General features: G+C 74.5%; 88 protein-coding genes and 1 tRNA gene (2 of these 89 running past the window's edge). 60 read left to right on the plus strand and 29 right to left on the minus strand.

Going from position 1 to position 113,479, the window contains the following annotated elements; genetic code table 11:
• From rpoN to H596_RS0104920, 4 genes are all read left to right on the plus strand, one after another.
• Positions 1-163 carry the 3' portion of an RNA polymerase factor sigma-54 gene (rpoN, locus tag H596_RS0104905; protein ID WP_037300048.1) on the plus strand. The gene continues 1,283 nt to the left of window position 1, outside the view, so only the last 163 of its 1,446 coding nucleotides appear in the window; its start codon lies off the left edge, out of view; the stop codon is at positions 161-163.
• A 53-nt stretch (positions 164-216) separates the two neighbouring features.
• Entirely contained in the window at positions 217-807 is a 591-nt protein-coding gene (hpf, locus tag H596_RS0104910; RefSeq protein WP_027283951.1) for a ribosome hibernation-promoting factor, HPF/YfiA family, read from the plus strand.
• Positions 808-922: 115 nt separating this feature from the next.
• Positions 923-1,792, plus strand: a complete 870-nt coding sequence (locus H596_RS0104915; RefSeq protein ID WP_027283952.1) for a universal stress protein — start codon at positions 923-925, stop codon at positions 1,790-1,792.
• Entirely contained in the window at positions 1,789-3,468 is a 1,680-nt protein-coding gene (locus H596_RS0104920; protein WP_245583955.1) for a cation:proton antiporter, read from the plus strand. The genes H596_RS0104915 and H596_RS0104920 overlap by 4 nt, the downstream gene beginning before the upstream one ends.
• Before the next feature lie 138 nt (positions 3,469-3,606).
• Here the strand turns inward: H596_RS0104920 and H596_RS0104925 are convergent, their stop codons facing one another.
• Both H596_RS0104925 and H596_RS0104930 read right to left on the minus strand, forming a co-directional pair.
• On the minus strand, positions 3,607-4,260 hold the full coding sequence (locus tag H596_RS0104925) for a ribonuclease D (protein ID WP_027283954.1): 654 nt from the start codon (positions 4,258-4,260) through the stop codon (positions 3,607-3,609).
• Between the two features lie 29 nt (positions 4,261-4,289).
• Positions 4,290-4,376, minus strand: a tRNA-Leu gene (locus tag H596_RS0104930).
• A gap of 108 nt (positions 4,377-4,484) precedes the next feature.
• On the opposite strand from H596_RS0104930, the gene H596_RS0104935 reads away from it, so the two are divergent.
• From H596_RS0104935 to H596_RS0104955, 5 genes are all read left to right on the plus strand, one after another.
• The gene (locus tag H596_RS0104935; RefSeq protein WP_027283955.1) at positions 4,485-5,417 is read left to right on the plus strand and encodes a complex I NDUFA9 subunit family protein; all 933 of its coding nucleotides are present in this window, start codon (positions 4,485-4,487) and stop codon (positions 5,415-5,417) included.
• Between the two features lie 200 nt (positions 5,418-5,617).
• Entirely contained in the window at positions 5,618-7,054 is a 1,437-nt protein-coding gene (locus tag H596_RS0104940) for an NAD(P)-dependent oxidoreductase (protein WP_027283956.1), read from the plus strand.
• A 5-nt stretch (positions 7,055-7,059) separates the two neighbouring features.
• Positions 7,060-11,589, plus strand: a complete 4,530-nt coding sequence (gene gltB, locus H596_RS0104945) for a glutamate synthase large subunit (protein WP_027283957.1) — start codon at positions 7,060-7,062, stop codon at positions 11,587-11,589.
• A gap of 60 nt (positions 11,590-11,649) precedes the next feature.
• Positions 11,650-12,318 carry an FtsZ-binding protein FzlA gene (gene fzlA / locus H596_RS0104950; protein ID WP_027283958.1) on the plus strand — a complete coding sequence of 223 codons (669 nt, stop codon included), beginning with the start codon at positions 11,650-11,652 and terminating at the stop codon, positions 12,316-12,318.
• Positions 12,319-12,394: 76 nt separating this feature from the next.
• Positions 12,395-13,357, plus strand: a complete 963-nt coding sequence (locus H596_RS0104955; protein ID WP_027283959.1) for a Bug family tripartite tricarboxylate transporter substrate binding protein — start codon at positions 12,395-12,397, stop codon at positions 13,355-13,357.
• 12 nt (positions 13,358-13,369) lie between these two features.
• On the opposite strand, the gene H596_RS0104960 is transcribed toward H596_RS0104955, so the two are convergent.
• On the minus strand, positions 13,370-13,792 hold the full coding sequence (locus H596_RS0104960; protein ID WP_156910037.1) for a DUF6636 domain-containing protein: 423 nt from the start codon (positions 13,790-13,792) through the stop codon (positions 13,370-13,372).
• A 25-nt stretch (positions 13,793-13,817) separates the two neighbouring features.
• Here H596_RS0104960 and H596_RS0104965 point away from each other — a divergent pair, with 25 nt between their 5' ends.
• The 4 genes from H596_RS0104965 to H596_RS20130 all read left to right on the plus strand — a co-directional run bounded on the left by H596_RS0104965 (position 13,818) and on the right by H596_RS20130 (position 16,992).
• On the plus strand, positions 13,818-15,008 hold the full coding sequence (locus H596_RS0104965) for a phosphoglycerate kinase (protein WP_027283961.1): 1,191 nt from the start codon (positions 13,818-13,820) through the stop codon (positions 15,006-15,008).
• A gap of 156 nt (positions 15,009-15,164) precedes the next feature.
• Positions 15,165-15,374: a hypothetical protein gene (locus H596_RS0104970; protein ID WP_027283962.1), complete on the plus strand. Its 210-nt coding sequence runs from the start codon at positions 15,165-15,167 to the stop codon at positions 15,372-15,374.
• Between the two features lie 134 nt (positions 15,375-15,508).
• The gene (locus H596_RS0104975) at positions 15,509-16,270 is read left to right on the plus strand and encodes a TorF family putative porin (RefSeq protein WP_027283963.1); all 762 of its coding nucleotides are present in this window, start codon (positions 15,509-15,511) and stop codon (positions 16,268-16,270) included.
• Positions 16,271-16,353: 83 nt separating this feature from the next.
• Entirely contained in the window at positions 16,354-16,992 is a 639-nt protein-coding gene (locus tag H596_RS20130) for a hypothetical protein (protein WP_037300052.1), read from the plus strand.
• Between the two features lie 178 nt (positions 16,993-17,170).
• Here H596_RS20130 and H596_RS0104985 read toward each other — a convergent pair whose 3' ends face one another.
• Positions 17,171-18,106 carry an NAD(P)-binding domain-containing protein gene (locus H596_RS0104985; RefSeq protein ID WP_084602578.1) on the minus strand — a complete coding sequence of 312 codons (936 nt, stop codon included), beginning with the start codon at positions 18,104-18,106 and terminating at the stop codon, positions 17,171-17,173.
• Positions 18,107-18,233: 127 nt separating this feature from the next.
• On the opposite strand from H596_RS0104985, the gene H596_RS20135 reads away from it, so the two are divergent.
• The 4 genes from H596_RS20135 to H596_RS0105005 all read left to right on the plus strand — a co-directional run bounded on the left by H596_RS20135 (position 18,234) and on the right by H596_RS0105005 (position 22,953).
• Positions 18,234-19,148 carry a lysophospholipid acyltransferase family protein gene (locus H596_RS20135; protein WP_051212401.1) on the plus strand — a complete coding sequence of 305 codons (915 nt, stop codon included), beginning with the start codon at positions 18,234-18,236 and terminating at the stop codon, positions 19,146-19,148.
• Positions 19,149-19,716: 568 nt separating this feature from the next.
• Entirely contained in the window at positions 19,717-21,030 is a 1,314-nt protein-coding gene (gene proS, locus H596_RS0104995) for a proline--tRNA ligase (protein WP_027283965.1), read from the plus strand.
• Positions 21,030-22,280 (plus strand): lipoprotein-releasing ABC transporter permease subunit, encoded by a 1,251-nt coding sequence (locus H596_RS0105000; RefSeq protein WP_027283966.1) that lies wholly within the window; start codon positions 21,030-21,032, stop codon positions 22,278-22,280. The genes proS and H596_RS0105000 overlap by 1 nt, the downstream gene beginning before the upstream one ends.
• Positions 22,273-22,953: an ABC transporter ATP-binding protein gene (locus tag H596_RS0105005; protein ID WP_027283967.1), complete on the plus strand. Its 681-nt coding sequence runs from the start codon at positions 22,273-22,275 to the stop codon at positions 22,951-22,953. Before H596_RS0105000 ends, H596_RS0105005 begins: the two co-directional genes overlap by 8 nt.
• A 113-nt stretch (positions 22,954-23,066) precedes the next feature.
• Here the strand turns inward: H596_RS0105005 and H596_RS0105010 are convergent, their stop codons facing one another.
• Positions 23,067-23,837: an exodeoxyribonuclease III gene (locus H596_RS0105010; RefSeq protein WP_027283968.1), complete on the minus strand. Its 771-nt coding sequence runs from the start codon at positions 23,835-23,837 to the stop codon at positions 23,067-23,069.
• Between the two features lie 48 nt (positions 23,838-23,885).
• Positions 23,886-24,236: a HesB/IscA family protein gene (locus H596_RS0105015; protein WP_037300054.1), complete on the minus strand. Its 351-nt coding sequence runs from the start codon at positions 24,234-24,236 to the stop codon at positions 23,886-23,888.
• A 110-nt stretch (positions 24,237-24,346) separates the two neighbouring features.
• On the opposite strand from H596_RS0105015, the gene H596_RS0105020 reads away from it, so the two are divergent.
• From H596_RS0105020 to serS, 11 genes are all read left to right on the plus strand, one after another.
• Positions 24,347-25,504, plus strand: a complete 1,158-nt coding sequence (locus H596_RS0105020) for a deoxyguanosinetriphosphate triphosphohydrolase (protein WP_027283970.1) — start codon at positions 24,347-24,349, stop codon at positions 25,502-25,504.
• Positions 25,505-25,552: 48 nt separating this feature from the next.
• Entirely contained in the window at positions 25,553-27,331 is a 1,779-nt protein-coding gene (gene argS, locus H596_RS0105025) for an arginine--tRNA ligase (RefSeq protein WP_027283971.1), read from the plus strand.
• Positions 27,328-28,062 (plus strand): SPOR domain-containing protein, encoded by a 735-nt coding sequence (locus H596_RS24535; RefSeq protein ID WP_245583956.1) that lies wholly within the window; start codon positions 27,328-27,330, stop codon positions 28,060-28,062. Before argS ends, H596_RS24535 begins: the two co-directional genes overlap by 4 nt.
• 4 nt (positions 28,063-28,066) lie before the next feature.
• Positions 28,067-28,996 (plus strand): beta-N-acetylhexosaminidase, encoded by a 930-nt coding sequence (gene nagZ, locus H596_RS20140; protein WP_051212402.1) that lies wholly within the window; start codon positions 28,067-28,069, stop codon positions 28,994-28,996.
• Entirely contained in the window at positions 28,989-29,693 is a 705-nt protein-coding gene (locus H596_RS0105040; protein ID WP_027283973.1) for a site-2 protease family protein, read from the plus strand. The genes nagZ and H596_RS0105040 overlap by 8 nt, the downstream gene beginning before the upstream one ends.
• Entirely contained in the window at positions 29,690-30,460 is a 771-nt protein-coding gene (locus H596_RS0105045; RefSeq protein ID WP_027283974.1) for a segregation and condensation protein A, read from the plus strand. Before H596_RS0105040 ends, H596_RS0105045 begins: the two co-directional genes overlap by 4 nt.
• The gene (gene scpB, locus H596_RS20145) at positions 30,450-31,052 is read left to right on the plus strand and encodes an SMC-Scp complex subunit ScpB (RefSeq protein WP_051212407.1); all 603 of its coding nucleotides are present in this window, start codon (positions 30,450-30,452) and stop codon (positions 31,050-31,052) included. Before H596_RS0105045 ends, scpB begins: the two co-directional genes overlap by 11 nt.
• A gap of 315 nt (positions 31,053-31,367) precedes the next feature.
• Positions 31,368-32,429 carry an ABC transporter ATP-binding protein gene (locus H596_RS0105055; protein ID WP_211225250.1) on the plus strand — a complete coding sequence of 354 codons (1,062 nt, stop codon included), beginning with the start codon at positions 31,368-31,370 and terminating at the stop codon, positions 32,427-32,429.
• 97 nt (positions 32,430-32,526) lie between these two features.
• Positions 32,527-33,135, plus strand: a complete 609-nt coding sequence (gene tatB, locus H596_RS24840; protein ID WP_051212408.1) for a Sec-independent protein translocase protein TatB — start codon at positions 32,527-32,529, stop codon at positions 33,133-33,135.
• 54 nt (positions 33,136-33,189) lie between these two features.
• Complete coding sequence (gene tatC, locus H596_RS0105065; RefSeq protein ID WP_051212435.1) at positions 33,190-33,942, plus strand: twin-arginine translocase subunit TatC; 753 nt, start codon at positions 33,190-33,192, stop codon at positions 33,940-33,942.
• A gap of 29 nt (positions 33,943-33,971) precedes the next feature.
• Positions 33,972-35,237 carry a serine--tRNA ligase gene (gene serS, locus H596_RS0105070; RefSeq protein ID WP_027283977.1) on the plus strand — a complete coding sequence of 422 codons (1,266 nt, stop codon included), beginning with the start codon at positions 33,972-33,974 and terminating at the stop codon, positions 35,235-35,237.
• Here serS and H596_RS0105075 read toward each other — a convergent pair.
• From H596_RS0105075 to H596_RS0105085, 3 genes are all read right to left on the minus strand, one after another.
• Positions 35,221-36,567, minus strand: coding sequence for an ATP-binding protein (locus H596_RS0105075; RefSeq protein ID WP_037300056.1), 1,347 nt, complete (start codon positions 36,565-36,567; stop codon positions 35,221-35,223). The two genes, serS and H596_RS0105075, sit on opposite strands and share 17 nt — an antisense overlap.
• A gap of 204 nt (positions 36,568-36,771) precedes the next feature.
• A complete protein-coding gene (locus H596_RS0105080; RefSeq protein WP_027283979.1) occupies positions 36,772-37,473 on the minus strand; it encodes a response regulator in 702 nt (233 codons plus the stop codon).
• 2 nt (positions 37,474-37,475) lie between these two features.
• On the minus strand, positions 37,476-38,087 hold the full coding sequence (locus H596_RS0105085; protein ID WP_156910038.1) for a MarR family winged helix-turn-helix transcriptional regulator: 612 nt from the start codon (positions 38,085-38,087) through the stop codon (positions 37,476-37,478).
• A gap of 130 nt (positions 38,088-38,217) precedes the next feature.
• On the opposite strand from H596_RS0105085, the gene H596_RS0105090 reads away from it, so the two are divergent.
• The 3 genes from H596_RS0105090 to H596_RS0105100 all read left to right on the plus strand — a co-directional run bounded on the left by H596_RS0105090 (position 38,218) and on the right by H596_RS0105100 (position 44,932).
• The gene (locus H596_RS0105090) at positions 38,218-39,114 is read left to right on the plus strand and encodes a branched-chain amino acid aminotransferase (protein WP_456307588.1); all 897 of its coding nucleotides are present in this window, start codon (positions 38,218-38,220) and stop codon (positions 39,112-39,114) included.
• Between the two features lie 105 nt (positions 39,115-39,219).
• Entirely contained in the window at positions 39,220-42,084 is a 2,865-nt protein-coding gene (locus H596_RS22760; protein ID WP_051212409.1) for a glycosyltransferase, read from the plus strand.
• A 10-nt stretch (positions 42,085-42,094) separates the two neighbouring features.
• Entirely contained in the window at positions 42,095-44,932 is a 2,838-nt protein-coding gene (locus tag H596_RS0105100; RefSeq protein WP_027283982.1) for a glycosyltransferase, read from the plus strand.
• 12 nt (positions 44,933-44,944) lie between these two features.
• Here the strand turns inward: H596_RS0105100 and H596_RS0105105 are convergent, their stop codons facing one another.
• From H596_RS0105105 to H596_RS20165, 6 genes are all read right to left on the minus strand, one after another.
• A complete protein-coding gene (locus H596_RS0105105) occupies positions 44,945-50,026 on the minus strand; it encodes an alpha-2-macroglobulin family protein (protein WP_027283983.1) in 5,082 nt (1,693 codons plus the stop codon).
• A 111-nt stretch (positions 50,027-50,137) separates the two neighbouring features.
• Positions 50,138-51,493: a cytochrome P450 gene (locus H596_RS20160; protein ID WP_051212410.1), complete on the minus strand. Its 1,356-nt coding sequence runs from the start codon at positions 51,491-51,493 to the stop codon at positions 50,138-50,140.
• Between the two features lie 98 nt (positions 51,494-51,591).
• The gene (locus H596_RS0105115) at positions 51,592-52,974 is read right to left on the minus strand and encodes an MFS transporter (protein ID WP_027283984.1); all 1,383 of its coding nucleotides are present in this window, start codon (positions 52,972-52,974) and stop codon (positions 51,592-51,594) included.
• A gap of 91 nt (positions 52,975-53,065) precedes the next feature.
• The gene (locus H596_RS0105120) at positions 53,066-53,707 is read right to left on the minus strand and encodes an OmpW/AlkL family protein (protein WP_027283985.1); all 642 of its coding nucleotides are present in this window, start codon (positions 53,705-53,707) and stop codon (positions 53,066-53,068) included.
• Positions 53,708-53,831: 124 nt separating this feature from the next.
• A complete protein-coding gene (locus tag H596_RS0105125; RefSeq protein WP_027283986.1) occupies positions 53,832-54,812 on the minus strand; it encodes a Bug family tripartite tricarboxylate transporter substrate binding protein in 981 nt (326 codons plus the stop codon).
• Positions 54,809-57,514, minus strand: a complete 2,706-nt coding sequence (locus H596_RS20165; RefSeq protein ID WP_084602581.1) for a cation-translocating P-type ATPase — start codon at positions 57,512-57,514, stop codon at positions 54,809-54,811. Before H596_RS20165 ends, H596_RS0105125 begins: the two co-directional genes overlap by 4 nt.
• 88 nt (positions 57,515-57,602) lie before the next feature.
• Between H596_RS20165 and H596_RS0105135 the strand changes: the two genes are divergently transcribed.
• The 5 genes from H596_RS0105135 to H596_RS20180 all read left to right on the plus strand — a co-directional run bounded on the left by H596_RS0105135 (position 57,603) and on the right by H596_RS20180 (position 69,278).
• Positions 57,603-59,276: a formate--tetrahydrofolate ligase gene (locus tag H596_RS0105135; RefSeq protein ID WP_027283987.1), complete on the plus strand. Its 1,674-nt coding sequence runs from the start codon at positions 57,603-57,605 to the stop codon at positions 59,274-59,276.
• A gap of 108 nt (positions 59,277-59,384) precedes the next feature.
• A complete protein-coding gene (locus H596_RS20170) occupies positions 59,385-60,056 on the plus strand; it encodes a hypothetical protein (RefSeq protein ID WP_037300059.1) in 672 nt (223 codons plus the stop codon).
• The gene (locus tag H596_RS20175; protein WP_051212412.1) at positions 60,044-60,880 is read left to right on the plus strand and encodes a cellulose synthase operon protein YhjQ/BcsQ; all 837 of its coding nucleotides are present in this window, start codon (positions 60,044-60,046) and stop codon (positions 60,878-60,880) included. Before H596_RS20170 ends, H596_RS20175 begins: the two co-directional genes overlap by 13 nt.
• A complete protein-coding gene (gene bcsA, locus H596_RS0105150; protein ID WP_169579846.1) occupies positions 60,877-65,361 on the plus strand; it encodes a UDP-forming cellulose synthase catalytic subunit in 4,485 nt (1,494 codons plus the stop codon). The genes H596_RS20175 and bcsA overlap by 4 nt, the downstream gene beginning before the upstream one ends.
• A 155-nt stretch (positions 65,362-65,516) precedes the next feature.
• Positions 65,517-69,278 carry a cellulose synthase subunit BcsC-related outer membrane protein gene (locus H596_RS20180; protein WP_037300061.1) on the plus strand — a complete coding sequence of 1,254 codons (3,762 nt, stop codon included), beginning with the start codon at positions 65,517-65,519 and terminating at the stop codon, positions 69,276-69,278.
• A gap of 25 nt (positions 69,279-69,303) precedes the next feature.
• Here the strand turns inward: H596_RS20180 and H596_RS0105160 are convergent, their stop codons facing one another.
• Together H596_RS0105160 and secG are read right to left on the minus strand one after the other, a co-directional pair.
• Complete coding sequence (locus H596_RS0105160; RefSeq protein ID WP_027283989.1) at positions 69,304-70,938, minus strand: CTP synthase; 1,635 nt, start codon at positions 70,936-70,938, stop codon at positions 69,304-69,306.
• A gap of 103 nt (positions 70,939-71,041) precedes the next feature.
• Positions 71,042-71,356, minus strand: coding sequence for a preprotein translocase subunit SecG (secG, locus tag H596_RS0105165; RefSeq protein WP_027283990.1), 315 nt, complete (start codon positions 71,354-71,356; stop codon positions 71,042-71,044).
• A gap of 114 nt (positions 71,357-71,470) precedes the next feature.
• Here secG and H596_RS0105170 point away from each other — a divergent pair, with 114 nt between their 5' ends.
• Entirely contained in the window at positions 71,471-72,916 is a 1,446-nt protein-coding gene (locus H596_RS0105170; RefSeq protein ID WP_027283991.1) for an NAD-dependent succinate-semialdehyde dehydrogenase, read from the plus strand.
• The gene (locus H596_RS0105175) at positions 72,913-74,070 is read left to right on the plus strand and encodes an amidohydrolase family protein (RefSeq protein WP_027283992.1); all 1,158 of its coding nucleotides are present in this window, start codon (positions 72,913-72,915) and stop codon (positions 74,068-74,070) included. Before H596_RS0105170 ends, H596_RS0105175 begins: the two co-directional genes overlap by 4 nt.
• Before the next feature lie 58 nt (positions 74,071-74,128).
• On the opposite strand, the gene H596_RS20185 is transcribed toward H596_RS0105175, so the two are convergent.
• Positions 74,129-74,620, minus strand: a complete 492-nt coding sequence (locus tag H596_RS20185; protein ID WP_037300063.1) for a MarR family winged helix-turn-helix transcriptional regulator — start codon at positions 74,618-74,620, stop codon at positions 74,129-74,131.
• Between the two features lie 86 nt (positions 74,621-74,706).
• On the opposite strand from H596_RS20185, the gene badH reads away from it, so the two are divergent.
• From badH to H596_RS0105200, 4 genes are read left to right on the plus strand one after another with little or no spacing between them, the layout of a single operon-like run.
• Complete coding sequence (badH, locus tag H596_RS0105185; RefSeq protein WP_027283993.1) at positions 74,707-75,474, plus strand: 2-hydroxycyclohexanecarboxyl-CoA dehydrogenase; 768 nt, start codon at positions 74,707-74,709, stop codon at positions 75,472-75,474.
• Between the two features lie 12 nt (positions 75,475-75,486).
• The gene (badI, locus tag H596_RS0105190; protein WP_027283994.1) at positions 75,487-76,269 is read left to right on the plus strand and encodes a 2-ketocyclohexanecarboxyl-CoA hydrolase; all 783 of its coding nucleotides are present in this window, start codon (positions 75,487-75,489) and stop codon (positions 76,267-76,269) included.
• A gap of 5 nt (positions 76,270-76,274) precedes the next feature.
• Positions 76,275-77,432 (plus strand): acyl-CoA dehydrogenase family protein, encoded by a 1,158-nt coding sequence (locus tag H596_RS0105195; protein ID WP_027283995.1) that lies wholly within the window; start codon positions 76,275-76,277, stop codon positions 77,430-77,432.
• Between the two features lie 22 nt (positions 77,433-77,454).
• On the plus strand, positions 77,455-79,074 hold the full coding sequence (locus H596_RS0105200) for an AMP-binding protein (RefSeq protein ID WP_027283996.1): 1,620 nt from the start codon (positions 77,455-77,457) through the stop codon (positions 79,072-79,074).
• Between the two features lie 10 nt (positions 79,075-79,084).
• Here H596_RS0105200 and H596_RS0105205 read toward each other — a convergent pair whose 3' ends face one another.
• Positions 79,085-80,476, minus strand: a complete 1,392-nt coding sequence (locus tag H596_RS0105205) for an aspartate aminotransferase family protein (protein WP_027283997.1) — start codon at positions 80,474-80,476, stop codon at positions 79,085-79,087.
• Positions 80,477-80,582: 106 nt separating this feature from the next.
• Between H596_RS0105205 and H596_RS0105210 the strand changes: the two genes are divergently transcribed.
• The 3 genes from H596_RS0105210 to H596_RS23750 are packed head-to-tail and all read left to right on the plus strand — an operon-like array spanning position 80,583 to position 84,467.
• Positions 80,583-82,871, plus strand: a complete 2,289-nt coding sequence (locus H596_RS0105210; protein ID WP_037300147.1) for a molybdopterin-dependent oxidoreductase — start codon at positions 80,583-80,585, stop codon at positions 82,869-82,871.
• Positions 82,868-84,265 (plus strand): alkaline phosphatase PhoX, encoded by a 1,398-nt coding sequence (locus H596_RS0105215; RefSeq protein ID WP_027283999.1) that lies wholly within the window; start codon positions 82,868-82,870, stop codon positions 84,263-84,265. Before H596_RS0105210 ends, H596_RS0105215 begins: the two co-directional genes overlap by 4 nt.
• Positions 84,266-84,293: 28 nt before the next feature.
• Positions 84,294-84,467, plus strand: a complete 174-nt coding sequence (locus H596_RS23750) for a hypothetical protein (protein WP_156910040.1) — start codon at positions 84,294-84,296, stop codon at positions 84,465-84,467.
• On the opposite strand, the gene H596_RS0105225 is transcribed toward H596_RS23750, so the two are convergent.
• A complete protein-coding gene (locus tag H596_RS0105225; protein ID WP_027284000.1) occupies positions 84,464-86,776 on the minus strand; it encodes a xanthine dehydrogenase family protein molybdopterin-binding subunit in 2,313 nt (770 codons plus the stop codon). The genes H596_RS23750 and H596_RS0105225 overlap by 4 nt on opposite strands.
• A gap of 95 nt (positions 86,777-86,871) precedes the next feature.
• Between H596_RS0105225 and H596_RS0105230 the strand changes: the two genes are divergently transcribed.
• Both H596_RS0105230 and H596_RS20190 read left to right on the plus strand, forming a co-directional pair.
• Positions 86,872-88,002, plus strand: coding sequence for an acyl-CoA dehydrogenase family protein (locus H596_RS0105230; RefSeq protein ID WP_037300068.1), 1,131 nt, complete (start codon positions 86,872-86,874; stop codon positions 88,000-88,002).
• Positions 88,002-88,976 (plus strand): acyl-CoA dehydrogenase family protein, encoded by a 975-nt coding sequence (locus tag H596_RS20190; RefSeq protein ID WP_051212416.1) that lies wholly within the window; start codon positions 88,002-88,004, stop codon positions 88,974-88,976. The genes H596_RS0105230 and H596_RS20190 overlap by 1 nt, the downstream gene beginning before the upstream one ends.
• 144 nt (positions 88,977-89,120) lie before the next feature.
• On the opposite strand, the gene H596_RS0105240 is transcribed toward H596_RS20190, so the two are convergent.
• Complete coding sequence (locus H596_RS0105240; RefSeq protein WP_027284002.1) at positions 89,121-89,462, minus strand: hypothetical protein; 342 nt, start codon at positions 89,460-89,462, stop codon at positions 89,121-89,123.
• A 137-nt stretch (positions 89,463-89,599) separates the two neighbouring features.
• Between H596_RS0105240 and H596_RS0105245 the strand changes: the two genes are divergently transcribed.
• The gene (locus tag H596_RS0105245; RefSeq protein WP_027284003.1) at positions 89,600-90,400 is read left to right on the plus strand and encodes a crotonase/enoyl-CoA hydratase family protein; all 801 of its coding nucleotides are present in this window, start codon (positions 89,600-89,602) and stop codon (positions 90,398-90,400) included.
• Positions 90,401-90,693: 293 nt separating this feature from the next.
• On the opposite strand, the gene H596_RS0105250 is transcribed toward H596_RS0105245, so the two are convergent.
• A complete protein-coding gene (locus H596_RS0105250) occupies positions 90,694-91,446 on the minus strand; it encodes an SDR family oxidoreductase (RefSeq protein ID WP_027284004.1) in 753 nt (250 codons plus the stop codon).
• A 69-nt stretch (positions 91,447-91,515) separates the two neighbouring features.
• On the opposite strand from H596_RS0105250, the gene H596_RS20195 reads away from it, so the two are divergent.
• The gene (locus H596_RS20195) at positions 91,516-92,391 is read left to right on the plus strand and encodes an amidohydrolase family protein (RefSeq protein WP_037300070.1); all 876 of its coding nucleotides are present in this window, start codon (positions 91,516-91,518) and stop codon (positions 92,389-92,391) included.
• On the opposite strand, the gene H596_RS0105260 is transcribed toward H596_RS20195, so the two are convergent.
• The gene (locus H596_RS0105260; RefSeq protein ID WP_027284005.1) at positions 92,373-93,167 is read right to left on the minus strand and encodes a DUF169 domain-containing protein; all 795 of its coding nucleotides are present in this window, start codon (positions 93,165-93,167) and stop codon (positions 92,373-92,375) included. The two genes, H596_RS20195 and H596_RS0105260, sit on opposite strands and share 19 nt — an antisense overlap.
• A 68-nt stretch (positions 93,168-93,235) precedes the next feature.
• On the opposite strand from H596_RS0105260, the gene H596_RS0105265 reads away from it, so the two are divergent.
• Together H596_RS0105265 and H596_RS0105270 are read left to right on the plus strand one after the other, a co-directional pair.
• Complete coding sequence (locus tag H596_RS0105265; RefSeq protein ID WP_037300073.1) at positions 93,236-94,192, plus strand: isocitrate lyase/PEP mutase family protein; 957 nt, start codon at positions 93,236-93,238, stop codon at positions 94,190-94,192.
• Positions 94,193-94,229: 37 nt separating this feature from the next.
• Positions 94,230-95,078: an N-formylglutamate amidohydrolase gene (locus H596_RS0105270; protein ID WP_027284007.1), complete on the plus strand. Its 849-nt coding sequence runs from the start codon at positions 94,230-94,232 to the stop codon at positions 95,076-95,078.
• A 16-nt stretch (positions 95,079-95,094) separates the two neighbouring features.
• Here the strand turns inward: H596_RS0105270 and H596_RS0105275 are convergent, their stop codons facing one another.
• Positions 95,095-95,334 (minus strand): hypothetical protein, encoded by a 240-nt coding sequence (locus tag H596_RS0105275; RefSeq protein WP_027284008.1) that lies wholly within the window; start codon positions 95,332-95,334, stop codon positions 95,095-95,097.
• 150 nt (positions 95,335-95,484) lie between these two features.
• On the opposite strand from H596_RS0105275, the gene H596_RS20200 reads away from it, so the two are divergent.
• A complete protein-coding gene (locus tag H596_RS20200; RefSeq protein ID WP_051212419.1) occupies positions 95,485-95,937 on the plus strand; it encodes a host attachment protein in 453 nt (150 codons plus the stop codon).
• A gap of 13 nt (positions 95,938-95,950) precedes the next feature.
• Here H596_RS20200 and H596_RS0105285 read toward each other — a convergent pair whose 3' ends face one another.
• The 3 genes from H596_RS0105285 to H596_RS0105295 form a co-directional block, all read right to left on the minus strand.
• Complete coding sequence (locus H596_RS0105285; RefSeq protein ID WP_027284009.1) at positions 95,951-97,021, minus strand: tartrate dehydrogenase; 1,071 nt, start codon at positions 97,019-97,021, stop codon at positions 95,951-95,953.
• Positions 97,022-97,051: 30 nt separating this feature from the next.
• Positions 97,052-97,939 (minus strand): protein-methionine-sulfoxide reductase heme-binding subunit MsrQ, encoded by an 888-nt coding sequence (locus tag H596_RS20205; RefSeq protein ID WP_084602583.1) that lies wholly within the window; start codon positions 97,937-97,939, stop codon positions 97,052-97,054.
• A 122-nt stretch (positions 97,940-98,061) separates the two neighbouring features.
• Positions 98,062-98,982, minus strand: a complete 921-nt coding sequence (locus H596_RS0105295) for a mitochondrial fission ELM1 family protein (protein WP_027284010.1) — start codon at positions 98,980-98,982, stop codon at positions 98,062-98,064.
• Positions 98,983-99,033: 51 nt separating this feature from the next.
• On the opposite strand from H596_RS0105295, the gene H596_RS0105300 reads away from it, so the two are divergent.
• From H596_RS0105300 to H596_RS0105325, 6 genes are read left to right on the plus strand one after another with little or no spacing between them, the layout of a single operon-like run.
• The gene (locus H596_RS0105300) at positions 99,034-99,759 is read left to right on the plus strand and encodes an orotate phosphoribosyltransferase (protein WP_027284011.1); all 726 of its coding nucleotides are present in this window, start codon (positions 99,034-99,036) and stop codon (positions 99,757-99,759) included.
• 10 nt (positions 99,760-99,769) lie between these two features.
• Positions 99,770-100,021, plus strand: coding sequence for a hypothetical protein (locus tag H596_RS0105305; RefSeq protein WP_027284012.1), 252 nt, complete (start codon positions 99,770-99,772; stop codon positions 100,019-100,021).
• On the plus strand, positions 100,018-100,305 hold the full coding sequence (locus H596_RS23290; RefSeq protein WP_027284013.1) for a type II toxin-antitoxin system RelE/ParE family toxin: 288 nt from the start codon (positions 100,018-100,020) through the stop codon (positions 100,303-100,305). Before H596_RS0105305 ends, H596_RS23290 begins: the two co-directional genes overlap by 4 nt.
• Positions 100,287-101,942, plus strand: a complete 1,656-nt coding sequence (locus H596_RS0105315) for a peptide ABC transporter substrate-binding protein (RefSeq protein WP_027284014.1) — start codon at positions 100,287-100,289, stop codon at positions 101,940-101,942. Before H596_RS23290 ends, H596_RS0105315 begins: the two co-directional genes overlap by 19 nt.
• A complete protein-coding gene (locus H596_RS0105320; RefSeq protein ID WP_027284015.1) occupies positions 101,939-102,856 on the plus strand; it encodes an ABC transporter permease in 918 nt (305 codons plus the stop codon). Before H596_RS0105315 ends, H596_RS0105320 begins: the two co-directional genes overlap by 4 nt.
• Positions 102,853-103,668 (plus strand): ABC transporter permease, encoded by an 816-nt coding sequence (locus tag H596_RS0105325; protein WP_037300076.1) that lies wholly within the window; start codon positions 102,853-102,855, stop codon positions 103,666-103,668. The genes H596_RS0105320 and H596_RS0105325 overlap by 4 nt, the downstream gene beginning before the upstream one ends.
• A 163-nt stretch (positions 103,669-103,831) precedes the next feature.
• Here H596_RS0105325 and H596_RS20215 read toward each other — a convergent pair whose 3' ends face one another.
• Positions 103,832-106,768: a bifunctional [glutamine synthetase] adenylyltransferase/[glutamine synthetase]-adenylyl-L-tyrosine phosphorylase gene (locus H596_RS20215; protein ID WP_051212421.1), complete on the minus strand. Its 2,937-nt coding sequence runs from the start codon at positions 106,766-106,768 to the stop codon at positions 103,832-103,834.
• Positions 106,769-106,791: 23 nt separating this feature from the next.
• On the opposite strand from H596_RS20215, the gene H596_RS20220 reads away from it, so the two are divergent.
• Both H596_RS20220 and H596_RS0105340 read left to right on the plus strand, forming a co-directional pair.
• Positions 106,792-110,373: an AsmA-like C-terminal region-containing protein gene (locus H596_RS20220; protein ID WP_027284017.1), complete on the plus strand. Its 3,582-nt coding sequence runs from the start codon at positions 106,792-106,794 to the stop codon at positions 110,371-110,373.
• Between the two features lie 37 nt (positions 110,374-110,410).
• Complete coding sequence (locus H596_RS0105340) at positions 110,411-112,669, plus strand: xanthine dehydrogenase family protein molybdopterin-binding subunit (protein WP_027284018.1); 2,259 nt, start codon at positions 110,411-110,413, stop codon at positions 112,667-112,669.
• Here H596_RS0105340 and H596_RS0105345 read toward each other — a convergent pair whose 3' ends face one another.
• Positions 112,670-113,479 carry the 3' portion of a transglutaminase family protein gene (locus tag H596_RS0105345; RefSeq protein WP_027284019.1) on the minus strand. 63 nt of this gene lie beyond the right edge of the window, so the window shows 810 of its 873 coding nt (coding positions 64-873); its start codon lies beyond the right edge, outside the window — the gene reads right to left on this strand; it ends in the stop codon at positions 112,670-112,672.

Below are 113,479 nucleotides of genomic sequence, written 5' to 3' on the forward strand. Positions count from 1 at the left end.
CGCCGCGGAGCCGCCCGAGGCCGTGCTCTCCGACGACGCCATTGTTGCGCTTCTGCGAAAGGAAGGCGTGGACATCGCGCGCCGGACCGTGGCCAAATACCGCGAAGCGATGCGCATCCCGGGTTCGGTGCAGCGCAGGCGCGAGAAGGCCGCCACGGCCTGAGGGCATCCTCCCCGAAGGCCGGCAGGCGGCTGGGTGAAGGAGACGAAGCTCAGATGCACATCACGGTCGCCGGCAAGCAGGTCGCCACTTCCGATGCGCTGCGCGCGCATGTGGAGGAGGGGCTCGGCGCCATCACCGCGAAGTATTTCGACCACGCGCTCGAGGCGCGGGTGACCTTCCACAAGGAGAGCAAGGGCTCGAACGGCGGGCATTTCGCCTGCGACATCAACATCCACGCCGGCCGCGGTCTGACCATGCGCGGCGAGGGCCATGGGCCCGACGCGCACCGCGCCTTCGACGAGGCGGCCGAGCATGTGGCCAAGCGCCTGCGCCGCTACCGCCGCCGGGTGAACGAGCACGCCCGCGGCAAGGCCCCCGAGCGCGAGGCCGCCGAGCTGGCCCGCCAATACGTGGTGCGCGAGCCCGAGGGCGCGGAGGAGGCCCCCGCCATCACCGGGGCCGAGCACCCGGCCGTGGTGGCCGAGCCGGCGGCGGAGCTGCACCTGCTCAGCGTGGGCGAGGCGACGATGCGCCTCGACCTCTCCGACGCGCCGGTGCTCGTCTTCCGCAACGCGGCCAACCGCAGCATCAACGTCGTCTATCGCCGCAAGGACGGCCATATCGGCTGGATCGACCCGGGGTGAGCCCGGGCCGCCCTCGGCGCGGCCGCGCGGGCTGATCAGGCCGGGCTTTCCATGCCGCGGCTTGTGAGCTGCGGCGCTTTCTGCTGCCATCCCCCTCCCAGGGAGGCGCTGAAGGATGACCGTGGACCCCTGCCCGGCCAAGGGCCCCATCCTGGCCGCGACCGACCTCTCCGCCCGCTCGGACCGCGCCCTGCGCCGCGCGGCGCTGCTCGCCCGCGGCGGCGGGCGGGATCTTCTGGTGCTGCATGTGCTGGACGCGGAATGGCCCGCGAGCCTCGCCGGCGCGCATGAGGCGGAGGCCTGGCGGCTGCTCGCCCGCCAGCTCGAAGGGCTGCCCGAGTTCGTGGGGCTGCCCTGCCGCCCGGCCATGGAGCGCGGCCTGCCGGAGGCCGCCATCCTGCGCGCCGCCGAGGCCGAGCGCGCCGCCTGCCTGGTGCTGGGCGAGCATCGCCGCGGCGGTCTGCGCGACCTCTTCGCCGGAACCACGGTCGAGCGCGTGATCCGCGCCGCGGCCCGGCCGGTGCTGATGGTCCATCAGCCCCCCTCCGGCCCCTATCGGCGCGTGCTGGTGGCGACCGATTTCTCCGCCCCCGCCGCCCGCGCGCCCGAGGCGGCGGCCGCGCTCGGCCTCTTCGACGGGGCGGCGCTGCTGCTCGCCCATGCGCTGGAGCCGCCGCGCCTCCTCGGCCTCGGCGATGCGGGGCTGGCGGAGCGCGCGGGCGCGGTGCTGGAGGAGAGCGTGCGCGAGGAGGCGATGCGCGGCCTCGCCGCCGCCGCCGCCGCGCTGCCCGCCGGCGCCGGCAGCCGCATCGTCTTCGGCGCGCCGGCCGAGGCGCTCGCGGCGCTGGCCCGCGAGTGGCGGGCGGAGCTCATCGTGCTCGGCACGCGCGGGGCGGGGGTGCTGCGCCAGGCGCTGATCGGCAGCGTGGCGGCGGAGATCCTCGCCCGCCCGCCCTGCGACGTGCTCGCCGTCCCGCCCGCATGAGCGCGATGCAGGGGCTGATCGCCGCCTCCGCCTTCACCGAGATCGCGGCGCTGCTGGCGCTGGCGGCGGCGGTGGGATTCGCGGCGCTGCTGCTGCGCCAGCCGCTCGTGGTGGGGCTGATCGCGGCGGGCATCCTGGCGGGGCCGCAGGCGCTCGGCATCGCGCAGTCGGACGCGCACATCACCCTGCTGGCGGAGCTCGGCATCGCCGTTCTGCTCTTCCTCGTTGGGCTGAAGCTCGATCTCGGCCTGGTGCGCAGCCTGGGCGCGGTGGCGCTCGCCACGGGGCTCGGCCAGGTGGCCTTCACCGCGGGGATCGGCTTCCTGATCTGCCTCGCGCTCGGGATGGATGCGCTCACCGCGCTCTATGTGGCGGTGGCGCTCACCTTCTCCTCCACCATCATCATCGTGAAGCTGCTCTCGGACAAGCGCGAGATCGACAGCCTGCACGGGCGCATCGCGCTCGGCTTCCTCATCGTGCAGGACATCGTGGTGGTGCTCGCCATGGTGGTGGTTTCGGCGCTGGCGGCGGGGCAGGGGCAGGCGACGGCGCTGGCGGGGCTCGCGCGGGTGGTGCTGGGCGGCGGGCTGATGCTGCTGGGCGTGGGCCTCGTGATCCGCTTCGTCGCGGGGCCGCTCACCGCGCGGCTCGCGCGCGCGCCGGAGCTGCTGGCCGGCTTCGCCATCGGCTGGGCCGCGCTGCTGGCCGCGCTGGGCGATGCGGTGGGGCTGGGCAAGGAGCTGGGCGGGCTGCTCGCGGGCGTCTCGCTCGCCTCCACCCCCGTGCGCGAGGCCATCGCCGCGCGGCTGTCCAGCCTCAGGGACTTCCTGCTGCTGTTCTTCTTCGTCGCACTCGGCGCGCGGCTCGATCTCGGGCTGCTGGGCGAGCAGGCGGGGGCCGCGCTGCTGCTCTCGCTCTTCGTGCTGGTGGGCAACCCGCTCATCGTCGTCGCCATCATGGGGGCGATGGGCTACCGGCGGCGCACCGGGCTGCTGGCGGGGCTGACGGTGGCGCAGATCAGCGAGTTCTCGCTGGTGTTCATGGCGATGGGCGTCGCACTCGGCCATGTGGCGGAGGGGGCGCTCGGCCTCGTCACCATGGTCGGGCTCGTGACCATCGCGCTCTCCACCTACATGATCCTGCACTCGCACCGGCTGGCCGAGTGGCTCGATCGGCCGCTGCGCCTGTTCGAGCGCGCGCATCCCTGGCGCGAGACGGGGGCCGATGGCGCGGGCAAGGGTCCGCCGCCGGCCGATGTGGTGCTGATCGGCCTCGGCCGCTATGGCGGCGCGCTGGCGCGGCGGCTGCGCGCGCGGGGGCTTTCCGTGCTCGGCGTGGATTTCGACCCGGAGGCGGTGCGCGCCTGGCGCCAGGCGGGCCACCCCGCCCTCTATGGCGATGCGAGCGACCCGGAGCTGGTGGCGGCCCTGCCGCTCGGCGCCGCGCGCTGGGTGGTCTCGGCCGCGCCGCCGCCGCCCGGCGGGCTCTCGCACGAGGATCACCGACTCGCGCTGCTCGATGCGCTGCGCGCGCAGGGCTATCGCGGTCGGGTGGCGGTGACGGCGCAAGGCCGCGGCGAGATCGCGGCGCTGCGCGCGCGCGGGGCGGATCTGGTGCTGCTGCCCTTCTCCGATGCGGCCGACCGCGCGGCGGAGGCGTTGGCGGAGGGCGCTTGATACGGCCGGCGGTCACGCCGGACGTATCGCGCACGCCGGGTTGGCGGGCGGCGGCGTGCCAAAACAGAGGCATACCAGCGGCCGCGCCGCCTTCTCACGAATCAAGGCAAGCGGCCGCTGGTATGATACGCCGCCGCGTCAGTGCGCGAAGAGGTCCGGCTCCTCGTAGCCGAGCAGGTCGAGCTTGCCGCGCGTGGGCAGGAAATCGAAGCAGGCCTGCGCGATCTCGCGCCGCCCCTCGCGGATCAGCAGCGCCTCGAGCCGCGCCCAGAGCGCGTGCAGGTGCAGCACGTCCGAGGCCGCATAGGCGCATTGCTCGGGCGTGAGCTCGGGCGCGCCCCAGTCGGAGGATTGCTGCTGCTTGCTGATCTCGACGCCGAGCAGCTCCTTCAGCAGATCCTTCAGCCCGTGCCGGTCGGTGTAGGTGCGCACGAGCTTGGAGGCGATCTTGGTGCAGATCACCGGCGCCACCTCGCAGCCCAGCGCATGGTGCAGCAGCGCCACGTCGAAACGCGCGAAGTGGAAGAGCTTGGTCACCCGCCGGTCGGAGAGCAGGGCGCGCAGGTGCGGCGCATCGCCCCCGCGCCCGCCCAGCGCGGGCGGCAGGATCTGCACCAGATGCGCCGTGCCGTCGCCGGCGGAGAGTTGCACGAGGCAGAGCCGGTCGCGATGCGGGTTGAGGCCCATCGCCTCCGTGTCCACCGCCACCACCGGGCCGAGATCGAGCCCCTCGGGCAGGTCATGGGCATGCAGGTGGATGGGGCCCGTGGGCGTGAACATGGTCTTCGCCATGGCGAACCCCGTCGGCGATGGAAAGAGGGTGGTGCCCAGAAGAGGACTCGAACCTCCACGGCCTCGCGGCCACAGGTACCTGAAACCTGCGCGTCTACCAATTCCGCCATCTGGGCAATGCGGCGTGGGGGCGGGGGATAGAGGGGCCGGCGCGGCGCGTCAACCCCATCTGGCCGCGATGGCCGCGCGCCCATATGGTCCGCCGCGACGGAGGGCAGACAGAGATGCGCAAGGTGGCGACGGTGTTCGGCGGCGCGGGCTTCATCGGCCGCCAGGTGGTGCAGCGCCTGGCGCGCGAGGACTATGTGGTGCGCGTGGCCGGGCGCGACGCGGTGCGCGCGCGCGCGCTGCAGACCATGGGGCGCGTGGGGCAGATCGCGCCCATCGCGGCCGACATCACCGAGGAGGCCGGGGTGGCGCGCGCCGTCGAGGGCGCCGAGGTGGTGGTGAACGCCGTCGGCATCCTGCACGGCGATTTCGAGCGCGTGCAGGCCGAGGGGCCGGAACGTCTCGGCCGGCTCGCCGCCGCGGCGGGCGTGGCGAAGCTCGTGCACATCTCGGCCATCGGGGCGGACGCGGCGAGCCCGAGCCGCTACGCGCGCAGCAAGGCGCTGGGCGAGGAGGGGCTGCGCCGGCATTTCCCGGCCGCCACCATCCTGCGCCCCTCCATCGTGTTCGGCCCCGGCGACGGCTTCTTCGGCCGCTTCGGGCAGATGGCGATGCTGCTGCCCTTCATGCCCGTGATCGCCGGCGAGACGCGCTTCCAGCCCGTCTATGTGGGCGATGTGGCCGATGCGGTGATGGCCGCGCTGCGCCGGCCCGAGGCAGCGGGCCGCACCTATGAGCTCGGCGGGCCGCGCGTCTGGAGCTTCCGTGAGCTGCTGGCCTTCATCGTGAAGGAGACGGGGCGGAAGCGCCGCCTGGTCGAGATCCCGATGGGGCTCGCGCGGCTGCAGGCGCGGCTGGGCGAGTGGCTGCCCAACCCGCCGCTGACGCGCGACCAGCTTCTGCTGCTGCAGCGGGACAATGTGGTGGGCGAGGGTGCGCTGACGCTCGCCGATCTCGGCATCGCGCCGCAGCCGGTGGAGGCGCATGCGCCGGCGCTGCTGGCCCGCTTCCGGCCGGGCGGGAATCGCCGGGTGCGGCCCATGGGCTGAAAGGTCCGTATCGGACATTGTGGCGGGGGAGAGCTTCCGGCTCCGTGGCCGAAATGGGGCGGGGCGTATTTTTCAGGTCAGCATTACTGTCCTGATTGCGTGATTCGGGCTTTTCAGCCTCTCCGGCAGGCGTTAAGGGCTGCCCCTGCGGCGCGCGATCCTTGCGCGCCCGCGCCTTTCGTCGCCACCGAGGAACGCCCATGGCCGAGCGCATGCTGCAATTCGTCCGCCTCCAGCAGCAGACGCCGGAGAAACGCCCCGCGAGCCAGCGGCGCGAGGATTTCGACGAGATCTACGCCCGCTTCGACCCGGAGCGCGCCAGGGCCCAGGCCAGCCGCTGCAGCCAGTGCGGCGTGCCCTTCTGCCAGGTGCATTGCCCGCTGAACAACAACATCCCCGACTGGCTGAAGCTCACCGCCGAGGGGCGGCTGGAGGAGGCCTATGAGGTCGCCTCCGCCACCAACAGCTTCCCCGAGATCTGCGGCCGCGTCTGCCCGCAGGACAGGCTCTGCGAGGGCAACTGCGTCATCGAGAAGGGCTTCCACTCCGTCACCATCGGCTCGGTCGAGAAGTTCATCACCGACACGGCCTGGGAGCAGGGCTGGGTGAAGCCGCCCACCCCCTCGCGCGAGCTGCCCTACAGCGTCGGCATCATCGGCGCGGGCCCCGCCGGGCTCGCCGCCGCCGAGCGGCTGCGCGTGCAGGGTTTCCAGGTGCATGTCTATGACCGCTACGACCGCGTCGGCGGGCTGATGATCTACGGCATCCCCAACTTCAAGCTGGAGAAGGAGGTGGTGCTGCGCCGCTGGAAGCAGTACGAGGCCGGCGGCATCCGCTTCCACCTCGGCGTGGAGGTGGGCCGCGACCTCACGCTCGCCGAGCTGCGCGAGCGGCACGATGCGGTGTTCATCGCCACCGGCGTGTACAAGGCGCGCGACGTGGAACTGCCGGGCAGCGACCTCGCCGGCGTGGTGCCCGCGCTCGACTACCTCACCGCCGCCAACCGCAAGGGCCTGGGCGACGCGGTTCCCGCCTTCGAGAGCGGCGCGCTGGACGCCGCCGGCAAGGAGGTGGTGGTGATCGGCGGCGGCGACACGGCGATGGACTGCGTGCGCACCGCCATCCGCCAGGGGGCCGCCATGGTCACCTGCCTCTATCGCCGCGACAAGGCGAACATGCCCGGCTCCATGCGCGAGGTGGCGAACGCGGAGGAGGAGGGCGTGCGCTTCCTCTGGCTCTCCGCGCCCGAGGCCTTCCTCGGCGCCGGCCAGGTGACGGGCGTGCGCGCCTGCCGGATGCATCTCGGCCTGCCGGATGCGACGGGCCGCCAGCAGGTGGCGCCCATCGAAGGCAGCCATTTCGTCGTGCCTGGCAGCCTCGTGATCAAGGCGCTGGGCTTCGACCCCGAGGATCTGCCCGCCATGTTCCGCGAGCCCGCGCTCGCCGTCACGCGCTGGGGCACGCTGAAGGTGGATCACCGCACCATGATGACGTCGCTGCCCGGCGTCTTCGCCGGCGGCGACATCGTGCGCGGCGCCTCGCTGGTGGTGTGGGGCATCCGCGACGGGCGGGACGCCGCCGAGCAGATCGCGCAATACGTGCTGGCCAAGGCCGGCCTCGCCCAGGCCGCGGAGTGAGAGACATGACCCAGGAAACCGGCGCCCAGTTCGTCGAGGCCTATCGCCGCAACGCGGCCCTGCTGAACGCGGCGGGCGTGGACACCATGGAGCACGACGCCTGCGGCGTGGGCCTCGTCGCCGCGCTCGACGGCAAGCCCTCGCGCGCGGTGGTGCAGGCGGGCATCGACGCGCTCAAGGCCGTCTGGCACCGCGGCGCGGTGGACGCCGACGGCAAGACCGGCGACGGCGCGGGCATCCATGTGGAAATCCCGCAGGCCTTCTTCGCCCAGGCGGTGCAGGACGGCGGCGACAGCCTCAAGCCCGGGCCCATCGCGGTCGGCATGGTCTTCCTGCCCAAGACCGATTTCGGCGCGCAGGAGCGCTGCCGCCAGATCGTCGAGACCGAAATCCTCGCCATGGGCTTCGGCATCTACGGCTGGCGCCAGGTGCCCATCAACGTCTCGGTGATCGGCGAGAAGGCCAACGCCACCCGTCCCGAGATCGAGCAGATCCTGCTGCACGACCCCGAGGGGCGCGACGGCGAGACGATGGAGCGCGACCTCTACGTGGTGCGCCGGCGCATCGAGAAGCAGGCCATCGCCGCGCAGATCCCCGAGCTCTACCTCTGCTCGCTCTCGGCGCGTTCGGTGATCTACAAGGGGATGTTCCTGGCCGAGGCGCTCTCGGAGTTCTATCCGGACCTGCAGGATCCGCGCTTCATCAGCCGCTTCGCCATCTACCACCAGCGCTACTCGACCAACACCTTCCCCACCTGGCGGCTGGCGCAGCCCTTCCGGATGATCGCGCACAACGGCGAGATCAACACGCTGCACGGCAACGTGAACTGGATGAAGGCGCACGAGACGCGCCTCTCCCACCCGCTGCTCGACCGGTATCTGGACGACATCAAGCCCGTCATCCAGGCCGGGGGCAGCGACACGGCCTGCCTCGACAACGTGTTCGAGCTGCTGGTGCGCGGCGGGCGCGACGCGCCCATGGCCAAGGCGATGCTGATCCCGGAATCGCTCGGCAACAACGCCACCATGCCGCAGCACCACCACGACCTCTTCCTCTACTGCAACGCGGTGATGGAGCCCTGGGACGGGCCGGCCGCGCTGTGCGGCACGGACGGGCGCTGGGTGGTCGCGGGGCTCGACCGCAACGGGCTGCGGCCGCTGCGCTACACCGTCACCGAGGGCGGGCTGCTCATCGTCGGCTCCGAGACGGGCATGGTGAAGCTGCCGGAGGACGCGATCCGCGCCAAGGGCCGCGTGGGTCCCGGCCAGTGCATCGGCGTGGATCTCGACAGCGGGCGCCTCTACCTCGACACCGAGCTGAAGGATCTGCTGGCCTCCCGCAAGCCCTTCGGCCAGTGGGTGGGCCGCACCACGCGCATCGACGGCATCGTGAAGGCCCAGGCCGCCCCGCCCGCACAGATGGCGGGCGAGGCGCTGCGCCGCGCGCAGCTCGCCGTCGGCTACACGCTCGAGGAGCTGGAGCAGATCCTGCACCCGATGGTGGAGGATGCGCAGGAGGCGGTCGGCTCCATGGGCGACGACACGCCGGTCGCCGTCCTCTCGCAGCACTACCGCGGCCTGCACCACTATTTCCGCCAGAGCTTCAGCCAGGTCACCAACCCGCCCATCGACAGCCTGCGCGAGACGCGGGTGATGACGCTGCGCACCCGGCTCGGCAATCTCGGGAACATCCTCGACGAGGACCCGACGCAGTGCGACATGCTCATGCTGGAGAGCCCCGTGCTCTCCACCGCCGAGTTCGTCGCCATGCGCGGCTACATGGGCGCCTCCGCCTGCGAGGTGGACTGCACCTTCCATGTCGGCGAGGGCGAGGCGGGGCTGCGCCGCGCGCTGGAGCGCATCCGCCGCGAGGCGGAGGAGGGCGTGCGCTCCGGCTGCCAGCACGTGATCCTGACGGACGAGGCGATGGGCCCCGAGCGCGTGGCCATCCCCATGATCCTCGCCGTCTCGGCGGTGCACACGCATCTCGTGCGCACCAGCCTGCGCACCTTCACCTCCCTCAACGTGCGCTGCGCGGAGTGCCTGGACGTGCACTACTTCGCCGTGCTGGTGGGCGCGGGGGCGACGACGATCAACGCCTATCTCGCCGAGGCCTCCATCGCCGACCGCCACCGCCGCGGCCTGTTCGGCGACCTCACGCTCGAGCAGGCCATCGCCCGCTACAAGAAGGCGGTGGACAAGGGGCTGCTGAAGGTGATGTCCAAGATGGGCATCTCCGTCATCTCCTCCTACCGGGGAGGGATGAACTTCGAGGCGATCGGCCTCTCCCGCGCGCTGGTGGCGGAGTATTTCCCGGGCGTGCCCTCGCGCATCTCGGGCATCGGCCTCGCGGGGCTGGCGCGGCGGGTGCTCGATCTGCACCGCAAGGCCTATGCGAGCGAGGCGGTGACGCTGCCCGTGGGCGGCCTCTACAAGCTGCGCCAGCGCGGCGAGGCGCACGCCTTCGGCGGCACGCTGATCCACATGCTGCAGAAGGCGGTGGAGACCGACAGCTACCAGACCTTCAAGCGCTACAGCGAGGCGGTGCGCAAGGGGCCGCCCATCGCCATCCGCGACCTGCTCGACTTCCGCACCGATGGGGTGAAGCCCATCCCGCTCGAGGAGGTGGAGAGCATTACCGAAATCCGCAAGCGGCTGGTGGCGCCGGCCATCTCGCTCGGCGCCCTCAGCCCCGAGGCGCACGAGACGCTCTCCATCGCCATGAACCGCATCGGTGCGCGCAGCGACAGCGGCGAGGGCGGCGAGGATCCCGAGCGCGCCAAGCCCCGCCCGAACGGCGACAACGCGAACAGCGCGATCAAGCAGATCGCCTCGGGCCGCTTCGGCGTCACGGCCGAGTATCTCAACAACTGCCGCGAGATCGAGATCAAGGTCGCCCAGGGCGCCAAGCCCGGCGAGGGCGGGCAGCTTCCCGGCTTCAAGGTGACGGGGCTGATCGCGAAGCTGCGCCACTCCACCCCGGGCGTGACGCTGATTTCGCCGCCGCCGCACCACGACATCTACTCGATCGAGGATCTCGCGCAGCTCATCTATGACCTGAAGCAGATCAACCCGGACGCGACGGTCTGCGTGAAGCTCGTCTCGCGCTCGGGCATCGGCACCATCGCGGCCGGCGTGGCGAAGGCGAAGGCGGATGCGATCCTGATCTCGGGCCATGCCGGGGGCACGGGCGCCTCGCCCGTCACCTCCATCAAGTATGCCGGCCTGCCCTGGGAGATGGGGCTGTCCGAGACGCACCAGGTGCTGCTGCTGAACCGGCTGCGCCACCGCGTGAAGCTGCGCACCGACGGCGGCATCAAGACCGGGCGGGACGTGGTGATCGCCGCCATGCTGGGGGCGGAGGAGTTCGGCATCGGCACCGCCTCGCTGGTGGCGATGGGCTGCATCATGGTGCGGCAGTGCCACTCCAACACCTGCCCCGTCGGCGTCTGCACCCAGGACGAGGCGCTGCGCGCCAAGTTCACCGGCACGCCGGAGAAGGTGATCGCGCTCTTCTCCTTCGTGGCGGAGGAGGTGCGCGAAATCCTCGCCTCGCTCGGCTTCCGCCGGCTCGAGGAGGTGATCGGCCGGACCGACCTGCTCAAGCAGGTGAGCCGCGGCAGCGAGGATCTGGACGACCTCGACCTCAACCCGCTGCTCGTGAAGGCGGATGCGGGCGGCTTCCCGGCGCATTGCACGCTCGAGGGCCGCAACGAGGTGCCCGAGACGCTGGACGCCGACATGCTGCGCGACGCCGCTCCGCTGTTCGAGCGCGGCGAGAAGATGCAGCTCGCCTACAACATCCGCAACACGCACCGCGCCATCGGCACCAAGGTCTCCTCGAAGATCGTGCGGCAGTTCGGCATGACCGGGCTTCAGGAGGGGCATTTGACGGTGCGGCTGCGCGGCTCGGCCGGGCAGTCGCTCGGCGCCTTCGGCGTGCGCGGCCTCAAGCTCGAGGTGTTCGGCGACGCGAACGACTATGTCGGCAAGGGGCTCTCGGGGGCGAGCATCGTGGTGCGGCCCGCCCCCTCCTCCAACCTCGCGTGGCACGAGAACACCATCATCGGCAACACCTGCCTCTACGGGGCGACCTCGGGCGCGCTCTACGCGGCGGGGCAGGCGGGCGAGCGCTTCGCGGTGCGCAACTCGGGCGCCATCGCCGTGGTCGAGGGCTGCGGCGCGAACGCCTGCGAGTACATGACGGGCGGGATGGTCGTCATCCTCGGCGAGGTGGGCGACAATTTCGGCGCGGGCTTCACCGGCGGCCAGGCCTTCGTGTACGACGCCGCGGGCACCTTCGAGCGGCGCGTGAACCCCGACACGCTGCTGTGGCAGCGCCTCGCCTCCGCCCACTGGGAGGGGGAGCTGCGCCGGCTGATCGAGCGGCATGTGGCCGAGACGGGCAGCCGCCACGCGGCCCGCATCCTGAACGACTGGGAGACGGAGCGCGGGCGCTTCTGGCACATCGTGCCGAAGGAGTATGCGCGCTATCTGCCCCGGCCTATGAGCGAGATGGCGGTGGCGGCGGAATAGCCGCGCGGCGCGGGCAGGCCGCGCCTTCACCTCGCGCGGGGCGGGTGGCATAGAGTCCGGGTGCGGATTCTCTACCACCTCCCCCTCTCGCCCTATGCGCGCAAGGTGCGCCTCGCGCTCGCCGAGAAGCGCATCCCCTTCGAGCTCAAGACCGAGCGCGTCTGGGAACGGCGCGAGGAGTTCCTGGCGCTCAACCCCGCCGGCACCGTGCCCGTGCTGGTGGAGGAGAACGGGGTGGTGGTGGCCGACAGCTACGCCATCTGCGAATATCTCGACGAGGCCTATCCGGAGACGCCGCTGATGGGCCGGACCCTCGCCGAGCGCGCCGAGGTGCGCCGCCTCGTCGCCTGGTTCGACCAGCGCTTCGCCGAGGAGGTGACGCGCAAGCTGATCTGGGAGCGCCACCTCAAGCGGCCCCTCGGGCTCGGCGATCCCGATGCCGGGGTGATCCGGCAGGGCTATGCGAACCTCAAGCCGCATCTCGACATGATCGGCTGGCTGGCCGAGCACCGGCCCTGGCTCGCGGGGCCGAACCTCAGCCTCGCCGATTTCGCGGCGGCGGCGCATCTCTCCGCGCTCGACTACGCGAACGACGTGGACTGGAGCCACAACGAGAGCGCGAAGGACTGGTACAGCCGCGTGAAGTCCCGCCCCGCCTTCCGCCCCCTGCTGGCCGACCGGGTGACGGGCATGGAGCCGCCCCGGCACTACGCCGATCTGGACTTCTGATCCGCGCGCCGCGATCTCCTTGATCGCCCGGGCGGCGATGCGGCAGGCTTTCCCCCGATAAAGAGGAGGAAACGCCATGCCGCTCCGTCGCCGCGCCGCCCTTGGCGCATCCATGCTCATGCTCGCCGCGCCGGGGCTTGCGCGGGCGCAGTCGGGGGCCATCCGCCTCGTGGTGGGTTTTCCGGCCGGGGGCGGGGTGGACGCCATCGCCCGGCCCGTGGCCCAGCGCTGGGCCGAGCGGCTCGGCCAGCCCGTGGTGATCGACAACCGGCCGGGCAACAACGGCAACATCGCCATGGACCATGTGGCGAAATCCCCGCCGGACGGGATGACGCTGTTCCAGGGCAATGTGGGCAACCTCGCGATGACCCACGCCCTGTTCCCCAACCTGCCCTTCGACACCTCGCGCGATTTCCGCGCGGTGGGGCAGCTCACCCTGGGCCCGCTCGTCTTCGCGGTGAATGCCGACAGCCCGATCCGCAGCCTCAACGACCTGGTGGCGGCGGCGCGCGCGCGGCCCGGGGCGCTGAACTTCGGCTCCGGCGGTTCGGGCGGGGTGCCGCATCTGGCCTTCGAGGTGTGGAAGCGCCAGGCGGGGGTGGACATCGTGCATGTGCCCTATCGCGGCTCCGCCCCCGCGCTGCAGGATTTGCTGGGCGGGCGCATCGAGATGATGCTGGACGGCTACTCGCTGATGCGCGGCGCGCATGAGGGCGGGCGCGTGCGCGTCATCGCCATCACCTCGGCCGAGCGCCACCCGCAGCTTCCCCAGGTGCCCACGGTGAAGGAGCAGGGGCTCGACTGGGTGTTCACGAGCTGGCAGGCCATCGTCGCCCCCGCCGCGACGCCAGCCGCCGTGCGCCAGCGCCTCGAGGACAATCTGCGCTGGTGCTTCGAGAACACCGACCTGCCGCGCGTGCTGACGGGCCTCGGCACCTTCCCGCGCTTCGCGCCGGGGGCGGAGGTGGACCGGATGATCCGCGAGGACCGCGCGCTCTGGACCAGCGTGGTGCGGGAGGCGAACATCACGGCGGATTGACCGCCGCCGGTGTCAGAACAGCTCCAGCCGCGTGCGGGAGACGCGGAAGCCCCGCCCCTCGCGGTTCGTGCAGGAGAGGCCGGCCTCGTCGGATTCGCAGGCGATGGCGCGGCCGATCCAGCGCGCGCCATAGCCCAGGACGAAGGCCTCCTCGTCGCGCAGCGGCCGGCGCACGCAGAGCAGCCGCGCGGGCCCCCGCGCGCCGAGGGCGAGGCTCGATCCCCAGTCGTCGCGGCAGCCCGGCGGGCGGGGCGGGGGGGTGTAGCTGCGCTCCTGCACGTCGCAGCGCATCCGGCCCTCCCGGAACAGGCAGTGGATGTTGCCCGAGGGCGTCTGGAACGCCGGAGGGGGCGTTTGTGGAAGCGGCTCGGCCGATGCTAGGAGCGGCGCCATCGCCCCAACGGCCAAGAGCGCCCGGAAGGCGGTCCAGATCATCGCGCTCCATCCCCAGGAACGAGCCATGCCCTTCCGCACTCTCGACAGTCTCGACCCGCGCGGCAAGCGGGTGCTGCTGCGCGCCGACCTGAACCTCCCGGTGAAGGATGGCCGGATCACGGACATGACGCGGATCGAGCGCCTCGCGCCCACCATCCGCGAGCTTTCGGAAAAGGGCGCGCGCGTCATCGTCTGCTCGCATTTCGACCGGCCCAAGGGCAGGCGCGTGCCGGAGATGTCCCTGCGGCCCATGCAGGCGGCCCTCTCCGAGACGCTCGGCCGGCCGGTGGGCTTCGTCGAGGACTGCGTGGGCCCCGAGGCCGAGGCCGCGGCCGCCGGGCTGGCCGATGGCGAGGTGCTGCTGCTGGAGAACACGCGCTTCCACGCCGGCGAGGAGAAGAACGACCCCGCGCTGGCTGAGGGGCTCGCGAAGCTCGCCGATGTCTTCGTCAACGACGCCTTCAGCGCGGCGCACCGCGCGCATGCGAGCACCGAGGGGGTGGCGCGGCTGCTGCCCGCCTATGCCGGGCGGCTGATGCAGGCGGAACTCGAGGCGCTGGAGGCCGCGCTGGGCTCGCCGCAGCGGCCGGTGGTGGCGATCGTGGGCGGGGCGAAGGTCAGCACCAAGCTCGATCTGCTGGGCAATCTCTCGCGCAAGGTGGATGTGCTGGCGATCGGCGGCGCGATGGCCAACACCTTCCTCGCCGCCCAGGGGCATGGGGTGGGGGCCTCGCTGCAGGAGGCGGAGATGCACGAGACCGCCCGGCGCATCCTGCAGGACGCGGCGGCGGCGGGCTGCGAGGTGCTGCTGCCGCGCGATCTCGTGGTGGCGGAGGGCTTCGCCGCGCACAGCCCGCACCGCGTGGTGGCGGTGGGCGCGGTGCCGGAGGGGATGATGGCGCTCGATGTCGGCCCCGCCACGGTGGCGGCGGTGAACGCGGCGCTGGCGGCGGCGCGCACCCTTGTCTGGAACGGCCCCTTCGGCGCCTTCGAACTGCCGCCCTTCGACGCCGCGACGGTGGCCGTGGCGCGCGAGGCGGCGCGGCTGACGGAGGCCGGCGCGCTGCGCTCCGTGGCCGGGGGCGGGGACACGGTCTCGGCGCTGCGCCACGCGGGGGTGGCGGAGCGGATGAGCTATGTCTCCACCGCCGGGGGTGCCTTCCTCGAATGGCTGGAGGGCAAGACGCTGCCCGGCGTGGCGGCGCTGGAGGCTTAACGACTTCTCAACAATACAGCCGTTGGTTGCTGGAGTGTTAACGCGGGCCGGGCCCACCCTGCCCGCATGCGCCTCAACCGCCTCATCGCCGCCGCCGGTCGCTCCCAGGGTCGCGGATTTACCGGATCTTCAGGGCTTGGCTGGACAGTGGCGCGCATGATCAGCACCAACTCCCTGGCCGCCTTCACGCAGGAGGTGGCGCGCAACCGCCCCGTGACCGAGGCCGCGGCCAGCGCCGCGGTGCGCCGCAGCCCCGAGGCCCGGCCGCTGGATGCCGAGCCTGTGGCGCAGCGCCGGCTGGACGCCGTGCCGCCCCTGCCCAGCAAGCCCCTGCCCCGGGGCTCTCTGCTCGATTTGCGGGCATAACGCCGCCATTCTGCGCGGCTTGCTGCGATATTTGTGCAAGTTTGCGGCGCTTTCCCGCAGCCGCGCCTTGCGGCGCTGCGTCATCGGTTCTTCACTCGCATGGAACACCCCCGTGTGACGAAAGGGTCTTGCCCATGCGAAAGCTTCTCCTCGCCCTGGCCGCCGCGGGCGGCTTCGCGCTCGGCGGCCCCGCCCAGGCGCAGGTGGCGCTCGGCGAGACCGGGCTCACCGCGACGGTGACCGCCACCTACGCCAGCGACTATCTGTTCCGCGGCATCAGCCAGACCCGCAGCCGGATGGCCTATCAGCTCACCGGCGAGATCGAGCATTCGAGCGGCGTCTATGTGGGCGCCTTCATCTCCAACGTCCGCTTCCTCGGCACGGATGCGCGGCAGGAGGTGGACGTCTTCGGCGGCTACCGCTTCACCGCCTTCGACACGAAGTTCGATTTCGGCGTGATCGGCTACCTCTATCCGGGCTACACGGCGCCGGCCGGGGCGGTTTCGCGCCTCGACTATTTCGAGGCCTATCTGAAGGTGACGCGCGAGATCGGGCCGGTGACGCTGCTCGGCACCCTCGCCGGTTCTCCGAGCTTCTTCGGCAACAGCGGCACGGGCATCTACATCGAGGGCGGCGCCGACTGGAAGACGGGCGTGTGGGATCTCACCCTGGGCGGCCGCGTGGGCTATCAGTGGATCGAGAACAACCGCCTCTTCGGCACGCCGGACTACGCCTGGTGGTCCATCAGCCTGACGCGCGAATTCCCGATCGAGCGGGTGGGCACCATCGTGGCCGCCATCGGCTACTACCAGACCTCCATCAGCGAGGGGCGCTGCGTGGGCGGGCAGAACATCTGCGGCGCCCGGGCGCTGGGCAGCATCTCTTTCCGGTTCTGATTCAACTCCGACTGGCCGGCGTCGGGCTTGACCGCCGCCGGTCCTCCTGGCGAGGCTGGCTTCCCGACCGGAAGGCAGCCCGCATGCGTTTCCCCGCCGCCCTCTCGCTGGCGCTGGCGCTCGCCGCCGCACCCGCCTCCGCGCAGGAGCGCCCCGCCCTCATCCCCGCGCGGGATGTCGCCATCACCTATCGGCTGCCCGGCGAGGGGGGCGAGATGCGCGTCGCCTGGCTCGCGGCGCGGCGGCTCATGCGGACGGAGCTGCCCGGCGGCCTCGGCTTCAGCGTGATGGACCCGGCCAGCGGCGCGGGCTTCCTGGCCATGACGCGCGAGCGGATGGTGATGGACATCACCCGCGCCCAGTTCCAGGGGCGCGGCCTGCTGCCGGGCGAGGACGCCCGCTTCACCCGGGAGGGGGAGGCGCGCATCCTGGGCCGCCCCTGCACCCTCTGGCGCGTCGAGCAGCAGGGCGAGGCGGGGCGCGTCTGCCTCACCCCGGAGGGGTTCGCCCTGCGCTCCGAAGCCCTCGGGCGGGAAGGGAGCCGGCTGGAGGCCGTGGCGCTCGACCTCGCCGCGCAGGATCCCGCCCGCTTCGAGCGGCCGCAGGGCTATCAGAGCCTGCGCCTGCCGCCGGCCGCCGCGCCCTCGGCCACCCCCGGCGGCGGAGGCTTGCCGCGCGGGACCGCCCTGCCGCCGCCCGGCCTCGTCATGCCCCCGCGATAGGGGGGCATACCAGCGGCCGCTTGCTTCGACTCCTGATACGGCCGGCATGACATGCCGACCGTATCAGTTACCCACCGGCGGTCCCGACCCGCCGTGGATGAAACTGTGGCACTATGGTTTGGCTGGTGGAGAGGTCGGCATGCCGATGGTGCGCCAGAGCCCGCGTGTCAGTTTCTGTCTAGGCGAGCACCCGGGCCAGGGTCTCGGGCGAGAGCGCCGCCCAGACCGGGTGCGGCTGCGCCGCCTCGCCCGTCGCGGCGCGCAGAAGCGCGAGGGCCCCCGAGAGCAGCGGCAGCCGCGCCTCCGCCCGGCCGGCCAGGGCCGTGAGGAAGGAGAGTCCCTCCAGCGTCGCGCCCAGCTCCGCCTCCGGCAGATCCCCGAGCCCGGCCAGCATCTCGTGCAGCGGCGGCACATGGCGGCGGCAGGCGGCGGCCAGGGTCTCGCGCTCGCGCCCCAGCGCGGCGAGCAGCCGCAGCGGCGCCTCCTCCAGCCGCGGGGGGGCGAGCAGCCGGGCCGCGCCGAAAAGCGGGGTGGGGTCCGCGAGGCCGGCGGCCAGCGGGTCCGCCAGCGCCGCGACCTCGAGGCCGAAGAGGCGCCCCAGCAGCCGCCCCATGGCCGGGGCGCCGGGCTGGCCCGCGATCCACAGACGCGGGCGGGCGGCGCGGATGCTCACCCCGCCATCGGAATCGCGCCGCGCCGTCAGCGGCAGCACGGGCAGGGCGGCGATGCGCGGGATGCCGCCGCGATGGGCGAGCGTCTCGGCCATCAGGGCGGCGGCGAGCCCGCCCGCGGGGGCGAAGAGGATGGCGGGGTCGCCGCGCAGCGCCGCGGCGATGCGCTGCACCGCGACGGGCAGCAGCCGCGCCGGCAGGCAGACCAGCAGGACATCCGCCCCCTCGACGGCGCGGCCGAGATCGGCCGCCACGCGCAGCGGCCAGCGCCCGGCCAGCGCCCCGCGCGTCACCACATGGCCGAGAATATGGCGCGTGCCGCCGCCCCGGGGCGACCAGATCACCACGTCATGTCCGCGCGCGGAGGCGAGGGCCGCCATCGCGGTGCCGTGCGGGCCCGCGCCCAGCACGGCGACTCGAAGGGGCGGATCGGCCGGGGACATCGTCACGACACTGCCGCGCTGGACCGCGCGCCGCAATCGCCCTCAACGGCTTGGGGAATGTGACGGATTCACCGTCCTGTCGCGCGGGCGTCATTGCCCTGCCCCGGAATGGGCGATAGCTCGCCGCATGCGCACGGAACAGCCGGTCCTCCCCCCGAGCCAGCCCCCCAAGGCCCGCCGCCTGCGGCGGGGCCGTCCGCTCCGCTTCCGCCCGCGCCTGCCGGGTGCGGCCTGGAACGACGTGCTGGGCGAACGCCCGGTGGGCGGGCGTTTCCGCGCGGTGCGCCGAATCGTCACGGCGCTGCTGTTCACCCTGCCCTGCATGGCGATCCAGGCCGTGCTGCTCTGGCTGCCGGGGCCCGCCAAGGACCATTTCCCGCGCTTCTATCACCGCACCCTCTGCCGGATCATCGGCCTCAGGCTGCGGGTGATCGGCACGCCGCACGGCCGGCCGCGCACGCTCTACGTCTCCAACCATTCCTCCTGGCTCGACATCCTGGTGCTGGGCGGGCTGCTGAACGCGCGCTTCGTCAGCAAGGCCGAGGTGGGGGACTGGCCGCTGATCGGCTGGATCGCGCGGCTCGGGCGAACCGTCTTCGTCAGCCGCGCGCGCGGCCGCACGGGCGGGGAGGCGCAGGAGATGCGCGCCCGGCTCGAGGAGGGGCAGAGCCTGATCCTCTTCCCCGAGGGCACGACGAGCGACGGCACCCGGGTGCTGCCCTTCCGCTCCACCTTCTTCGCCGTCGCGGGCTCGGCCGAGGCGGTGCAGCCCGTCACGGTGGTGTATGACCGGCTGGGCGGGCTGCCGCTCGGCCGGCGCGACCGGCCCCTCTTCGCCTGGTATGGCGACATGGAGACGGGCAGCCACGCCTGGCGGCTGCTGCGGCGCACGGGCACGCGCGTCACCGTGGTGATGCACGAGGTGCTGGCCCCGGATTCCGTTCCCGATCGCAAGGCGCTGGCGGCGCGGGTGGGGCGCACGGTGACCGAGACGGCCGCGCTGCTGCGGCAGAACCGCGAGGTGACGCCGCGCGCGGCGTGACGGGTTCGCGGCGCGAGTCGGGGAGGGCGCCCGCATCCCCGCGGGCCGCGCCGGGCCTGTTCGGCTCCGTCCCGATTGCGCCAGCCGGTGCCGCTGCCAAAAAAAGAGGCGGCCGCCGGTGATCTCACCGCCTGCCGCCTATCTTTTAGTCATTCCCGGGGTTTTCGCCGGGATTTTCGCCGTCTGGCGGGCCGTTTCGGCGTTGAGCCCCCCCGGTCCTTTGCGGCAATGTCGGGTCAGAGAGAGGGTTTTCCTCTTTCTGCCGTGTGACTGGCGTTTCCTCCCTAAACTCGGGCCGCCCCCTCGCGGGGTGGCCCTTTCTTTTTCGTAAATGGTTCCGGGGGCGAGTTTCAAGCCTTTTCTTGCCCGATCAACGTGGTGCGGCGCAGCATTCTTGCGCAGTTCGGTGCGAAAAAGAAACGAGTTCCATGCCCCATGCCGTCGCCTGCACGCCGCCGCGCCCCCGCCCGGCCGCGGGGCCGGGCTGGACGCGGCCGGCCGTCGGGGACAGAAGCCCCGGAATCGCGGTAGCCTCCGCCTGCCGCCGCCTGAGAGGGGAACCCACGACTTGCGCCTGACCCGTGCCTTCCTGCCCACCCTCAAGGAAACCCCGGCCGAGGCGCAGATCGTCTCGCACCGGCTCATGCTGCGCGCCGGGCTGATCCGCCAGACCTCGGCGGGCATCTACACCTGGCTGCCGGCCGGCTGGCGCGTGCTGCGCTGCGTCAGCCAGATCGTGCGCGAGGAACAGGACCGCGCCGGCGCGCAGGAGCTGCTGATGCCCACCATCCAGAGCGCGGAGCTCTGGCAGAGATCGGGCCGCTACGAGGATTACGGCAAGGAGATGCTGCGCATCACCGACCGGCACGACCGGCCCATGCTCTACGGCCCGACCAACGAGGAGATGATCACGGACGTCTTCAAGGCCTACGCCACCTCGTACCGCGACCTGCCGCGCAACCTCTACCACATCCAGTGGAAGTTCCGCGACGAGCTGCGCCCGCGCTTCGGCGTGATGCGCGGCCGCGAGTTCCTGATGAAGGACGCCTACTCCTTCGACCTCACGAAGGAGGGCGCGCAGCACTCCTACCGGCAGATGCTTTACGCCTATCTGCGCACCTTCGAGCGCATGGGCCTCAAGGCGCTGCCGATGCGCGCCGACACCGGGCCCATCGGCGGCAATCTCAGCCACGAGTTCATCATCCTCGCCGAGACGGGCGAGAGCCAGGTCTTCTACGACGCCGAGCTCGAGAGCATCGACTGGGCCGGCGCCGCCTTCGACTTCGACAGCGTGGCGGACATGCAGGCCTGCTTCGACCTCGCCACCTCGCGCTACGCCGCCACCGAGGAGATGCACGACGAGGCGGCCTGGGCCGAGGTGCCCGAGGCGCGGCGGCGGCAGGGAAGGGGCATCGAGGTCGGTCACATCTTCTATTTCGGCACGAAGTATTCCGAGCCCATGGGCCTCGCCGTCGCCGGGCCGGACGGGCAGATGGTGGTGCCCGAGATGGGCAGCTACGGCATCGGCGTCTCGCGCCTCGTCGCCGCCATCATCGAGGCGCACCACGACGAGGCGGGCATCAAGTGGCCCGATTCCGTGGCGCCCTGGAAGCTCGCCGTGCTCAACCTCAAGCCGGGCGATCCCGCCTGCGACGCGCTGGCCGAGCGCCTGCACGCCGCCTTCCCCGACCAGGCCGTGCTCGACGACCGGCCCGAGCGCGCCGGGGTGAAGTTCGCCGACGCCGACCTGATGGGCTTTCCCTGGCAGGCCATCATCGGCCCGCGCGGGGCGGCCGCGGGGCGGGTGGAGCTCAAGCGCCGCATGAGCGGCGAGCGCATGGAGCTCTCGCTGGAGGATGCGCTCGCCCGGCTCGCCGCCTGATGTTCGACGCCTTCGAGCGCACGGTCGCCGCGCGCTACCTGCTCTCGCGCAAGAGCGACCGCTTCACCTCGGTGATCGCCACCTTCTCCTTCCTCGGCATCATGCTGGGCGTGGCCACGCTGATCATCGTGATGAGCGTGATGGGCGGCTTCCGCCAGGAGCTTCTGGGCCGCATCCTCGGCCTCAACGGGCATCTGGGCGTCTATGCGGCCGAGCGCGGCGGCATCCCCGACTACGCGCGCATGGCCGAGACCATCCGCCGCCTGCCCGGCGTGCTCTCCGCCACCCCCATCGTGGAGGGGCAGGTGCTGCTCACCGCCGAGGGCGGGGGCGCGACGGGCGGCCTCGCCCGCGGCATCCGCCCCGAGGATCTGCGCGCGCGGCGCATCATCGCCGAGAACATCCGCGCGGGCTCGCTCGAGCGCTTCGGCGGCGAGGACGCGATCGTGATCGGCACGCGGCTGGCCAACCGGCTGGGCGTCTCCGTCGGCGACCGGATCACGCTGGTCAGCCCGCAGGGGCGCGCCACGGTGCTCGGCACCGTGCCGCGGCTGCGCGCCTACAGCATCGTCGCGCTCTTCGAAGTCGGCATGAACGAGTACGACAGCGGCTTCGTCTTCCTGCCCCTGCCGGCGGCGCAGCTCTATTTCCAGACCGGCGACGCGGCGACGCAGATCGAGGTCTTCGTCCAGGATCCCACGCGCGTGCGCGCCGCCAACCGCGAAATCCGCGCGGCGCTGGGACAGCCCGTGCGGATCCTCGACTGGCAGGACGCGAACTCCAGCTTCTTCGCCGCCGTGCAGGTGGAGCGGAACGTGATGTTCCTCATCCTCACGCTCATCATCATCGTCGCCGCCTTCAACATCGTCTCCTCGCTGATCATGCTGGTGAAGGACAAGGGGCGCGACATCGCGGTGCTGCGCACCATCGGCGCCACGCGGGGGGCGGTGATGCGCATCTTCCTGATGTGCGGGGCGCTGATCGGCGTGGTGGGCACCGCGCTCGGCTGCCTGGCGGGGGTGCTGTTCTGCCTGAACATCGAGAGCATCCGCCAGTTCGTGCAGCGCCTCTCGGGCACGGAGCTGTTCAGCCCGGAGGTGTATTTCCTGACCCAGCTTCCCGCCGTGCTGAACTGGGGCGAGGTGGCGCAGGTGGTGGCGCTGGCGCTCGGCCTCTCGCTGCTCGCCACCCTCTATCCCTCCTGGCGCGCGGCGCGCACCGATCCGGTGGAGATGCTGCGCCATGAGTGAGCCGGTGCTGCAGATGCGCGGCGTGGAGCGCCGCTACCCCACCGGGGCGGGCGCGATCGAGGTGCTGCGCGGGGCCGATCTCGCCCTCGCGCGGGGCGAGCTGGTGGCGCTGGTCGCGCCCTCGGGCACGGGCAAGTCCACGCTGCTGCACCTTGCGGGGCTGCTCGAGCGGCCCGACGGCGGCGAGGTGTTCGTCCAGGGCCGGGCCGCCGGCACGCTGGACGACGCCGCGCGCACCGCCATCCGCCGCCGCACCATCGGCTTCGTCTATCAGTTCCACCATCTTCTGCCCGAGTTCACCGCCGCCGAGAACGTGATGCTGCCGCAGATGACGGCGGGCGTGGCGCGGGCCGCGGCGCGGGAGAGGGCGGCGGAGCTGCTCGCCGCCTTCGGCCTGTCGGCGCGGCTCGATCACCGGCCGGGCAGGCTCTCGGGCGGCGAGCAGCAGCGCGTGGCCATCGCCCGGGCGCTGGCCAACGCCCCGGCCCTGCTGCTGGCCGATGAACCCACCGGCAATCTCGACGCCGCGACCGCAGAGCAGGTCTTCGCCGAGCTGCTCGGGCAGGCGCGGGGCAGGGGGCTTGCGGCGCTTATCGCCACCCACAACCCCGATCTCGCCCGGCGGATGGACCGGGTGGTGACGCTGCGCGAGGGGCGGGTGACCCCGGTGTGATGCGGTCGGCGGCTTCGCCGGACGTCTCGCGCAGGCCGGGTTGCCACCACCCAACGCGGCAGGCCGCGTTGGGGCCCGGTGGGGCGGCGGCACCCTCTGCCGCCCGAAGCCGCCTAATCGGACAGCTCGATCCAGACCGGGGCGTGGTCGCTCGGGTTCTCCTCGGCGCGGGCGGCGAGGTCCACCTCCGCCCGCACCAGCCGCTCGGCCAGCTCCGCGCTCAGCAGCGCGTGGTCGATCCTGAGGCCGCGGTTCTGCTCGAAGGCCGCGCCATAGTCCCAGTAGGTGAAGGGCGGATGCTCCGGGTGCAGGGCGAGCAGCGCATCCGTCAGCCCCAGATGCGTCAGCGCCCGGAAGCGCGCGCGGCTTTCCGGGTGCACCAGCGCATCGGTCGGCGCCAGCGCGCCGGGGGCGAGATCGGCCTCGGTGGGGCAGACGTTGAAGTCGCCGAGCAGCGCGAGCGGCCGGAACGCGTCGAGCTGCGCCGCCGCCCAGAGGCGCAGCCGCTCCATCCAGCGCCACTTGTAGGCCAGCCCCTCCTCGCCGCCCGAATTGCCGTTGGGCAGGTAGAGGCCCGCCACCGTCAGCCCGCGCCAGGCCAGGGCGAGGAAGCGGGCCTGCGCGTCCCCCTCCTCGCCGGGCAGGGCTTCGGCCAGCAGCGCGAACTCGCCGCGCGCCAGCACCGCCACCCCGTTGCGCCCGCCCCCCTGGCCCAGCGCATGCAGCGTGTAGCCGCTGGCGGAGAGCTCCATGGCCGGGAACTCCTCGCTGCGGCACTTGAGCTCCTGCAGCACCACGAGGTCGGGGGCGCAGCGCTCGAGGAAGCGCAGCAGGTGCGGCACCCGCCGGCGGATGGAGTTCACGTTGAAGGTGGCGAGGCGCATGGCCGCCACTGAGCCCCGCCGCGCGCCCCGGCGCAAGCCCCGCCCGTCTCAGCCCACGGCGAAGGATGCGCCGCAGCCGCAGCCGCTCACCGCCTGCGGGTTGCGCACCACGAAATGCGATCCGATCAGCGCCTCGTGCCAGTCGAGCTCCGCGCCGCCGAGGAAGTCGAGCGAGACGCCGTCCACATAGACGCGCACGCCGCCGACCTCCACCACCAGGTCGTCCTCGCCCGCGCTCTCCTCCAGCGCGAAGCCGTATTGCAGCCCCGAGCAGCCGCCGGCCGAGACGCTGACGCGCAGCCCCGCCCCGGGCCGGCCCTCGCGCGCGGCGATGGCGGCGATCTCCTCCGCGGCGCGGGGCGTCACATGGAAGCTGCGAGGGTTGGCCACATCCGGCATGAGGGACTCCTTCGGTCCGGAATGTAGAGGCCCGCGCGACGGATTTCCACGCCCGCGCCGCAGCGCCGCGATCCATGGCAAGCGGCCGCGGGTATGATAGGCCAGGGCGCATGCACGCGACGCGCGAATCGAAGGCCCCCTACGCCGTGCAGTCCTCGCGCGGCCGCCTGCACGCCGAGCCGGAGGATCCCACCCGCACGCCCTGGCAGCGCGACCGCGACCGCATCATCCACTCCCGCGCCTTTCGCCGGCTGCAATACAAGACGCAGGTCTTCGTCTTCCACGAGGGCGATCATTTCCGCACCCGGCTGACCCATTCCATCGAGGTGGCGCAGATCGCGCGCAGCCTGGCCCGCCGCCTGCGGCTCGACGAGGATCTGGCCGAGGCGCTGGCGCTGGCCCATGACCTCGGCCACCCCCCCTTCGGCCATGCGGGCGAGGAGGCGCTGGATGGGGTGATGCGCCCCTGGGGCGGCTTCGACCACAACGCGCAGAGCCTCAAGCACGTCACGCTGCTCGAGCGCCGCTACGCCGGCTTCGACGGGCTGAACCTCTCCTGGGAGACGCTGGAGGGCCTGGCCAAGCACAACGGCCCGGTGCGCCGGCCCGCCCCCTATCTGCTGCGCTACAACGCGACGCATGACCTGGAGCTGGCGAGCCACGCCAGCGCCGAGGCGCAGGTGGCCGCCATCGCCGACGACATCGCCTACAACAACCACGACCTGGAGGACGGCATCCGCGCCCGCCTCTTCACCCTCGAGGAGGTGGCGGAACTCCCGCTCCCGGGCCGCGCGCTGGAGGCGGTGCGCGCCGCCCATCCGGAGGCGCCCGCGGGCCGCGCCGCGCCCGAGATGGTCCGCCGGGTGATCTCCGCCATGATCCAGGACGTGGCGGAGGAGACGGAGCGCCGCCTGGCCGCGCTCAAGCCGGCGAGCGTGGAGGAGATCCGCGCCGCCCCCGCCCCGGTGGTGGCCTTCAGCCCGCCCATGGCGGCCGCGAACGCCGAGGTGCGCGCCTTCCTCTTCGATCGGATGTATCGGCATTTCCGGGTGAACCGCAGCACGCAGAAGTCGAAGCGGGTGGTGCAGATGCTGTTCAGCCTGCTGCACGGCGGCCCGCAGATGCTGCCCGAGGAGTGGCGCGCGCGCGCCGGCGAGCCTGGCTCCGCCGCCACGGCCGAGCTGGTGGGCGACTACATCGCGGGCATGACCGACCGCTTCGCCCTCGAGGAATACCGCCGCCTGACGGACCCGCATGTGGGGGGCTGAGCGCGGCCCCTTGCCGAAACCGCGCCGCCCGCCGCACAAGCCCGCCCCATGACGCACGACATCTTCGCCCATCTGCGCGCCCGCGTGGTGGAGGCCCTCTCGGCCCTGCTGCCCGACCTGCCCGCCGAGGCCTTCGCCCGCGTGACGGTGGAGCCCCCGCGCGAGGCCGCGCATGGCGACATGGCCACCAACGCCGCGCTGGTGGTGGGCAAGGCGGCGAAGCTGCCCCCGCCGAAGCTGGCGGCGGAACTCGCCCAGCGCCTCGCCACCCTGCCCGAGGTGGCGGAGGCCGCGCCGGCTGGTCCGGGCTTCGTGAACCTCCGGCTGAAGGAGGGCTACCTCCGCGCGCAGCTCCCGGTGATCCTCAACGCGGGCGAGGCCTATGGCGATGGCGCGCCCAAGCCGGGGCGGGTGAACGTGGAATACGTCTCGGCCAACCCCACCGGCCCCATGCATGTGGGCCATTGCCGCGGCGCGGTGGTGGGGGATGCGCTGGCCAGCCTGCTCGCCAAGGCGGGGCACGATGTCACGCGCGAATACTACATCAACGACGCGGGGGCGCAGGTGCAGGCGCTCGCCTACGCCGCCTACTGGCGCTACCTCCAGGCGCTCGGCACGACGATGACCGAGGAGGAATACGCGCAGCTCATCCCCGGCGGGCTGCAGTACCGCGGCGACTACCTCATCCCCGTGGGCGAGGCGCTGAAGCACCGCCACGGCGACGCGCTGGCCGAGCCCGACACCCCCCACGGCCCCGGCATGGCCGGCCCCGACCGCTGGTTCGCCGAGGTGCGCGAGACCACCGTGGCCATGATGATGGAGGCGATCCGCGAGGATCTCGCCGCCCTCGGCGTGCGCCACGACGTCTTCGTCAGCGAGGCCGCGCTGGTGGCCGAGGGGATGCTGGAGCGCGCCGAGGCGCAGCTTTCCGCGCAGGATCTGATCTACCGCGGCGTGCTGGAGCCGCCCAAGGGCAAGACGCCCGAGGACTGGGAGCCGCGCGAGCAGACGCTGTTCCGCGCCACCGCCTTCGGCGACGAGGTGGACCGGCCGCTGCGCAAGTCCGACGGATCGGGCACCTATTTCGCCAACGACATCGCCAACCACCTGGGCAAGCTCGCGCGCGGCTTCGACGCGCTGATCCATGTCTGGGGCGCGGACCATGGCGGCTATGTGAAGCGCATGCAGGCGGCGGTGGCGGCGCTCTCCGGCGGGCGCGTGCCGCTCGAGGTGGTGCTGACGCAGATCGTCCATGTTCTGAAGGACGGCCAGCCCGTGCGCATGTCCAAGCGCGCGGGCAGCTACATCACCCTGCGCGACCTGATCGAGGAGGTGGGGCGCGACGCGGTGCGCTTCACCATGCTGACGCGCAAGGCCGACGCGCAGATGGAGTTCGACCTCGACCTCGTGCTGCGCCAGACGCGCGACAACCCGGTGTTCTACGTGCAGTACGCCCATGCGCGCTGCCGCTCCGTGCTGCGCAAGGCGGGCGAGCCGGCGCCACAGGACCTCGCCCTCGCGCCCCTCGATGCGCTGGATGACCCGGCGGAGCTCGCGCTCATCCGCCGCCTCTGCGCCTGGCCGCGCGTGGTGGAGACGGCCGCCGCGGCGCGCGAGCCGCACCGTGTGGCGTTTTTTCTGAATGACCTCGCGGCGGATTTTCACCTATTGTGGAACCGCGGGGCGGAGGATTCGACCCTCCGCTTCATCCAGGAGGCCGACCCGGAGGGGACACGGGCACGGCTGGCGTTGGTGGCTGCCACCGCCCTGGTGATCCGTTCCGGGCTTGGCGTGATGGGGGTCACGCCGGTCGAGGAGTTGAGATGAGCGACACGACGCTGCCCTCCTGGCGGGTTCGCCCGCCGGAGAGGGCGCGGGCGGGATGGGGGATCCCGCCCAAGCTCTGGATGATTCTGGGCGGGCTGGCGGGCTCTGTGGCGCTGGCGGCCCTGATCATCTGGGCGATGGGGCAGATGGGGCCGCGCGGCGTGCCCCTGATCGAGGCTGATTCCAGGCCCTTCCGGGTGCGGCCCGAGGGCGCGCCCGCCGCGCCGAGTCCGCCGCCCGAGATGATCCTCGACCGCCACGCGCGGCCCGAACGGGTGGGGGAGGCGCGCCTCGCCCCCGGGCCGGAACAGCCGCGGCCCGAGGCGATGCGCGCCCCGCCCGCACCCGCCGCCCCGGCGCAACGCCCGGCTGCGCCCGCGGCGGGGCAGCCGGCGCCCGCGCAACCCGCCCCGGCCCAGCCCGCCGGGGGCCAGGCGCGCCCGGCCGCGCCCGCCGCCCAGGCGCAGCGGCCCGCCGCGCCCCAGGGCCGCGCCATGATCCAGCTCGGCGCGCTGCGCAGCGAGGAGGCGGCCCGGCAGGAATGGGAGCGGCTGCGCGCCCGCGTGCCGGAACTCGCCGGCCGCAGCCCCGTGATCAGCCGCTTCGAGCGCGAGGGCCAGCCCCCGCTGTGGCGCCTGCGCGTCGGCGGCCTGGCCGACCGCGAGGCGGCGCGCGCCCTGTGCGAGCAGGTGCGCGCCCGCGGCGGCGCCTGCGTGGTGCCGCCCGGTTAGCGCCGTGCGCGCGGCCATCATCGGCCTCTCCGGCCCCGCCCTGACGGCGGAGGAGGCGGCGCTGTTCGCCCGCCACCGCCCGCTCGGCGTCATCCTGTTCCGGCGCAACATCGAGGCGCCGGCGCAGCTTCGCGCCCTCATCGCCTCGGTGCGCGAGGTTCTGGGCGAGGAGGCCGCCGTCCTGGTGGACCAGGAGGGCGGCCGGGTGGCGCGGCTGCGCCCCCCCCACTGGCCCGAGTTCCCCCCCCCCGCGCGCTTCGAGCGCGGCCCCGCCGAGGCCGCCCGCGCCAACGCCGAGGCCCTCGCCCGGCTCTGCGCCGCCGAGGGCTTCGACGTGGTCTGCGCCCCCTGCCTGGATCTGCGCCTGCCTGGCGCGCACGAGGTGATCGGCGACCGCGCCTTCTCCGCCGACCCGGCCGAGGTGGCGCGGCTCGGCGCCGCCTGGGTGGAGGGGCTGCGCGCGGGCGGGGTGATCCCGGTGCTCAAGCACATCCCCGGCCATGGCCGCGCGCGGCAGGACAGCCACGAGGCGCTGCCCGTGGTGGCGGAGGAGGCCGCCGTGCTGGCGGCCGACCTCGCGCCCTTCCGCGCCCTGGCCGCACCCGATCTCTGGGCGATGACGGCGCACATCCTCTACCCCGCCTGGGACGAGGCGCGCTGCGCCACCCTCTCGCCGCGCGTGATCGGGGGGGTGATCCGCGGCGAGATCGGCTTCCAGGGCTTCCTGATCTCGGACGACCTCGCCATGCGCGCCCTCTCGGGCGGGCTCGGGGCGCTGACCGAGGCGGCGCTGGCGGCGGGCTGCGACGCGGTGCTGCATTGCTCGGGCGTGGCGGCGGAGACGGCCGAGGTGCTGGCCGCGGCCCCTCCGCTCCCGCCCGCGGGGCAGGTGCGGCTCGCCGCCGCCCGCGCGAGGCTGCCCGCCCATGCCTGAGTGGCTGCCCGAGGCGGCGGCGGCGGTGCTGGCCGCCGTCATCGCCATCACCTTCCACGAAGCGGCGCACGGCTACGCCGCCCGCGCCCTGGGCGACCCCACGGCGGCGCTGCTCGGCCGCGTCTCGCTCAACCCGCTGCGCCATGTGGACCCCTTCGGCACGGTGCTGCTGCCGGCCATCCTGCTGGGGTCGCAGCTTCTCGCCACGGGGCGGGTGGATTTCCTCTTCGGCTGGGCCAAGCCCGTGCCGGTGGATGTGCGCCACTTCGCCAACCCGCGCGCGGGCATGATGTGGGTGGCGGCGGCGGGGCCGGCGATGAACGCGCTGCTGGCGCTGGCCGCGGCCTTCGCGCTGCACCCCGCGATCTGGGCGGAGCCGCTTCTCTCGGCCGACTCGGCGGCCTTCCTCTATCGCTTCCTCGCTCTGTTCATCCTGGCGAACCTGGTGCTCGGCCTGTTCAACCTCTTTCCCGTCCCGCCGCTGGACGGCGGCCGCATCCTGGTGGGGCTGCTGCCGCTGCGCGCGGCCATGGCCTGGGCGCGGCTCGAGCCCGTGGGGCTTTTCCTCGTGATCGGGGTGCTGTTCCTGCTGCCCATGGCCGTCCCCGAGTTCCGCCCGATGGACTGGTTCGTGCGCGAACTGGTGCGCCCGGCCTTCTCCCTCGTGCTGCGCGCCGCGGGGCACGACTTCCCGTGAGCGCCGCCGCGGCCGATGCGCTGCTGCTGGAGCTGGAGGGCTTCCAGGGCCCGCTCGACGTGCTGCTGGAACTCGCCCGCGCGCAGAAGGTGGACATCCGGCAGATCAGCATCCTCGCGCTGGTGGACCAGTATCTCGCGGTGATCGAGGGCGCGCGGCGCGTGCGCATCGAGCTGGCGGCCGACTGGCTGGTGATGGCCGCCTGGCTCGCCTGGCTGAAGTCCCGCCTGCTGGTGCCGGAGGAGGAGCGCGGGCCGGAGGAGGAGGACCCCCTGCTGGCCGCGCAGCGCCTGACGGAGCGGCTGGCCGAGCTCGACCGCATGCGCGCGGCGGCCGAATGGCTCGCGCGCCGCGCCCAGCTCGGGCGCGAGACCTTCGCCCGCGGCGCCCCCGAATCCCTGACGCTGGAGGACCGTTCGGGCCTGGTGGCCGATCTGGCGGGGCTGCTGCGCGCCTATGCCGAGGCGCGGCGGCGGGCGGTGGCGCACCGCCCCTTCACGCCCAAGCCGCGCAAGCTGTGGTCGGTCGCCGAGGCGCTGGCGCGGCTGCGCGCGCTGATCGGCCAGGCGGGGCCGGGCTGGTCCACCCTCTCGGCCTTCCTGCCCGAGGATCTGCGCAGCCCGCTCGACCGGCGCGCGGCGCTGGCCAGCACCCTCGTCGCCGCGCTGGAGGCGGCGCGGGGAGGGGGCATCGAACTCAAGCAGGAGGCGCCCTTCGCGCCGATCTTCGTCAAGCCGGGAATGGGGGAGCTGCCGCATGTCGCCTGAGGAGAACCCGGATTTCGCCCGCGCCCTGCGCATCGCCGAGGCGCTGATCTTCGCCTCCGACCGGCCGGTGCCGGCCGCGCGGGTGCAAATGGCCTTGCCCGCAGGGGTGGACGCCCAGGCAGTGCTGACCGCGCTCGCCGCCCAGAGCGCGGGGCGCGCGGTGGAGCTGGTGGAGGTGGCGGGCGGTTTCGCCTTCCGCACCGCGCTCGACCTCGCCCCCGCCATCACCCGCGTGGTCGAGGCGCCGCGCCGGCTGCCCAAGGCGGCGATGGAGGCGCTCTCCATCATCGCCTACCACCAGCCCGTCACCCGCGCGGAGATCGAGGAAATCCGCGGCGCGAGCCTCGCCCAGACCACGCTCGAGGCGCTGCTGGAGGCCGGGCTCATCGCCCCCCGCGGCCGGCGCGAATCCCCGGGCCGGCCCACGCTCTGGGGCACCACGGCGAAGTTCCTCGACCAGTTCGGCCTGAAATCCCTGAACGACCTGCCGCGCAAGGAGGAACTGGTCTCGAGCGACCTCGCCGCCACCCCCCTCGGCGGAGAGCGCGACGGCGCCCCGCCCGTGATCCCGGACGGCGCCCGGGCGGCCTGAGACCCCCATGGCCCGAGCACGCGCGGCGCGGGGTGGGCGCCGGAGAGGGGCGCCGCCCCTCTCCGGACCTCTCCCCGCCAAAGGCCATCGGCCTTTGGAAACCGCCTCGTTTGTGGGGAGGCGGAGGGAGGGGCATGGTGCGCCCGTGACGATGCGTGTTCCCCTGACGCCCCTCCCTCCGCCTCCCCACAGATGGGTTCCAAGGGCCCACTGGCCCTTGGCGGGTGGGGTGCGGGGAGGGCGGCGCCCTCCCCGTCGCCATTCCGGCGCTGCGCCCGCGCCACGGGCGTTCCCTGCCTGCCCCGGGCGCCGGCCGTGAGTCTGGTGCTGCGCGACATCCGTCACCGCTATGGCGCGCGCGAGGTGCTGCGCGGCGTCTCGCTCGAGGTGGCGGCGGGCGAGATCGTCTGTCTGCTCGGCCCCTCGGGGGATGGGAAGACCACCTTGCTGCGCCTCGTGGCCGGGCTCGAGCGGCTGCAGCAGGGCGAGATTTCGCTGGGCGGGCGCGTGCTGGCGGGGCCGGGCGTGGAGGTGCCGCCCGAGGGGCGCAATGTGGGGTTCGTCTTCCAGGACTATGCGCTGTTCCCGCACCTGACGGTGGAGGACAATGTGGCCTTCGGCCTGCGCCGCGTGCCGCGCGGGGACCGCGCCTGGCGCGTGGCCGAGGCGCTGGCGCGGGTGGGGCTCGAGGCCTACGCGAACGCCTGGCCGCACCAGCTCTCGGGCGGGCAGCAGCAGCGCGTGGCGCTCGCGCGCGCGCTCGCCCCGCGCCCCGACGTGCTGCTGCTCGACGAGGCCTTCGCCAGCCTCGATGCGCGGCTGCGCGAACAGGTGCGCGACGACACGCTGCATGTGCTCCAGCAGGCCGGGATCCCCGCCCTCATCGTCACCCATGACGCGGAGGAGGCGATGTTCATGGCCGACCGCATCGCGCTGATGCGCGAGGGGCGGATCGTGCAGCTCGGCACGCCGGAGGAGCTCTACCTCAACCCCGCCACCCCCTTCGTCGCCACCTTCCTCGGCGAGGTGAACCGGCTGCCCGCGCGCATCCGCGGCGGCGAGGCCAGGACGGTGATCGGCGCCGCCCCGGGCCGGGGCCTGCCCGAGGGCAGCGCGGCCGAGCTGCTGCTGCGCCCCGAGGGGCTGCGCGTGCTGCCCGAGGGCGCGCCCGGCGCCACCCCGGCCGAGGTGGAGGCCTGCCGGCTGCTCGGCGCCACCACCCTCGTGCACATGGCGGTGGAGGACGGGGAGGGGGGCGTGCTGCACCTGCACGCCCGGCTGCCGCCCGGCGCGGCGCTGGTGCGCGGGCAGCGCGTGGGGGTCGTGCTCGATCCGGCGCGCGCCTTCGCCTTCCCCGCCGGCGAGGCCGAGGGGTGACTCGCGCGGCCTCGCGCACCAAGTAACGGTTCCGCCGCATTGGCGCGGCGGCCCTCCCCTGGTATCGGAGGGGGAGGTTATCCGCTCCGGGGATGGAATGCTCGATCTCGCCTGGTCAGAGATCCTGCTGATCATCGTGGTGGCGCTGGTGGTGATCGGGCCCAAGGATCTGCCCGGCGCCATCCGCGGCATCGCGGACATGATCAAGAAGGGCAAGCAGCAGCTGGCGCAGTTCCAGCAGCAGGCGGACGAGCTCGTCCGCGAGGCGAAGCTCGACGAGGTGCGCAACCAGATCGCCGAGGTGAAGGGCGCGATCAACGAAATCCGCAGCTTCGACCTCAAGGGCGAAATCCAGAGGACGGTGGACTCGGACGGCGCGCTGACCAAGGCCTTCGCCGATGATCCGCTGAAGGATCTGGGCGGCGCGGCGAGCCCCCCCGCCTGGACGCCCCCGCCTACCGCCCGCGATGTCCCCGACGCGCCGGCGATGATCCCGCCGCAGACCATGGCGCCCTACAAGGCGCCGGAGCCGCCGCCGCCCCCGCCGCCCGTGCCCGCGCCCGCCTTCGTGCCGCCCTCCACCCCCGCGCCGGCCGGCCTCGCGGCGGAGCCCGCGCCGCCCCCGCCGGCCAGCCCCGTCGCGGCCGGGCAGGCGCCGCCGCCCGCCGCCCCCGCGCCCGCCCCCGCGCCGGCCAAGACCGCCTGAGGCCCCACCGTGTCCAACACCGCGCGCGACGACGACCCGATCAACGACAAGCCCATGCCGCTGATCGAGCACCTGATGGAGCTGCGCCAGCGGCTGCTGTGGTCGGTCGGCACCTTCGTGGTGATGTTCGGCGTCTGCTACTATTTCTCGGCGCAGATCTACGGCTTCCTCGCCGCCCCTCTGGCGGACATCCTGATGTCCCAGGGCGGGGGCGACCGGCGGATGATCTTCACCGCGCTCTACGAGGCCTTCTTCACCTACCTCAAGGTGGCCTTCTTCGGCGCGGTGTTCTTCAGCTTCCCGATGTGGGCCACCCAGGCCTGGCTGTTCATCGCGCCCGGGCTGTATCGCAGCGAGAAGCGCGCGATCATGCCCTTCCTGCTCGCCTCGCCGGTGCTGTTCCTGTTCGGCGCGGCGCTCGCCTACTACTTCATCTTCCCGCTGGCCTGGCACTTCTTCATCAGCTTCGAGACGCCCGCGGGCGGCGGCACCGTGCCCATCCAGCTCGAGGCGAAGGTGAGCGAGTATCTCTCGCTGGTCATGCACATGATCCTCGCCTTCGGCCTGGCCTTCCAGATGCCGGTGGCGCTGGTGCTGCTCTGCCGCGTCGGCATCCTGAGCGTGGAGACGCTGAAGAAGGGCCGGCGCTACGCCATCGTGGGCATGTTCGTGCTGGCCGCCATCATCACCCCGCCCGACGTGATCAGCCAGGTGGGCCTCGCTTTGCCGCTGATCCTGCTCTACGAGATTTCGATCTGGTTCGCGTCCTGGATCACGCCGAAGCCGCCCCGGCCGGACAAGGCCTGACCCTCCGCGCCCTCCTGGTGGACTGAGCCATGCACGACATCCGCAAGGTGCGGGAGAACCCCGAGGCCTTCGACGCGGCCCTGGCGCGGCGCGGCCTGCCGCCCCAGGCGGCGGCGCTGCTCGCCCTCGACGAGGCGCGGCGCGAGGCCATCGCCGCCACCGAGGCCGCGCTCGCCCGGCGCAACGCGCTCTCGAAGGAGATCGGGGCCGCGATGAAGCGCGGCGATGCCGCCGAGGCCGAGCGCCTCAAGGCCGAGGTCGCCGCCGCCATGGAGGCCGCCGCCCGGCTCGACCCCGCCGCGCGGACCGCCGCGCTCGACGATGCGCTCTCCCGCCTGCCCAACACCCTCGACGCCGAGGTGCCCGAGGGCGCGGACGAGACCGCCAATGTGGTGCTCCACACCCATGGCGCGCCGCGCGAGATCGAGGGCGCGAAGCAGCATTTCGAACTCGGCGAGGCGCTCGGGCTGATGGATTTCGAGCGCGCGGCGAAGCTCTCGGGCAGCCGCTTCGTGGTGCTGAAGGGGGCGCTGGCGCGGCTCGAGCGCGCGCTCGGGCAGTGGATGCTCTCCGTCCACACCGAGGAGAACGGCTACACCGAGGTCAGCCCGCCGCTGCTGGTGAACGCGCAGACGCTGTATGGCACCGGCCAGCTTCCGAAATTCGGCGAGGACCTGTTCCAGGCTGGCGCGCACTACCTCATCCCCACCGCCGAGGTCCCGCTGACCAACCTCGTCGCGGACAGCATCATCCCCGAGCCGGCCGAGCCGCTGCGCTACACCGCCCTCACCCCCTGCTTCCGCAGCGAGGCGGGGGCGGCGGGGCGCGACACGCGGGGCATGCTGCGCCAGCACCAGTTCCAGAAGGTGGAGCTCGTCTCGATCTGCACGCCCGAGCAGAGCGAGGCCGAGCACGAGCGCATGACGCGCTGCGCCGAGGGCATCCTCACCGCGCTCGGCCTCGCCTGGCGGCGGGTCTTCCTCTGCGCGGGGGATACGGGCTTCGGCGCGGCGCGCACCTATGACCTCGAGGTGTGGCTGCCCGGCCAGCGCGCGTGGCGCGAGATTTCCTCCTGCTCCAACTGCCGGGACTTCCAGGCGCGGCGGATGAAGGCGCGGTTCAGGCGCGGCAAGGAGAACCTCCTCCTGCACACGCTGAACGGCTCGGGCGTCGCGGTCGGGCGGGCGCTGATCGCGGTGATGGAGACCTGGCAGCAGGAGGACGGCGCCATCGCCATCCCCGAGGTGCTGCGCCCCTGGATGGGCGGGCTGGAGCGGATCACGCCGGCAGCCTGAGCCGGGCGCGCAGCCCGCCCATCGGGCTCTGCTCCAGCAGCAGCTCGCCGCCATGGGCGCGCAGGATGTCGTGCGCGATGGCGAGGCCGAGCCCCGTGCCGCTGGGCGAGCCGGTGTGGAAGGGCTTCAGCGCCTCGGCGCGTTCGGCCTCCGGGATGCCGGGCCCGTCATCGTCCACCACCACCTCGGCGAAGCCGGGGGTCTCGCCGCCGGGCGGGCGCACCGAAACCGTGATGCGCCCCGCATGGCGGCGGGCGTTGTCGAGCAGATTGGCCAGCGCCCGGCCGAGCGCATCGGCGCGCAGGCGCAGCGGCAGGGTCTCGGGCGCCTCCACCTCCACCGCCGCGCCGGCGCGGCGGGCCTTGGCGGCGGCCTCGCGCACCAGGGCGGCAAGGTCGGCCTCGCGCGCGGCCTCCACCCCCTCGCCGCGGGCGAAGGCGAGGTAGGCGTCTATCAGCCGCTCCATCTCCTCCACATCCTGGGTGAGGGCGGCGATGTCCGCCTCCGTCCCCGGCGTGCGGGGCAGCATGGCGAGGCCGAGGCGCAGCCGCGTGAGCGGCGTGCGCAGATCGTGGCTCACGCCCGCCAGCATGGTGGTGCGCTGGGCGACGAAGCGCGTGATGCGCTCGCGCATGGCGTTGAAGGCGAGCGCGGCCTGGCGCACCTCGCGCGCGCCCTCGGGCTTGATGGGCCCCGCGTCGCGGCCCAGCCCGAAGGCCTCGCTGGCGGCGGCGAGGCGGCGGATGGCGCGGACCTGGTTCTTCATGAACAGCGCCGCGACGAGGGCGAGCAGCAGCGCCGCGCCGACCAGCCAGACCACGAACACATAGAGCGTGCTGGTGATGAGCCGCCGCCGCGGGGCCTCCACATGCAGCACCCCGCCCGGCAACTGCACGCGGATGACGATGGAGGCCGGATCGCTCAGCCAGTCCGCGTCGAAGGGCAGGGCCAGGCGCTCGCGCAGCGCGGCCTGCAGGTCGTCCTCCAGCGGCAACAGGGGGGACCAGGCGGGGCGCTCGGGCACGGGTCCGAGCTGGCCGCCCTCCTCGTAGCTGAGGGCGAGGCCGAGCCGCCACTGCCCCTCGCGCATCATGCGCGCGCGCTGTTCGGGCGTGACCTCCTCGATGAAGCTCGCGACGAAGCCGATGTCGCCGGCCAGCGCGCCGGTCAGCCGGCGCGAGATCACGTCGAGCTGCCCGCCGTAGAAGAGCTGCAGCGCCACCGCCTGCAGCACCACCATGGGCACGAGCAGGATGATCAGCGTGCGCGCGAGCAGCCCGCGCGGCAGCAGCGCGGAGATGCGGCGGGCGAGGGATTTGTCCGGGCGCATCACCCGGCCCCGGGGCGCGGGGCGCGCAAGGCCCCCCGGCGCTCAGAGCAGCGGCCGCTGATGTCGACTCCCGAGGGGCCGGTGCGGCCGCTGGTATGCCTGTGCTTCGGCGCGCAGCCGCCACACCAACCCTGCGCGTGCTTCGGCGCGCAGTCGCCACGCCAACCCTGCGCGCGAGAGGGTCGGCATGTCATGCCGACCGTATCAGGGCCCGGGGCGCAGCACATAGCCCCGGTGCCGGATGGTGTGCAGGAAGCGCGGCTCGCGCGGGTCGGCCTCGATCTTGCGGCGCAGCCGCGTCACCTGCACGTCCACGCTGCGCTCGCCGGCCTCGGGCGTGCCGAGTGCCGCGGCGATCTCCTCGCGCGAGAGCACCTCGCCCGCGCGGCGGGCCAGCGCGGTCAGCAGCGCGGCCTCGCCGCCCGTCAGGCGCTGCACGCCCTCGGGTCCGCGCAGCTCGTTGCGCTCGGGGTCGTACCAGCGCTCGCCGAGCTGGATGGGGCCGAGCGGGACAGCGGCCGCGGCCGCCGGCTGGGCGCGGCGCAGGATGGTGCGGATGCGCAGCGCGAGCTCGCGCGGGTCGAAGGGCTTGGCGAGGTAGTCGTCCGCGCCGTGCTCGAAGCCGGCCACGCGGTCGTCGGGGTCGCCGCGGGCGGTGAGCATGAGCACGGGCGTCTCGTCGCCCGCGCGGCGGAGGGATTCCACGAGTTCGAGCCCGCTCTCGCCCGGCATCATCACGTCCACCACCATCAGGTCGAAGGCCATGGCGGCCAGCGCGGCGCGGGCCGAGGGCGCGTCGGCGGCGACGGCGACGCGGTGCCCCTGCTCGGAGAGGAAGCGCTGCAGCAGGCCGCGCAGCCGCGCGTCGTCGTCCACCACCAGGATGTCGGCCGCGGTCTCGGGCATGGTCAGGCGGATTTCCTCTCGATCGGGCGGGGGCTGAAGGCCGGGGTGGTGCGCCCCGGGGCGGCCTGGCGCTCCAGCGCCTCGAATTGGGCGCGCGCCTCCTCGCCCATCAGCCCGCGCATGACGCGGCGGAAGCCCTCCACCGCCTCGGGGCCGGCCTCGCGATAGGCGCGCAGCACCCATTCGCGCTGCGCCTCGAAGAGGCGGCGTTCCAGCGCCTCGCCCTTCTCGGTCAGGCGCAGCAGGCGCTGGCGCTTGTCCTTCAGCCCGGGATCCTGGCGCACATAGCCCTGCTCGATCATCGGCTGCAGCACGCGGCCCAGGGATTGCTTGGTGATGCCGAGGATGGCGAGCAGCTCGCCCACCTTCATCCCCGGCGCGCGGCCCACGAAATGCAGCACGCGGTGATGCGCCCGGCCCATGCCGAGGTCGGCGAGGATGCGGTCCGCCCCCGCGGTGAAGTCGCGATAGCCGAAGTAGAGCAGATCCTGCGCGAGGCGCAGCTCCTCCTCCCGCAGGAAGAGAAGGCTGCGCGCGGGGCCGCTCTCGCGCGGGCGCTCGGGTTCCGGCCGTTGCGGCATGGCTGCCATGCTCCGATTTTCGGTCAGCTTCATTGACACAATTTTCCCGGCCCTTCTAGAACGCCCTGGCGAACGCAAGGATCATGCGTCGGGCGAACCACCCGCGTTCCAAACGGAACGCCGCCGCGGGTGCGGACGCAAGCCTGTGATCCAACCTGGAGGAATGGCTGTGGCCCTGGTTCCCTTCGACGACCGCGACGGCTTCATCTGGTGGAATGGCGCCTTCCGCCCCTGGCGCGAGGCGAATCTGCATGTCCTCTCCCACGGGCTGCATTATGCCAGCGCGGTGTTCGAGGGCGAGCGCGCCTACAACGGCCGCATCTTCAAGCTGCGCGAGCACAGCGAGCGGCTGATCGCCTCGGGCCGCATCCTCGGCTTCGAGATTCCCTTCACGGCCGAGCAGATCGACGCCGCCTGCAACGAGACTCTCGCGAAGAACGGGCTCTCCGACGCCTATGTGCGCCCGATCGCCTGGCGCGGCGCGGAGGAGATGGGGGTCGCGGCGAAGAACACGCGCATCCACCTCGCCATCGCCGTCTGGGAATGGGGCGCCTATTTCGGCGTGGAACAGCGCATGAAGGGCGTGCACCTCGCCATGGCGAAGTGGCGCCGCCCGCACCCCGAGACGGCGCCCACCGCCTCCAAGGCCGCGGGGCTCTACATGATCGGCACCCTCGCCAAGCACGCGGCGATGGACGAGGGCGCGGACGACGCCATGATGCTCGACTGGAAGGGCGATGTGGCCGAGGCCACCGGCGCCAACGCCTTCTTCGTCTTCGACGGCGAGCTGCACACGCCGACGCCGAGCTGCTTCCTCGACGGCATCACGCGCCGCACGGTGATGGAACTCGCCCGCAAGCGGCAGATGAAGGTGGTGGAGCGCGTCATCAAGCCCGAGGAGATGCCGCGCGCCTCCGAGGTGTTCCTCGCCGGCACGGCCGCGGAGGTGACGCCCGTGCGCCGCATCGGCGACCACCATTTCACCCCCGGGGCCATCACCGAGACCCTGATGCGCGACTACGAGGCGCTGGTGAACGGGCGCGCCCCCGCCGCCGCTTGACGCGCCGCCGCGCGGCCTCGAAACCATGCGGCGGGGCCTTGCGCCCCGCGGCATGAGGGTGTGGCGCATGCGGAAGCGGCGGATGGTGCTGGCCGATCGGGCGCGATGATCGCCGCCCTGCTGCGCCGCTTCCGGCGCGCCCCCCCGAGCCCGCGCCTGCTCGGCGACCGCGCGCGCGACGCGCGGCGCTGGGAGGAGGCGGCCGCCCATTACCGCCGCCACCTCGCGGCGCATCCGGCCGATGCGGCGATCTGGGTCCAGCTCGGCCACGCCGAGAAGGAGGCCGGGCGGCCCGACGCGGCCGAGGCCGCCTATCGCGAGGCCATGGCCCTCGCCCCGCGCGACCACGACCCGCCGCTGCATCTGGGCCATGTGCTGAAGCTGCTCGGCCGGATGGAGGAGGCGATCCGCGCCTACCAGCTCTCGGCCGAGCTCGCGCCCGTGAACCATGCGGCCGAGGAGCTGCGCGCCCTGCTGCCCGCGGGGGCGGCGCCGGCCGCCTATGTCCCCGCCGCGCGCCCCGCCGGCCCCGCCCCGGAAACCCCCGAGCGCGCCGCCCTGCGCGCTGCCGCCGAGGCGAACCCCGGGGATGCCGCCGCCTGGCGCGCCCTGGCCGAGGCGCTGCTCGCCGCGCATGACCGCGCGGGCGCGCGCGCCGCCGCGGAGCGCGCCTTCACCAGCGCGCCCGACCGCCGCCACTGGCAGCTTCTGCGCCGCATCGCCGGCGCGGCGCCGGAGGAGGGCACCCCCGGCGGCCCCGACCTCTACGACGTGACGGACCTGCTGAACCTGCTGCAGGAGACGGGGCGCGCCACGGGCATCCAGCGCGTGCAGCTCGGTCTCGTCGAGGGCATCCTGAACGACGCCGAGGCCGCCGCGCGCGCGCGCTTCGTCTTCCTCGCCGAGCGCATGGGCCCGCTCTGGACCATCGCGCCGGCCGATCTGCGCGCCCTCCTCGCCTACTGCCTGGCCGAGCGGCATGACCTGGAGCGCGCGCGCCAGCTCGTCGCCCAGGCGATGGACCGCGCCCGGCCCACCCATCTCGCCTCCGCCCGGCGCTTCCTCATCCTCGGCGCCTTCTGGTTCTGGGCGGGGGCGCCGGCGGCCCTCGCCCGGCTGCGCGCGGCGGGCGTGCGCATCGGGGTGCTGGTCTATGACCTGATCCCCGTCACCCATCCCGAATACACCAGCGAGGGCACGGTGCGGGCCTATCGCCAGGGCCTCGCCGAGGGCGCGCGCCTGTGGGATTTCGCGCTGACCATCAGCGCCTGGACGGCGCGGGAGCTGGAGGGCGCGCTGGCCGGGCTCGGCGCGCCCGCCCTGCCGATCCGGCCCGTGCCGCTCGCGCACCGGATGAATGTCGGCGCCCCGCCGGGGCCGGAGGACTGGCCCGCGCCCCTCGCCGACCTGCGCGGGGGGGAGTTCGTGCTCTGCGTGGGCACCATCGAGGCGCGCAAGAACCACCTGGCCCTGTTCCAGGCCTGGCGGCTGCTGCTGCGCGAGGGCTTCGCGCCGCCGCCGCTGGTGCTGGTGGGCCGCCCCGGCTGGCGGGTGGAGGATTTGATGGCCCAGCTCGAGGCCACGCGCTTCCTGGACGGGCGCATCCGCCTCGTGCACGGCGTCTCGGACCCGGAGCTGGAGGCGCTCTACCGCGCCTGCCTCTTCACCGTCTTTCCCTCCTTCACCGAGGGCTGGGGGCTGCCGGTGGGCGAGGCGCTGGCGCTGGGCAAGGTGGTGCTGGCCAGCGGCGAGGGCGCGACGCCCGAGGCCGGGGCGGGCTTCGCCCTGCCCATCGACGCCTACAACCCCCGCGGCATCGCGGCCGAGGTGCGCCGCCTCTGCACCGACCGCGCCGCGCTGGCGGCGGCGGAGGCGCGCATCCGCGAGGGGTTTCGCCCGCGCGGCTGGCCCGAGGTGGCGGCGGATTTCCTGGCGAAGGTGGCGGAGCTCTCCGCCCTGCCGCCCATGCAGCACGAGCCCGCCACCCCGCCCGAACTCGCCCCCGGCGGGCGCATCGGCCTGGAGGCGGAGGAGGATTGGGCGGCGGCCGCGCTGCTGGGCGCGGGCTTCGAGGCGCCGGGGCCGGGCGGGGCGGCGCTGGTCGGCCCCGCCGGGGCGCTCGCGCTGCGCCTCGCCGCGCCGGGGACGGTGCTGCTGCGCCTCGCCGCGCGCCCCTGGGCGGAGATGAACCGGGTGGGGCTCTTCGCCGGGCAGGCGCCGCCGCGCTGGTTCGGGCTGATGCCGGGGCAGGAGGTGCTGGCCGCCATCGCCCTGCCCGCGGGGGAGACGCGGCTCGGCCTGGTCGTGGAGGGGCCGCTCGCGCCCCCGAAGGAGGAGGACCCGCGCCCCATTCGCGTGGCGCTGAAGGAGGTGGCGCTGGCGCCCCCGCCGGGCGGGGCGGTCGCGCCGCGCCTGCCGGTGGTGTTCGGCGCGCGGGCCGAGGGGCCGGGCTGGGCCGGGCTGCTCGCCGAGGGCTGGGACCTCGCGGCCGACAGCGCGGGGGTGGAGCCCCTCGCGCCCGCCCCGGTGATCCGCTTCCGCGCCGAGGGGCTGGGCCCGGGCGAGGCGCTGCGCGTCGTGCTGCACCTCGCCCCGCGGCCCGGCGCGGCGGGGCGGCTGCGCCACCCGGGCGGCGAGACGCCGCTGCCCGCCGCCCCGCGCCCCTTCGCCCTGCCGCTGGCGCTGACGACCGGGGAGGGCGGGGTGGTGGAGATCGGCCTCGCCATGGCCGGAGGCGGCGTGCCGCCGCTGCGCCTCGCGGCCCTGCAATGGGCGGCGGAGGGCGATCTGCCCGGCCGGCTCGCGCTGCTCGAGGGCATCGCCGGGGTGGAGCCGACGGGAGGGGCGGAGGCCGGAGGTCTTGCGGCGCTGGAGGCGCGGCTGACCGCGCTCGCCGCCGCAGCGGGGCCGCCGCCCGGGGGCGAGACGGGCCAGGCGCTGCGCCTGCTCTCCGCCCTGCGCCGGGGCTGACCGCGCGCCGATGCGCGTTCTGCTCGACATGCAGGGGGCGCAGGGCGCCTCGGCCCGGGCCGGGGTGGGGCGCTATGTGCTCGACTTCGCCCGCGCCATGGCTCGCGCGCGCGGCGGGCATGAGCTGCTGCTGCTGCTCAACGCCACCCTGGCCGGGACGGCGGGCGCCATCGCCGACGAGTTCGCCCCCCTGCTGGGCGAGGGCGCGATCCGCCGCTTTGCCGCGCCGGAGGGGGCGGTGGCGGGGCGCGCGCCCCTCTCGCCCCTGCGCCGCGCGGCCGAGCTGATCCGCGCCGAGGCGGTGTGCGAGGCGCGGGTGGACCTGCTGCTGCTCGGCTCCGCCTTCGAGGGCTGGCGCGACGAGGCGGTGGTCACCTGGCCCGAGGAATACGAGCGCGTGGCCACCGCCGCCGTGCTGCATGACCTCATCCCGCTCTCGCTGCGCGGGCTCTACCTGGATGGCGCCTGGGGCGAGGGCGGGCTGCTGCCCTGGTACATGCGCGGCCTCGACGAGGTGGCGGCGGCGGGGCTTCTGCTGTGCAACTCCGAGGCGACGCGCGAGGAGGCGCTGCGCCACCTCGCCACCCCGCGCGAGCGGCTGGCGGTGATCGGCGCGGGGGTGAACCCGGATTTCGCCCCGCCCGCGCGGCCGGACCCCGCGCTGCCCGCGCGCTACGGCCTCGCGCCCGGCTTCCTGCTGGCGCTGGGCATGGGGGATCTGCGCAAGAACGAGGCCGTGCTGCTGGATGCCTACGCCGCGCTGCCCGCGGCGCTGCGCGCGCGCCACCCGCTCGCCATCGGCCATGTGAACCCGCCCGCGCTCGCCGCCGCCATCGCCGCGCGCGGGCTTTCGGAGCGCGAGGTGCGGCTGCTGCCGCATGTGCCCGAGGCCGATCTGCCCGGGCTCTACGCCGCCTGCGCGCTCTTCGTCTTCCCCTCCCTCGCCGAGGGGTTCGGCCTGCCCGCGGCGGAGGCCATGGCCTGCGGCGCGCCGGTGATCGCGAGCGACCGGCCCGCCCTGCCCGAGGTGATCGGCCGGCCCGATGCGCTCTTCGACCCCGAGGACGCGCCCGCCCTCGCCCGGCTGATCGAGGCCGTGCTGACCGACCCCGCCCGCCGGGCGGACCTCGCGGCCTATGGGCTGCGCCGCGCGCGCGACTTCTCCTGGGACGGGGTGGCGGCCCGCGCCTGGCGGGCGCTGGAGGAGCGCGCGCCCCAGGGCGTGCCCTGGCGGCCCCGGCCGCGCCCGCGCCTCGCCCTGGTCTCGCCCCTGCCGCCCGCGCCCACGGGGGTGGCGGACTACGCGGCCGAGCTCGCGCTCGCGCTGCGGCCGCACTACGCCATCACCCTCGTCTCCGCCGCGCCGCCGGAGGGCGCGCTCGCGGGCCGCCTGCCCTGGATGGAGGAGGCGGCCTTCGCGCGCGAGGGCGGGCGTTTCGAGCGGGTGCTCTACCAGATCGGCAACAACCCCGTTCATGCGGCGGCGCTGACGCGGCTGCTGCCCCGCCAGCCCGGGGTGGTGACGCTGCACGACCCGGCGCTGACCGATCTCCGCAACTGGCTGCTGACCGACCGCGCGGCGCGCGAGCGCGCCCTGCCCGAGCGGGTGGAGGAGGAGGGCTACCCCGCCGCGCTTGCGGGGCGGATGGGCATGGGCAGCGCCGGGGTTCTGGCCGAGGCGGCCATGGTGATCGTCCATTCCGAGCATGCGCGGGCGCGGCTCGAGGCCGAATACGGCGCGGCGGCCACCGCCCATGTGCGGGTGGTGCCGCATCTGCGCGCCCCCCTTGTCCTGCCCGGGCGCGCGGCGGCGCGCGCCGGGCTCGGCCTGCCGCCCGAGGCGGACATCATCGCCGCCTTCGGCCTCGTCACCCCGCGCAAGGCGCCGCTCGCCCTGCTCGCCGCCTTCGCCGAGATCGCGCCGCAGCGCCCCGCCGCGCGGCTGGTCTATGCCGGGGGCGCGGTGGACGGGCTGGAGCGCGCCATCGCCGCCGAGGCGGAGCGGCTCGGCCTCGCCGAGCGCGTGCGCGTGACGGGCCGGCTGCCCCTCGAGACCTACCGGCGCTGGCTGGCGGCGAGCGACCTCGCGGTGCAGCTCCGCACCGACAGCACGGGCGAGACCTCGGGCGCGGTGAAGGATGCGCTGGCCGCGGGGCTTCCCACCCTGGTCAACGCCCATGGCGCCATGGCCGAGCTGCCGGAGGGGATCTGCGAACGCCTGCCGGACGCCTTCACCCCCCGCGAGCTCGCCGCCGCGCTGGGCGCGCTGCTGGCCGAGGCGCCGCGCCGGGCCGCGCTCGGGGCGGCGGCCGCCGCCTGGGCCCGCGAGGCGCTGGCGCCCGAGGCCATCGCGGCGCGGGTGCGCCATGTCATCGAGGAGGGCTATGGCACCGGGCCGCTTTCCGGGGCGCTCTCCCTCGCGCGGCGGGCGGCGCTGCTGCCGCTGGAGGCGGAGGAGGAGGCGCGGCTCGGCGCGGCCATCGCCGCCACCTGGCCGCGCCCGCGCGGGCCGAGGCTCTGGCTGGACACGGCCGCACCCGGCCTCGCCGCCGGAATCGAGGAGATGCTGCGCCAGGGCGTGCCGGGTTTCCGGCCCGAGCCGGCGCGGATCGAGGGCGGCGTGCTGTTCACGCACCATGGCTGGGCCTGGGCGCGGCTCGGCCTGCCCGGCGCGCCGCCCGGCGAGGGCCGGGTGGCGCTGCTGCCCGGCGATGCGCTGCTCAGCGCCGCGCCGGAGGCGCAGGCGCTGGCCCGGGGGCGGGGGGCGCGCTGGCTGCCCCCGCCCGAGGCGGCGGGCGGGGCCGCCCAGCGCGCCCGGGTGATCGCGCGGCTCGCCTTCGGCGGGTGATCCACCGGCGCATCAGGGCGCGCCCTGGATGGTGATGCGCCCCGCCGCCTGCCGCGCGAAGAAGGCGGGGCGGTACATGTCCTGCACCTCCGCGCCCGGGAGTTCGAAACGCCCGGCGGTCACCACCCGGATGCGCACGGCGAGGCGGGCTTCGCGCCGCCCCTCAGCGAAGGTGACGGCGGCGGCGAAGCGGTCGTCCAGCGCGGGCTGGGCATCGGCCTCGGAGAGTTCGCCGAGGCCCGGGAAGCCCGGCACGGGCCCGGCCGGGTAGCGCGCCACGATCTCCCAGCCCGCGGGCAGGCCCTGGCTGAGCATGGCCATGTGCTCCTGCCCGCTTTCCGCCCGGGCATCGAGCACCAGCAGGAATTGCTGGCCCACGCGCAGCGTGTCGAGGTTCAGCGCCATGCCGTTCAGGTCCACGAAGCGACGGCGGATGCTCATCTGCTGCCGGGCGGCCGGCGCGGCCTCGCGCGGGATGCCCTGGAGGGCGATCTGCATCGGCAGCGGCGCATCGCCGAGGTTGCGCAGCACGCCGCCGCCCGTCACCTCGACGCTGCGCCCGGCAAGCGGCCGGCCATCCAGCGCGGCGCGCACCGGACGCCCATCGCGCCCCAGCGTGGCGGCGGCGAGCACCGCCCAGGCCTGTTCCTGGGTGGAGGCCAGGGCGGGGGTGAACTCCGGCCCCGGCAGGCGCTCCAGCGCCGTCTGCTGCTGCGCGGCCGGCAGCCCGGCCTCGCGCGCCAGCACCAGCAGGGCCAGCGCGTCGCGCGCCGCGCTGCCGTGATCGGCCAGCCAGTCGCGCCGGGCGGGATCGGCCAGGGCGGCGGCGAAGGCGCGCTCGGCCCGCTCCATGTCCCCGGCGCGGGCGAAGCTGGCCGCGAGCTGGGCGCGGGCGAGGGGGGTGGGCAGCCGCTCGAGCCGCTCCAGCAGCCGGCGCGCCGCGCCCAGCCGGTGCCGCCCGGCCAGCGAGAGGGCATGCAGCCGCGCGGCCTGGGCGGCGAACTCCTCGGGCCGGCTCGGCGAGCCCTCCTCCAGCGCCTCGGCGAGATGGGCGAGCGCGGACTCCAGCGCGGCCTCCGGCACGGCGGCCCCGGCGGCGCGGGCGCGCCAGAGCGCCTCCACGGCATAGGCGGAGGCCCAGGGCTCCGCCTCGCCCTGGGCGGACCAGAGGCCGAAGCCGCCGTCGAAGCGCTGCTTGGCCAGCACCGCCTCCACCGCCCGCTGCAGCCGCGCGCGCTCGGCCACGGGGCTGCCCTCGTTCAGCGCCGCCGCGAGGGCCAGCGCCTGCGAGGCGCTCTGCTCCACGCAGCCGAAGGGGAAGGCGAGCAGCGCCGCCAGCATCCCCTCCGCGTCGTAGCGCACGGGCGGGCCGAGCCGCGCCACCGCCCGCCAGCCGGGCAGGAAGCCCGCCCCGTCGGGTGCGAGCCGCGCCTCGCCCCCGGGCGGGATGTCGATGAGGCTCAGCGCGGTGGCCAGCCCCCGGGCGGGGCGCACGGCGAGGCGCGCCTCGCGGCTGGCGCTGAAGCCCTCGGGGCCGGTGACGGAGAGGCGCAGCACCCCCTCGCCCGGCCCGGTGGCGATGAGGCCGATGCGCGGCTCCGCGCGCTGACCGGTGGCGAGCCGCGCCGCGATCCGCGCCGGGCCGGCGAGGCGGATCGCGCCCTCCGCCGAGAGGCTGACGGCCACCTCGCCCGCGGGGAGTTCGAGATTGTGCAGCAGCAGCCCCGCCTGCGCCTCGTCGCCGGGCGCGAGGAAGCGCGGCAGCAGCGGCTCGGCCAGCACCGGGTCGCGCACGGTCAGCGCGCGCGCGGCGGCCCCCGTCCGCTCGCCGGTCCAGGCCACGGCCATCAGGCGCAGCTCGCCCGCGAAATCGGGCAGATCGAGCGGGACGAGGGCGCGCCCATCCGCATCCGTCTCCACCACGCCCGAGAACAGCGCGACAACGCGCTGGGGCGGGGCCAGCGCCGCCAGCCCGTCCATCTCGTCGCCGCCCTGGCGCAGCACGGCGGCCGCCCCCTCGGGCGGGGCGATCAGCCGGCCGTAATCGTCTCGGATGTCCACCCCGAGACGACGCCGCCCGCTGTAATGCGCGACGGGATCGGGGCTGGCGAAGCGGGTGAGGCGCAGGATGCCCTCGTCCACCGCGGCGAGGGTCAGGCGCACGGGGCCCCCGGCCCCCTGCACCGCGACCGGGATGTCGACGCGCGAGTTGGGCCGGGCGCGTTCCGGCCCGCCCAGGGTGAGGGCGAGGCGGCGCGCCGCCGGGTCCATCTGCACCCAGGCGAGGCCGAGCGCCCGGCCGGGCATGCTGGCCGCCTCGCCGGGCCGGAACACGGTGACCGCCACATAGGCCCCGGCCCCCCAGGCGGGGTCCGCGGGCAGCTCCACCTCGGCCCCGGACTCGGGCAGTTCCAGCTCGCGCAGCGCGATCAGCCGGTCGGTGAGGATGGCGAGCGCGGCCCGGCCGGCGAAGGGGGGCGTGATGCGCAGCCGCACCGTCTCGCCCGGGGCATAGGCGCGGCGGTCGGCGGCCACATCCACCTTGTCGGGGGTCTCGGCGCTCTCGCTCGCCACCCAGCCCGCGCGCAGCCGCACCGAGGCGAGGGCCATGCCGCCCTGCTGCTGCGCCTCGAAGCGGTAGCGGCCGAAGGGCAGGGTGCGGGCGAGGCGGGCGGGGCCGGCGCCCAGGGTCAGGGTGCCGGAATCCACCGGCTCATCGGTCCAGATCGTCTCGTAGCGGGGGGCGCCGCCGCGCACCACCACGCGCCAGTCCGGCCGCTCGCGCAGCAGGCGCCAGGCGATCTCGCCGGGCTGCGGCCGCCCCTCGGCGTCGGTCATCACGATCTCGAAGCCGGCCTCGCCCCCCGCATCCACCGCCTCCGGCGCGCGGATGCCGATGAGGCGCGGCTGCGCCGTCACGGCGATGTCGAGGCTGGCGCGCGAGGCGCGGCCGCCCGGCTCCTCCACCAGCACGGTGAGCTCGCCGCGCAGCGGGCGCGTGGTGTCGGGCGCGCGTGGCAGGGCGAGGGAGAGGGTGCTGCGCCCATCCGCATCGGTCTCGGGCAGATCGAGGGTGATGAGATCGGGCGCGAAGCCCTCCTCCTCCAGCCCGAAGCGGAAGCCGGCCAGCTCGGGGAAGGGGGAGCGGACGGTGACGAGGCGCAGCTCCGCGCTGCCCTGGAGCTGCGCCCCCGGCGCGCCGTAGAGGAAGCGCGCGGTGACGGGGATGGCGAGCGGCCGGCCGGGCGTGAGCGGCCCCGGCGCGGGGCCGGCCTCCACCGCCAGCCGCTCGGGCAGGAAGGCGTCCACCCGGAAGCTGATCTCGCCCACCGGGGGTGCGGCGGGGTCGGCCAGCGCCTCGATGCGCCAGGCCCCGGCGGGGGCGGAGGGCGGCAGCGCGATGGGCCAGTGGCCGCCGTCGCGCAGCACATGCTCGGCCGCCACCTGGCCGTTGGGCCGGCGCAGCCGCAGCCGCAGCGGCAGGGGGGAGGGCGCGCCGCCGCCATCGCGCAGCAGCGCCATGGCCTGCACCGTCTCGCCCGGGCGATAGATGCCGCGGTCGAGCCAGAGGAAGGCGTCGAGCGGGCCAGGGTGCGGCCTGCCCTCCGCGCCGCGGTCGGAGAGGTCGAAGGCCGCGGCCTCCAGATCAAGGGCGACGAGGTCGCTCTCCGTCATCGCGTGCAGGGCGACGGGCTGCATCGGCCCCTCGCCGCGCAGAAGGGGCGCGGGGAAGCGCACAAGCCCATCGGGGCCGGAGGCGGCTTCGGCCAGGATGTCGTTGTTGCGCGCCATCAGCGCCACCCGCACCCCTTCGGCCGGGCGCGCGTCGGAGAGGCGGCGCGCCTGCACCGCGAGCCCGCCCTCCCCGCGCCAGGCGGTGAGCCCGAGATCGGTGAGGATGAGCGGCTGCGCGGTGACGGTGCGGTGCTGGCCCGGCGCGCCGTCGGCGGCGCGCGCGACCATGACGTAGAGCCCCGGCCCCGCGGCGCGCACCGCCTCGGGCACGGGGACGGAGAGGCGCTGGAAGCGGTTTGCCTCGCCCGGCGGCACCTCCAGGCTGCCCTGCCAGACCACGCGGCCCCAGGTTTCGTGGAACTCGTCGGCCATCCAGAAATCGAGCGCCTCGCCCAGCCGCCAGTCGCGCGAGAGCGGCACGAGGTTGCGCTCGGTGATGCGCACGATGCGCAGGGCCACCGCGCTCACGTTCATCAGCGCGAGCGGCACGCGCGCCTCGGCGCGGGTGGCGGGCATGAGGAAGGCGCGCGAGTCGAAGACCAGCCGCGGCGCGCGGTCCGGCATGGCGATGGTCAGCGCCGTGTCGCGATGCAGGCGCAGCCCCTCCTCGCCGGGCAGCCCGGCGCGCAGCAGGATGCGGGTGCTGCGCCCGTGCGGCAGCCCGGCGATGCACAGGAAGTCCCGCTCGCGCGTCACGGCGAGGCCGGGGAGGGGCGGGTCGGCGCGGACCCAGTCCGCGGGGTTCCAGTCCTGCCGCCGGGCGGGGGGCACGGTGAAGCCGAGGCAGGCGCGGGCCGGCTCGGCCTCCGGCTCGGTGGTGAGGCGCGCCACCAGCAGCCCCGCGGCGCGGCGCGCCTCGGCGAGCTGCCGCTGGAAGCGCGGCTCGGCAGGGTTGCGCTGCACCACCGCCTCCAGCGCGGCGATCTGCTGCTGGGGGCGATCCAGCCGGCCCAGCGCCTCGGCGATGACGAGCAGAGAGGGGATTTCGGGCGGGCCGGCGGGCACCATCATGAAGGCCTGCCAGGCGGCGGAGAGGGCGCGCTGCGCCTCGGGCGGGCTGCGGCGGAGCTGGGCGCGGGCCAGGGCGAGCCATTGCGCGGCGCTCGCCTCGCCCATGCCGGCGCGCTCCTCCCAGGCCTGGGCGGCGGCGGGCCAGTTGTTCGCCCGCTCGGCCTGCTGCGCGCGGGCCTCGGCCTGCTGGCGCTGCTGCGCCGTCCCGCCCGCGGGGAAGCGCCGCTCGAGCGCGGCGCGGTAGTTCTGGGAATCGGCGGCGAGGCCGGGGAGGTCGAAGGCCCCCGCGGGAGGGGCCGCGATCAGGGCCGCAAGCAGCAGCAGCGGAGCGAGCCAGCGCCGGAACATGCCGTGTGTCCTTCCTCGATGCCGGGCTTGATGCCGGGAAGGATGGCACGGGCGGGGCGGGGCGCGCAGCCTCGCGCCGCGCCACCTTGCCGGAGTTTCATGTGCCCTGTTTCACCCGCCGCGCGGCGTCGCCTCCAGCACCATGCCGCCGCGCGGGCGGGTGGTCAGGCGCGCGCGCGGCATGGGCTCGGCCCCGGCCGGCGCGGCGAAGTCGAGCCGCTGCAGCAGCACGGCGAGGAAGACCGTCATCTCCGCCTGGGCGAAGGCCGCCCCGGCGCAGACGCGCGGGCCGATGGAGAAGGGGATGTAGCCCATGCGCGGCGGCTTGCGCGGCGCATCGGGCAGGAAGCGCTCGGGGCGGAAGGCGTGCGGCGCCTCCCAGAGCTGCTCGTGGCGGTGCAGCAGCCAGGGCAGGGCCATCACCGTATCGCCCGGATGCAGCGTGACCTGGCCCACGCGCAGGCTCGCCGCGGCCTCGCGCGAGAGGTAGGGCACGGGCGGGTAGAGTCGCATCGCCTCCTGCGTCACCGCCTTGGTGAATGGCAGGTCGGCGAGATCGCCGAAGCCGGGCGCACGGCCGCCCAGCACCCGCGCGTGCTCGGCGCGCAGCGCGGCCAGCGTGGGCGGATGGCGCGCGACGAGATAGAGCGCCCAGGTCAGCGCATTGGCCGAGGTCTCGCTGCCCGCGAGCAGCAGCATCGCCACCTCGTTGAGAAGCTGCTCCGCGTCGAGCAGAGGCCTGCCGGCCGAGTCGAAGGCGGCCTTGAGCTCGGCGAAGAGCCCGCCCTCATCGGGCTCGGCGCGGGCGATGGCCGCGGCGCACAGCGCGCGGATTTCGCGCGCGTGGCGGCGCGCGGCGCGCATCTGCCAGCCCGAGAGCCGCTCGGGCAGGCCGAGCAGATGCGCGAAATCCACCGCCAGCACCCGGCTCTCATAGGCGGTGAAGGCGGCGGCGAGCGCCGCCGCATCGGCCTCGCGGGCGGTGCGGGGGAACAGCGCGCGCATCACCGCGAGCGCGGTGGCGGCCGCGAGTTCGCGCGCCACATCCACCCGGCCGCGCCAGCGCGCCGCCAGCGCCTCCGCCCCCTCGACGAAGAGCGGGTGGAACATCGCGGTGCGCGAGGGGTGGATCAGCCGCGCGATCACCGCCCGCCGCTCGGCCCAGACGCGGCCCGAGTTGAGGAACATGGAATCGCCGATCACGGGCGCCAGCGCCTGGCGGAAATGCGGGCTCTTCGCCTCGTGCTCGGCGGCGTGCAGCACGAAGACCTGGCGCACCAGCTCCGGATCGTTCACCACGACGAGGCGCCGGCGCAGGGTGCGCATCGGGATCAGCCGGTGGCGGAATCCCGTCTCGGGGAAGAAGCGCAGCATGTCTTCGGCCGAGGTGCGCAGCAGCGCGAGCGTGCCGCCGAAGCGCGCGGGCAGGGCGGGGCGCGGCGGGATCAGGTCGGCGTGCTCCAGCATGGCGGTCGCGGTTACGCCCTCGGGCCGGGCGCGTCCAGCGGCCGGCGGCGCGCGGCAGGGCTGCGGCGCCGGGAGCGGCGGCCATGCGGCCGGCCGCATCAGCCCCGGCCGCTGATCTCCGCCCCCGCATCGCGCGGCAGGCGCAGCGCCAGCGGCGCGGCGATCAGCGCGACCAGCGCGGCGGCGAGGAAGGCGCACTGGACATCGCCGATCGCCAGCGCCTCGCGCCCCGCCAGGTGGCGGGCGGCCTCCATCACGCCGGTGGCCATCACCACCCCGATGGCGGGGGGAAGCTGCTGCGCGGTGCCGTAGAAGGAGGTGGCGGCCGAGAGCCGCTCGCGCGGGATGTCGGCGAAGGCCAGCGTGTTCATCGCGGTGAACTGCAGCGAACGGAACAGCCCGCCCAGCGCGAGGGCGGCGAACATCGCCGCCGCCGGCCAATGCGGCCCGAACAGCGCGGCCAGCCCGATGCCCGCCGCGGCCAGCACCCCGTTCGCCGCCAGCACGCTGCGGAAGCCCCAGCGCCGCAGGATGGGGCGCGCCAGCGGCTTCATGGCGAAGGCGCCGAGCGCGGTGGCGAAGGCGAGGAAGCCCGCCTCGGTCGCGCTCCAGCCGAAGCCCGCCTGGAGCATGAGCGGCACCAGGAAGGGCACCGCCCCCGCCCCCGCGCGGAACAGGCTGCCCGCCACCGTCGCCGCGTGGAAGGAGGGGAAGCGCAGCAGCGCGAGGTCGAGCGCGGGGTTCGCCGCGCGCCGGCAATGCCGCCAGGCGAGCGCGCCGAGCCCGAGCCCGCCGGCCAGCAGCGCCTCCGGCCAGGGGTGCGGCAGCACGCCGCGCCCGATGGTCTCGAGCCCCGCCATGGAGAGCGCGAGCGCACCCCCCACGAGGCCAAGGCCCCGCAGATCGGGCGGGCCGGGTGCGGCGGGGGGCAGGGGCGCGATCTTCCACGCCACCGCCACCAGCCCCGCCGCGGCCACGGGCAGGTTGATCCAGAACACGCTGCGCCAGCCGAAGCTGTCCGTCAGCAGCCCGCCGAGCGGCGGGCCGGTGATGGGCCCGAGCATGGCGGGCATGGTGAGCCAGGCCATGGCCGTCAGCATCTCCTGCCTGGGCGTGGCCGAGAGCAGCAGGAGCCGCCCCACCGGCACCATCATCGCCCCGGCCATGCCCTGCGCCACGCGCGCCGCCACCAGCCCGCCGATTCCCTGCGCCAGCCCGCAGGCGGCCGAGGCGGTGCCGAACAGCGCGATGGCGAGCAGGAAGACGCGCCGCGCGCCGAAACGGTCGGCGATCCAGCCGCTGAGAGGGATGAAGACGGTCAGCGCCACCAGATAGGAGGTGACGGCGACCCCCAGCCGCTCGGGCGATTCGCCGAAATCGCGCGCCATGGCGGGCAGGGCGGTGGCCACCGCCGCGCTGTCCAGATTCTGCATGAACAGCGCGGAGGCGACGATGACGGCGGTGGTGCGCGTGCCGGCCATGCGCCCAGCCTAGTGGGCGCATCGCCGCTGTCGATGCCCGCGGCCGGGGCGGGCTGGCGCGGGGGCGAGGCCCGCCCCCGCGCGGCGTCGTTCAGAAGCGGTAGCGCAGCGTCGCGCCCAGCACGAAGGGGTTGATGTCCGCCCGCGCGCGGATCGCGCCGCTGTTCACGCTCACGTCCGGCTGCATCAGGATCCACTTCAGGTCGAGGTTCGCGACCCAGTTGGGCGCGATCTCGTAGTTGAAGCCGACGGAGGGCGCGACGCCCACGGTGGGGTCGAGCCGCACGCGGTTCACCACCCCCGGCGCGCCCCCGCCATTGCCGTAGAACCAGGTGACGTTGAGGCCGAGGCCCACATAGGGGCTGAAGCGGGCCGTGGGCATCGGGTGATACTGCAGCGTCAGCGTGGGAGGCAGCGCCCAGACATGGCCGAGGCTCACATTGCCGAGCGCGGAGTTGCGCACGCGCACATTGTGGTGCGTGGTGGCCGCGATCAGGTTGGCTGAGAAGTTCGGCGTGAAGAAATAGGTGAAGTCGAGCAGCGGGCTCGCGCTGTTGCTCGCCTCCGGCGTGCCGCCGATCACGCCCACGCGGCCGCCGTTGGTCGGCAGCACGCCCACCGCGCCGAAGCCCACCATCAGGTCGCCCGCCCGCAGCCCGCGCACCTCCTGCGCGGAGGCGAGGCCGGTGCTGGCCAGCAGCGCGGCCCCGGCCAGGATCCCCAGTGTACGCATCTCGAAACTCCCTCACGCGGCGTCGCGCCGCTCCTCGTCCCCTACGCGCGGAGGAGGGCGCCCGACTTTGACATGAATCAAGGGTTTGGACGCTTCGCGCGGCCCTGTGGCGCGCGCGCCGCGCCTATTCCGCCCGGATGTTCGCCGCGCGCACCACCTCGCGCCAGCGCGCCACCTCCGCCTCCTGGAAGCGCCGGTATTCCGCCGCGCTGGAGGCCACCACGTCGAAGCCGATGGCCGAGAGGCGCTGCACGCTCTCGGGGTGGCGCAGCGCCTCGCGGCAGACGCTCTCCAGCCGCGCGAGGATGGGCGCGGGCACGGCCGCGGGCGCCATCACCGCCTGCCAGGAGGTGACGACGAAATCCGCGAGCCCCGCCTGGATGGCGGTGGGCACCTCGGGGATCAGCGGGTGGCGCTCGGCGCTCGTCACCATGATGGCGCGCAGCCGGCCCGCGGCGATGTGCGGGGCGACCGTGCCGAGATTCTGGAAGCTGAGCTGCACATCGCCCGCGATCAGCGCCGTCGCGGCCGCGGCGCCCCCCTGGTAGGGCACATGCGTCGCCTCCGTGCCGGTGCGCAGCTTGAACAGCTCCATCGTCAGGTGATCGGAGGAGCCGACGCCGGAGGTCGAATAGCTTGCCCGCGCGCCGTTCTCGCGCAGCCAGGCCAGCGTGCCCGGCGCGTCGGTGGCGGGCATGCGCTGGGGGTTCGCCACCAGCACATTGGGCGTCGTCACGGCGAGGGTGACGGGCGCGAAGTCGCGCAGCGCGTCGTAGCCGAGGTTGGGCCGCAGCGCCTGGTTGATGGCGAAGACGCCGATGGAGCCCGTCATCAGCGTGTGCCCGTCGGGGGCGGCGCGGGCCAGCGCCTGGGCGGCCACCGCGCCATTCGCCCCGGGCCGGTTCTCGGCCACCATGGGCTGGCCGAGCGCGGCCCCGGCGCGCGCCGCGATCAGCCGCCCCGTGATGTCCGAGGGGCCGCCCGCGACGAAGGGGATCAGCATGGTCACGGGCCGCGTCGGCCAGTCCTGGGACTGGGCGCGGGCGAGGCGCGGGGCGAGCAGCAGGGCAGGGGCGGCCAGCAGGGCGCGGCGCGGTGCGGTCATGGACGTTCTCCTCCGTTCTCCCCGCCCATGCTGGACCGGCCGGGCCGCGGCGCGAAGCGCCATCTTCCGCCCAGCGCCTTCACCGCCTCCATCGCCGCCCAGAACCCGCCCATGGCGCCGAGCGCCATCGCCCAGTCCAGCAGGCCCATGGGCGCGGTGCGGAACAGCGCCTGGAAGGGGGGCGCGTAGGTGAAGGCGAGCTGCAGCAGCACCACGAGCCCCACCCCCGCCCAGACCGCGGGCGTGCCGGCGAGGGGGGCGGGGCTGAAGGCGGGCTCCTCGGCCCCGCGCACGGTGAAGAGGTAGGCGATCTCCAGCCCCACGATCAGGTTCACGGCCATGGTGCGCGCCTGCTCCACCGGCTCGCCGGCCGCAAGCGCCGCCTCGAAGCCCGCGAAGGCGATGGCGGCGATCAGCACGCCCACCAGCAGCATCCGCCGCACCGTGGCGGCGGGCAGGATGGGCGCGTCGGGCCGCTGCGGCGGGCGGGCCATCACCCCGCGCCCCGCCGGCTCGAAGGCGAGGGTGAGGCCGAGCGCCACGGCCGTGACGGTGTTGATCCACAGAAGCTGCGCCGCGCTGACCGGCAGCGAGAGGCCGAGCAGCACCGCCCCCACCACGCAGAGCGCCTCGCCGATGTTGGTGGGCAGCGTCCAGGCGATGACCTTGGCGATGTTGTCGCCCACCGTCCGCCCCTCGCGCACGGCGGCGACGATGGAGGCGAAGTTGTCGTCGGTCAGCACCATGGCGGCGGCCTGGCGCGCGGCCTCGGTGCCGCCGCGGCCCATGGCCACCCCCACATCGGCGCGCTTGAGGGCGGGCGCGTCGTTCACGCCATCGCCCGTCATGGCGACGATCTCGCCCCGCGCCTGCAGCGCGGCGACGAGGCGGATCTTGTCCTCCGGCGCGGCGCGGGCGAAGACCGCGACCTCGGGTGCCGCCGCGGCCAGCCCCGCCTCGTCCAGCGCCGCCACCTCGGCCCCCGTCATCACCCGCTCCGCCCCGGGGATGCCGAGGCGCCGGGCGATGGCCGCGGCGGTGGCCGGGTGGTCGCCGGTGATCATCTTCACGCGGATGCCCGCCGCACGGCATTCCGCCACCGCCGCCTCCGCCTCGGCGCGCGGCGGATCGAGCAGCGCGACGAGGCCGAGGAAGCGCAGCCCCGCCGCGAGCGCGGCGGGCAGGGCGGCGGGCTCGGCCGGGGCCTCAGCCTCGGCGAAGGCGAGCACGCGCAGGCCCTCGCCGGAGAGCCGGGCCACCTCCGCCTCCCAGCGCGCCCGGTCGGCCCCGGGGCAGAGGGGCAGCACCGCCTCGGGCGCGCCCTTGACGCAGAGCAGCCCGCCCCCGCCGGGTGCGGCGTGCAGCGTCGCCATGCGGCGGGTGGCGGCGTCGAAGGGCTCGGCGGCGAGGCGCGGGTGCCGCGCGGCCTCCGCCTCGCCGAGCCCCGCGCGCGCGGCGAAGGCGAGCAGCGCGGCCTCCATCGGGTCGCCCTCCGCGCGCCAGCCATCGGGGCCGGGGCGCAGCGCCGCGTCGTTGCAGAGCAGCGCGGCGCGGGCGAGGGCGGCGAGCGCGGCCGGATCGGCGCCGGGCGCGCGCGGCGCGACGCGGCCCTCGGGCGCATAGCCCTCGCCCTCGGCGGCCCAGGCGCCGGCGGGCGTGACGGCCTCCAGCGCGCTCATCTCGCCGCGCGTCAGCGTGCCCGTCTTGTCCGAGCAGATGACGGTGACGGCGCCCAGCGCCTCCACCGCCGGCAGGCGGCGCGTCAGCGCGCGCCGCTCGGCCATGCGCCGCACGCCGAGCGCGAGGGTGATGGTGATGACGGCCGGCAGCCCCTCGGGGATGGCCGCGACCGAAAGGCCGATGACGGCGAGGAAGGCCTCGCCCGCCGCCCAGCCGCGCAGCGCCCAGGCGAGGAGGAACACCACCGCCGCGGCGCCGAGGATGGCGAGGGTCAGCCGCGTGCCGAAGGCGTCGAGCCGGCGCAGCAGCGGCGTCTTCGTCTCCGCCACCCCGGCCACCAGCGCGCCGATGCGCCCGAGCTCCGTCCCCGCGCCGGTGGCCACCACCACGCCCCGCCCCGCCCCCGCGGCGGCCAGGGTGCCGGCATAGGCCAGGCCCGGGCGGGCGGCCAGCGGCGCGTCGGGCGGCGCGGCCTCGGCGGTCTTGGAGACGGGCACGCTCTCGCCCGTCAGCGCCGCCTCGTCCACCCGCAGCCCCGGCGCGTCGAGCAGGCGCAGATCGGCCGGCACACGGTCTCCCGCCTCGAGGAGCACGATGTCGCCGGGCACGAGTTCGGCCGCGTCCAGGCTGATCCGCCTCCCCTCGCGCAGCACGGCGGCGCGCGGCGCGAGCAGCCCCTGGATGGCGGCCAGCGCGCGCTCGGCCCGCCCTTCCTGCACGAAGCCGATCCCCGCATTGGCGAGCACGACGAGCAGGATCACCACGGCATCCAGCGGGTGCCCGAGCAGCAGCGCCACCGCCGCCGCGGCCAGCAGCACCTGCACGAGCAGGCTGCCGAACTGCGCGGCGAAGCGGCGCAGGGGCCCCGGGCGCGGCGGCTCGGGCAGGCGGTTCGGGCCGTGGCGCGCCAGACGCTCGGCGGCCTCGGCCGCGCTCAGCCCCTCGGGGCGCGCGGCGAGGCGGGCCAGCGCCTCCGCGCCGCTCAGGGCGTGCCAGGCGGGGGGTGATGCGTGCTCGCTCATGTTGCGGGGCAGGACAACAGAGCCCCCCGCCCTTGTCCATCGCCGCGCGGGGTGCCATGCCGCGCGCGGAACGGGAGCCGGAGGGGACATGTCCATCGACCTCGAGATCGCGCGCGCCGCCACGCTGCGGCCCATCCGGGAGATCGCCCAGCGCGCGGGCATCCCCGAGGAGGCGCTGGAGCCCTACGGCAAGTTCAAGGCGAAGGTCGGCCTCGACTTCGCGGCGCGGGTGGCGCGCGAGCGCCCGCGCGGCAGGCTCGTGCTGGTGACGGGCATCAACCCCACCCCGGCGGGCGAGGGCAAGAGCACCACCACGGTGGGCCTCGGCGACGCGCTGAACCGCATCGGCGTGCGCGCCATGATCGCGCTGCGCGAGCCGTCGCTCGGCCCCTGCTTCGGCGTGAAGGGCGGGGCGACGGGCGGCGGGCATGCCCAGGTGGTGCCGATGGAGGACATCAACCTCCACTTCACCGGGGATTTCCACGCCATCACCGCGGCCAACAATCTGCTGGCCGCGATGCTCGACAACCACATCCACTGGGGCAACGCGCTTGGCATCGACGCGCGGCGCATCTCCTGGCGGCGCGCCATCGACATGAACGACCGCGCGCTGCGCCATGTGGTGCAGTCGCTGGGCGGGACGGGCAACGGCTTCCCGCGCGAGGACGGTTTCGACATCGTGGTGGCGAGCGAGGTGATGGCCGCCTTCTGCCTCGCCGAGGACCTCGCGGACCTGCAGGCGCGGCTGGGGCGCATCATCGTGGCCGAAACGCGCGAGCGCAGACCCGTCACGGCGGCCGATCTCAAGGCCGATGGCGCGATGGCGGTGCTGCTGCGCGACGCGCTGGCGCCCAACCTGGTGCAGACCCTGGCGGGGACGCCCGCGCTGGTGCATGGCGGGCCCTTCGCCAACATCGCGCATGGCTGCAACAGCGTGATGGCGACGAAGCTCGCCCTGCACCTCTCGGACGTGGTGGTGACGGAGGCGGGCTTCGGCGCGGATCTGGGGGCGGAGAAGTTCCTCGACATCAAGTGCCGCCTCGCCGGCCTCGCGCCCGACGCCTGCGTGATCGTCGCGACCATCCGAGCTCTGAAGATGCACGGCGGCGTGGCGAAGGCCGATCTGGGGCGCGAGGATGTGCCGGCGCTGCGGCGCGGCGTGGCGAACCTCGCGCGCCATGTGGAGAACATGCGCAAGTTCGGCCTGCCCCCGGTGGTCGCGCTCAACCGCTTCACCTCCGACACGGAGGCCGAGATCGCCGCCCTGCGCGAGGCAATGGCGGAACTGGGCACGGAGGCCATCCTCTGCACCCATTGGGCGGATGGCGCAGAGGGCGCGGTGGGGCTCGCCGAGGCGGTGATGCGCCGCATCGCGGCGGGCGAGGCGCGCTTCGCCCCCCTCTATCCGGACGCGATGCCGCTCGCGGAGAAGATCGCGACCATCGCGCGCGAGATCTACCGCGCGGAGGGTGTCGCGATCCCCGAGGCGGTGGCGGCGAAGCTCGCGCGCTTCGAGGCGATGGGCTTCGGCCATGCGCCCGTCTGCATCGCCAAGACGCAGTATTCCTTCAGCGCCGACCCCGCGAAGCTCGGCGCGCCGACGGGCCACACCCTGCCCGTGCGCGAGGTGCGGCTCTCGGCCGGGGCGGGCTTCGTGGTGGCGATCTGCGGCGAGGTGATGACCATGCCCGGCCTGCCGCGCGTGCCGGCGGCGGAGAACATCCGCCTCGACGCCGAGGGGCGCATCGAGGGGCTGTTCTGACCCGCGCCCGCCGATTGGCGCGACTCCGCGCCGCGTGCTGCAAGGAATGCTATGCGATAAGCTGAAGGGCGACGTCGGGCCGGCGCAGCGCGGGGGATCGAAGCGAGGGTGGAGCGGGAGATCGGCAATGTGGCGGCGGATATCGGCCTGCGGGCCTTCCGCTACCTGAGCTTCCCGCCGCTCTCCTACGAGGGGCGCGCGGCCCCGGTGGCGCCGGAGCCGCCCGCGGCCGATCCCGCCGACCCGCCCCCCACCCAGGAGGCCGCCGCGCCCGGCCCGGCCGCCGGGCCCGCCTCGGTCGCCGCGCCCGCCCCGGTCGCCGCGCCGGCTTCGCCTGCCCCGGCCGCTCCGGCCCCCGCGGCGGCGCTGCCCGCGACGCCGGCCTTCACCCTGCCCGCACCCGCGGCCCCCGCCGCCCCGGCCCCCTTCGCGCCGGATCCGGAGGCGCCGGCCTTCATCATCCTCGCCCCGCCAGGGCCGCCGCCGCCCCTGGCCGGCCCGGCCGCCGCGCCGCCGGAACCCGCCTTCCGCATCGCCCCGCCGCCCCCGCCCGCGGCCTGGGCGCCCGAGCCCGCGCCCGCCGCGCCGCCTGCGCCCGCCGCGCCGCGCCGCCTGCGCCGGCTTGCCGAGCTGCAGGGCAAGACGCTCGCGCCCCCGCCGCGGCCCGCGCGCCCGCTCGACCCCTTCCGGCGCTATGCGCGGCTCGAGGAGCTGGCGGCCGAGCTCGCCCCGCGCGGCGCGCGCCCGCGCGGGGCGCGGCGGCGCGAATGGCCGGGCTGAGCGCCGTGCCGCTCATCGCCTTCGCCTCTCCCAAGGGCGGGGTGGGCAAGACCACCCTGGCGGCGCATGCCGCCGCGCTGCTCGCGCGCGCGGGCCACCGGGTGGTGGCGCTCGATCTCGATCCGCAGAACGCGCTGCGCCTGCACCTCGGCCTCGACCTCGACGCGCCGGGCGCCTTCGGCGCGCGCCTGCCCGAGCGCCCCGCCTGGCGCGAGGCGCTGGTCGAGACGCCCTGCGGCGCGCGGCTGCTGCCCTTCGGCGCGGTGGACCCGGCCAGGGCCATGGAACTCGCCCAGGCGCTGTGGCGCGAGCCCGCCCTGCTCGCCGAGCCGCTGCGCGAGATGCTGGCCGTGCCGGGCCTCGTGCTGGTGGCCGATACGCCGCCCGGCCCCGGCCCGGCGCTGGCCGCGCTGCAGCCGCTGGCCGACCTCCAGGTGCTGGTGCTGCTGGCCGATGCGGGAAGTGCCGCCATGCTGCCGCAGATCGCGCAGAATCGCCAGCTCGGCCGTGGCACACTGGCCGCCCGCGCGGCGGAGCGCGCGGCGGTGGTGCTCAACCAGGTGGAGAACGGGGTGACGCTGAGCGAGGCGGTGCTGGAGATGGCGGAACAGGCGCTGGGCCCGCGGCTGCTCGGCGTGGTCTGCCGCGACGAGGCGCTGGCCGAGGCGCTGGCCGACCGGCGCATGCTGATCGAGGGCGAGCCGGGCGCGGGCGAGGATCTGCAGCTTCTGGCCGAGGCCCTGGCGAAGCGGCTGCGCCTTCCCGGCGCGGGCGGGCGCGCGCGCGTCGAGCCGCCCGGCCTGTTCGACTGGGGGCGGATGTGAGCGGCCCCCCGGCGGAGGATTCGCGCCTCGTCCGGCCCGCCAGCGTGCAGGCGCGCTGGCTGCGCGGCGCCTCGGTCGCGCTCGGCCTGCTCGCGGCGCTGGTCTTCGTCACCCTGCCCATGGAGGCGGAGGGGCAGGTCTGGCTCACCCTCGCGGGCATCGCGGTCTTCCTGCTGGCGAACCGCAGCCGCTCGCCGAAGGCGGGGCTGTTCCTCGCCGTGCTCTCGGTCGCCATCACCACGCGCTACCTGTTCTGGCGCGCCACCGAGACGCTGGGCTTCGAGACCACGCTGCAGGCGCTGCTCGGCAGCCTGCTCTTCTCCGCCGAGCTCTTCGCCGGCGTGCTGATGGCGCTCTCCTACATCCAGACGAGCTACCCGCTGCACCGCAAGCCCGTGCCGCTGCCGAAGGATCCCGCCCTGTGGCCGACGGTGGACGTGTACATTCCGACCTACAACGAGAGCCTGGAGGTGGTGCGGCCCACGGTGCTGGCCGCGATGGACATGGACTACCCGCGCGAGAAGCTGAACGTCTGGATCCTGGACGACGGCCGCCGCCCGGAGTTCCGCGCCTTCGCCGAGCAGGTGGGCTGCGGCTACATCATCCGCCCCGACAACAAGGGCGCGAAGGCGGGCAACCTCAACCACGCGATGAAGCACACCACGGGCGAGTACATCGCGATCTTCGACTGCGACCACGCGCCCACGCGCGCCTTCCTCCAGCTCACGCTGGGCTGGCTGGTGCGCGACAAGAAGCTCGCCATGGTGCAGACGCCGCACCATTTCTATTCGCCCGATCCCTTCGAGCGGAACCTCGCGCGCAAGCGGCCCGTGCCCAACGAGGGGCTGCTGTTCTACGGGCTGATCCAGCCCGGCAACGACCTCTGGAACGCGGCCTTCTTCTGCGGCTCCTGCGCGGTGATCCGGCGCACCGCGCTCGAGGAGGTGGGCGGCGTGGCGCACGAGACGGTGACGGAGGACGCGCACACCGCCTTCCGCATGCAGCAGAAGGGCTGGCACACGGCCTATATCCGCATCCCGCTCGCGGCGGGGCTGGCCACCGAGCGCCTCGCGCTGCACATCGGCCAGCGCGCGCGCTGGGCGCGCGGCATGATCCAGATCATGCGGCAGGAGAACACGCTCTTCGCGCCTGGCCTCACGATGATGCAGCGCATCTGCTATTTCATCGCGCAGTTCGGCTTCCTCTTCGCCATCCCGCGCATCGTCTTCCTCTCCTCGCCGCTCGCCTTCCTGCTGCTGGGCGAGAGCGTGATCGCGGCCTCGCCGCTCGCCATCATCGCCTATGCGGGCGGGCACCTGTTCCACGCGGTGGCCACCACGGCGCGGCTCAACGGGAAATACCGGCACAGCTTCTGGTCGGAGATCTACGAGGCCTCGCTCGCCGCCGCGCTGCTGCCGGTGACCATCCTCACGCTCTGGGATCCCAGGAAGGGCAAGTTCAACGTGACCGAGAAGGGCGGAATCCTGGAGGAGGGCTACCTCGACTTCCAGGCGGTGCGGCTGAACCTGATCCTGCTCGTGCTGGTCGGGCTCGGCTTCCTCATCGGCATCTGGGGCGTGGCCACCAGCGAGTGGGGCAGCCTGCAGTCCAACGCCTATCTGCTGAACATGATCTGGGCGGGGCTCTGCCTCGTGCCGCTCTCGGCCAGCGTGGCGGTGGGGCGCGAGCAGCCGCAGGCCCGGGTGCGCGCGCGCGTGGCCGCGAAAGTGCCGGGCCGCATCATCCTGCCCGACGGCACGGCGGTGCCCGGCGAGACGGCCGATCTCTCGCTCTCCGGCGCGCGGGTGGTGCTCGAACGCCCGCTCGGCGTCGCGGACGGGGACCGGGTGACACTCGTCCTCTCCTCCGCCGGCGAGGAGATTCCGCTGCCCTGCGAGGTGGTGCGCTGGGAGGGCAACGACGCCTATCTGCAGTTCGCGGTGGAGAGTCTGCAGGACGAGGCGAATGTGGTGCGCGCCTTCTTCGGCCGCCCCGACGCCTGGCTCTACTGGGACAAATGGCCGGAGGACCGCCCCTTGCGCTCGCTCGCCAATGTGGTGGCCGCGACCGCCGACGTGGTCTTCAAGAAATACCGTTTCGGCAAGGTGCGCGCGGCGCAGAAGCCGGCCGCGGCCGCGCCAGAGGCGGCGCGCGTCTCCAATGTGCTGCCGCCGCGCCGGCCCGCGGCCCCGGCGGCGGCAGCACCCCGCCAGGTGGCGGCCGGCCTCGCGCTCGCGCTGCTGCTGGGGGCGGGGCCCGCCCTCGCCCAGCCCTTCGCGGCGGGCGCGGCCGCCCCCTCCGCGCCGCCGGCCGCCGAGCCGCTGCCGCCCGGCGCACGCCTCGAGACGCGCACGCTGCGCGAACTCGGCCTCTCCGGTCCCATGCAGCTTCGCGGGATCAACGATCTGCAGGGCGTGCTCTTCGGCCTGCGCGCCGACGAGGTGGTGACCGAGGCGCGGCTCACCGTCACCGGCGCGGCCTCGCCCGCGCTCATCCCCTCGCTCAGCCAGATCGCGGTGACGCTGAACGAGCAGCCGGTGGGCGTGATCGGGCTCGACCCCGCGCGCGGCAGTTTCGGCCCGCTGGAGTTCCCGCTCGACCCGCTCTTCTTCGCCGAGGTGAACCGGCTGAACTTCCGCTTCGCCGGCCGCTACACCACCGAGTGCAACGACCCGCTCTCCGGCCTGCTCTGGGCCACGGTCTCCGACCTCTCGACGCTGCGGCTGCGCATCGAGCGCATTCCGCCGGTGCGCGACCTCGCCCGGCTGCCCGAGCCGCTTTTCGACCGCCGCCGGCTGCGCGAGGCGCTGAGCCTGCCCGTGGTGATCCCCGAAGGCGCGGGGCCCGCGGCGCTGCGCGCGGCGGCCATCGCCGCCTCCTGGTTCGCGGTGCAGGCGGATTACCGGGGGGCGCATTTCCCCGTCTCGCGCGGCCTGCCCGAGCGCGGCGACGCGCTGGTGCTCGCCGCCGGGCCCGATGCGGTGCCGGGGCTCGCCCTGCCGCGCATGGACGGGCCGACGCTGGCGCTGATCGCCCATCCCGAGGATCCCTTCGGCACGGTGCTCGTGCTCGGCGGGCGGACGGAGGCGGAGCTCGCCTCCGCCGCCCTCGCCCTGGCGGCGGGGCGCGGCACCCTGGCCGGCGAGCTGGCGCGGGTGGCGGCGCCCGTCATCCCGCCGCGCCAGCCCTATGACGCGCCGCGCTGGATCCGCACCGACGGGCCCGTGGCGCTCGGCAGCCTCGTGGACCGCGAGGCGCTGCAATCCTCCGGCTATGCGCCGGGCCCGGTGCGCGTGCCGCTGCGCACCTCGCCCGACATCGTGACCTTCCGGGGCTGGGGCTTTCCGCTGGATCTGCGCTTCCGCGCGCCGGAGGGGCCGATCGTGGACGTCTCGGCCTCGCGCCTCGATGTCGCGGTCTCGGGGGCCTATCTGCGCTCCTTCCGCCTCGCCGACCCCGAGGGCTGGATCCCCACGCGCTGGCTGACCGACCGGATCTGGGCCTTCTTCGGCGCCGACCCCGCGGTGCGGCACGGCCGGGCGGTGATCCCGCCCTGGACGCTGCTGGGCGAGAACGAGCTGCAGTTGCGCTTCGACATGCGCCCGCTCAACCGCGGCGACTGCGTGGACGTGCCGGCCGACCCGCGCGCCTCGATAGACCCGGACAGCACGGTGGATCTCTCCCGCCTCGTCCGCTACGCGCGCATGCCGAGCCTCGGCTTCTTCGCCAGCGCCGGCTTTCCCTTCACCCGCATGGCCGATCTCTCGGGCACGGCCGCCGTGATGGCGGAACGCGCGAGCCCGCTGGAGCAGGGCGCGCTGCTCGACCTGGTGGGCCAGCTCGCCGCCGTCACCGGCGTCGCGGCGACGGGGCTGCAGGTGGTGGCGCCCACGCAGCTCCAGAGCGTGGCGGGGCGCGACCTGCTGGTGGTGGGGGCGCTGGGGCGCAACCCCGCGCTGGGCGCGCTGCTGCGCGAGGCGGCGGTGCGCGTGGAGGGCGAGCGCCTCACCCTCGCCCTGCCCGACGCCTTCCAGGAGGCGCGGGCGGTGCTGCTGGATGCGCCCTCGCGGGCCGAGCGCACGCGCGCCAGCGCGGCGCTGGGCACGCTGGGCGAGGGGTTCGGCGCGCTGCTGGGCGCGCCCAGCCCGCTGCAATCGGGCCGCTCCGTCGTCGCGCTGACCGGGGCGACGCCGGCCGCGCTGGCGCAGATGGCGGCCGCGCTGCGCGACCCCGCGCTGCAGCCGCTCATCCAGGGCGATACGGCCCTGCTCGCGCAGGGGCGGGTGCAGTCCTTCCGCACCCAGGCGCCCTATGGGGTGGGGGACCCGCCCTGGTGGCTCTGGCCCCAGCTCTGGGCCGGGCAGCACTGGGAGCGCGCGCTGCTGTTCCTGCTGGCCGCGGGCGCGCTGCTCGCGCTGCCGATCTACTGGATCCTGCGCCGGCGCGCGGTTTCGAGGTTGCGAAGCAGGACTCACTCGTGAGATTCTGTTCACGGTGACGGGCCGCCGCCCCGGTTTCGGGGCGGCGGGTCGGCGCCGAGTGCAGTCACGCCGCCTCGCGCGGCGAAGCCGGCGGTGCGACGCCAGCACGGGGCTCGGGGGGGCCTCGGTGTCGCGGCGCCGGTCGGGGGAAGACGATGCGAAAGGTGCCCGCGGCCCTGCTGCCGCCCCTGCTGCTCGGCGGGGGTCTGGCGGCGGCGCCCTCGACCCTTCACGCGCAGGCGCCGGCGGCCGAGGCCCCGGCCGCCGCGCCCATGGCCGCCTCCGCCTCGGGGCGCGCCGTGGAGGTGCTGATCCGCCAGGCCGAGCGCTGGCTCGCGCAGGACAGGCCCGACCTCGCGGCCTCCTCCATCGAGCGCGCCCTGCAGGCCGAGCCGCGCAACGCCGAGGCGCTGGCGCTCGCCGCGCGCATCGAGGCGCAGCGCGGCAACCGCACCGCCGCCGCCGCCGCCCTGCAGCGCCTGCGCGAGGCCGGCGCCACCGAGGCCCAGCGCGCCGCGGCCGAACAGGCCATCCGCGCCGCGACCATCGACCGCGCGGCGGTGGAGGAGGCGCGCCGCCTCTCGCGCGAGGGCCGCGCCGAGGAGGCCGCCGCCCGCTGGCGCGCCATCTTCGGCGCGCAGGGGCCCACGCCCGAATACGCCACCGAGTATTTCCAGGCGCTGGCCGCCGCCCGCGCCACCGCCGAGGAGGGCCGCCGCGGCCTCGAGCGCCTGGCCGATCGTCCCGACGCCACGCCGCGCGCGCGGCTGGCCGCCGCGCAGACGCTCACCTTCCAGCCCGCCACCCGCGCCGAGGGCATCCGTCGCCTGCAGGCGCTGGCCAATGACCCGGAGGTGGGGGCGGAGGCGCGGGCCGCCTGGCGGCAGGCGCTGCTCTGGTCGGCCGGGGATCCGGCCTTCGCCGCCTCCACCCGCGCCTTTCTCCAGCGCTTCCCGGGCGATGCGGAACTCTCCCGCGCGTTGGAGGCGCTGCCCCGCCCCGACCCCGCGGCCGAGGCCCGCCAGCAGGCCTTCGAGCGGCTGGAGCGCAACGGCGTGGCCGGCGCGCGCGAGGCGGCGCAGCGCTTCGAGGAGATCCTGCGCGCCAACCCGCGCGACGCCGATGCGCTGGGGGGGCTGGGGATCGTGCGGCTGCGCGAGGGGCGCGCGGCCGAGGCGCGCCGCCTGCTCGAACAGGCCCAGGCGGCCGACCCCGCCCGCGCCGCCCAGTGGCAGGCCGCGCTGGACGGCGCGGCCTATGGGCTCGAACTCGCCGAGGCGCGCGCCGCGCTGCGCGCGGGGCGTCTCGACCAGGCCGACGAGATCGCGCGCAGCGCCGCCCGCCGCCAGGTGCAGGACGCGACGGATGTGGAGGTGCTGCTGGGCGAGATCGCACTCCGCCGGGGCGATGCGGCCGCGGCCGAGCAGCGTTTCCGCACCGCGCTCGCGCGCCGGCCGGGCTTCGGCCCGGCGGTCGCGGGGCTCAACCAGGCGCTGCGCGCGCAGGGCCGGGTGGCGGAGCCCGCCCCACGCCTGCCGCGCGGCGCGCGCGAGGGCGAGTTCGCCGAGTCCGCCCCCCAGGGCACGCCGGGCGAGGCGGGGCGGCTGCGCGCCGAGGCCGCGCGCAGCGCCGATCCGGCCATCGCCGCCGCGCTGCTGCGCGCCGCCATGGCCCAGGCGCCGAACGACCCCTGGCTGCGCCTCGACCTCGCCCGCGCCCTGGCGCGCAGCGGCGCGGGGCGCGAGGGCAGGGCGCTGGTCGAGGAACTCGCCCTGCGCGAGGGCGGCGCGGATGCGCTCTTCGCCGCCGCCCTCTTCGCCGAGGAGCAGGGCCGCTTCGCCGACGCCGAGGCCTTCCTCGGCCGCATCCCGCCGCAGCGCCGCAGCGCGGACATGTCGCGCCTCGCCGGCCGGATCCGCGCCCGCGCCGATGTGCAGCGCGCCGCCCAGCTTCTGGCGCGCAGCCCCAACGAGGGGCGGGTGCAGCTCCTCACCCTCGCCGCCCGGCCCGATCCGAGCGGGGCGACGGCGGCCGCGGTGATCCGCGCCTTCGCCGACGCCAATGACCGTTTCGGCGCGGCCGAGGCGGCGCGGGTGGCCGAGGCGGCGAACCGCGCCGGCGGCGCGCAGCCGCGCATCGCCATCGCCGGCGCGCTGCTGGGGGCCGGGCTGGACGCCGAGGCCCTGGCGCTGGCCGACCAGATCGAGATCGGCCCCCTCACCGCCGAGCAGCGGCGCGACCTCGCCTCGCTGCGCGCGGGCGCGGCCATCCGCGCCTCCGACCGGCTGAACACGGAAGGGGACCAGGCCCGCGCCTTCGAGGCGCTGCGCCCCGTGCTGCAGCGCGACCCGGCCAACCCCGAGGGGCAGCTCGCCCTCGCCCGGCTCTACCAGGGCGCGCGCGAGCCGGCCGAGGCGCTGCGCATCGCCGAGGCGGTGCTCAGCCGCAGCCCGCGCAACCTCGACGCCCGCGCGGGCGCGCTGGATGCGGCCATCGCGCTGCGGGACTTCGCGCGCGCCGAGGCGCTGATCACCGAGGGGCTGCGCTTCCACCCGCGCGAGGCGCGGATGTTCCTGCTGGAGGCCCGCTTCGCCCGCGCCTTCAACGACGACGCGCGGGCGCGCCGCGCCCTCGAGCTCGCCGCCCAGGCGCGCCGGGCGGAGCTGGGCGAGACGGGCTTCGCCGCCGCCGCGCCGGCGGGGCTGCCGCCTGCGGCGCTGCCCAACCCCTTCGCCCGCGGCCCCGCCGGGCCCATCGCCGTGGCCGAGGCCGCCGCGCCGGGCGATCGCCTCGCGCGCGAGATCGCCGAGGAGCTGGCGGCGCTGGAGCGCGCCAACGCGCCCAGCATTCGCGTGGCCGGCGGCGTGGCGCAGCGTTCGGGCACCCAGGGTCTGGATCGGATGCTCACCGTCACCGCGCCGGTGGAGGCCGAGGTCACGCCGCCGGGCATCGGCGGGCGGCTCACCGCGCGGGCGGTGGGCGTCTCGCTCGAATCGGGCAGCCTCGCGGCCGACGCCAACACCCAGGCGCGTTTCGGCGCGGGGGCGCTGGCGCCGGGCTTCCGGCAATCCTCGCGCAGCAGCGCCGCGGGTGTGACGCTCGGGGCGGAATACAGGCTGGGGGACTGGCTGCGCCTCGATGTGGCCTCCTCGCCCATCGGCTTCCCGCGCACCACGGTGCTGGGCGGGCTCGAGCTCGCGCCGCAGATCGGCGGCGTGCGGCTGCGCCTGCTGGGCGAGCGCCGTTCGGTCACCGACAGCCTGCTCTCCTACGCCGGCCAGCGCGACCGGGTGACGGGCCAGTCCTGGGGCATGGTGGTGCGCACGGGCGGGCGCGGGCAGGTGGAGGTGCCGGTGGGCCGCGGCTTCGTCTATGCCGGCGGCGGCTACTCGGTCTTCGAGGGCGAGGGTGTGGCCGACAACGCGCGCATCGAGGCGGGGGCGGGCATCTCCTACCCCGTGGCGCGCATGGCGGGCGGCGAGCTGACGGTGGGGGCGGACCTCGTCTATTTCGGCTATGACCGCAACCTGCGCTTCTTCACGCTGGGCCATGGCGGCTACTACAGCCCGCAGAGCTTCCTTGCGGGCAACATCCCGGTGGATTTCCGCGCGCGCCAGGGCAACCTCAGCTACCGGCTCGGCGGCACGCTGGGCTACGCGGTCTGGCGCGAGGACAGCAGCCCCGTCTTCCCGCATAACCGCGCCCTGCAGGCGCAGCTCGAGGCGCGCGCGGCCACGGATGCGACGGTGGTGACGCGCTATGCGGGGCAGAACCGGCAGAACTTCATCGGCCAGCTCCGCGCCGATCTCGACTATGCGCTCACGCCGCGGGTGAATCTCGGCGCGGGCTTCACCTACGACCAGTCGGCCAACTGGAACGAGATGCGCGGGGTTCTGCGGCTGCAGGGGCGGTTCTGATGCGGGCGGCCAGCCCGCCGAAACATCACACCAGCCGCGCCTGGCGCACCGCCGCCCCCACGAAGCCCGCGAAGAGCGGGTGCGGCGCGAAGGGCTTGGACTTGAGCTCGGGGTGGAACTGCACGCCGATGAACCAGGGGTGGTCCGGGTATTCCACGATCTCGGGCAGCACCCCGTCGGGCGACATGCCGGAGAAGCGCAGCCCGACCCCCTCCAGCCGCTCGCGATAGGCGACGTTCACCTCGTAGCGGTGGCGGTGGCGCTCCTCGATCCGCTCGGCGCCATAGACGCTGGCCACCAGCGAATCGCGCGCCAGCAGCGCGGGATAGGCGCCGAGCCGCATGGTGCCGCCGAGATCGCCCCCCGCCTGGCGCGTCTCGCGCTCATTGCCCTTCACCCATTCGGTGAGCAGCCCCACCACGGGCTCGGCGCAGGGGCCGAACTCGGTGGAGGAGGCGCCAGCGATGCCGAGCAGGTTCCGCGCCGCCTCGATCACCGCCATCTGCATCCCGAAGCAGATGCCGAGGAAGGGGATCCGCCGCTCGCGCGCGAAGCGCACCGCCTCGATCTTGCCCGCCGTGCCGCGCTCGCCGAAGCCGCCGGGCACGAGGATGCCGTGCGCACCCTGCAGGCGGTCCACCGCCGCGGCCTCGCCGCGCTCGAAGATTTCGCTGTCCACCCAGTCGAGCTTCACGCGCGTGTTGTGCGCGATGCCGCCGTGGGTGAGCGCCTCGGCGAGCGACTTGTAGGCGTCGAGCAGCCCCGTGTACTTGCCCACCACCGCGATGGTGACCTCGCCCTCCGGGGCGGTGATGCGCTCGACGATGCGCCGCCAGCCGGAGAGATCGGGCTCGCCGTAGATGCTGAGGTTGAAGTGGCGCAGCACCTCGCGGTCCAGCCCCTCCTGGTGGTAGCTGAGCGGCACGGCGTAGATGCTCTTCGCGTCATAGGCCGGGATCACGCTCTCGGGCCGGACGTTGCAGAACAGCGCGATCTTGCGCCGCTCGTTCTCCGGGATGGGCCGGTCGCAGCGGCAGAGCAGGATTTGCGGCTGGATGCCCACGCCCAGCAGCTCCTTCACGCTGTGCTGGGTGGGCTTCGTCTTCAGCTCGCCCGCGCTCGGGATGTAGGGGACGAGGGTGAGGTGGATGAAGAGGCTGCGCGTGGGCCCGAGCTCGTTGGCGAGCTGGCGGATGGCCTCGAGGAAGGGCAGGCTCTCGATGTCGCCCACCGTGCCGCCGATCTCGACCAGCACGAAGTCGTAGGGATCCGTGCCCTCGGTGACGGCGGCCTTGATCGCGTCGGTGATGTGCGGGATCACCTGCACCGTGGCGCCGAGATAGTCGCCCCGGCGTTCCTTGGCGATGACCTCGGAGTAGAGGCGCCCCGTGGTCCAGTTGTCCGCCTTGCAGGCGTGCACCCCGGTGAAACGCTCGTAGTGGCCGAGGTCGAGGTCGGTCTCCGCCCCGTCGTCGGTCACGAACACCTCGCCGTGCTGGTAGGGCGACATGGTGCCCGGGTCCACGTTGAGGTAGGGGTCGAGCTTGCGCAGCCGCACGCGGTAGCCGCGCGCCTGCAGAAGGGCCCCGAGGGAAGCCGCCGCGATGCCTTTTCCGAGGGAAGAGACCACGCCGCCGGTGATGAATACGAACCGCGCCATGGGAGGCCGTGTTAGCGCGGGACGGGCCGGCGGCACAGCCCCGCTTTTCTCGCGCCCCGCATGCGCAGGGCGGGGATTGCCTCGGCGGGGCCCCGCGCGCCGGTCAGTTCGTCGGCACCGCCGGCAGCACCGGCGCGGCCGGGACGGGGGCGGCGGGGGCCGGCGCGTCCAGGATGGAGCGGTTCAGGGCCGTGCCGCGGTCCAGCAGCGCCAGCACCAGCGCCAGCACGAAGAAGGCCGTGCCGAGGATGGCGGTGGTCCGCGTCAGCAGATTCGCCGTGCCGCGGCCGGACATGAACCCCCCCATGCCCTGGGAGGAGCCGATGCCAAGCCCCCCGCCCTCGCTGCGCTGGACGAGGATCACGCCGATCAGCGCGAGGGTGATGAGCAGGAACAGGACGAGCAGCACGGAGGACATGGACGCGCATCTAGCCCCTTCGGCCCCGCCGCGCCAGAGCGCACCCCGCCCCGGGGGGCGCTTCGCAGCCCCCCGCGCCGCGCCTATCCTCGCCGCCGAAACGGAGGAACGCGCATGAGCACCTATCCCGAGCTCCACCTGCACATCGCCGGCGAATGGCTCGACGCCCGGGGCCGCAACAGCGAGCCGGTGCTGAACCCCGTCACCGGCCAGCCCATCGGCACGCTGCCCCACGCCACGAAGGCCGATCTCGACCGCGCGCTGGCCGCCGCGGCCGAGGCGCTGCCCAAATGGGCCGCCACCCCGGCCTATGAGCGCGCGCGCATCATCCGCCGCGCCGCCGACGTGATGCGCGAGCGCGCGGACGCCATCGCCACCATGCTCACCATGGAGGAGGGCAAGCCCCAGCCCGAGGCGAAGATCGAGGTGCTCGCCGCCGCCGACGTGTTCGAGTGGATGGCCGAGGAGGGCAAGCGCGCCTATGGCCGCATCGTGCCCTCGCGCGCCGCGGGCACGCGGCACCTGGTGCTGAAGCAGCCGGTGGGCGTCACCGCCGCCTTCGCGCCCTGGAACTTCCCCGCCATCACCCCCGCGCGGAAGATGTCGGCGAGCCTCGCCGCCGGTTGCCCCTGCATCATCAAGCCCTCGGAGGAGACTCCGGCCACCGCGCTCGTGATGGCGCGCATCCTCGTCGAGGCGGGGCTGCCGCCCGGCGTGCTGCAGGTGGTCTTCGGCATCCCGGGCGAGGTCAGCACCCACCTCATGGGCAGCGACATCATCCGCAAGGTGAGCTTCACGGGCAGCACGGCGGTGGGCAAGCAGCTCATGAAACTCGCGGCCGAGCGCGCCCAGCGCACGACCATGGAGCTGGGCGGCCACGCGCCCGTGCTGGTGTTCGACGACATCGACGCCGAGAAGGCCGCCGCCGCGGCGGTGGCGGGCAAGTTCCGCAACGCGGGGCAGGTCTGCGTCTCGCCCACGCGCTTCCTGGTGCATGAGCGCGTGCACGAGACCTTCGTGAAGAGCTTCACCCGCGCGGCCGAGGCGCTGAAGGTGGGCGACGGGCTCCAGCCGGGCGTGCAGATGGGCCCGCTCGCCAACCCCCGCCGGGTGGACGCGATGACGGCCCTGATCGGCGACGCCGTGGCGAAGGGGGCGAAGCTGCACACGGGCGGCGAGCGGATCGGCAACGAGGGCTTCTTCTTCAAGCCGACCGTGCTCTCGGACGTGCCGCTCTCGGCGCGCATGATGACGGAGGAGCCCTTCGGCCCCGTCGCCCTCATCAACCGCTTCTCGAGCGAGGAGGAGGCGATCGCGGAGGCGAACCGCCTGCCCTACGGGCTCGCCGCCTACGCCCTGACGCGCGACGCCGACCGCGCCGTGCGGCTGCAGGAGCGGCTGGAGAGCGGGCTGCTCGGCCTCAACACCTTCGCCATCTCGCTCGCCGAAACCCCCTTCGGCGGGGTGAAGGAGAGCGGGCACGGCAGCGAGGGCTCGATCGAGGGGCTGGAAGCCTACCTCACCACCAAGTTCGTGGCCCACGCGCCCGCGCCGCTGTGATCCTCGAACACGTCCGCCCGCTCGGCGCCGCGCCGGTGGACGTGCATGTGGAGGAGGGGCGCATCGCGCGCCTCCTCCCTTCCGCGCGCCCCGGCCCGGCCGCGCTCCTGCTTCCCGGCCTCGTCGAGGGCCATTGCCACCTGGACAAGACGCTCTGGGGCCTGCCCTGGTGGGTGAACGAGGTCGGCCCCACGCGGATGGACCGCATCGAGAACGAGAAGCGCGTGCGTCGGCGGATCGGCATGGACGCGGCGCGCGAGGGGCGGGCGCTGGCCGAGGCGCATCTCGCCGCCGGCACCACGCGGCTGCGCAGCCATGTGGATGTGGACGAGGAGAGCCGCCTCTCCCATGTCGAGAAGCTGCTCGGCCTGCGCGAGGCCATGGCGGGGCGGATGGAGATCCAGCTCGTCGCCTTTCCGCAATCGGGCATCCTGCGCACGCCGGGCGTTCGGGAGTGGCTCGACGAGGCGCTGCGCCTGGGCTGCGACGCGGTGGGCGGGATAGATCCCTCGCTGATCGACCGCGACCCGGTGCGCCATCTCGATGCGGTGTTCGGCCTCGCGCAGAAGCACGCGAGGCCGGTGGACATCCACCTGCACGAGCCGGGCGAGCTCGGCGCCTTCGCGCTGGAGCTGATCGCCGAGCGCACGCGCGCGCTCGGCATGGGCGGGCGGGTGGTGGTCAGCCATGGCTTCGCGCTGGGCGACCTCGCGGGGCCGCGCGCCGATGCGCTGATGGCGCTGCTGGCGGAGGCGGGGGTGGCGCTGTGCACCTCCGCACCGCCCTCGCGCGCGGTGCCGCCGCTGAAGCGCGCGCGGGAGCTCGGCCTCATCGTCTTCGCCGGCAACGACAACATCCGCGACACCTGGAACCCCGCCAACGCGCCCGACATGCTGGCGCGCGCCGAGATGGTGGCGCTCAAATACGACCTGCGCCGCGACGCGGATCTCGCACTCGCCTTCGAGACGGTGAGCGGCGCCGGCGCGCTGGGCTGCGGCTTCGCCGAATACGGGCTCGCGCCCGGCTGCCGGGCCGATCTCGTGCTGGTGGAGGCCTCCTGCCTGGCCGAGGCGGTGGTCACGCGCCGCCCGCCGAAGCTTGTCGTCTCCGGCGGGCGGGTGGTGGCGCGGGACGGCGCGCTCGCGCGCGGGTGATCATGCCAGCGGCCGCTTGTTTCGCCTCCTGATACGTCCGGCGCGGCCGCCGGCCGGATCACTCCCCCTCGGGCTCGGCCATGGCGGCGAGGCTGCCGCGCAGACGGTCGAGCAGGCGGAACAGCGTCACGCATTCCTCCGTCGTGAAGCCCTGCAGCGCCTGCGCGTAATAGGCGCGGATGGCGAGGAGCATCGCCTCCCACACGCGCTCGCCCGCGGGGGTGAGGCGCACATGGCGCAGCCGCCCGTCCCCGGGCGCACGCGCGCGCGCGATGTGGCCCGCGGCCTCCAGCCGGTCCAGCACCGCCGTCAGGTTCTGGCGGCTGACCATGAGGAAGGCCGCGAGCTCCTTCACCGTCATGCCCTGCGCGCGCGCGGCGGGGCGCGAGAGCGCGCCCAGCACCGCCCATTGCTGGGTGGTGGCGCCGAAGCCCGCCACGGCGCGGGTGCCCGTGCGGTGCATGAGGTTCGAGGCCTGATACAGCCGCAGGAACAGGCGGTTGGCGATGTCGAACCGGGCGCTGGCCTCGGCGGGCGGGGGCTGATCCATCAAGGTCTTGCCATATCCATCAAAATATAGCATACCCTTGTCATATAGGCGGCGCCAGACCGCGCGAGCGAGGAGGAAACCGGACCATGCGCGGCCTTCAGGGCAAGACCGTGATCGTCACCGGCGGCGGCGGGGGCATCGGCGGCGCCACCTGCCGCCGCTTCGCCGAGGCCGGCGCCCATGTCGCCGTGCTGGACCGCGACGGCGAGGCCGCCGCGCGGGTGGCTCAGGCCATCGCCGCCGGCGGCGGCCGGGCGCTCGCCCTTGCCTGCGACATCACCGACCGCGCCTCGGTGGATGCGGCGCTGGCCTCGGCCGAGGCGGTGCTCGGCCCCGTCGCGGTGCTGGTGAACAATGCGGGCTGGGACGTGTTCCGCCCCTTCGTCGAGACCAGACCCGAGGAATGGGAGCGCCTCATCGCCATCAACATCGTGGGCGCGCTGCACATGCACCACGCGGTGCTGCCCGGGATGGTGGCGCGGCGCGCGGGTGCGATCGTGAATATCGCCTCGGACGCGGCGCGCGTGGGCTCCTCGGGCGAGGCGGTCTATGCCGCCTGCAAGGGCGGGCTCGTCGCGCTCTCCAAGACGCTCGCGCGCGAGCATGCGCGCCATGGCATCCGCGTGAACGTGGTCTGCCCCGGGCCCACCGCCACCGCGCTCTTCGAGGGCTACAAGCAGGGCGCGGGCAATCCCGAGAAGCTGGAGGAGGCCTTCCGCCGCGCCGTGCCCATGGGCCGCATCGGCGCGCCTGAGGATCTGCCCGGCGCCATCCTCTTCTTCGCCAGCGACGACGCGGCCTACGTCACCGGCCAGGTGCTGAGCGTCTCGGGCGGTCTGACCATGGTGGGCTGAGGGAGCACGCGCATGAGCTACGAGGACATCGTCTTCACCGCCGAAGGGGGCGTGGCGACCATCGCCATCAACCGGCCCAAGGTGATGAACGCCTTCCGCGGCCGCACCTGCGAGGAACTGATCCACGCCTTCCACAAGGCCGGCTGGGACAGGTCCATCGGCGTGATCGTGCTGACCGGCACGGGCGATCGCGCCTTCTGCACGGGCGGCGACCAGTCCGCCCATGACGGCAACTACGACGGGCGCGGGCTGATCGGCCTGCCGGTGGAGGAGCTGCACTCCCTCATCCGCGAGGTGCCCAAGCCCGTGATCGCGCGGGTGCAGGGCTACGCCATCGGCGGGGGGAATGTGCTGGCGACGCTGTGCGACCTCACCATCGCCTCCGAGCGCGCGCAATTCGGCCAGGTGGGGCCCAAGGTGGGCTCGGTGGATCCGGGCTTCGGCACCGCCTATCTCGCGCGCATCGTGGGCGAGAAGAAGGCGCGCGAGATGTGGTATCTCTGCCGCCGCTACAGCGCCGCGGAGGCGCTGGCCATGGGCCTCGTCAACGCCGTGGTGCCGCACGAGGAGCTGGACGCGGAGGTGGCGCGCTGGTGCGCCGAAATCCTGGAGCGCAGCCCCACCGCCATCGCCATCGCCAAGCGCAGCTTCAACGCCGACAGCGACAACATCCGCGGCATCGGTGGGCTCGGGATGCAGGCGCTCGCGCTCTACTACCAGACAGAGGAATCGAAGGAGGGCGTGCGCGCCTTCAACGAGAAGCGCAAGCCCGATTTCCGCCGGCACGCAAGGTAGCGGCCATGCTCGACGAGGCGGAACGCGAGTTCGCCGAGGCCGCGCGCCGCTTCGCCCGCGCGCGCATCGCCCCGGGCTACATGGCGCGCGAGAGCACGGCGCGAGTGGAGCGGGAGCTGGTGCGCGAGATGGGCGCGCTCGGCCTCATCGGCGCCGATCTGCCCGAGGCGCTGGGCGGCCACGGCCAGCCCAGCGTGATGGCGGGCATCGCCATCGAGGCGGTGGCCGAGGCCGACATCAACATGGCCTATGTGCCGCTGCTCGCCTCGCTCAACGGGCAGATCATCGCGCGCCATGCCGAACCGGGCCTCGCGCGGGAATGGATCTCCCGGCTCGTCGCCGGCGAGGCGCTGGCCTGCATCGCGCTGACCGAGCCGCGCGGCGGCTCGGACGCGGCGAACCTCGCCCTCGCCGCGCGGCGCGAGGGCGCGGAGTATGTTCTGCACGGCGAGAAATCCTCGATCAGCATGGCCGACCAGGCCGATGTCGCCGTGGTCTTCGCGCGCACGGGCGGGGCGGGCTCGGGCGCGCGCGGCGTCAGCGCCTTCCTCGTGCCCATGGACCTGCCGGGCATCGCGGTGACGCGCTTCCGCGACCTCGGCAGCCACGCCATCGGGCGCGGCTCCATCTTCTTCGACGGGGTGCGCGTGCCCGCCGCGCACCGGCTGGGCGAGGAGGGGGCGGGTTTCGTGCAGGTGATGCAGGGCTTCGACTACAGCCGCGCGCTGATCGGCCTGCAATGCTGCGGCGCGGCGCAGGCCTCGCTCGACGAGAGCTGGGCCTACATCCGCGAGCGCGAGGCCTTCGGCGCGCCGCTCGCGCAATACCAGGGCGTGAGCTTCCCGCTGGCGGAGGGCGAGGGGATGATCGCGGCGATCCGGCAGCTCTGCTACCACACGCTGCGGCTGCGCGATGCGGGGCTGCCGCACACGGCCGAGGCCGCCATGTGCAAGTGGCTCGGCCCCAAGACGGCGGTGGAGGTGATCCACCAATGCCTGCTCACCCACGGCCATTACGGCTGGTCGCTCGACCTGCCGCACCAGCAGCGCCTGCGCGACGTGATGGGGCTCGAGATCGGCGACGGCACGGCGCAGATCATGAAGCTGATCGTGGCGCGCGAGCGCGCGGGCCGCGACGCCGTGCAGCACGCGCGCAAGACGTGATGCGGCGAAGGGGAGGAGAACCATGACGGAGAACCGCAACAGCCTCGCCTGGCGCGCCCGGGCCATGCGCGAGGCGGGCCATTGGGGCGAGGAGACGCTGCTCGACCACCTGGCGCGCGCGGTGGCGGCCACGCCGGAGAAGACCGCGCTGGTGGCGCGCCGCAGCGACACGGGCGAGGAGACGCGGCTCAGCTACGCCGCGCTCGCCGACCGCGCGGCGCGCCTCGCCGGCGGGCTCGCCGCGCTTGGCGTGGGGCGGGGCGATGTCGTCTCCTTCCAGCTTCCGAACTGGTGGGAGTTCACGGCGCTGCACCTCGCCTGCCTCAAGCTCGGCGCGGTCAGCAATCCGCTCATGCCCATCTTCCGCGAGCGCGAGCTGCGCTTCATGCTCGGCCTCGCGCAGTCGAAGGTGCTGGTGGTGCCGCGCCGCTTCCGCGGCTTCGACCACGGCGCGATGGCCGAGGCGCTGCGCGCGGAGCTGCCTGGCCTCGCGCATGTACTGGTGGCCGGCGAGGAGAGCCTCGCCGCGCTGTTCGCCGCCCCGCCCCTGCCGCCCGGCCCGGGCGCGGGGCCGGACGACGTGATCCAGCTCCTCTACACCAGCGGCACCACGGGCGAGCCCAAGGGTGTCACGCACAGCGCGAACACGCTGCTCTCCAACCTGCGCCCCTTCGCGCGGCGGCTCGGCCTGGGCGCGGAGGACGTGGTGCACATGCCCTCGCCGCTCGCCCATCAGCTCGGCTTCATGTACGGCATCATGATGCCCGTGATGCTGGGCGCCACCGCGGTGCTGCAGGACATCTTCACCGCCGAGGAGATGGCGCGCCAGATCCGCGCCGAGGGCGCGACCTTCACCATGGGCGCGACCCCCTTCCTCAACGACCTCACCGAGCATGTCGCCGCCAGCGGCCAGGGCACGCCGAGCCTCAGGGTCTTCGTCTCGGCCGGCGCGCCGATTCCGCGCGCGCTGGTGGCCAAGGCGCGGGCCACGCTGGGCGCGGCCATCGTCTCGGCCTGGGGCATGTCGGAGAACGGCGCGGTGACGACGACGCGCCTCGAGGACGACGCGGCGCGCGCCACCGAGACGGACGGCCTGGCCCTGCCGGGGATGGAGCTGCGCGTGCTGGACCCCGCGGGCCGGCCGCTTCCTCCCGGCGCGGAGGGCGCGCTGCAGGTGCGCGGCTGCTCGAACTTCCTCGGCTATCTCAAGCGCCCCGAGCTCGACCCGCAGGACCCCGAGGGCTGGTTCGACACGGGCGACCTCGCGCGGATGGACGCCGAGGGCTACATCCGCATCGCCGGCCGCGCGAAGGACATCATCATCCGCGGCGGCGAGAACATCCCCGTCGTCGAGGTGGAGGGGCTGCTGTTCAGGCACCCCGCCATCGCGGAGGTGGCGGTGGTGGGCTATCCCGATCCGCGCCTGGGCGAGCGCGCCTGCGCCTTCGTGCGGCTGCGCGAGGGCGCGCGGCTCACCCTGCCCGAGATGGTGGCCTATCTCGAGGCGCAGCAGATGGCCCGCCAGTACATGCCCGAGCGGCTCGAGATCCTGGACGCGCTGCCGCGCACGCCGAGCGGCAAGATCCAGAAGTTCCGCCTGCGCGAGATGGCGGCGGGCGAGGGGACGCCCGCCGCGGGGTGAAGCCGGCGCGTCAGACCGCAGCGATCGCCTCGCGCCGCAGCTCCACCGCCAGCGCATCGAGCGCGCGGCCGAAGCGTTCCAGCATCTCCTCGATCTCCGCCTCGGTGATGACCAGCGGCGGCGAGAAGGCGATGCTGTCATTGGGCAGGCTGCGCAGGATCAGCCCCTGCGCCTCGCCGTGCTTGACGAGGCGCGGCGCGATCTTCAGCGCGGGGTCGAAGTTGCGGCGCGCGGCCTTGTCGGCCACCAGCTCCACCGCGCCGATCAGGCCGAGGCCTCGCACCTCGCCCACCAGCGGGTGGTCGGCGAAGCGGCGCAGCCCCTGCTGCATCGCGGGGGCCACGCGCCGCACATGGCCCACGAGGTCGATCTCGTCGTAGATCTTCAGCGTCTCGACCGCGACGGCGGCCGGCACCGGGTGGCCCGAATAGGTGAAGCCATGCCCGAAGGTGCCGATGCCCGCCGAGCCATCGGCCAGCCCCTCGAAGACGCGCTCGTTCACCATCACCGCCGAGATGGGCAGGTAGGAGGAGGAGAGCGCCTTGGCGCAGGTCAGGATGTCGGGCCGCAGGCCCAGCGTCTGGCTGCCCCAGTAGCTGCCCGTGCGGCCGAAGCCGCAGATCACCTCGTCGGCCACCAGCAGCACGTCGTGCTTCGCGAGCACCGCCTGGATCTTCTCGAAATAGGTGGCGGGCGGGACGATGACGCCGCCCGCGCCCATGATGGGCTCGGCGAAGAAGGCGGCGACGGTGTCGGGCCCCTCGGCCTCGATCAGCGCGTCGAGCTCGGCGGCGAGGCGGCTTGCGAACGCCTCCTCGCTCTCGCCCGGATGGGCGTTGTGGTAGTGGTGCGGGCAGCCGGCGTGCAGGATGCCCGCGATGGGCAGGTCGAAGAACTTGTGATTGTAGGGCAGCCCGGTGAGCGAGGCGGCGGCGACGGTGACGCCGTGATAGCCCTTGAGCCGGCTGATGATCTTCTTCTTCCGCGGCCGGCCGAGCGCGTTGTTGAAGTACCAGATCATCTTCACCGCGCTGTCGTTCGCCTCGGAGCCGGAGTTGGCGAAGAACACCTTGCTCATCGGCACCGGCGCGCGCTCCAGCAGCATCTCCGCGAGCTCGACCTGCGGCTCATGGGTGCGGCCGGTGAAGCCGTGGTAGAAGGGAAGCTGGCGCATCTGCCGCGCCGCCGCCTCCACCAGCCGCTCGTTGTGGAAGCCGAGCGCGGCGCACCACAGCCCGGCCACGGTCTCGATGTAGCCCTTGCCCTGCTCGTCGAAGACGCGCACGCCCTCGCCGCGGGTGATGACGAGGGGGCCGTTCTTCTGGTGCGCGCGCGCATCCGTGTAGGGATGCAGCACCGAGGCGACGTCACGGACGGCGGTGGAGTTGCGGGGCGGCGTCATCGGCGTGTCCTCGTTCCGGTCATCTCGGGGGCCGAGTGTAGGCGCGCCGCGCGATGCCGTCACGACGGCGCTTGACCGCGCGCGCCGCCGGGCTCCAATGCGCCGCATGAGCGAGATCAGGCCGCACGCCGCCCATTGGGGATTCTTCGACGCCGTCACCGAGAACGGACGCCTCGTCGCGGTGCGGCCCTTCGCGCGCGATCCGGCCCCGCCCGCGCTCATCGCCAGCACCCCGGCCACGGTGCACAGCCCCGCGCGGATCGACCGCCCCTACATCCGCAAGGGCTGGCTCGAGGGGCGCCGGCGCGGCCATCTGCGCGGGGGCGATCCCTTCGTGCCCGTCTCCTGGGACCGCGTCACGCGCCTCCTCGCCGAGGAGATCGCCCGCACCCGCGCCGAGCATGGCGACGCCGCGATCTTCGGCGGCAGCTATGGCTGGTCGAGCGCCGGGCGCTTCCACCACGCCAAGAGCCAGCTCCAGCGCTTCCTCGGCCTGGGCGGGGGCTACACCACCTCCATCAACGCCTACAGCTACGCCACCGCCCAGGCGCTGATGCCGCACATCCTCGGCACCAACGAGGTGTTCCTCGGCCGCATGACGGACTGGGCCGCGATCGCGCGCCACGCCCGCCTCATGCTCTGCTTCGGCGGGCTCGCCGCGAAGAACGGCGAGGTGACCTCGGGCGGCGCCTCCGTCTCCTACGGGCCGAACATGCGCGCCGCCGCGGCGGCCGGCGTGCGGATGGTGAACATCTCGCCCTATCGCGGCGACGCCGAGGCCGCGCTCGGCGCCGAATGGGTGCCCATCCGCCCGGGCACCGACGCGGCGATGATGCTCGCCATGATGCGGCACATCGTGGCGCTGGGGCGCGAGGACCGCGCCTTCCTGGCGACGCATTGCGTGGGCTGGGAGCGGCTGCGCCCCACCCTCGAGGCGCGCACGCCCGAATGGGCGGAGGGCGTCACCGGCGTGCCGGCCGGCACCATCCGCGCCCTCGCGGAGCGCTGCCTGGACAACCCCACCATGCTCACCGCCGCCTGGTCACTGCAGCGCGCGGAGTTCGGCGAGCAGCCCTACTGGGCACTGGTGGCGCTGGCCGCCGTGCTGGGCAGCATCGGCAAGCCGGGGCAGGGGGTGGCCTTCGGCTATGGCTCCTCGGGCGGCATCGGCAATCCGCGGCGCGAGCTGCCGGGGCTCTCCCTGCCGCCCGCGCGCAACCCCGTGCCGCATTTCATCCCCGTGGGCCGCATCGCGGAGCTGCTGGAGCGCCCGGGCGGCACGCTGTTCTACAACGGGCGCGAGCTGCCGCTGCCCGACATCCGCATGATCTTCTGGGCCGGCGGCAACCCCTTCCACCACCACCAGGACCTCAACCGCCTGCTGCGCGCCTGGGCGCATCCCGAGACCATCGTGGTCAGCGAGCCCTGGTGGACGGCCGTGGCCCGCCACGCCGACATCGTGCTGCCCGCCACCACCACGCTCGAGCGCAACGACATCGCGCACTCCTCGCGCGACCGCTTCCTGCGCGCCATGCACCAGGCCATCCCGCCCCAGGGCCAGGCGCGCAACGACCACGACGCCTTCGCCGATCTCGCCGATGCGCTGGGCTACCGCGAGCGCTTCACCGAGCAGCGCGACGAGGGGGCCTGGCTGCGCCACCTCTACGCCAGGTGGCGGGCCGCCTCGGCGAAGTTCGGCTTCGACGCGCCGGATTTCGAGCGCTTCTGGGCCGAGGGCCATGTGGAGATGCCGCCCATCGCGCCCGGCGAGGAACACACGCAGTTCGCCGAGTTCCGCGCCGACCCCGAGGCGCATCCGCTCGACACGCCCTCGGGCAGGGTGGAGCTGTTCAGCGAGACCATCGCCGCGATGAAGCTGCCCGACTGCCCGGGCCTGCCCTGCTGGCTGCCGCCGCGCGAATCCCTGCTGCACGCCGCACCGAGGGAGCTGCATCTGCTCAGCCAGCAGCCCCCCACGCGGCTGCATTCGCAGCTCGACCCCGGGCCCATCGCCGCGGCCGACAAGATCCAGGGCCGCGAGCCCATCCGCCTCCACCCCGAGGATGCGGCCGAGCGCGGCCTCGTCGAGGGCCAGGTGGTGCGCGTGTTCAACGCGCGCGGCGCCTGCCTCGCGGGGGTGCGGCTTGATCCGGGCCTGATGCGCGGCGTGGCGCTGCTCGCCACCGGCGCCTGGTTCGACCCGCTGGAGCCGGGCGTGCCGGGCGCGCTCTGCGTCCACGGCAACCCCAATGTGCTGACGCCGGATGTGCCGACCTCGGCGCTCACCCAGGGCGTCTCCGCGCAGTCCTGCCTGGTGCGAGTCGAGCCCTGGGAGGGGCCGCTGCCGCCCGTGCGCGCCCATGTGCCGCCGCGCATCGAGGAGATCGCCGCATGAGTTTCTCCCGCCGCTCCCTGCTCGCCGCGCCCGCGCTGCTCGCCCTGCCTGCGCGCGCGCAGAGCCTGCCCGCCGTGGCGCAGGACGACGCCGCCGCCCCAGGCTGGCGGCGCACCACGCTGATCCGCTGGGGCGACCGCGTGACCTTCGACGCGCCGCCCTTCGACCCGCGCATGCTGGACGCCGAGGCCGCCTCCGCCCAATTCGGCTGGGATGCGCGCATCGCGGCGCTGGTGCTGCCGCCGCGCGCCGCCGATGGCGTGCCGCGCGCGGTGCTCGCGGTGGCCCACCCCACCGTGAACGCCGCCATGGCCTTCCCCGGCGGGCGCGACCGGCCGGAGGCGGCGGCCGAGATGCAGGGGGCGAGCCTCGTCAATCTCGAGCTGCAGGGCGGGCGCTGGATCATCGTGGATGGCGGCTTCCAGGCGCGGCGGCTGGCGGCGCACACGCTCTGCCGCGCGGCCGGCCCGCTGGCCGAGGAGCTTGGCGGCGCGCTGCGCGGCGTGCTGGCCGTCTCGGGCGGCGCGGCCACCCCCTGGGGCACCCTGCTGCTGACGGAGGGCGACCCCGCCCCCTGGGCCGGCCGCCTGCCGGGCTTCGGCCGCGGCCAGGGCTTCGGCTGGCTGGTGGAGCTCGATCCGCTCGATCCGCAATCCATCCCGGTGAAGCAGACCGCCCTCGGGCGCTATCCCAAGGCCGATGCGGCGGCGACGCTCGCGCGCGACGGCCGGGCCGTGGTGTTCCTGGCCGAGCAGGGGCAGGCCGGCTACCTGTTCCGCTTCGTCGCCGCCAGGCCCGAGACCGGCCAGGTGCTGGGCGCGGGCGCGCTGTCGGTGGCGCAGCGGCAGGATGGGCGGCTCGTCTGGCTGCCGTTGCCCGATGGGGCGGCGGGCAACGCGCCCGAGGCCGCGCGCGCCGCGAACGCCACGCCCTTCGCCGGGCCGCAGGGGCTCTCCTGGGATGGGCGCGGCAACCGCCTGCTTTTCTGCGGGGAGTTCGGCGCGCTCTCGCTCTCGCCCGAGGGCGGGGATGCGGGCGGGCCCTCCATGGGCGTGCTCGCCCTGCCGGTGCAGGCGCTGGGCCGCATCGGCGCCATCGCCGCCGATGCGCGCGGGCGCGTGCTGCTCGGCACGCTGGGCGAGGGGCGGGTGGGCGCGCGCGCCCAGGCGCTGCTGGCGCTGGAGGGGGGCGCCTTCTCCACCCTCTACGCCGCCCCGCGCGCGGCGGATCTGGGCGGCGTGGCGGTCAGCCCCGATGGCGGCACGCTCTTCGCCGGCGTGCGCCGCCCCGGCGCGGAGCAGGGCGCGAGCTTCGAGCGCCCCGCCACGCGCTGGCCCGAGTTCACCCCCGGCCAGCCGCCGCGCTCGGCCATCGTCTCGCTCGTGCGCGGATGATCCTGGCAGCTTGAATCGCACGGTCGGCATGCGATGCCGCCCACATCAGCCGGGGCTGCGCAGAGAGGCCCTGCGCCGGCGCCTGGCCGAGCACGCGATCTCGCCCACCCCGCTCGGCCCCGCGGCCTTCGCCGCCTTCCTGGGGCGCGACCTGCGCGGGATCGGCGGCATGATCCGCGCACTCGGCATCGCCGCGGGCTAGGGCCGCGCCGCCTCGCGCTTCGCGAGCGCCCGCCAGACCTTCTCGGGCGTCAGCGGCATGTCGAGATGCGCCACCCCCAGCGCGTCGCACACCGCGCCCACCACCGCGGGCGGCGCGCCGCAGGCCCCGCCCTCGCCCGCGCCCTTCACGCCGAGGTCGTTGGAGGGGCAGGGCACCACGTTGAGGTCCACGGCGAGATCGGGAATGTCGGCCGCGCGCGGCAGGCAGTAGTCCTGGAAGCTCGCGGTGAGGAGCTGGCCGCTCTCGGCGTCGTAGCGCGCGTGCTCGTAGATCGCCTGGCCGATGCCCGAGACGATGCCGCCATGGCACTGCCCGTGCACGAGCATGGGGTTCAGCGGCACGCCCACATCGTCCACCGCCGCGTAGCGCACCACCGCCACCTCGCCCGTCTCGGGGTCCACCTCCACCTCCGCGACGTGGCAGCCATTGGGGAAGTTGCACTCGGTGTTGCGCTTGTAGAGCAGCTCCTCGTCGAGGCCCGGGCTCTCGCCCGGGATTTCGGCGGCGGCGAGCGCGGCCCAGGCGATGCTCCGGTCGGTGCCGGCGATGCGCAGCCCCTGGGCGCCGGCCTCGAGGTCGGCCTCCGCGCATTCCAGCAGATGCGCGGCGAGCCGCTTCGCCTTGGCGAGCACGAGCTCGCTCGCGCGCGCCACCGCGACACCGCCCATCTGCGAGGAGCGCGAGCCGCCCGTGCCGCCGCCCTGCGGCACGAGGTCGGAATCGCCCTGCACCAGGCGCACCTTCTCGAAGGGGATGCCGAGCTTCGCATGCAGCACCTGGGCGAAGGCCGTCTCATGGCCCTGGCCGTGGCTGAAGGTGCCCACATGCACGAGCGCCTCGCCCTCGGGCGTGATGCGCACCCGCGCCCATTCGGCCGGCTGCCCGCCCGAGGCCTCGATGAAGTAGCCGAGGCCCCGGCCGCGCAGCCGCCCGCGCGCGGCGCTCTCGGCCCGGCGCGCGGCGAAGCCCTCCCAGTCGTCGAGGGCGAGGGCGAGGCGCTGCGTCTCCTCGAAGCGGCCGCTGTCGATCTCGTTGCCCGCGCTGTTGACGTAGGGGAGCTGCTCGGGGCGGATGTAGTTGCGCGCGCGGATTTCCTCGCGGCCGATGCCGAAGGCCAGCGCGCCCTGATCGAGCAGCCGTTCGATCACATAGGCCGCCTCGGGCCGGCCCGCGCCGCGATAGGCGTCGGTCGGCGCGGTGTTGGTGAAGACGCAGCGCACCTGCACGTTCACCGCCTGCATGTCGTAGACCGTGCCCTGGATGCGCCCGCCCGCGATGGTGGGAATGCGCGGGCCGAAGTCGAACAGGTAGGCGCCCATGGCGGCGATGGTGTCCACGCGCATGGCGAGGATGCGCGCGTTCTCGTCGAAGGCCATCTCGGCGCGCGTCACATGGTCGCGCCCGTGCGGGTCGCAGAGGAAGGTCTCGGTGCGGTCGGCGCGCCACTTCACCGGCCGGCCCGTGCGCTTCGCGGCCCAGAGCACCATCGCGCTCTCGGGGAAGAGCTTGCCGCGCAGGCCGAAGCCGCCGCCCACGTCGAGGCTGACGACGCGCATCCGCTCCTTCGGCACCTGGAAGACGTGCTTCGCCAGCCCCTCGCGCACGCGCACCACGCCCTGGGTGGGCGAGTGCAGCGTGTAGAGGCCGCTCGCCGCGTCGTATTCGCCGAGCGCCACGCGCGGCTCCATCGGGTTGCCGACGAGGCGGTTGTTCACCAGCTCCACGCGCACGGTGCGCGCCGCGCGCGCGAAGCCCGCCTCCACCTCCGCCTCGCGCCCGCTCGACCAGTGGACGCAGAGGTTGGAGCCGCGCTCGGGCCAGATCACCGGCGCCCCGGGATCGAGCGCCGCGCCCGTCTCCGTCACGGAGGGCAGGATTTCGTAGTCCACCTCGATGAGCTCCGCCGCGTCCATCGCCTGGGCGCGCGTCTCGGCCACCACGATGGCGACGGGGTCGCCCACGAAGCGCACCACCTCGCCCTGCAGGATTTCGCGCGGCGGGCACCAGAGCGGCTTGCCGTCGCGGCCGGGCACCTCGACGAGCACGGGAAAGAGGCCGAGCCCGTCGGCGCGCGCCTCCTTCGCCGTCAGCACCGCGATGACGCCGGGCGCCTGCTGCGCCGCCTCGGTCGAGAGGGCCGCGATGCGCGCATGCGCGTGCGGGCTGCGCAGCACCGCCATCCAGGCCATGTTTTCGCGCAGCAGATCGTCCGTGTAGGCGCCGCGGCCGGTGAGCAGCCGCACATCCTCCTTGCGCCGCACGGGCTGGCCGATGCCGAACTGGTCCATGAACCCCTCGCTCCCCGCTCTCGCCGCGGGACAGTAGGTGCGGGGGGTCGCGCTGTCCACGCGGGGGCGATAGGCTCGCGCGCGGAGGAAATGCGATGCGCTTCGACGTGCCGGAGATTCCCGCGGGTGCGGCCGCGCTGCGCGCCGAGCTGCGCGCCTTTCTCGCCGAGGCCGGCCGCGACTGGACGCCCGCGGTGCGCGCGCGCTCCTGGATGGGATTCGACCGCGCCTTCTCGCGCGAGGTGGGCGCGCGCGGCTGGATCGGCATGGTCTGGCCGCGCGAATACGGCGGCCAGGCGCGCAGCGGCCTCGAGCGCGCGGTGGTGCTGGAGGAGATGCTGGCAGCCGGCGCGCCCGTCGGCGCGCACTGGATCGCGGACCGCCAGTCGGGCCCGCTCCTCCTGCGCCTCGGCCGCGAGGAGCAGAAGCGCCGCCTGCTGCCCGCCATCGCGCGCGGCGAGCTCGCCTTCTGCATCGGCCTCTCCGAACCCGAGGCGGGCAGCGACCTCGCCGCGCTGCGCACCCGCGCCGAGCGCGTGCGCGGCGGCTGGAAGCTCAACGGCCGCAAGATCTGGACGACCTTCGCCCATCTCTCGGACTACATGATCGCGCTGGTGCGCACATCGCCGCCGCCCGAGGGGGGCTCGCGCCATCTCGGCCTCTCGCAGTTCCTCGTGGACCTGCGCGCGAGCGGCATCTCCATCCGCCCGATCCGCGACCTGCTGGGCGAGGAGAGCTTCAACGAGGTGACCTTCGACGAGGTGCTCCTGCCCGAGGAGGCGCTGCTCGGGCGCGAGGGCGCGGGCTGGGCGCAGGCGACGAGCGAGCTCGCCTTCGAGCGCAGCGGCCCCGACCGCATCCTCTCCTCCTTCCCCGCGCTGGCGGAGGGGATGGACGCGCTGCGCGACGCGCCGGGCGCGGCGCCGGTGCTGGGCCGCCTCGTCGCCCGGCTGGCGACGCTGCGGCAGATGTCGCTCTCGCTCGCGGCCATGCTGGAGAGGGGCGAGGACCCGGCGCGCGAGGCGGCGCTGCTGAAGGATCTCGGCAACAGCTTCGAACAGGCGCTGCCCGAGGCGCTGCGCGGCCTGCTCGATCCGGAGGAGATGCCCCCCGGCCTGCGCGCGCTGCTCGACGATCTCGTGCAGCTCTCGCCCACCTTCAGCCTGCGCGGCGGCACGCGCGAAATCCTGCGCGGCATCATCGCGCGCGACCTGGGGCTGCGCTGATGCGCGAGATCGTCCTCGAGCAGATGGAGCGGCTGCTGGCGGAGGAGGCCGGGGTGGCGCTGCTGCGCCGGGTCGAGGCGGGGGAATGGCCCGCCGCGCTCTGGGCGCGCGCGGAGGAGCTCGGCCTGCCGCTCGCCCTCGTTCCGGAGGAGGCGGGAGGGGTGGGGCTCGCCTGGGCCGATGCGGCGGCGATGTGGCAGGTGCTGGGCCGCCACGCCGCGCCGCTGCCGCTGGGCGAGGCGATGCTGGCCAATGCGCTGCTCGCGGCCGCGGGTCTCGCGCCGGCCTCGGGCTTCGTCACGCTGGGCACGAACGCCGCGCCCTTCGGCCGCCACGCCGCGGCGGTGCTGCGGCATGACCGCGGGCGCCTCGCCCTGCACCTGCCCGGGAGCCACGCGCCGCAGGCGAACATCGCGCGCGAGCCGCGCGATCGCCTCACGCCCGGCGCGATGATCGCGGAGGGCAGGCTGCCTCCCGCCTGGGGGGGGCGCGCGGCGAGGCTCGGCCTCGCGCTGCTGCGCGCGGCGCTGATCTCGGGCGCGGCCGCGCGCGCGCTGGCGCTGGCGGTGGAGTGGGCCAATACGCGCAGCCAGTTCGGCCGGCCCATCGGCAGGTTCCAGGCGGTGCAGCAATCCCTCGCGGTCGCGGCGGGCGAGGTGGCGGCGGTCGATGTCGCGGTGGCGACGGCCGCGCGCGCGCTGGACGCGCGCGGGATGGAGGGCGCGGCCTTCGAGATCGCCTGCGCGAAGGTGATGGCGGGCGAGGCGGCGCAGCTCGTCGCCGCGCATGCGCATCAGGCCTTCGCGGCCATCGGCATCACCGAGGAGCATGCACTGCACCACCTCACCCGGCGGATGTGGGCCTGGCGCGACGAGGCGGGCAGCGCGGTCACCTGGGCCACGGAGATCGGCCGCGAGGCGCTGGAGCGGGGCGGCGCGAATCTCTGGGCGGACCTGACGGCGCGCGATGGCTAGTCGCTGCGCCGCCGGCTTCGCGCCGTCTCGCGCCGGCGCCCGCCGGCATGCGCGCCTCTCGGCGCGCCGCCGCCCGACCGGGCGGCGAGGCGGCCCGCCGTTTCGGATGGCGCCCGCCCGGCGCACCGGATGGGCCCGGCCATATCACTCGCAGCGCACATGGGTCATGCTGGCCTTGATCGAGACCATGCGCGAGTCCGAGCCTCCCACCCGCACCGTGCAGGCGAGCTTCCAGCCGAAATCCCAGTACTCGACGCGCAGGCGCACCGGGCCGGTGATGTTGGAAAAGCAGGCGCGCTGGGCGGCGGCCATGTTGTCCCAGTTGGTCTCCCGGGAGTAGTCGCTGCCATGTTCCGCGCGGGCGCGGGTGACCAGCCCCGTGTCGTTCACCACGCAGAGCACGCGGGAGGCATGCGCCGGGGCGGGCGCGAAGGCGCCGGCCGCGGCGAGGACGGCGAGCGCGGGGATGGTGGCGGTGAGACGCATGGCACCCTCCTGTCCGTGGCGACGGGTTTGCCGCCCACGGGAAGAGACTACAGTGCGCCACCGCCCCGCCCCAATCGTCCGTGCCGATCCGGCGGATCGGGGAACGCCCGCACCATGACGCCAAGGAGACGCCCCGCATGAGCTTCCTCGACATCGCCCTGGAGGGGGCCATCGCCACCCTCACCCTCAACGCGCCGGAGCGGCGCAACGCCATCTCCTCCTTCGAGGATTGCGCGGAGGTGGAGGAGGCCTGCCGCCGCCTGGCGCGCGATCCGGCCGTGCGCTGCGTGATCCTGACCGGCGCCGATCCGGCTTTCTGCGCGGGCGGCGACCTCAAGGGCATGCGCGACCGCACCGGCATCATGGAAGCGGACGGCCCGGCCGAGATGCGCGAGAACTACCGGCGCGGCATCCAGCGCATCCCGCTCGCGCTGTGGGAGCTCGACATCCCCACCATCGCGGCGGTGAACGGGCCGGCCATCGGCGCGGGGCTCGACCTCGCCTGCATGTGCGACATGCGCATCGCCTCCGAGAAGGCGATCTTCGCCGAGAGCTTCGTGCGCGTGGGCATCGTGCCCGGCGATGGCGGGGCCTGGCTGCTGCCGCGCGTGGTGGGGCTGCCCATGGCGGCGGAGATGAGCTTCACCGGCGATCCGCTCGACGCGCAGCAGGCGCTGGCCGCGCGCCTCGTCAGCCGCGTGGTGCCGCATGGCGAGCTGATGGCCGCGGCGCGCGAACTCGCCCAGCGCGTGGCGAAGAACCCGCCCGGCGTGCTGCGCATGACGAAGCGGCTGCTGCGCGAGGGGCAGCACCTCTCTCTCGCCTCGCTGCTCGAGATGTCCGCCGCCTTCCAGGCCATCGCCCAGGAAACCGCCGACCACCGCGAGGCGGTGGCGGCCATGCTCGAGAAGCGCGCGCCCCGGTTCACCGGGCGCTAGACAGAAACTGACACGCGGGCTCTGGCGCACCATCGGCATGCCGACCTCGCCACCAGCCAAACCATAGTGCCACAGTTTCATCCACGGCGGGTCGGGACCGCCGGTGGGTAACTGATACGGGCGGCATCACATGTCGCCCGTATCGCGCGCAGGGTTGACGGGCACCCATCGAAGCCTTGCTTCGATGGGACCCGGCGTGGCGGCTGCGCGCCAGAACAAAGGCGTACCAGCGGCCGCGCCGCATTCTCACGGATCAGACACAGCGGCCGCTGGTATGAGGGGGGCCGGGGGGATCAGCCCCGCCCCTCGAAGGGCATCTTGGTCGCCTTCACCATGAGGAAGAGCACATTCGCCTCGAGGTCGAGGCTGTCCATGTAGAGCACGGCCTTGGCCACGTTCTGCACGTCCATGGTGGGTTCCACCATCATCTCGCCGCTGGGCTGCTTCACGCCCTTCGTCATGCGCTGCGTCATGTTGGTCGCGGCGTTGCCGATGTCGATCTGCCCCGCGCAGATGTCGTATTTGCGCCCGTCGAGCGCGAGCGACTTCGTCAGCCCCGTGATGGCGTGCTTGGTGGCGGTGTAGGCGATGCTGTCGGGCCGCGGCGTGTGCGCGCTGATCGAGCCGTTGTTGATGATGCGCCCGCCCCGCGGCGACTGCTCCTTCATCATGCGGAAGGCGGCCTGGGCGCAGTAGAAGCTGCCGTTGAGGTTCACCTCCACCACCTGCCGCCACTTCTCGATGGGCAGATCCTCGAGCAGATAGCCCTGCACGCCCATGCCGGCGTTGTTGAACAGCAGGTCGCAGCGGCCCCACTTCGCCTTCACCGCGGCGAAGAGGCGCTCCACCTGCGCAGGATCGGCCACATCGGTGGCGACCGGCAGCGCGTTGGCGGCGTTGGCCCCCGCCATCTGCGCCGTCTCCTCCAGCGCATCCTGCCGCCGCGCGGCCAGCGCCACGCGATAGCCCGCACCCAGCAGCCCGAGCGCCACCGCGCGTCCGATGCCCGTGCTGGCGCCCGTCACCACCGCCACCTTGCCCGTCATGCCGTGTTCTCCCTCCGATCGGTGGGGCGAGATTGCGTCGGGCCTCCCCGCCGCGCAATCTCGCCCCCCATGAGCCTCGTCTTCACCTGCGCGCCCGCCCGGCCCGCCACGCGGCCGCCGCGCCGCCGCGCGCCCGCGGGGGCCTGCGATTCCCACTTCCACATCTTCGGCCCCTATGACCGCTTCCCGCCGAGCCCGACGCGCCCCTACACGCCGCCGCCCGCGCTCGTGCCGCACTATCTCGACATGGCCGGCACGCTCGGGCTCGCGCGGCGCGTGGTGGTGCAGGCCAGCGTCTATGGCGCGGACAACCGCGTGACGCTGGATGCGGTGCAGCGCCTCGGGCGCGAGGACACGCGCGCGGTCGTGGTGCTGGACGAGACGGAGGAGGAGAACGCGCTCGCCGCCATGGCGGCGCAGGGCGCGGTGGGCGCGCGCTTCAACGCGGTCAGCGGCAATGGCGCGCCGCTCGCGCGGCTCGAGGCGCTGGCGCGCCGCATCGCCCCGCTGGGCTGGCATGTCCAGCTCTACCTCACGGGCGAGGCGCTGCTGGAGATCGCCCCGCGCCTTGCCGCGCTGCCCGTGCCCGTGGTGCTCGACCACATGGCCGGCGCGCGCGCCGAGGAGGGGCCGGAGAGCCCCGCGATGCGCGCCGCGCTGCGCCTGCTGGAGGGCGGGCGCGCGTGGGTCAAGCTCTGCGGCTATCGCGCCTCGCGCCCGCCTTATGGCGATCTCGCGCCGCTCGCGCGCCGCTTCCTCGCCGCCGCGCCGGAGCGCTGCCTCTGGGGCACGGACTGGCCGCACACCCAGTTCGCCACCGAGGCGGAGATGCTGGACGACGGGCTGCTGTTCGACTGGCTGCTCGACTGGGTGGAGGAGGACGAGGCGCTGCTGCGCCGCGTCCTCGTCGCCAACCCCGCCGCGCTCTACGCCTTTCCGGCGTAGCTCTTCGCCATGCCGGCCTCGGGGTCGATCTGCGGGCCGTAGGGCATGATGGGATAGCGCAGCCCCGCCTTGGCGAGCCCGTGCAGCCCCTCCACCGCGCGCGCGAGGTCGGCGGGCGGGCAGGCCATGAGCATCTCGTCATCCGCCACGCCGCCGTAGCGGCGCTCGGCATAGCAGGGCAGCGAGAGGCAGACGGTGCGGTCGCGCAGCGCCCGGCCCCAGGAATCGGCGCAGGCGCTCTCGCCGGTGACGGAGAAGTCGTAGCGGCGGTAGTTCCGCCACTGCAGCCCGTTGATGAACAGGATCATCTGCGCGGGGTTGCCGTAGAACAGGCACACGTCCGGCGGATCCAGCCGCGCGCTGCGCAGCGGCGAGACGACGAGGGCGTGATACTCCGGCGCCACCCGCGGCATCTGCGCCTGGTGCGCGGCCGCGGCCTCGCGGTTCTCGAACCACACCCCCTCCATCTTGCGCCCCGAAAGGTAGAGCTCGGAGGGCGCGTTCAGCCCGATCACGCCGCCGCAGTTGGAGAACTCGGGCACGTTCTCGTGCGTGATGGCCAGCGTGAAGCCCGCGATGCGCGCCTGGGTGACGAGCTGGCAGGTGGAGAAGCGCTTGCCCGCGGGCGGGCGGCGCAGCCCCGGGATGGCCTCCAGCTCCGCCGCCTCGCGGATCAGCTTCATGCCGAAGGGCAGGGTGCGGATCTTCAGCAGCTCCACGAGCTGGGCGGCGAGGTCGCGCAGCGCCGCCGCCCCGGGCGCGGGGGTCTCGGTCATGCCATCGGCCATGTTGTCCTCCCTCAGTTTCGGGGGCAGCGTGGCATGGCCGGAGAGGGGAGGGAACCATGCGGCTCGGAGAGGGACAATCCGCCACGCCGGGGGCGCGGCTGCGCGCGCTGCTGGCGGCGCACAGGCCGCTCGTGGTGCCGGGCTGCTTCAACGCGCTCTCGGCCCGCATCCTGGAGGCGGCGGGCTTCGAGGCGGTGTACATGTCGGGCTACGGCACCTCGCTGAACCTGCTCGGCCTGCCCGACGCCGGCCTCGCCACGCTGACCGAGATGGCCTGGAACGCGCGGCTCATCGCGGGGGCGGTGCGCGTGCCGGTGATCGCCGACGCCGACACGGGTTTCGGCAACGCGATCAACGCCATCCGCACGGTGGAGGAATACGTCCGCGGGGGCCTTGCGGGGCTGCACATCGAGGATCAGGTCGCGCCCAAGCGCTGCGGCCATGTGGCGGGGCGCGAGGTGATCGGCCGGGCCGAGGCGGTGGCGAAGATCCGCGCCGCGGCCGATGCGCGGGGCGCGCTCGATCCTTCCTTCGTCATCGTGGCGCGCACCGATGCGCGCGGGGCGCATGGCGGCTCGCTCGAGGAGGCGATCTGGCGCGCCAACGCCTTCCTGGACGCGGGGGCGGACCTCGCCTTCGTCGAGGGCCCGGCCAGCGAGGCGGAGCTGGAGCGCGTCTGCCGCGAGGTGCGCGGGCCCGTGTTCTACAACATGACGGGCATCTCGCCGCACCTGAGCGCGCAGCGGATGGCGGAGCTCGGCGTCGCGCTGGCCATCCTGCCCGGGGCGCTGATGCGCCAGGCCATCATGGCCATGCACGACCTGGCGGCGGAGCTGCGCGCCGAGGGGCCGATGGCCGAAGCGCGGCTGGACGCCCGCTTCAAGGCCCATCCGCTCGGCAATCTCCACGGCTTCGCCGGCTTCGACCGCATCCGCGCGCTGGAGGCGCGCTACCTGCCCGCGGAGGCGCAGGAGAAATACGAGGGCGGGCTCGGCCACCTGCCGGCCGCGTGACAGGGGCGGGCGCGCGTGCTCTAGGATCGGCCCTCCGATGGACCAGCACGCCGCCCTCGCCCCCTTCGACCTGTTCCGCCCCGCCGTGCCGCGCTGCCCGCTGGTCTTCGCCTCGCCCCATTCCGGGCGGGATTATCCGGCGGAGTTCCTGGAGGCGGCGCGGCTCGACGCCACCGCGCTGCGCCGCAGCGAGGACGCCTTCGTGGAGGAGCTCTTCGCCGCCGCCCCGCGCCTTGGCGCCCCGCTCCTCGCCGCCCGCTTCCCGCGCGCCTGGTGCGATGCGAACCGCGAGCCCTGGGAGCTCGACCCCTCCATGTTCGACGCGCCGCTGCCCGCCTGGGTGAACAGCGCGAGCCCCCGGGTGGGGGCGGGGCTCGGCACCATCGCGCGGGTGGTGGCCTCGGGCGAGGCGATCTATCGCCGCCGCCTCTCCTTCTGCGAGGCCGAGCGCCGGGTGCGGAGCTGCTGGGAGCCCTTCCACGCCCAGCTCGGCGCGCTGATGGAGGAGACGCGCGCGCGTTTCGGCGCCTGCCTGCTGCTCGACTGCCATTCCATGCCCGCGCCGCCGGGCGGGGCCGATGGGCCGGACATCGTGCTGGGCGACGCGCACGGCACCTCCTGCGCGCCGCGCGCCACCCGGGCGGTGGAGGCGGCGCTGCAGCGCCACGGCTTCAGGGTGCGCCGCAACGATCCCTATGCGGGCGGCTACATCACCCGCCACTACGGCCGCCCGAGGGAGCGGCTGCACGCCATCCAGATCGAGATCGCCCGCGGCCTCTACATGGACGAGGCGCGCATCGAGCGGCACGCGGGCTTCGAGCGGCTGCGCGCCGCCCTCGCCGCGGTCATCGCGGTGCTGGTGGAGTCGGACTGGTCCTTCCTCTGACGCGGGAGGGGCAGGCTCAGTCGCAGTCGCAGCCCGGGGTGGGGCCGCGGCTCGCGCGGATCACGTGATGGTCCACCCATTCGGCCACCAGCCGCCGCGCCTCGGCCACCGAGGCCTCGGGGTGATGCACGCGGTAGAGGGTGGTGCAGGCCTGGAAGGCGGCCATGTCGCTCTGCCCCACCTCGCGCAGCTCGCGATAGGCGGTGACGACGGCGCGTTCGCAGCGCCGCGCGATGTGGCTGAAGTCGCGACCCATGGCCCCTCCAGTTGCGAATCACTCGCAACACTTCGCGACGATAGCGACGTTTGAACGCCCGTTCAAGTGTCGCGTGCGCCCCTTGCGCCGGCGCAACGCGCGCGAGGGGCGTCGCTGGCAGAGTGGCGCGGCCGTTCAAGGAGTTGCGCAATGACCACGACACATGATTGGGCCCTGATCGCGGATGCGCAGCGCGCGCGGATTCTGCAGCGCGCCGCCCCCGCCGGCCCCTGGCGCGAGCTGGAATCGGAAGCCGAGGAGCGGTTCGACCCCCCCTCCCGCGCCCAGGGCAGCGACCGTCCGGGCCGGGTGGTGGAGAGCGTGGGCGGGGCGCGCCACGCCGTGGAGCCGCGCCACGATCCCCACCGCGAAGCGAAGCGCGCCTTCGCCGAGGAGCTGGCCGAGCGGCTGGAAGCGGCGCTGCGCGCGGGGCGCTGCCAGCGCATCATCCTGGTCGCCCCGCCCGCCTTCCTCGGCGATCTGCGCGCCGCCCTTCCGCCGGCGGCGAAGCGCGCGCTGCTCGGCACGCTGGACAAGGACCTCACGCGCCATCCGCTGGCCGAGATCCTGCCGCATCTGGAGGAAATCCGCCCGCCGGAGTGATGCGGGCGCGGGTTCAGCCCCGCGCCACCTCCTCGGCGATGGCCTTGCCCACATCCACCGTGCCGGCATTGCCGCCCATGTCGCGGGTGCGCGGGCCGCCCTCGGCAAGCAGCCGCTCGATGGCGTCGGTGATGGCCTTCGCCGCCTCGCGCTCGCCCAGGTGATCGAGCATCATCGCCCCCGACCAGATCTGCCCGATGGGATTGCAGATCCACTTGCCCGCGATGTCGGGCGCGGAGCCGTGCACCGGCTCGAACATCGAGGGGAAGCGCTTCTCGGGGTTGATGTTGGCGCTGGCCGCGATGCCGATGGAGCCCGCCACCGCCGGGCCGAGATCGGAGAGGATGTCGCCGAAGAGGTTGGAGCCCACCACCACGTCGAACCAGTCCGGGTGCTGCACGAAATGCGCGCAGAGGATGTCGATGTGGAACTGGTCGGTCGTCACGTCGGGATACTGCTTCGCCATCAGCGCGAAGCGCTCGTCCCAGTAGGGCATGGTGAAGGTGATGCCGTTCGACTTGGTGGCGCTCGTCACCTTCTTGCGCGGCCGGGTGCGCGCGAGCTCGAAGGCGTAGCGCAGGATGCGGTCCGTGCCGGTGCGGGTGAGGATGGATTGCTGCGAGACGAACTCGCGCTCCGTGCCCTCGAACATGCGCCCGCCGACGCTGCTGTACTCGCCCTCGGTGTTCTCGCGCACCACGATGAAGTCGATCTCGTGCGGCGCGCGGCCCGCCAGCGGCGTCTTCGCGCCGGGCAGCAGCTTGCAGGGGCGCAGGTTCACGTACTGGTCGAAGCCGCGGCGGATGGGGATGAGCAGCCCCCAGAGCGAGACGTGATCGGGCACGCCGGGCCAGCCCACCGCGCCGAGGAAGATCGAGTCGCTCTCCTTCAGCCGCTCCAGCCCGTCCTCGGGCATCATGCGCCCGGTCTTCGCGTACACGTCGCAGGACCAGTCGTATTCGGTGAGCTGCAGGGTGAAGCCGAAGCGGCGGCCCGCGGCCTCCAGCACGCGCAGCCCCTCGGGCGTGGTCTCCTTGCCGATGCCGTCCCCGGGAATCACGGCGATGCGGTGCGTGCGGGCCATGGGCGTCTCCTTCCTCTCGCTCGCCGCGGATTACGCCGCGCCCCGGCGCCCGGCAATCCGGCGGGCCAGCACGAGCGCCACCAGCCCGAGCCCCAGTATGCCGACCCAGACCGCCGGGCGCGGCCCGAAGGCGAGGTCGAGATTGGCGCGTGCGATGCGCGCCGCCGGCAGGCTGGTGGCGAGCGCGTACCAGAGGAACTCGATCAGCGCCGCGCCCAGCATCGCGCCGAGGCCGAGCGCCAGCAGCGCGCCTGGCCGCCCCTGCCAGGCGGCGGGCAGCGCGCGCCAGCCCAGCAGCCAGAGCAGCAGCCCGGCCAGCAGCACGGCCTCAGAGGCGTCGGACTTCGACTGGATGAAGGCGTGCAGCAGCGCGAGCGGCGCGAGCAGGAAGACGAGGCGGTGCAGCCGCTTCCAGCGCCGGCCGAGGCGCTTCATCCAGCCATCCGTGCTCGTCCAGCCCAGCACCGCGAGGCCGCACAGCGCCGCGAAGCCGAGCGCGAGGTAGAAGCGCTGCGCGATCTCGGCCGCCGCGCGCCAGAGCACCCAGTTCTGCTCGGCGACATAGATGCCGAGATGCAGCAGCGCCCAGCCCAGCGCGCCGAGGCCGATCATCCGCCGCAGCGCGAAGAGCGCCGGCCAGCCCAGCACCCGCCCGAGCGGCGTGACCGCGAGCGCCAGCACCAGGAAGCGGATGGCCCAGCGCCCCGTCTCATGGCTGGCGCGCTCCACCGGATCGGGGCCGAGCGTGCCGGCCGCCCAGCCCAGGATCAGCGCGACCAGCGGCGCGCTGAGCAGCGCGAGCGCGCCCAGCCGCAGCCAGGAGAAGCGCCCCGCGCGGTCGCGCCAGGGGGGGCTGATGCCAGCGGCCGCTGGCAGGGCTTCGTCTTGGCGCGCGGCATGTGATGCCGCCCGCCCCATACCAGCGGCCGCTGTGTCTGACCCGTGAGAATGCGGCGCGGCCGCTGGTATGCTTATGTTCTGGCGCGCAGCCGCCACGCCAACCCTGCGCGCGAGACGGGCGGCATGTGACGCCGCCCGTCTCACACCCACCCCCGCGCCCGGATCTCCGCCGCCACCCGGCCCGTCTCGTCGAGCGCGGCGCGCGGGGGCGGCGGGGGCGCGCCCAGCGGCGCGGCGAGGCCGCGGGCCATCAGCCCCTCGGCCAGGGCGCGATGGCGGGGGCCGAGCCCGCCCGGATCGGCGATCAGCAGCGGTGCGGTGGTCATCAGCGCCTCCGAGAGCATGGAGATGCTGTCGCCCGTCACGACGAGAAGATCGGCCAGGGCGAGGATGCCCGGATAGGGGTTCTCGCCCGGCGCGCCGAAGCGGTGCAGCCGGTGCGGCCTGGGCGCGAGCGCGGCCGCCGCGGCTTCCGCCGCCGCCTCGCCCGTGCGGCGCGAGGTGCTGGCCATCACCGAGGCGCCGAGCCCCGCGGCCGCCCGGGCGATGCGCGCCGCCGCCTCGGGCGCCATGCCCTCGCCGCGCACCGGCCCGCCCAGCAGCAGCCCGACGCGCGGGCGGGGCAGGGCGGCGAGGGCGGGGAAGCGCGGCCCCGCCGCCGCCAGCGCCGCGGGGGTGACGCGGTGCATCGCGCCCTCGATCACCAGAACGTTCGGCGCGGGGCGCGGCGCGTCATGCGCGCCGATGACGAGGAGATCGAAGCGCGCCGCCCCGAAGCCCGGGCGCATGGCATGGACGGTCCGCGCCCCCCGCGCGCCGAGCCAGAGCGCCACCGGCGCGGCCCGCCGCCCCGCCGAGATCACGAGGCGCGGCCAGGGCGGCGCGAAACCCGCCCGCGTCCGCAGCCCGAGCAGGGTGGGGAAGGGCCAGGGCAGCCGCGCGAGCGGCCCCCACTCGAGCGGCAGTTCGCGGAAGGGCGCGCCGAGCCGCTCCGCGAGGCCCAGCGCCTGCGCCGCCGTGCCCGCCCGCGGGTCCCGCAGCACCCAGACGGGTTCGGTCATGGACGCCGACCCGCGCGGGGGCTAACTGCGAGGCGCAGGGAGAGGGTTTCCATGACGACGCACCACGCCTCGGAGTTCGATCGCGACGCGGCGCTGACCACCGCGCGCATCCTTCTGGAGATCAAGGCGGTGAATTTCCGCCCCGAGGAACCCTACACCCTCACCTCGGGCTGGAAGAGCCCCGTCTACATCGACTGCCGCAAGATCATCTCCTACCCGCGCGCGCGGGCGCGCATCTGCGACCTCGGCGTGGAGAAGATCAACCGCTGGGTGGGCTTCGAGACCATCGAGAGCATCGCGGGCGGCGAGACGGCCGGCATCCCCTTCGCCGCCTGGATCAGCGACCGCATGAACCTGCCCATGGCCTATGTGCGCAAGAAGCCGAAAGGATTCGGCCGCAACGCGCTGATCGAGGGGGATGTGCCGGTGGGCAAGGAGACGCTGCTCGTCGAGGATCTCACCACCGACGGCGCCTCCAAGATCCGCTTCGCCGAGGCGCTGCGCGCGGCCGGCGCGCGCTGCGCGCACACCTTCGTGGTGTTCTACTACGGCGTCTTCCCCGGCAGCTTCGAGCAGATGAAGGCCATGGGGCTGTCGCTGCACCACCTCGCCACCTGGTGGGACGTGCTGGAGGTGTGCCGCGAGCGGCCCTATTTCCCCGAGGCCGCCCTCTCCGGCGTGCGGAAATTCCTGGAGGACCCGGTGGGCTGGAGCCGCGCCCATGGCGGGGTGGGCAGCCTCGAGGAGGCTTTGGCCCACAAGGGCGGGAAGGAGTAACCTCCGCGCCATGGCGCGCATCACGATCGACATTCCCGATGAACTGGCGGCGCAGCTCGCCTCCGCCGCGGCCATGCGAGGACAGACGCCGGAGGCCGTGATGGAGACGGCGTTGCTCCTCTTCACCGAGCAGGCGGCCGGCTTCGACGCCTTCCTGGCCGAAGGCGTGGCGGACGCCGCCGCCGGCCGCGTCCTGGCCTGGGAGGAGCTGCGTGGGGAGCTCGCCGCCCTCATCGCCCAAGCGAAGCCCGCGAAGGCTTGAGGCCGCTTCGCGTCACGGCACGCGCGGCGCGGGATCTGAAGGAGGCGGTCGGCTTCATCGCGCAGGAGAATCCGATGGCGGCCGAGACCCTCGCTGCGCGGCTGGATGAGACCATGGCCCTGCTCGCCCGCTTCCCGGAGGCCGGGCCCGCGCTTCCCGGGCGGAGCTTTCGCATCTTGCAGGTCGCGGGCACGCCCTACCGCCTTGTCTATTCCCTGAGCGGGGCGGAGGTGACCATCCTTCGCGTCTGGCTTGGAGCACGCGCATGGCCGCCCGCTTCCTGACCTTCTGCATCGCGCTGCTGATCGCCACCGCCGCGCTCGCCCAGCCGCGCGAGACGCTGACCATCGGCATCACGCAGTATCCCTCCACGCTGCACCCCAACATCGAGAACATGGTGGCGAAGTCCTACGTGCTCGGCTTCGCCCGCCGCCCCGTGACCGCGCATGACGCCGACTGGCGCCTCACCTGCCTGCTCTGCGAGGAACTGCCCACGCTCGAGAACGGGCTTGCGGTGCGCGAGACCACGCCCGATGGCCGCCCGGGCCTCAGCGTCACCTGGGTGCTGCGCGAGGGGCTGCGCTGGGGCGACGGCACGGCCCTGACCACCGAGGATCTCCGTTTCGCCTGGGAGGCGGGGCGCGAGCCCGCCACCGGCATGGGGCCCGCGGAGTTCTACCGCAGCGCCTATGCGTTCATCGCCGAGGATGCGCGCCGCTTCACGCTGCGCTTCGACCGCGTGACCTTCGACTTCGCGAGCCTGGGTGATTTCGCGCCGCTGCCCGCCCATCTCGAGCGCGCGCGCTGGCAGGTGGACCCGCGCGGCTACCGCAGCCGCACCCTCTACGACACGGAGCCGACCCATCCGGGCCTCTGGAACGGCCCCTACCGCGTGGTTCAGGTGCAGCCGGGTGCGGCCATCACCCTCGAGCGCAACCCGCACTGGTCCGGCCCCGCGCCGCAGTTCCGGCGCATCGTGGTGCGCACGGTGGAGAACACGCCCACGCTGGAGGCGCAGCTCCTCTCCGGGCAGCTCGACATGATCGCGGGCGAGCTCGGCCTGCCGGTGGAGCAGGCGGCGGCGCTGATCCGCCGCACCGGCGCGCGCTTCCGCGCCGAGTTCCGCCCGGGCCTGATCTACGAGCATCTCGACCTGCGGCTGGATCAGCCGCCGCTCGACGACCGGCGCGTGCGCCAGGCGCTGCTGCTGGGGCTGGATCGCGCGCAGATCGTGGCCCGGCTCTTCGAAGGGCGTCAGACGGTGGCGCACACGAGCGTGAACCCGCTCGACTGGCCGCACGATCCGGATGTGCGCCAATACCCCTTCGACCCCGCCCGCGCCGCGGCCCTGCTGGCCGAGGCCGGCTGGCGCCCGGGCCCCGACGGCATCCGCCGCAACGCCGCCGGCGAGCGCCTTTCCTTCGAGCTGATGACCACCGCCGGAAATCGCTCGCGCGAGGCGGTGCAACAGGTGATCCAGGCGCAGTGGCGCGCCATCGGCGTGGAGGCGCGCCTCCGCAACGAGCCGCCGCGCGTGCTCTTCGGCGAGACGCTCTCGCGCCGCCGCTTCCAGGGTGCGGTGATGTTCGCCTGGGTCTCGGCGCCCGAGGGCGTGCCGCGCAGCGCGCTCCATTCCAGCGAAATCCCGACGGCCGAGCGCAACTGGTCGGGCCAGAACTACACGGGCTTCCGGCACGCGGGGATGGACGCGATCCTCGAAGCCCTGCCCGTCGAGCTCGACCGCGAGGCGCGGCGCGCGCTCTGGCGGCGGCTGCAGGCCATCTACGCCGAGGAGCTGCCCGCGCTGCCGCTCTGGTTCCGCCAGGACGCGCACATCTGGCCGCCCTGGCTCGAGGGCGTGCGGCCCACAGGCCACCTCAACCCCTCGAGCCTCTGGGCGGAGCAGTGGAGGGCGCGGTGATCCGCCTCCTCGCCACGCGCCTCGTGCAGATCGTTCTGGTGACGGCGCTTCTCTCCTTCGCCGCCTTCCTGCTGATCGGGCTGATGCCGGGCGACCCGATCGAGATGGCCATCGCGGGCGATCCGCGCCTCTCCAGCGAGGACGCGGCACGGCTGCGCGCGCTGCACGGGCTCGATCAGCCGCTGATGGCGCGCTACCTGGCCTGGGCGGGCGGGGTGCTGGAGGGGCGCTTCGGCCATTCGCGCCTCTTCGCCCTGCCGGTGGCGGCGCTGCTCTGGCCCGCGCTGGCCGGGACGCTGGAGCTGCTCGGCCTCGCGCTGCTGCTCGCGGCGGGCCTGGGCGTCGGGCTCGGGGCGCTGGCGGCGCTCAGGCCCGCGCTGGCGCCGCTGGTGCAGGGGCTCGCGCTCTTCGCCCAGGCCGTGCCGGCCTTCTGGCTCGGCATGCTGCTCATCATCCTCTTCGCGGTGCATCTGGGCTGGCTGCCCGCGGGCGGGGCGGAGGGCGGCTGGCGCGCGCTGGTGCTGCCGGTGGCCACGCTGGCCTTCGCCAACCTCGCGGCCTATGCGCGCCACGCCGCCGCCGCGCTCGCGGCCGCGCTGGCCGAGCCGCACATCCGCACCGCCCGCGCCAGGGGGGCGGGCGAGGGGCGGGTGCTGTTCCGCCACGCCCTGCCCAATGCCGCGGTGCCGCTGCTGACCATCGCCGCCCTCGATGCGGGGGCGCTCGTCTCGGGCGCGCTGATCGCCGAGACGGTCTTCGCCCGACCGGGCATGGGCAAGCTGATCTACGACGCGGTGATGGGCAATGACTTCAACCTCGCCCTCATCGCGCTGCTGGTGGTGGCGGTGGTGACGATGCTCGCGACGCTCATGGCCGATCTCGCGCAGCGCTGGCTCGACCCGAGGCTCGCGTGAGGGCGGGGCTCGGGCTGCTCGGGCTGCTCGCGGCCTTCGCCGCCTCGGCGCCCTGGCTCGCCGCGCTGCTCGGCCATGACCCCTTCGCGCCCGACCTGTTCAACCGCTTCGCCCCGCCCTCGGCCGCGCACCCGCTGGGCACGGACGAGCTGGGGCGGGATCTGCTGCTGCGCCTTGCCCATGGCGCGCGCGTCTCGCTCGCCGTGGGGCTTGCCGCGGCGCTGGCGGCGACGGGGATCGGCACGCTCATCGGGCTGCTCGCCGCCTGGCGGGGGGGATGGCTCGATGCGGTGCTGATGCGGCTGGCCGATGGGCTGCTCGCGCTGCCCGCCCTGCCGCTCTTGGTCATCCTCGCCGCGCTCGACCCTTCCGTGGTGGGGCTGCCGCGGGGCGAGCCGGGGGCCGACATGCTACGCCTCGCGCTGCTGCTCGCGGCCTTCGGCTGGGTGGGGGTGGCGCGGCTGGTGCGCGCGAGCGCGCTCTCGCTGCTCGCGCGGGATTTCGTGCGGGCGGCGCGGGCGCTGGGTGTGTCCGAGGCGCGGCTGCTGTGGCGCCATGTGCTGCCGGGCCTCGCCGCCCCCATCGCCATCGCCACGGCGCTCGCGGTGGGCGGGGCGATCCTGGCCGAGAGCGCGCTGAGCTTCCTGGGCCTCGGCATCGCACCACCCGCCGCCTCCTGGGGGAACATGCTGGCCAACGCGCAGGAGCTGGTGTTCCAGGCGCCGCTGGCCGCGCTCTGGCCCGGGCTCGCCATCCTGCTCGCGGTGCTGGGCTGCAACCTGGTGGCGGACGCGATCAGCCGGGGGCGGTGATACGGTCGGCCGAATGGCCGTCCGTATTGCGCGCAGGGTTGGCACCACCCAACGCGGCGAGCCGCGTTGGGGCCCGGTGTGGCGGCTGCGCGCCAGAAGCGCGCAGGGTTGGTGTGGCGGCTGCGCGCGAGAAAAATGTCATGCCAGCGGCCGCGCCGTCTCCTCAGGAGTCGGAGGAAGCGGCCGCTGGCATGAGCGGGCCGATGCGCGCCTCGAAGCTGGCGCGCACGGCGGCGGCGTGGCGGGCGATCTCGCGCTGCAGCGCCGCGCTGTCCGGCACGGCGCGGTGCAGCAGGGCGGCGGCCTGGTCGCGCATCGCGGCCTCCAGCGTCGCGGGCAGCGCCGGATTGGCCCAGGCGCCGACGGTGAGGCGCAAGAGGCCGAGCAGGGTGCGCCAGAGCCGCTCGGCCTCGATCAGCGTCGCCGCCTCGCGCTCCTCCAGCAGCCCGTGGCGGCCGAGCGCGGCCAGCACCTCGCGCGTCGTGCGGCGCAACAGGCGCGGCTCGGCGGGCGCATGCGCCACCGTCAGCGCCTGGGCGATGAACTCCACCTCGACGAGGCCGCCCGGCATGGCCTTGATGTCCCAGGGGCCCTGGGGCGGCAGCTCCTTCAGCATGCGCGCGCGCATGGCCCGCGCATCCTCGAGCGCCTTCGCCGGGTCGCGCGGGGCGGTGAGGGCGGCGTCCAGCGCGGCGGAGACGGCGCGCGCCAGCGCCGGCGGCCCGGCCACCACCCGCGCGCGGGTCAGCGCCATGCGCTCCCAGGTCCAGGCCTGCTCGGCGTGGTAGCGCTCGAAGGCGGAGAGGCGCACCGCCACCGGCCCCTTGTTGCCCGAGGGGCGCAGCCGCATGTCCACCTCGAAGGCGCGCCCCTCGCGCCCGGGCGAGGTCAGCGCCGCCACCACCTGGTGCGCGAGGCGGATGAAGTATTCGCTGGGGGCGAGCGGCTTCGCGCCCCCCTCGCTCGCCTCCGCCGCCGGGTCGTGGTCGTAGATGAGGATGAGGTCGAGGTCGGAGGCGGGCAGCATCTCGCGCCCGCCGAGCTTGCCCACCGCCAGCACCGCCATCGCCCCCCCGGCGACGCGGCCGAAGCGGCGGGCGAAATCGCGCTCCACCGCGGGCAGCAGCGCGGCGATGGCGGCATCCGCGACCGCGCTGCGCTGCTCGCCCGCCGCATCGGCGTCGAGATGGCCCTCGAGGGTGGCGGCATCCACCTCGAACATGCGCTCGGTGACGAGGCGGCGCGTCGCCTCCAGCGCCTCCTCGAGGTCGCGCGCCTCGCGCAGCAGGGCGGGCAGGGCGGCCAGCGGCTTCTCGCCCGGCGCGGCGAAGCTGCCCGCGAGCAGCCCCTCCAGCGCCGAGGGGTGGCGCGCCATGTGGTCGGCGAGGCGCGGGGCGGCGCCGAGCAGCAGCGCGAGCCGATCGAGCAGCCGGGGGTTGCGGTGCAGGATGGAGAGGAACTGCACCCCGGCGGAGAGGCGGTTCAGCAGCTCGCCCAGCCGGATCATGGCCTGCTCGGGCTCGCGCTGGCGGCCGAAGGCGGCGAGCAGGGCGGGGGTGAGCTCCGTCAGCAGCTCGCGCGCGCGCTCGCTGCGGGTGGCGCGCGGCCGGCCATGGTGCCAGGCGCGGATCAGGGCGGAGACGGTGGAGGGCTCGCGGAAGCCGAGGCCGCGCAGCGTCTCGAGCGTGGCCGGGTCGTCCTCCACCCCGGTGAAGACGAGGCTGCCGTGCTCGGCGCCGAGGCTCGGTGCGGCCTCGAACATGCGGCTGTAGTGGCGCTCCACCCGGCGCTGGTGCTCGGTCAGCGCCGCGCCGAACGCCGCGCCGTCGGCGAAGCCCATGAAGCGGCCGATGCGGTCGAGCTCGGCCTTCTCCTCGGGCAGGCGGTGGCTCTGGCGGTCGGCCACCATCTGGATGCGGTGCTCGGTGGTGCGCAGGAACACGTAGGCGTCGGCGAGATCGGCCGCCGCGCGGCGGTCCATCTTGCCCGCCGCGGCGAGGGCTGCGAGCGCGCCGAGCGTCGTGGGGTCGCGCAGGGCGGGGTCGCGCCCGCCCCAGATGAGCTGGAGCACCTGCACGCTGAACTCGATCTCGCGGATGCCGCCGCGGCCGAGCTTCACGTCATGGCCCGCCACCGCGATCTCCCCGCCCGCGCCGCGCTCGGCCTTGTGGGCGTGGATCTGGCGCTTGATGGAGTGGATGTCGGCCACCGCCGCGAAATCGAGGTGGCGGCGCCAGATCCAGGGGCGCAGCTCGCGCAGGAAGGCTTCGCCGGCCGCGCGGTCGCCCGCCACGGGGCGGGCCTTGATCATCGCCGCGCGCTCCCAGTTCTGCCCCAGGCTCTCGTAGTAGGAGAGGGCGACGGGGACGGAGACGCACAAGGGCGTGGCGTCCGGGCGCAGCCGCAGGTCGGTGCGGAAGACGTAGCCCTCGCCCGTGCGCTCCTCCATCAGCCGGACGAGGTCGCGCGCGAGGCGCACCCAGGGGGCGGCGCCGTGCTCGGCGTGATAGGATGGCGACTCCGGATCATGCAGCAGCAGGAGATCCACATCCGAGGAGTAGTTCAGTTCCCGCGCGCCGAGCTTGCCCATGCCGAGCACGATGAGGCCCGAGCCCTTCGTGACCTGGCGCTTCTCGCCGCGCGCGCGCGGCAGGGCGATCTGGCCGCGGCGCGCGGCCTCCAGCAGCAGATGGGCGCAGGCGAACTCGATCGTCTCCTCCGCGAGGTCGGACAGCGCGCCGGTCACGCGGTCGAGCGGCCAGATCCCGCCGAGATCGGCCGCCGCGGCGAGCAGCGCGCCCTGGCGCTTGGCGCGGCGCAAGAGGCTCGCCACCGCCTCGCGCGGGGAGGCCGGGTCGGCGGTGGCGAGCGGCTCCAGCACGGCGGCCATCGCCTCCTCCGCCCCGCGGTCGAGCAGGCGGTGCAGCACCGCCGCCTCGCGCAGCGCGAGGTCGGAGAGGAAGGGGCTGTGCGCGCCGATCACCTCGAGCAGCGGCCGCGCCTCGGCGCGCTGGGCGAGGGCGCGCGCGGGCTCCTCGCCCTCCGCGAGGCGGGAGAAGAGGCGGGCGACGCCGTCCGGATCGTGCAGGGGGCGGGTCATGGCCGGGCAGGGGAGCGCCCGGGATGAAGGCCGGTCAAGCCCTGCGGGCGCTGCTCGCCCTGTGCGTGGCGCTGCCGCTGCTGGGCGGGGCGGCGCTCGGGGTGCTGGCCTGGCGGCTCGCGGCCGCGCCCATCGAATCGGGGCTGCTCGCGCGGCAGATGGAGCGCGCGGCCAATGCGGCGGGCGGGCCGCTGACGCTTTCCATCGGCCGCGCCTTCCTCGCCTGGGGCGGGTTCCGGGGCGAGGGCGCGCCGGTCGAAATCCGCGTCACCGGCGCGCGGCTGCGCGACGCGGCGGGGCAGACCGTCGCGCTGCTGCCCGATGCGGAGATCACCCTCGCCCTGCGCCCGCTGCTGCGCGGGGTGCTCGCGCCGGCCACGGTGGAGCTGCTGGGGCCCAGCCTGCACCTCAAGCGCGACGCCTCGGGCGGGCTGGCGCTGGACCTGCCCGGGGCGGCCGCGCCCGAACCGGCGGCGGCCGCACGCGAGGCGGCGGGGCGCGAGGCGGATGGCCAGGGCCTCCTGCTGGTGCTGGCCGATCTCATGCGCCCGGCGGAGGAGCGCGCCGCCCACACCGCGCTGCGCCGCCTGCGCCTGATCGCGGGGCAGTTCACCCTGCGCGACGAGCGGCTCGACATCGCCTGGGCGCTGACCGATGCGCGGCTCACCCTGCAGCGCCGGCCCGGCGGCGGGGTGGAGGCGGAGGGCGAGGCCGTGCTGCGCGCCCAGCCCGCCGCGGGCGAGGCGATGTTCGTGCCCGTGCATCTCTCGGGCGGGGCCTCGGGCAGCCCGGCGCGGCTCACCCTGCGCCTCGATCTGCCCGTGCTGCGCCCGCCCGAGCTCGCCCGGCTGCTGCCCCCGCTCGCCCCGCTCGCCGTGCTCGACGCGCCGCTCGCCGTGCAGGCGCGGCTCGCCTTCGACGAGACGGGGCGGGCGCTGGGCGCGGGCCTCGCCTTCCAGGCGACCGAGGAGGGGCGGCTGCAGCCCCATCCCGGCTTCGCCATCCGCTTCGCCGCGCTGGAGGCCGAGCTTTCGGGCAGCGCCGAGCGGCTGGTGGTGGAGCGTGCGCGCATCGAGCTGCCCGGCGCGGCGGGCACGGCGCTGGAGGCGTCGGGCGAGCTGAATCTCGGCCCCGAGGGCTGGGCGGGGCCGCTGCATCTGCTGCTCAGCGAGGCCGATCTGCCCGCCCTGCCCGCGCTCTGGCCCCCCGATCTGGCGCCCGAGGCGCGCGAGCAGGCGCGGCTCGCCCTGCTCGCCGGGCGGGTGGAGGAGGCGCGGCTGAGCCTCGCGCTGCGCGCCGGGCCCGATCTCGCGGAGTGGTCGGTGGCGGGCGGGCGCGGGGCGCTGCGGCTGCGCCAGGCGCGCCTCGCCCCGCCGGGCCTTGCGCCGGTGGCGCTGGAGGCGGCCGAACTCTCGGCGCGCATCGGGCCGGAGGCGGCGGCGCTGGAGGCGCTGCGCCTCGTGCTGCCCGCCCCCTCCGCGGGGGTGCCCGCCCCCGTCATCACCGCGACCGGCGCGGCGGGGCGGGGCGCAGAGGGCTGGGAGGGCGCGCTCGAGCTCGGGCTCGACCGCACGCGCTTCCAGGATTTGCCGGTGCTTTGGCCGCAGGGGCTGGGCGAGGGGGCGCGGCGCTGGATCACCGAGAACGTCACCGAGGGCGAGATCGCCGAGGGGCGCTGGCGCTTCACCCTGGCCCCGGGCGAGGGCGGGGCGGGGCTGCGCCTCGCCGCGCTGGAGGGGGAGGTGGCCGCGACCGGGGCCAGCGTGCATTTCCTCCGCCCCATGCCGCCGGTGACCGGGGTGGCGGCGCGCGCCCGCTTCACGAAGGAGGAGGTGAGCGTGGCCACCACGGGCGGGCTTCTCTCGCTCGGCGGACCGGCCATCCAGGCGCGCGAGGCGGCGCTGCGCTTCCTCTTCCGCCCCGAGGGGGAGCCCGATCTCGCGGAGATGTCCTTCCAGCTCGCCGGGCCGCTCGCCGAGCTCGCCGCCGCGCTGCGCCACCCGCGCCTTGGCCTGTTCGAGCGCCAGCCCTTTCCGGTGGAGGTGGCGGCCGGCGGCTTCGAGGGGCGGCTGCTGCTCGGCTTCCCCCTGCTCGACCGGCTCTCCATGGACGAGGTGCGCCTGCGCGCGGAGGCGCGCGCGCAGGGGGTGCGGCTGTCTCGCCTGCTCTTCGAGCGCGATCTCGAGGAGGCGCAGATGGAGGTGCGGGCGGATGCCGAGCAGCTCCGCCTCACCGGCACGGGCACGCTGGCCGGCATCGCCGCGCGCTACGGCGTGGAGCTCGACTTCCGCCCCGGCCCGGCGACGCAGGTGGTGTTCCGCCACAGCGCGAGCCTGCGGGCGGAGGCGCAGCAGCTCGCGGCCCTCGGGCTCGATGCGGGGGAGCTGCTGCGCGGCCCCGTCGGCATCGAGACGCGCGGCGAGCAGCGGCGGGGCGGCCAGCACCAGGTGGCCATCCGCGCCGATCTGCGCGCCGCCGCCATGGCCTTCCCGCCGCTCGGCTGGGCCAAGGCGCCCGGCGTGCCCGCCAGCGCCGAGGCCTCGCTGCGCCTCGCGGGCGAGCAGGTGACGAGCCTCGAGGCCGTGCGCATCGAGGCGCCCGATCTCGCCCTGCGCGGGCGGATCGCGGCGCGGGCGGGGCGGATCGAGCGGGTGGAGCTGCAGGAGAGCACGCTCGCCGGCTCGCGCTTCGCCGGCGATGCGCGGGCGGGGGCGCGGCCGGGCGAGCCCTGGGCGGTGACGCTGCGCGGCCCCGTGCTCGACCTGCGCGCCGCCATGGCCGCCCCGCGCGAGGCGGAGCGCCCGCCCGCCCCCGCCGGCGCGCGCCAGCCGCCGCTCGCGCTCGATCTGCGCTTCGACCAGGCGCTGCTCGGCCCGGGGCGGGAGCTTTACGCCCTGCAGGCGCGGGCGCGGCTCGACGAGGCGGGGGTGCTGCGCGAGGCGAGCCTGCGCGGGCGCACCGCGCGCAACGCGGGCGGCTTCGATGTCGCCATCGCCCCCGTCTCGGGCGAGCGGCGCAGCCTGCGCGGCGCGGCCGAGGACGGGGGGGCGCTGCTGCGCGCGGTGGGGCTGACGGAGTCCATCCAGGGCGGGCGGCTGAGCCTCGCGGGCGAGTTCGCGCACCTGCGCCCCGGCGCGCCCCTCTCGGGCACGGCGGAGCTGGAGGGCTTCGCGGTGCGCAACGCGCCGGCGCTGGGCAAGCTGTTGCAGGCCATCACGGTGTTCGGCGTCTTCGACGCGATCCAGGGCGGTTCGGGCCTCGCCTTCACGCGCGCGGTGGTGCCCTTCACCCTGACGCCCGATCTGCTGCGGGTGCGGGAGGCGCGGGCCTTCTCGCCCTCGCTCGGCCTCACCGCGCAGGGGCGTTTCCATCGGGAGAGCAACACGCTGGATGTCGAGGGCACCATCGTGCCGGCCTATGTGGTGAACACGCTGCTGGGGAACCTGCCGTTGATCGGCCGGCTGTTCAGCCCCGAGCGCGGCGGGGGGCTCTTCGCCGCGGCCTTCCGGGTGCGCGGCCCGGCCGATGATCCGGAAGTGACGGTGAACCCGCTCTCCGCGCTCACGCCGGGCTTCCTGCGGGGGATTTTCGGGCTGGGGCAGTAGGCTGCGCTTGCCGGGCGGCCGGTGTAGTCTCCGCCCCATGTCCGGCACGTCGCTTTTCGGCCAGTCGCTCCGCCGCGTGGAGGATGCGCGCTTCCTCACCGGCCGGGGCCGTTATGTGGACGACATCGCCGAGGAAGGCGCGCTCTGGGCCGCCTTCCTGCGCAGCCCCCACGCCCATGCGCGCATCGCCGCGCTCGATGCCGCCGCCGCGCGGGCCATGCCCGGCGTGCGCCTCGTTCTGACGGGCGAGGATCTCGCCGCCGCCGGCATCGGCGCGTTGCCCTGCGGCGCGGTGCTGGCGGCCGAGCGCCCGCTGGTGGTGCCGCCGCGCCCCGGCCTCGCGCGCGGGCGGGTGCGCTTCGTGGGCGAGGCGCTGGCCTGCGTCGTCGCCGAGACCCGCCGCGCCGCCGAGGACGCGCTGGAGGCCATCGCGGTGGACTACGCGGCGCTGCCCGCCGTGACCGACCCCGAGGCCGCGCTCGCCGAGGGCGCGCCGCAGCTCCATGAGGAGGCGCCGGGCAACCTCGCCTTCCTCTGGCGCAAGGGCGATGCGTCGGCGGTGCAGGCGGCGATGGCGCGGGCCGCGCGCGTCGTCGCCGCGCGCATCCCCAACCCGCGCGTGGCCTGCGCGCCCATCGAGCCCCGCGCCGCCATCGCCCGGCCCGAGGGCGGGCGGCTCTCGCTGCTCTGCAACGGGCAGAACGTGATCGGGCTGCGCGCGCAGCTCGCGGCGGCCATGAACCTCCCGCCCGAGGCGCTGCACATCCTTGCACCCGATGTCGGCGGCGGCTTCGGCGTGAAGAACGTGGCCTTCCCCGAGCATCTCTGCCTGCTGCACGCCGCGCGCCTGCTGGGCGCGCCGGTGCGCTGGACGGCGAGCCTCTCGGAGGACTACGCGGCCGCCGCCCACGGGCGCGGGCTGCACGGGTGGGGGCGTCTCGCCCTCGACGCCGAGGGGCGCTTCCTCGCCCTCGACTTCGAGGGGGTGGCGGAGATGGGCGCCTGGCTCTCCCACTACGGCCCGCATTGCCCGACCAACGCCGCCGCCACCGCCATGGGCGGCGTCTATGCCATCCCGGCCATCCACATGACGGTGCGCGGGGCCTTCTCCAACACCTGCCCGCTCGAGGCCTATCGCGGCGCGGGCAAGCCCGAGGCCAATTTCATCATCGAGACGCTGATCGAGCAGGCGGCGCGCGAGACGGGCGAGGACTCGGCGGCGCTGCGCGCGCGCAACATGATCTCGGCGCTGCCGCACCGCACCGCCATGGGCATGGAGATCCGCGACGGCGCCTTCGCCCGACGCCTCGCCGAATGCGCCGAGGCGGCAGACCGCGCGGGCTTCCCCGCCCGCCGCGCGCAGAGCGAGGCGCGCGGGCTGCGCCGCGGCTTCGGCATGACCGGCTTCCTCGAGACGGCCCGCGGCGCCTTCGGCGAATGGGCGCGCCTCTCGGTGGACGCCGAGGGGGTGGTCACGCTCGCCATCGGCACCCAGTCCAACGGCCAGGGCCATGAGACGAGCTTTCCGCAATATGTCGCGGCCGAGCTCGACCTGCCGCCCGAGCGTATCCGCTATGTCCAGGCCGATACGGACCGCGTGGCCCATGGCCATGGCCATGGCGGGGCGCGCAGCCTGCACATGGGCGGCGAGGCGATGCGCCAGGCCGCCCACGCCCTGCTGGCCGAGGCGCGCGGCCGCGCCGCCCGGCTGCTGCAGGCCGCCCCCGATGCGCTGCACTACGCGGGCGGGCGCTTCGTGCTGGCCGATGGGCAGTCCGTCACCCTCGCCGATCTCGCCGCCGAGGAGGGGGAACTGGCGGCCGAGGCGCGCCACGGGCTCGATCTCTGCACCTTCCCCAACGGCGTGCACGCCGCCGAGGTGGAGCTGGACCCCGAGACGGGCGAGGTGCGGCTGTGCCGCTACACGGCGGTGGATGATTACGGGCGGCTGCTCAACCCCATGCTGGCCGAGGGCCAGGTGCAGGGCGGCGTGGCGCAGGGCATCGGCCAGGCGCTGCTGGAGGCCATGCGCTACGATCCCGAGAGCGGCCAGTTCCTCACCGCCACGCTGATGGACTACGCGCTGCCCCGCGCGGCCGACCTGCCCGATTTCGCCATCACCCTGCGCGAGGACGCGCCGACCGAGGCGAACGGGCTGGGCGTGAAGGGCACGGGCCAGGCGGGCTGCATCGCCGCCCCCCAGGCGGTGATGGCCGCGATCCGCGACGCGCTGGGCGCGGAACTGCCCATGCCCGCGACCCCCGAGGCGGTGTGGCGCGCGCTGCGGCGGCGCTGATCACCCGCCCTCCGCCCCCTCGGGCTCCAGGTCCACGCTGACGTGCAGCCGGTGCGCGCCGCCGCCCAGCAGCACGCCGCGCAGCGGCGAGACATCGGCGAAATCCCGCCCCCAGGCGAGGATCACATGCTCATCCCCCACCACGATGCCGTTGGTGGGGTCGAGCTGCGCCCAGCCATGCTCCGGCCCCATCCAGGCCGAGACCCAGGCGTGCGACTGGTCCGCCCCGCGCCGGCGTGGCTGGCCCGGCGGCGGGCGGGTGCGGATGTAGCCCGAGACGTAGCGCGCCGGCAGGCCGAGCCCCCGCAGCCCTGCGATCATCACCTGCGTGAAGTCCTGGCAGACGCCGCGGCGCGTGCGCAGCACCTCGGCGATGGGGGTGGTGATGGAGGTGACGCCGGCCTGGAAGGCGAAATCCCGCCGCATGCGGGCGTTGAGGTCCAACAGTCCCGCCAGCACCGGCCGCCCGGCGGGGAAGGAGGGGCGGGCGTAGTCCGCCGCCTCGGCCACGCGCGGGATCAGCGCGCTGGGGAGCAGGAACTCGGCCGTCTCGGCCCCTTCGGCGAGGCGCGCCACCTCCTCCCAGGCGGGCGTGGCCTCGGCGGGCGGGGGCGGGGGGAAGGCGACCTCGACCAGGCTCTCGGCCGTCACGTCGAAGGCGGTGTGCGGCGCGGCGAGGAAGAGGCGCGTGGCGGCGTTGCCGAAATGGTCGTGCGTCTCGCTGTGGTGGTCGGGCGCGGGCAGGCAGGTCAGCCGCGCCGAGAGCACGCGCTGGCCGGGCAGGGCGCGCGGCTTGAGGTGCAGCAGATG

Source organism: Rubritepida flocculans DSM 14296 (assembly GCF_000425365.1).
In the GTDB taxonomy this organism is placed as follows: Bacteria; Pseudomonadota; Alphaproteobacteria; order Acetobacterales; family Acetobacteraceae; genus Roseococcus; species Roseococcus flocculans.

What these genes read in the sequence shown, in the direction of transcription:
- H596_RS0105100 (WP_027283982.1), top strand. Translation starts at nt 42,095, where the DNA reads ATGCGCGTTCTGCTCGACATGCAGGGGGCGCAGGGCGCCTCGGCCCGG.
- badH (WP_027283993.1), top strand. Translation starts at nt 74,707, where the DNA reads ATGCGCGGCCTTCAGGGCAAGACCGTGATCGTCACCGGCGGCGGCGGG.
- H596_RS20195 (WP_037300070.1), top strand. Translation starts at nt 91,516, where the DNA reads ATGAGCCTCGTCTTCACCTGCGCGCCCGCCCGGCCCGCCACGCGGCCG.
- argS (WP_027283971.1), top strand. Translation starts at nt 25,553, where the DNA reads ATGACGCACGACATCTTCGCCCATCTGCGCGCCCGCGTGGTGGAGGCC.
- H596_RS20200 (WP_051212419.1), top strand. Translation starts at nt 95,485, where the DNA reads ATGACCACGACACATGATTGGGCCCTGATCGCGGATGCGCAGCGCGCG.
- H596_RS0105000 (WP_027283966.1), top strand. Translation starts at nt 21,030, where the DNA reads ATGTTCGACGCCTTCGAGCGCACGGTCGCCGCGCGCTACCTGCTCTCG.
- H596_RS0105210 (WP_037300147.1), top strand. Translation starts at nt 80,583, where the DNA reads ATGAGCGAGATCAGGCCGCACGCCGCCCATTGGGGATTCTTCGACGCC.
- H596_RS0104970 (WP_027283962.1), top strand. Translation starts at nt 15,165, where the DNA reads ATGATCAGCACCAACTCCCTGGCCGCCTTCACGCAGGAGGTGGCGCGC.
- H596_RS0105340 (WP_027284018.1), top strand. Translation starts at nt 110,411, where the DNA reads ATGTCCGGCACGTCGCTTTTCGGCCAGTCGCTCCGCCGCGTGGAGGAT.
- H596_RS0105200 (WP_027283996.1), top strand. Translation starts at nt 77,455, where the DNA reads ATGACGGAGAACCGCAACAGCCTCGCCTGGCGCGCCCGGGCCATGCGC.
- H596_RS0105090 (WP_456307588.1), top strand. Translation starts at nt 38,218, where the DNA reads ATGGCTGTGGCCCTGGTTCCCTTCGACGACCGCGACGGCTTCATCTGG.
- H596_RS0104940 (WP_027283956.1), top strand. Translation starts at nt 5,618, where the DNA reads ATGGCCGAGCGCATGCTGCAATTCGTCCGCCTCCAGCAGCAGACGCCG.
- H596_RS0104925 (WP_027283954.1), bottom strand. Translation starts at nt 4,260, where the DNA reads ATGGCGAAGACCATGTTCACGCCCACGGGCCCCATCCACCTGCATGCC.
- H596_RS0104960 (WP_156910037.1), bottom strand. Translation starts at nt 13,792, where the DNA reads ATGATCTGGACCGCCTTCCGGGCGCTCTTGGCCGTTGGGGCGATGGCG.
- H596_RS0105020 (WP_027283970.1), top strand. Translation starts at nt 24,347, where the DNA reads ATGCACGCGACGCGCGAATCGAAGGCCCCCTACGCCGTGCAGTCCTCG.
- H596_RS0105250 (WP_027284004.1), bottom strand. Translation starts at nt 91,446, where the DNA reads ATGACGGGCAAGGTGGCGGTGGTGACGGGCGCCAGCACGGGCATCGGA.
- serS (WP_027283977.1), top strand. Translation starts at nt 33,972, where the DNA reads ATGCACGACATCCGCAAGGTGCGGGAGAACCCCGAGGCCTTCGACGCG.
- H596_RS0105240 (WP_027284002.1), bottom strand. Translation starts at nt 89,462, where the DNA reads ATGCGTCTCACCGCCACCATCCCCGCGCTCGCCGTCCTCGCCGCGGCC.
- H596_RS0105315 (WP_027284014.1), top strand. Translation starts at nt 100,287, where the DNA reads ATGGCCGCCCGCTTCCTGACCTTCTGCATCGCGCTGCTGATCGCCACC.
- H596_RS20130 (WP_037300052.1), top strand. Translation starts at nt 16,354, where the DNA reads ATGCGTTTCCCCGCCGCCCTCTCGCTGGCGCTGGCGCTCGCCGCCGCA.
- H596_RS0105230 (WP_037300068.1), top strand. Translation starts at nt 86,872, where the DNA reads ATGCGCTTCGACGTGCCGGAGATTCCCGCGGGTGCGGCCGCGCTGCGC.
- H596_RS0105225 (WP_027284000.1), bottom strand. Translation starts at nt 86,776, where the DNA reads ATGGACCAGTTCGGCATCGGCCAGCCCGTGCGGCGCAAGGAGGATGTG.
- H596_RS0105205 (WP_027283997.1), bottom strand. Translation starts at nt 80,476, where the DNA reads ATGACGCCGCCCCGCAACTCCACCGCCGTCCGTGACGTCGCCTCGGTG.
- H596_RS20165 (WP_084602581.1), bottom strand. Translation starts at nt 57,514, where the DNA reads ATGAGCGAGCACGCATCACCCCCCGCCTGGCACGCCCTGAGCGGCGCG.
- scpB (WP_051212407.1), top strand. Translation starts at nt 30,450, where the DNA reads ATGTCGCCTGAGGAGAACCCGGATTTCGCCCGCGCCCTGCGCATCGCC.
- H596_RS0105160 (WP_027283989.1), bottom strand. Translation starts at nt 70,938, where the DNA reads ATGGCGCGGTTCGTATTCATCACCGGCGGCGTGGTCTCTTCCCTCGGA.
- H596_RS0105265 (WP_037300073.1), top strand. Translation starts at nt 93,236, where the DNA reads ATGCGGCTCGGAGAGGGACAATCCGCCACGCCGGGGGCGCGGCTGCGC.
- H596_RS0105040 (WP_027283973.1), top strand. Translation starts at nt 28,989, where the DNA reads ATGCCTGAGTGGCTGCCCGAGGCGGCGGCGGCGGTGCTGGCCGCCGTC.
- H596_RS0105170 (WP_027283991.1), top strand. Translation starts at nt 71,471, where the DNA reads ATGAGCACCTATCCCGAGCTCCACCTGCACATCGCCGGCGAATGGCTC.
- H596_RS24535 (WP_245583956.1), top strand. Translation starts at nt 27,328, where the DNA reads ATGAGCGACACGACGCTGCCCTCCTGGCGGGTTCGCCCGCCGGAGAGG.
- H596_RS0105015 (WP_037300054.1), bottom strand. Translation starts at nt 24,236, where the DNA reads ATGCCGGATGTGGCCAACCCTCGCAGCTTCCATGTGACGCCCCGCGCC.
- H596_RS20180 (WP_037300061.1), top strand. Translation starts at nt 65,517, where the DNA reads ATGCGAAAGGTGCCCGCGGCCCTGCTGCCGCCCCTGCTGCTCGGCGGG.
- H596_RS20185 (WP_037300063.1), bottom strand. Translation starts at nt 74,620, where the DNA reads ATGGATCAGCCCCCGCCCGCCGAGGCCAGCGCCCGGTTCGACATCGCC.
- H596_RS20205 (WP_084602583.1), bottom strand. Translation starts at nt 97,939, where the DNA reads ATGGGGCGGGCGGCATCACATGCCGCGCGCCAAGACGAAGCCCTGCCA.
- H596_RS0105300 (WP_027284011.1), top strand. Translation starts at nt 99,034, where the DNA reads ATGACGACGCACCACGCCTCGGAGTTCGATCGCGACGCGGCGCTGACC.
- H596_RS0105295 (WP_027284010.1), bottom strand. Translation starts at nt 98,982, where the DNA reads ATGACCGAACCCGTCTGGGTGCTGCGGGACCCGCGGGCGGGCACGGCG.
- H596_RS0105285 (WP_027284009.1), bottom strand. Translation starts at nt 97,021, where the DNA reads ATGGCCCGCACGCACCGCATCGCCGTGATTCCCGGGGACGGCATCGGC.
- H596_RS0105245 (WP_027284003.1), top strand. Translation starts at nt 89,600, where the DNA reads ATGAGCTTCCTCGACATCGCCCTGGAGGGGGCCATCGCCACCCTCACC.
- H596_RS0105260 (WP_027284005.1), bottom strand. Translation starts at nt 93,167, where the DNA reads ATGACCGAGACCCCCGCGCCCGGGGCGGCGGCGCTGCGCGACCTCGCC.
- H596_RS20220 (WP_027284017.1), top strand. Translation starts at nt 106,792, where the DNA reads ATGAAGGCCGGTCAAGCCCTGCGGGCGCTGCTCGCCCTGTGCGTGGCG.
- H596_RS20190 (WP_051212416.1), top strand. Translation starts at nt 88,002, where the DNA reads ATGCGCGAGATCGTCCTCGAGCAGATGGAGCGGCTGCTGGCGGAGGAG.
- H596_RS20215 (WP_051212421.1), bottom strand. Translation starts at nt 106,768, where the DNA reads ATGACCCGCCCCCTGCACGATCCGGACGGCGTCGCCCGCCTCTTCTCC.
- H596_RS0104975 (WP_027283963.1), top strand. Translation starts at nt 15,509, where the DNA reads ATGCGAAAGCTTCTCCTCGCCCTGGCCGCCGCGGGCGGCTTCGCGCTC.
- H596_RS0105125 (WP_027283986.1), bottom strand. Translation starts at nt 54,812, where the DNA reads ATGACCGCACCGCGCCGCGCCCTGCTGGCCGCCCCTGCCCTGCTGCTC.
- H596_RS0105085 (WP_156910038.1), bottom strand. Translation starts at nt 38,087, where the DNA reads ATGAAGCTGACCGAAAATCGGAGCATGGCAGCCATGCCGCAACGGCCG.
- H596_RS0104920 (WP_245583955.1), top strand. Translation starts at nt 1,789, where the DNA reads ATGAGCGCGATGCAGGGGCTGATCGCCGCCTCCGCCTTCACCGAGATC.
- H596_RS0105010 (WP_027283968.1), bottom strand. Translation starts at nt 23,837, where the DNA reads ATGCGCCTCGCCACCTTCAACGTGAACTCCATCCGCCGGCGGGTGCCG.
- H596_RS20135 (WP_051212401.1), top strand. Translation starts at nt 18,234, where the DNA reads ATGCGCACGGAACAGCCGGTCCTCCCCCCGAGCCAGCCCCCCAAGGCC.
- H596_RS0104985 (WP_084602578.1), bottom strand. Translation starts at nt 18,106, where the DNA reads ATGTCCCCGGCCGATCCGCCCCTTCGAGTCGCCGTGCTGGGCGCGGGC.
- H596_RS0105080 (WP_027283979.1), bottom strand. Translation starts at nt 37,473, where the DNA reads ATGCCCGAGACCGCGGCCGACATCCTGGTGGTGGACGACGACGCGCGG.
- H596_RS0104955 (WP_027283959.1), top strand. Translation starts at nt 12,395, where the DNA reads ATGCCGCTCCGTCGCCGCGCCGCCCTTGGCGCATCCATGCTCATGCTC.
- H596_RS0105215 (WP_027283999.1), top strand. Translation starts at nt 82,868, where the DNA reads ATGAGTTTCTCCCGCCGCTCCCTGCTCGCCGCGCCCGCGCTGCTCGCC.
- H596_RS0105135 (WP_027283987.1), top strand. Translation starts at nt 57,603, where the DNA reads ATGTCCATCGACCTCGAGATCGCGCGCGCCGCCACGCTGCGGCCCATC.
- H596_RS0105275 (WP_027284008.1), bottom strand. Translation starts at nt 95,334, where the DNA reads ATGGGTCGCGACTTCAGCCACATCGCGCGGCGCTGCGAACGCGCCGTC.
- H596_RS0105075 (WP_037300056.1), bottom strand. Translation starts at nt 36,567, where the DNA reads ATGCGCCCGGACAAATCCCTCGCCCGCCGCATCTCCGCGCTGCTGCCG.
- H596_RS0104965 (WP_027283961.1), top strand. Translation starts at nt 13,818, where the DNA reads ATGCCCTTCCGCACTCTCGACAGTCTCGACCCGCGCGGCAAGCGGGTG.
- H596_RS22760 (WP_051212409.1), top strand. Translation starts at nt 39,220, where the DNA reads ATGATCGCCGCCCTGCTGCGCCGCTTCCGGCGCGCCCCCCCGAGCCCG.
- H596_RS0105105 (WP_027283983.1), bottom strand. Translation starts at nt 50,026, where the DNA reads ATGTTCCGGCGCTGGCTCGCTCCGCTGCTGCTGCTTGCGGCCCTGATC.
- H596_RS0105005 (WP_027283967.1), top strand. Translation starts at nt 22,273, where the DNA reads ATGAGTGAGCCGGTGCTGCAGATGCGCGGCGTGGAGCGCCGCTACCCC.
- H596_RS0104915 (WP_027283952.1), top strand. Translation starts at nt 923, where the DNA reads ATGACCGTGGACCCCTGCCCGGCCAAGGGCCCCATCCTGGCCGCGACC.
- tatC (WP_051212435.1), top strand. Translation starts at nt 33,190, where the DNA reads ATGCCGCTGATCGAGCACCTGATGGAGCTGCGCCAGCGGCTGCTGTGG.
- tatB (WP_051212408.1), top strand. Translation starts at nt 32,527, where the DNA reads ATGCTCGATCTCGCCTGGTCAGAGATCCTGCTGATCATCGTGGTGGCG.
- badI (WP_027283994.1), top strand. Translation starts at nt 75,487, where the DNA reads ATGAGCTACGAGGACATCGTCTTCACCGCCGAAGGGGGCGTGGCGACC.
- H596_RS20160 (WP_051212410.1), bottom strand. Translation starts at nt 51,493, where the DNA reads ATGCTGGAGCACGCCGACCTGATCCCGCCGCGCCCCGCCCTGCCCGCG.
- H596_RS20175 (WP_051212412.1), top strand. Translation starts at nt 60,044, where the DNA reads ATGGCCGGGCTGAGCGCCGTGCCGCTCATCGCCTTCGCCTCTCCCAAG.
- hpf (WP_027283951.1), top strand. Translation starts at nt 217, where the DNA reads ATGCACATCACGGTCGCCGGCAAGCAGGTCGCCACTTCCGATGCGCTG.
- H596_RS0105195 (WP_027283995.1), top strand. Translation starts at nt 76,275, where the DNA reads ATGCTCGACGAGGCGGAACGCGAGTTCGCCGAGGCCGCGCGCCGCTTC.
- H596_RS0105115 (WP_027283984.1), bottom strand. Translation starts at nt 52,974, where the DNA reads ATGGCCGGCACGCGCACCACCGCCGTCATCGTCGCCTCCGCGCTGTTC.
- H596_RS23750 (WP_156910040.1), top strand. Translation starts at nt 84,294, where the DNA reads ATGCGATGCCGCCCACATCAGCCGGGGCTGCGCAGAGAGGCCCTGCGC.
- gltB (WP_027283957.1), top strand. Translation starts at nt 7,060, where the DNA reads ATGACCCAGGAAACCGGCGCCCAGTTCGTCGAGGCCTATCGCCGCAAC.
- H596_RS0105305 (WP_027284012.1), top strand. Translation starts at nt 99,770, where the DNA reads ATGGCGCGCATCACGATCGACATTCCCGATGAACTGGCGGCGCAGCTC.
- H596_RS0105270 (WP_027284007.1), top strand. Translation starts at nt 94,230, where the DNA reads ATGGACCAGCACGCCGCCCTCGCCCCCTTCGACCTGTTCCGCCCCGCC.
- H596_RS0104935 (WP_027283955.1), top strand. Translation starts at nt 4,485, where the DNA reads ATGCGCAAGGTGGCGACGGTGTTCGGCGGCGCGGGCTTCATCGGCCGC.
- secG (WP_027283990.1), bottom strand. Translation starts at nt 71,356, where the DNA reads ATGTCCTCCGTGCTGCTCGTCCTGTTCCTGCTCATCACCCTCGCGCTG.
- H596_RS0105120 (WP_027283985.1), bottom strand. Translation starts at nt 53,707, where the DNA reads ATGCGTACACTGGGGATCCTGGCCGGGGCCGCGCTGCTGGCCAGCACC.